We start from the raw sequence: 114236 nt of genomic DNA on the forward strand, positions 1-114236 counted from the left end.
TCGAAGGGGGCGCCGGGCTCGACGCCGGGCTCGGAGGCACCGCGGGCGCCGCCGGACCCGGCTTGGGCGCGGGCGGGCGCGGAGCCGCCGGCTTGGGAGCCGCCGTGCCGGCACCCGGACCGGAGCCACCGCTGCTCGCGGGGGCCGGCCTGGGGGCGGCGGGACGCGGAGCCGAAGGCTTCTTCGACGCGACCCTCTTGTCCGCCGGCTTGGCGGACCCTGAATTCTGGAAAGCTTCTGTGAGTCTGCGAACGACTGGCGCCTCTATCGTCGAGGACGCTGACCGTACGAACTCGCCCATCTCTTGGAGCTTGGCCATGACGACCTTGCTCTCAACACCGAACTCTTTGGCGAGTTCGTAAACCCGGACCTTGGCCACTGCACTCCCTAACTCGGTCCGGGGGTGCGGCCTCCGGACCGTCGCTAACTTGCCGTACTCATCGCGGCGTGCTCATCGAGCGCTCATAGCAATCTCGACCTGCTCTCCGACTAGACGTCGCTTACCGTTCGGCCATCCTGCTGCTGCGCGGCGAGTGCCGCAAGCCGGTCTCGAAGCACACTCGTGTCGAGCGGCCCCGCCAGGCGGAAGGCCCGGGGGAACACCCGACGACGCTCTGCGAGCTCCAGACATCCCGGGTCGGGGTGCACATAGGCACCTCGGCCCGGCTGCCGCCCGCGAGGATCGGGGACGATGACGCCCTCGACCACCACGAGGCGCAGCAAGTCGGACTTGGCCGTACTAACCCGGCAGCCCACACACGTGCGTCGTGGGACCGCCCGGCCACATGACATGAGTCTACCGCGCCGAGGCGTCGGCAGGTCCTGTCGCATGGTCTCCTGATGTAGTTGATCCTGTTTCGCCGGACTCCGCAACCTTCGAGGTGGAAGGCTCGGCCGGTCGTTCCGCGGCTGGCTCGGCCGGCTGCTCGGTATCGGACCGGATGTCAATGCGCCATCCGGTCAGGCGGGCGGCCAGGCGGGCGTTCTGCCCCTCCTTGCCGATCGCCAGCGACAGCTGGTAGTCCGGCACGATCACGCGGGCCACCCGGGCGTCGGCGTCGACGACCTCGACGCTGGTGACGCGGGCCGGGGACAGCGCGTTCCCGACGAACTCGGCCGGCTCGTCCGACCAGTCCACGATGTCGATCTTCTCTCCGTGCAGCTCGTGCATCACGTTGCGGACGCGGCTGCCCAGCGGGCCGATGCAGGCGCCCTTGGCGTTCACGCCCTGCTTGCGCGACCGGACCGCGATCTTGGTGCGGTGCCCGGCCTCGCGCGCGATGGCCGCGATCTCCACGGTGCCGTCGGCGATCTCCGGGACCTCCAGCGCGAACAGCTTGCGCACGAGGTTGGGATGGGTCCGGGAGAGCTGCACCGAGGGGCCGCGGTGGCCCTTGCGGACCTGCACCACGTACGCCCGCAGCCGCTCGCCGTGCTCGTAGGACTCGCCCGGGACCTGCTCCTGCGGCGGCAGGATCGCCTCGATCTTGCCGAGGTCGACCAGCACGTTCCGCGGATCCTTGCCCTGCTGGATGATCCCGGAAACGATGTCCCCCTCACGTCCGGCGTACTCACCGAACGTGAGCTCGTCCTCGGCGTCCCGCAGCTTCTGCAGGATCACCTGCTTGGCCGTGGTCGCCGCGATACGACTGAAACCCTCGGGGGTGTCGTCGTATTCCCGGACCGCGGCGCCCTCGTCGTCGGCCTCGGTCGCCCACACGGTCACGTGGCCGGTCGCACGGTCCAGTTCGACCCTCGCCTTCGGAGCGGCCCCCTCCGTCCGGTGGTAGGCGATGAGCAGCGCGTCTTCGATCGCCTTGACGGCGACCTCGAGCGAGATGTCCTTCTCGCTCTCGAGGCTGCGCAGGGCGGTCATGTCGATGTCCACGAGGTTCCCCCCTCTAGTCCGGCTCAGCCGGAGAACGCGTTTCCTCGGCCTCGTCGGCGGGCGCCCCGGAATCGCCCGCGTCACCCGCGTCGGTCGCGTCGCCGTGCCGGCGGAATTCCACCTGCACCCGGCCACGTCCCAGCTCGTCAAGGCCGAATCGGCGTCTGGTCGTCTTCGGGCCTTTGGGGCCGCCCGGCCCCTTGCCCTTCCCTGCGCCCTGAGCCTTGCCCGAGCCCTTGCCTGCGCCCTTGCCCTTGGCGACGACGTCCAGGACGACCGCCGTCTCGTCGGCCTCCACCACGCGGCCCTCGATCTGGCCGCCCGCGGTGAGCGGTGCCACGACCAGCCGGCCGACGGCACGGCGCCAGTGCCGCGGCTCGGTGAGCGGCCGGTCCACGCCGGGCGACGTCACCTCGAGCACGTACGGCGACGTGCCCATGACGTTGGAGCCGTCGAGGAGATCGGAGGCCGTCTGGCTGAGCGTCGCGACGTCGTCGAGGCTCACGCCGCCGTCGGCGTCCACGACGATCTTGACCAGGCGCCGCCGTCCGGCGGGCCGCACGTCGACCTCTTCCAGATCGAAGCCCGCCTCGGCCACCGCGGGCTCCAGCAGCGCGATGAGCGCGCTGACGGCCTGATCGCGGGACGGCCGGCCGTCGGAGCTCCGCTGAGCGCTGCCACCGCCTGACTCGACGCTCATGGGACCTCCTCATGTAGTTCTGAAACCGTCGCGTATCCGTTGTCTCCTCAAGACTATCGACAGCCGGACACCTCAGAGGTCTTTCGGACAGCTCACCGGCGCGCCGGGTATGGAATGCTTGAGCTGGCCTGATGGGCGGACGACCCGCTGCGGGCCGCCGGCACCATGTTCTGGGGGCGATCACGGGCCCCGCGACCCTCGGTGAGGAGACACCCTTGCCAGCAGGCACCGGGCCGTCACGGCGGGCCGTCCTGGGCGGGACAGCCCTGATCGCGCTGCCGGCGCTGTGCGGCTGCTCCGGCGACGACCCGGCTCGCGCCGCCCCGCCCGGCCCGGACGTCGCCGTGCTGTCCGGTGCCATCGGAGCCGAGCAGGATCTGATCGCGCGGTACGAGGCCGCCCGCGGCGCCCACCCCTCGCTGGCCGGGCACATCGATGTGGCCGTCGCCCATCATCGCGATCATCTGGCGGTGCTGCGGCGGCACTACGTTCCGGGATCCGGCAGGCAGGCGGACGATTCGGCCACCATGCCGCCCACCCTGCCGGCCACCGTGCCGGCCACCGTGCCGGCCACCGTGCCGGCCACCGTGCCGGCCACCGTGCCGGCTCCCAGCCCCCAGCAGGTGTCCGGCAGCCCTGCCACAGTCCTGGCCGGCCTGCGCACCGCCGAAGTCCAGACCGCAGCCAGGTATGCGGCGGACGCAGGCAAGTCGGCCCCTGGGCTGGCCCAGTTGCTGGCCTCGCTGGGCGCCTGTTCCGTGGGTCATTCCGGCATGTCCAGTTCCGATATCTCCAGCGTCGCAAAGAAGAAGGCAACCCCATCTACCGCCGCCTTGCCTCCTGCACGCGGATTCACTCTGGAGGCGCTGCAGTCCGCCTTGGCCACCGAGCATGCGGCCGTCTACGGCTACGGAGTCGTGGGGGCACGGCTCACCGGCGGTGCGCACGAGGCCGCACGAACGTACTGGAACGCCCACCGCGATCAACGTGACGCCCTGATGGCGCACCTCACCGCCCGCCAGGCCACACCTGCGGCGGCCGCGGCCGCCTACAAGCTGCCGGTACGGGTGGCCTCCTCCCGCAGCGCCGCCCAGCTCGCGGCGAGGCTCGAAGACGATCTCACCGTCGCCTATGTGGGCCTCGCCGGAGCCCAGGACGCCCAACTCCGCGATCAGGCCGCCCGCGCCGCGCAGGAGGCGATGGCCCGCGCGGTCCGGTGGCGGACGACCGCCGGTGTGCCGGCGAGCCACGCCGCGTTCCCAGGCCTTCCCGCCTCGGCCCTCTCCCCCAGGCCCCGGCCCGGCGGCTGATCCAGCAAACGTTGATTATCGTGGCAAACGCTGATAATTGCGGTAAACACTGATAATTCTTGTAGGCGAGTAAGGAGTGGGACTGTGGCCCAGGACCCTGGTTTCGCACGGCACATGTGGCACCAGCTTGAGCCGGTGCACGCGCTGTTCTGGTACGCGCCGGAGGTGTTCGGCGAGGCCAAGGCACTCGGTTTCGACATCGACGCGCGGTGGCCGAGTTACTTCGCGTGGCGTTCGGCCCCTCTCGGCGCCGCCGGCCCCGAGCAGGTGGCCTCCGCGTTCTACAGCTTCAGCCCGCGCATGGTCGCCGAGCACGTCCCCGCCGCCTGGACTATCGCCCCGCCTGACCAGATCCTGGCCGCACGGCTGCGGGCCGTGGACCGCATGTACCGCTCCCTGCCGGGCATCAAGGTCGACAGCGCGGAGATCGCCAAGGCGGCCGGGCTGGCGCGCGCGGCGGCCGAGGCGGCGAACACCGCGGGCCGCCCGATCGCCGCCGCCAACGCCGGCCTGACCTGGCCGGACGAGCCGCCCCTCGTCCTCTGGCACGCCATCAACATCCTTCGCGAACACCGTGGTGACGGCCACGTCGCAGCCTTGCTGACCGCCGGCCTCGATCCCGCCGAGGCCCTGGTCTCGTTCGCCTCGATCGGGGCGGCCCCCGTCGAGACGTTCTCCAGCCGCGGCTGGACCGCGGAGGAATGGCAGGCCGCCCAGGACCGGCTCGCCTCGCGCGGCCTGGTCGACGCCGACGGCCAGGCCACCGACAAGGGCCGCGAGCTGCGCGACTCCGTCGAACGCCTTACCGACGACCTTGCCATCGCCCCGTGGGAGGCCCTCGGCCAGGACAAGGCCGAGCGCCTCGCCGAGCTCACCCTGCCGATCCTCATCGCCAACCTGGAAACGGGCCTGCTGCCCGCGACCAACACCCTCGGCATCGGCAAAGTACAAGCCCCCGCACGCTGAGACGTTCAGCGAGTCCAGGCGTCGATGTGGGTGAGGAGATCGGCGAGGTCGCTGATGGTGGCGTCAGGCACGGCCCCGTCCCAGGCGGGGACGGTGGAGTTGGGGATGAGGACCGCGCGCATGCCGGTGGACTTCGCGCCATGGATGTCGTCGTAGGGGCGGTCGCCGACGAAGACGCACCGGGAGGGGTCCGTGGCGCCGATGGCGTCCATGGCGGCCCGGAAGGCCTTGGCGTGCGGCTTGGTCCAGGGAATCTCGCTGGAGTAGACCGCGCCGTCGAGGAGGCCGAGCACTCCGTCGCGTTCGAAGATGCGCTCATGCCACTCGCGTGACCACATCGTGTTGGACAGGACGCCCACCTTGATGCCGCGTCCCCGCAGCTCACGCAGGAGCGGAGGGGCGGCCGGGTCGATCCAGGTGTGCGGCGTCCACGTCTCGTAGTGGGTGGCGAGGATCGCCTCGGTGGCCTCGACGCCCGCCAGCGCGTAGAGCTCGCCGATGGTCGCGCTGCGATGCTCCTCCTTGCCGCGCCGCCACAGCTCGAGCTCGGCGTCGACGAGCGCGGTGGCGGCGCGTTCGACCTGGTCGGCGTCCAGATGCGCGGCGCAGATCCGGCGCCAGAGGTCGGCGAGCTCGACATCGTGCCACGGGGTCAGCGTGCCGCCCCAGTCGAAGATCACAGCGTCAACGGTCATGCCCCGGATCGTAACCATGCGGTCGTGGGGCGCTCTGCTCAAGACGCACCCGTTCGCTTAAGGTGCGCCCCTTCGGGAAGGGCCCCTGCCAGGACAACAGCTGACCATGGAGGGGGCCATGTCCGACTACATGCCCGAACGCGATCCGCGAGACAACATCGACGACATGGGCGATGACGAGCAGGTCGACGACATCGCCTTGGCCGAGGAGTACGTGGAGAGCCCGCCGCCCACAGTCACCGAGGAGAACGAGGGCTCGGTCGGCATCACCGACTACGAGCGGGAGACGTCCCGGCGCGGGTCGGGCCCGTTCCCGCCGCCCGAGGAAGCGGCGGAGGAGGCGGCCCTGCACGAGGAGGACGACCGTACGACGTGACGGGGATCACTTTTCGATTCTGACGCCTTGGGAGGGGAATGCCTTTACCCAGACGGGGGTTGCCCTGAGCGAGCGAGCTTGCGAGGTGACCAGGACATGGCTGAGATCGACGTGCCTCTTCGGACTCCTGCCGCACGCTCGTGGCTCAAGCGTCATCGTGGTCTCGTCGTCCAGCTCGCGATGCTCTCGTTCGCCATCGGCTTTCTCGTCGCGCTGCGCGGCCATTTTCCCGACCTCGGCGCCATGTGGGCCGCGGCCCGCAGGGCCGAGCCTGCATGGCTGGTGCTCGTCGTCGTCGCCTCGGCCGGCTCCATGGCGGCCTTCGCGAGGCTGCAACGGCGCCTGCTGAGGATCGGCGGGGTCCGCATGTCGCTGCGTCGCGCGTTCGCTGTGACGTACGCGGGCAACGCCCTGTCGACCACGCTCCCGGGCGGACCCGCGGTGAGCGTCGTCTACACGTTCCGCCAGTTCCGGCGCACCGGCGCCTCCCCGCAGCTCTCGACGGCGGTGATCCTGGTGGGCGGGATCATCACCACCAGCGCATACACCGTCATCGGCCTGGTCGCCCTGCTCGCCGATCCGCACGCCCGTGGCCCGGCGCTGATGGCGCTGTCCATACCCGCCGTGCTCATCCTCGCGCTCCTGGTGGCGCTCAGCCGGCCCGCGTCGCGTGCGCGTCTCGCCGGGCCGCTCACCCGGATCGGCGGAGCGGTCCTGGCGCATCGCCGGGTCGCGCCGTACGCCGACCGGCTGCGGGAAGGCAGGGACGCCCTGCGCCCGTCCCTCCGGGACTGGGCCGCACTGGTCATGCTGGCGACGCTCAACTGGGCGTTCGACATCCTGGCCCTGATCGCGGCGGCCCGTGCCGTCGGCATCGACGTCCCTCCGCACGCCGTGACGCTGGCCTACTTCGCCGCGCAGGCGGCGGGCAGCCTGCTGCCGCTGCTCCCGGGCGGCATCGGCGCGATCGAGAGCAGCATGGCCGCATCGCTGGTCGCGCTGGGCGCGACCCTGGCCCCGGCGGGCGCCGCCGTCGGGCTCTACCGGCTTTTCTCGTACTGGGCCGTGGTGACGGTCGGCTGGCTGGCGTGGGTCGCCCTGCACGAGGGGCCGCGCCTGTCCGAGCGCACCAGGCAGCGGCTCGCCGCGACCGGCCGCGCCACACTGGCGGGCCTGACGTCGGTCGCGTTCACCACGCCCTACGCCGTGTCGCCCGCCCCCGGGCCCCGGCCGCGCAACACCTGACACGCGACACCTGCCTCGCACAACACCTGCCTCGCACAACACCTACAGGCGCCCTTCACCCCGGTCGGTGACTTGTTGCCGTGGTTCCCTGCTGCTAATCTCCCAAGCGAGCGCTTGGTCACAATCACGGCAGCAGAGCACCATCAATAACCGGAGGCGCGATGACGTCCCTACGGGTCAGCCTTGGCTACGAACTCGAGGTGCGCGGGCGGTCCCGCGACGTGGAAAGGCGGGCTTTCGAGAACGTCATGGACCAGGTCGTCCTGGCCGACGAGCTCGGTTTCGACACCGCGTGGTTCGTGGAACACCACTTCACCCGGGGCTTCTCGCACTCCTCCGCACCTGACCTGGTGCTCGCGGGCATCTCGCAGCGGACCGAGCGGATTCACCTCGGCCTCGGCGTGGTGCTGCTGCCGTTCCAGTCCCCGATCCGGACCGCCGAACGGGTCGCCACGCTGGACGTGATCAGCAATGGCCGGGTGGAGTTCGGCACCGGGCGCGGCGCCTCCCCGCTGGAGTACCAGGCCTTCCAGAAGCCCTTCGAGCAGTCGCGCCGGCTGTGGGAGGAGTCGCTGGAGGCGGTGCTGGCGATCTGGAACGCCGACGGCGAGCCGATCACCCGTTCCAGCGACCATTTCGAGATCCCGAACGTCGCGGTCTACCCCCGCCCGGTCCAGGAGCCGCACCCGCCGGTCTGGGTCGCCTCCACCTCGCTGGAGGGTTACCTGGCGGCGGCCAAGCAGGGCTACAACCTGCTCGGCATGACGATGCTCAAGGGGCTCGACGACGTCGCCGAGGACATCGCCAAGTACAAGCAGTGCCTCGCCGACAACGGCTTCGACCCCGCGTCGCGGCGGATCGCGCTGATGATCCCCTGGTACGTGGCGCCGACCCAGCAGGAGGCCGTCGACACCGCCGCCGACGCGGTGCTCTGGTACCTGCGCCGCCAGATCAACCTGGTCGCGCCGCCGGACTACACCGACGCCCGGCACGCCACCCACCGCGTCCTCGGCCAGCAGGCCGTCGGCATGCCGCCCGAGGAGGCCATGCAGGTCCTGCGGGACCAGCACATGGTCGTGATCGACGACGTCGAGGGCTCGCGCAAGGCCGTCGAGCGCATCCAGGCCGCGGGCGCGACCGACCTCATCCTCCAGGCCCAGGTCGGCGGGCTCGCCCACGAGCACGTCTGCAACTCGATGAAGCTCTTCATGCAGGAGGTCATGAAGTGACGTCGTGGATCACCCGGGAGACCTTCCCGGCCGGCCGCGCCGCCGCGGGCCTCCTGCACGTCTCCCCGGAAGGCGACCTGGTCGCCCCGCTCTCCGCCGCCGACCGCACGACCGCGCTCGAACTGGCCGCCGCGACCCTGCGCGCGGCGGGGATCGGCGAGTCCGACCGCGTCGTCGTCGCGCTGAACAACGACGGCGAGCCCGCCGGATCGCTGATCGCGGAGGCCGCAGCCGAGGTCGCCCAGGCCGCCGCGTCGGTCGGGGCCCGCGGACGGATGCGCCTGCACACCGCGCTGGAGAAGGTACGCGCCACGACGCTCGTCATCACCCCGACCGGGGCGATGGACTTCCTGGCCCGGCTGCACCTGGAGTTCCTGCTCGACCCGCTCGACCTGGAGCTGCGGCACATCCTGCTCGTCGGCGAGATCCCCTCCCCCAACACCTACGCGCAGCTCGCCTCCGAGTTCGAGGCGTCGGTGCGGGAGCTCTACGCCGACCCGTTCTTCGGCGTCCCGATCGCGCAGCGCACTGCCGCTGACGCCGCGTACACCCCGGTCCGCGAGGGGCTCCTCGGCCTCGCGCCACTGGACAAGGACGCTTCTCTGGACGCCCCGTACACCGAGGGACTGGCCGAGCTCGTCGTCACGCCCGCCTGGCACTCGACCCTCGGCGACGCCACCCTGCGCACCGGCCAAGCCGTGCGGCTCGCAGGCGGCGAGGACGGCGTGCCGGCACCGGCGCACACCGTCGGCGAACACGTCCTGGTCCGGGGCCGCTGGTTGTCGATCCCCAAGGTGGCCGCGGCGCTCACCCGCATCGACGGCGTCACCCACTGGGATCTGCGGGTCACGCGCGAAGGCACCCTGGACGCCGCCGCGCTGCACATCACGTTCGGCCGTGACTCCCTCATCAAGAACCCGATGTGGAAGTCGCGGATCGTCCAGGCGCTCTACGCGATCACGCCGATCTCCATCGAGGTCGTCATCGAACCCGAGGTCTCCGAGGAGCGGCGGCCCGGCACCGTCACCGACGAGCGCGGCCACCACCTCGGCCGCGACCGCGCACACCCTGCCTGAAGAACCGGCCTAGAGAGCCTGCCTATGAACCGGCCTAGAGACCCCGGGAGGGCGTGATGGATCTGCAGCCGGTACCCGGCTGGGGGACGATCCCGCGGATGTTGCGGGACCAGGCGGCGAAACACGGCGACGTCGAGGTCGTCGTCGCGGGCGACACCCGGCTCACGCTGGCCGGGCTGGCGCACGCGGCGGGCGAGGTCGCGCGCGGCCTGCTGGCCCTCGGCGTCGCTCCGGGCGACCGGGTCGCGGTGTGGGCGCCCAACACGCCCGACTGGGTGGTGGCCGCGTACGGGATCTGGGACGCGGGCGCGATCATCACGCCCCTGTCCACGCGTTTCAAGGGCATCGAGGCCGCCGATCTGCTGCGCAAGGTCGGCGCCAAGGTGCTGCTGGTGGCCGAGGGCTTCATGGACACCTCCTACCTCGGCATGCTCGCGGACACCTGCGGCTCCCCCGAAGGCGACCGTCCGTTCGGTGGGCTTCCCGACCTCAAGCATGTCGTCGTGCTGGGGAACGGGTCGTTCGCCGGGCGGGCGGGCGTTGGCTCGTGGCAGGACTTCATCACCGGCGGCGAGGCGGTCTCCCCGGAGGCGGCCGAGGAACGGGCCCTCTCGGTCGGCCCGGACGACCTCGCCGAGATCATGGCGACGTCAGGCACGACCGGCAAGCCCAAGGGCGTGATGCTCCACCACGTCCAGCTGCTGCGCGGCTACTGGGACTGGGCGGAGCTCGTCACCCTGCGGGAGGGCGACCACTATCCGATCATCGCGCCGTTCTCACACGGGTTCGGGATCAACGCGGGCCTGCTGGCCTGCGTGCTGCGCCGCGCCACGATGATGCCGATCGCGCTGTTCCAGCCGGGCGAGCTGATGGACCTCATCGAACGCAACCGGATCAGCGTCCTCGCCGGGGCGCCTCCGATGTTCTTCAAGATTCTGGACGAGCTGGACGGCCGGGACGTGTCGTCCCTCCGCGTGCTCATCTGCGGAGCGGCGGCGGTCCCGCCCGAGCTGATCCGGCGCCTGGTCGACCGGGTGGGCATCGAGCGCATGATCAACGCGTACGGCCTCATGGAGGGCACCGTCGTCTCGATGACCCGGCCGGAGGACCCGGTCGAGGTGATCGCCGGGTCCACGGGCCGCGCCGTGCCCGGTGTGAGCGTGCGGATCGTGGACGACGAGGGCAAGGACCTGCCGGCCGGCGAGGCGGGCGAGATCCTCGTCGGCGGGTACGGCGTCATGCGCGGTTACTGGCAGGACCCGGAGCGGACGGCCGAGGCGGTCGACGCCGAGGGCTGGCTGCACACCGGCGACATCGGCACGCTGGACGACGACGGCAACATCTCCATCGTCGACCGGAAGAAGGAGATGTTCATCGTCTCCGGCTTCAACGCCTACCCGGCCGAGATCGAGGGGCTCCTGCTGCGCTGCCCCGGCGTGGCCCAGGTCGCGGTCATCGGCGTGCCCGACGAACGGCTGGGCGAGGTCGGCTGGGCCTACGTCGTCCCCCAGCCCGGCTCGGAGGTCTCTCCCGACACCGTCATCGCGTGGGCGAAGGACAACATGTCCAACTACAAGGTCCCCCGCAAGGTGACGCTCGTGGACGCCCTGCCGGTGAACGTCAACGGCAAGATCGACAAGCTCGTCCTGCACGCCCGCGCCGCCGAGGAGCGCTGAGACTCAGCACGGCGATTCAGCACGGCGATTCAGCACGGCGATTCAGCACGGCGATTCAGCACGGCCGCCAGTGGACGACGGTCGTCTCGTCGTCCACGTCCACGAAGACCGCCTCGACCGGGAGGCCCGGCCGGAGGTCCTCGGCGTCGCCGTCCACGAGGTTGCCGTACATCAGCAGGTCGTCGCCCTCGTCCAGCCGGACGAGCAGCACCGGGAACGGCACCTCGTCGGCCATCGACCGCATGAAGACCTGATGGTTGACGATCCAGCTGTAGACCTTGGCCCTGCCCTGGACCGGCACCCACTCGTACGACCGGCACCGGCAGCGGTTGCAGATCGCGCGGGCGGGGAATCGCAGCGTCCCGCAGTCCTCGCACCGCTGCACGATCAGCTCGTGGCGCCGCACCGCCGCCCACCACGGCGCGGAGTCCCGGTCCGCCTCCGGCCGCGGACGCTGGCCAAGACTCATGTGTCGCTCCTGAGGATCAGCGCCGAGGTGCCGGCGAGGACGTATCCGGGCTGGGCGGTCGACAGTGCCACCTCGGCGCCGTCCACCTGGCGGTCACCGGCGTCGCCGCGCAGCTGGGCGACCGCCTCGGCGATGTGGTTGATGCCGTGCACGTATCCCTCGGACAGGAAGCCGCCGTGGGTGTTGACGGGCAGCGTGCCGTCCAGGGCCGTGGCGCCGGACTCCACGAACGGGCCGCCCTCGCCCTTCTCGCAGAAGCCGTAGTCCTCCAGTTGCACGAGGACGGAGTAGGTGAAGCAGTCGTAGAGCTCCGCCACGTCGATGTCGCCGGGCCCGACGCCCGCCATGGCGTAGAGGCGCGGCGCCATGCGCGCGGCTTCCGTCACGGTGAAATCCGTCCCGTACGCCGCGCTCCCGGCCCCGGAGAAGAAGGAGTCGCCTCCTCCCCATACCGCGCCTGAGACGAGCACAGGCGTGCGCCTGAGGTCGCGGGCGCGTTCGCGCGAGGTGACGACGACGGCGCAGGCGCCGTCGGTCTCCAGGCAGCAGTCGAGCATCCGCAGCGGCTCGGCGATCCAGCGGGAGGCGAGGTAGTCGTCGAGCGTGATCGGGTCGCGCTTGAGCGCCCGCGCGTTCTTGACCGCGTTGGCCCGCTGCTGGACCGCGATCTGGCCGAACTGCTCGTGCGTGGTGCCGTAGGCGTTCATGTGCGCCCGTGCGAACATCGCGAACTGCTGCGGCGGCGCGAAGTACCCGTACGGCGCCTGATACTGCATGTCGAAGATCGGCGCCGGGGCCCGTCCCGTACCGCCCATCCGGAACTCCGAACGCGCGTTGATGGCGCGGTAGCAGACCACGGTCTCGGCGACCCCGGCCGCGACCGCCATGGCCGCCTGCCCGATCACCGAGTGCGAGACGCTGCCGCCGCCGAACTGGTCGAGGTACCAGGACACCTCCGGCACGCCGAGCGCGGGCGCCACCACCCACGGCGGCGTCGAGTCGCCCACCCGGTGCGTGGCGAGCCCGTCCACCTCGTCCACGGCCAGTCCGGCGTCCTCCAGCGCCGCGAGGATCGCGTCGACCGCCAGCGTCAGCGTGGAGACCCCGGAGTCCTTGCTGAACGGGGTGTAGCCGACTCCGGCGATCGCCGTCCGGTCCCGAAAGCTCCCCACACGCCCTCCCTTAGCCGAGCAAGCGCTTGGCCGCGACACTGCCCCGACTCTACTCAACGGCGCCCGGATCGGTCCAGGGACCTAGGCCGAGCGGGACTTTGGACCGATTTCGGCCTGGATCGGAATCAACGGGGCGACCTGTGCCTTTGAATGGCTGTGGACGACGGGAGACCCGGTTCGGCTTGACACCCGGAACCGCGCCGCCCTATCGTCCAAGCAAGCGCTTGGCTAAGAGAAGGGTTGGATCACATGGCCGACGGAGCGACCGCAGCCGCCGCCTTCGTGCGTGATTCCACCCAGCGCCCCTCGGGCCAGGGAGTGGAAGGCCGCATGCAGGGATCCCCCAACGGCTCCACCGGAGCCCCGGTGACCGACATCGACGGCGCCCGGTTCCGGTCGGTGCTGGGCCGCTTCGCCACCGGGGTGGTCGCCATCACGGCGATCGACACCGAGTCCGGCCGCCCCACCGGGCTGGCCGCCAACTCGTTCACCTCGGTCTCGCTGGACCCGCCCCTGGTGGCCTTCTGCGTGGCGCACACCAGTACGACCTGGCCGCTGCTGCGCGGCGCCGACCGGCTCTGCATCAACATCCTGAGCGAGCCGCAGATGGAGGTCTGCAAGCAGCTGGCGATCAAGGGCGGTGACAAGTTCGCCAACATCGACTGGACCGAGTCGCCGAACGGCAGCCCGGTCATCGAGGGCGCGCTGGCCTGGATCGAGTGCGAGGTCGAGAGCGAGTACGTCGCCGGTGACCATGTGATCGTCGTGGCCCGGGTGCACCACCTCGACAAGCACCACGACGGCGACCCGCTGCTGTTCTACAAGGGCGGCTACGGCCGCTTCGACGGCTAGGCCAGGCGGAACGGACCGCTCAGACGCTTAGACGCGGCTCTCTTCGGGGGAACGCAGGCGCGCGAGGACCTCCACGGGGTCCGCGAGGACATCCGCGAAGGCGAACTCGGCGGCGCCCACCAGGGTCGCGTCGTCGCCGAGCTCGGCGGTGCGCAGTTTCACATTCTCCCGCGGGGCGCTCAGCGCGTTGGTCGCGAGGGCGCTGCGCACCTGGGCCGCCGAGCCGAGGTAGATGTCGCGCAGGGTCCCGCCGAAGACGACCATTCCCGGGTTGAAGATGTTGACCAGGTTGGCGACGCCCCGGCCCAGCCAGTCGCCCACCCTGTGCAGCGCGTCGCGCGCCTGGACGTCCCCGCGGTCGGCGGCGTCGACCACCGCGCGGATCGCGTCCCGGCCGCTGACGTCGGGCGACTCGGCGCGGCCCGCGTAGGCGAGCAGGGTCCGCTCCCCCACCTCGGCCTCCAGGCAGCCGCGCGCGCCGCAGCCGCACAGCCGCCCGCCGGGGTTGACCACCATGTGGCCGATCTCGCCGCCGTAGCCGTCCTGGCCGCCGAGCAGGCGCCCGCCGACGACGATCCCGCCGCCGAAACCCACGTCGCCGTGCAGGTAGATCAGGTCGTCGCAGCCGATGCCGACGCCGCGCACATGCTCGGCAAGCGCACCCAGGTTGGCGTCGTTGCAGACCGCGACCGGCAGGCCGAGCCCGAGCCGCCGCGACAGCGCGTCGCCCAGCGACACGTCGCCCACCTCGAGGTTGGGCGCGAACCTGATGACGTCGTCGGAGCGCCGCACCGTGCCCGGAAAGGCCATCGCCGCGCCGACGCAGACCGCGTCACGGCCGGCCTTGCGCGTGAGCGCACGGGCCGCTCCGGCCAGCGCGCCGACCGTCTCGTTGGGGTCGAACTCACCGCGGGTGCGCGTTGCCTCGCGGCGGTCGAGAATCGTTCCGCCGAGCCCGACCCGGGCGACCGCGAGCCGGTCCACGCCGAGGTCGAACGCCAGCACGTACACGCGGGTGCCCTCGGGCCGCACCACCAGCGACGGGCGGCCGGCCCGCCGCCCGGGCCCGCGCGGCAGCTCCTCGCGGACCAGCCCGGCCGCGGTCAGATCGGCCGTGAGCGCCATGATCGTGCTGCGGTTGAGCCCCATGGCCTCGGCGAGCGTCGCGCGCGAGGACGGCCCGCGCAGGTGCACGAACCGCAGCAACGTGCCGAGATTGTGCCGCCGGATCTCCTCCGGCGACGGGCCCGCCTTCATCATCGCGCCAGTCCCAGCTCACCGCTGCGCCCGGTCGTGATCAGCTCGACCACCTGGGCATGGGTGACGGAGGCCGTCGGCACCTGGGCGACCATGCGGCCGAGATAGAGCACCGCTATGCGGTCGGAGACGGCGAAGACGTCGTTCATGTTGTGCGAGATCAGCACGACGGCCAGCCCCTTGTCGGCGAGCCGCCGGACCAGCTCCAGCACCTGCTGGGTCTGCGCGACGCCGAGCGCGGCCGCCGGCTCGTCCAGCACGATGACCCGGCTCTCCCAGAGCACCGCGCGGGCGATGGCGACGGTCTGCCGCTGGCCGCCCGACAATGACGCCACCGGCGTCCGCACCGACGTGACCGTGCGGACCGAGAGTCCGGCCAGCGTCGTGGTCGCCAGCTCCTCCATCCCGGCGTCGTCGAGGGCGAGGCCGCGGCGCCGTTCCCGGCCGAGGAACATGTTCTGGACGATGCTGAGGTTCTCGCAGAGAGCCAGGTCCTGGTGGACGATGTCGATGCCGAGATCGGCGGCCTCCCGGGGACTGTTCACCCGGACCGGCTCGCCCTGGAAGAGGAAGTCGCCCGCGTCCCACGGGTGGATGCCGCCGATGCAGTTGACCAGCGTCGTCTTGCCCGCACCGTTGTCGCCGACGAGCGCGGTGACCTCACCTGGGTACGCGGTGAACGCCACTTCGTGCAGAACTTTGACCGGACCGAAGCTCTTGTCGATTCCGCGCAGGTCCAAGAGAGGTGTCGCTGGCATTCCCGGGGGCTCCCACCGTGACGCGTCTCCGGCCAGGGAGAAGCGGTCGTGGTCGCTGAGCGTACCAGTCCTGTTCTCCCTGCCCGGAGTCGCGAACGGCATGTTCAACCCCCTGTGGGTGGCCGCTGGGCCCCTTCGTCTCAGCGTCCGGACGCCGAGCGCTGGCGGCGGGCCAGCGCGTCGATGCTCGCCGCGAGCAGCAGGACGCCACCGGTGATGAGCATGTTGAGGTAGGCCTTGGCGCCGAGCAGGCCGAGCCCGTTGGCGATGATCGAGACGACCAGGCCACCGAGGATGGCGTCGCGCGCCTTGCCCTTGCCGCCGAAGAGGCTGGTGCCGCCGATGACCGCGGCGCCGACCGCGAACAGCAGCTCGTTGCCGCCGCCGGAGGCGGTCGCGACCGAGTTGAGCCGGGACGCCGCCACGATGCCGCTGACCGCCGCGAGCGTGGACGCGATCATGAAGACGGACATCCGGAGCCGGGTCACGTTGATGCCCGCGCGCCGCGCCGCCTCGGCGTTGCCGCCGACGGCGTACAGGTGCCGCCCGTACGGCGTCCGGGACAGCACGAAGCTCGCGATGATGAACAGCACGGCGACCAGCAGCACACCCCACGGCACCCCGGCCACGGTGATCAGCGGGCTCGGCGCGCGGTCCCGGCTCAGCAGGAACGTGCCGAACAGCAGCGCCGCACCGACCACCGCGACCTGCCCGACGACCAGCTGGATCGGCCGCGCGGCCAGGTTGCGCTGGTGCTGCCGACGCCAGCGGCCCAGCTGCACGGCCGCATAGCCGGCGGTGCAGACCACGGCCAGGAGCCAGCCCGCCCAGATGGGCATGTTCTTGTTCGCCAGCGCGACCACGACGTCGTCGCGGACCGGGACGGTGCCGCCCTCACCGATGAGCCGCAGCGTGACACCCTGCAGGCCGAGGAAGAGCGCCAGCGTGACGACGAACGACGGGATGCGGATCACCGACACGAGCCAGCCGATCGCGCCTCCGATGACCAGGCCGGTGGCCAGCGCGGCGAGCACCGCCACGTACCAGGGCTGCTCCGCGTCGACCATCAGCTTGGCCATGACGGCCGCGCAGACGCCGCCGGTCACGCCGGCGGACAGGTCGATCTCGCCGAGCAGCAGGACGAAGATCAGTCCCATCGCCAGGATCGTCACCGGCAGCGCCTGGGTGAACAGGTTGGCGATGTTCTGCGAGCTCAGGAACGTCTCCGGGCGGAGTATCCAGAACAGCAGGATGAGCCCGCCCATGCCGAGGAGCGCGGGCAAAGCGCCGAGCTCTCCGCCTCGCAGGCGGGTCAGGTAGTCGCGCACAGCCGACCCCACGTCGTGCGCGCGGCGGTCGGCGGCGAAGTCCGAGTCCGCCAGCTTCACGGCGGCTCCCTTCGTGCCGTTGGGAGGTGCGGTGGATGGTGATGATTCCATGGACATGGGGCCCCGATCAGAGGTTCTCGGCCGCGGTCACGGGCGCCAGCCCGAGCTCGCCGGAGCGCCCGGCGGTGATCAGCTCGACCACCTGGCCGTGGGTGACCTCGGCGCGCGCCACGTCGGCCGCGACGCGGCCGAGGTAGAGCGCGGTGATCCGGTCGGCCACCTCGAAGACGTCGTTCATGTTGTGCGAGATCAGCACCACCGAGTGGCCGGTGTCGGCGAGCCGCCGCACCAGGTCGAGGACCTGGCGGGTCTGCGCGACGCCGAGCGCGGCCGTGGGCTCATCCAGGATGACGACCTTGGACTCCCACAGCGCGGCCTTGGCGATGGCGACGGTCTGCCGCTGCCCGCCGGACAGGCTCGCGACCTGCTGCCGCACGGACTTGACGGTGCGGACAGACAGCCGCGCGAGCGTCTCGCGGGCGGCCTGCTCCATCGAGTCCTCGTCCAGTACGACGCCCTTGGTGCGCTCGCGGCCCAGGAACATGTTCTGCACGATGTCGAGGTTGTCGGCCAGCGCGAGGTCCTGGTAGACGACCTCGATGCCGAGCGCCGCGGCGTCCCGGGGGCCGCTGATCGACACTTGGCGGCCCTCGAACTCGATGGTCCCCGAATCGATCGGGTGGATGCCCGCGATGCACTTGATCAGGGTCGACTTGCCGGCGCCGTTGTCGCCGACGAGGGCCGTCACCTGACCGGGACGCAGGGTGAAGTCCACGTCGTGCAGGACGTGGACGGCGCCGAAGCTCTTGTTGAGCCCGGTGATCCGGAGCACGGGAGTCTCGCCGCCCGGCGGGGTTCCGCCCCCGGGGGTGCCGCGCTCCGCGGGAGTACCGCTCTCGGCGGGGATGTCGTCGTCAGCGGGGATGCCGCCGTCGACGGGGCCGTGGTCTGCCACGCGATTGCCTCCTGGGGATTCGCCGGCCCGCGGCGGGGTCGCCGGGTCGCGTGCGGGGCGCGCCCCGGCGACCGCCACGGGTCAGCGAGGGGTCGTCACTGGATGCCGGCGGCCTTGCACTTGGCGGCGTACGCGCCCTTGCAAAGCTCTTCCTTCTTGACGAAGCCGTCCGTGACGACCTGCTTGATGTTCTCCTTGGTGACACCGATCGGGTTCAGCAGGACGGACGGGACGTCGCGCTTGCCGACGGTGTCCTTGGAGACGCCGTTGGTCTCGCCCTTCTGGCCGCTGAGCAGCGCGATGGCGAGCTTGGCGGCGGCGTCGGTCTCCTGCTTGATCGGCTTGTAGACCGTCATGCACTGGTTGCCGTCGAGGATGTTCTGCAGGCCCTCGATCGTGGCGTCCTGGCCCGTGACCGGCACCTTCCCGGCCTGGCCGTTCTTCTTCAGGATCGAGATGGCGGCGTTGCCCAAGCCGTCGTTCGCGGCCAGCACGCCGTCGATCTTGCCGCCCTTGTCGGTCCACATCTGCTCGAAGATGGTCGCGGCCTGCTGGTTGTCCCAGTCCGGCACGGCCTGCTCGGCGGTCTTGGTGTAGTTGGTGACCTTGTCGAGCACCGAGTGGGCGCCCTGCGCGAACAGGGTGGCGTTGTTGTCGGTCGGCGCGCCGTTCAGGTAGACGATGTTGGCCTTCTTGTCGCCCAGGCACTTCTGCAGGCCCTTGCCGAGCTCCTCGCCGACCTTCACGTTGTCGAACGAGACGTAGTAGTCGGCGACGCCGCCCAGGGCCAGCCGGTCGTAGTCGATGGTCTGGACGCCCTGCGCCTTGGCCTTGCGCTGGACGGCGGCGGCCGAGTTGGAGTCCAGGCCGTCGGTGATCAGGACGGTGACGCCGCTGGTGAGCATCTGGTCCGCGATCGTCTGGAAGCGCTGGGTGGAGCCTTCCGCGTTCTGGATGTCGTACTGGACGCCGGCGGCCTTGAAGGACTGCTCCAGGAAGGGCCGGTCGAAGCTCTCGTAGCGGGCGGAGGACTTGGTGTCCGGCAGGATCACACCGATCTTGCCCTTGGCCCCGGACTGCGCCGAGCCCTTGTCGCCGGAGTCGTCCCCGCAGGCGGTCAGCGTGAGTGCGGCCGCCACGGACACCGCGGTGAGGCTGAGGATCCCCTTGCGCATCTGCAAGGTCCTTTCTGGGTACGGCCACCCGCTGGTGACCGTGGAAGTTGACGGGGTGGGACATTCGGACGCGCGCCGCCGGTGAGCGAGATCACAAACTCAACGGCGAGAATGTTGTGACCCGCAACATATGTCGGCCTCGACGGTGCCGCCAAGACCCCATGGCGGCTAATTTGTTGTTAGCAGTAACAATCCCGTAACAGGGCCTTCACCTGGGGACAAGATTTGACCGAGGGCATACGTGCACGTGGTGAGGGAGTCGCCGGGGCGGTGGTGACGGCGCTCTACGGACGGCGCCCGACGTGGCAAATGTTCCTCACGCCAACATTCGAGACGTGATCATGCAGCTCCTCCGGAGTGTGCCGGGCCCCTGCATGACCACGCCTTGTCAGTCGGCGGACAGCACCCGCGCGATCCGATCGGCCGCGCCGGGCATGTCGCCGGTGGCCGCGATGCGCTCCGCCCACGACCACCAGTACCACCAGCCGTCCGCCCCCCGCTCCGCGAGGATGTTCTCCGTGAGCACGGAGGCGTCCGGGTTCATCACGTGCAAGCTGGGCGCCTGGCCGCGGGGCACGTTGATGCGTACCCGGAACCCGCGTCTGACCAGTTCGTCGCCGAGCTCTTCCAGATATTCGATCCGCGTCTTCACCGACGCGGCGGTTCCCGTGTCGTCAGGCGTCATCCTCGACTCCAAGTGGACTCCGCATGGCCCGACGGAGATTCACCCTTCCGTGTCGCCGCCGCATCTGCAAGGACTGCGAGGTCAGCGCCACGGCGCGTCACCATGAGGTGGCCCTGGCCGCGAGGACCGGAATGCCGCCAGGATCCGGGATATCTTTCGCGTAGCAGCCAGATGGGGCAGGACGGGGGGACATGACGGTGAGCGCCGGGTCGAACAGCGCCGAGTCGAACAGCGGGTGGACCCGCCCTGATACGCCGCTGCCACCGAAGCCGGGCACGGCGCCGAGCGGCCAGCCTGCCGCTGGAGCTGCTCCCGGACCTGCCGCAGAGCCTGCCGCGGGGCCGAATCCGACTCCCGCCCTGCCGATGCCGCTGCCCCCTTCCGGCGAGCAGGCACTCCCCTCCGTCCCGCCGGGGTCGTCCGGGCAGAACTGGCACCGCTTCCACTACCCCGTCGGCGCGTTCCTTGTCGCGTACGGCATCACCGGACTGGCGGGCGCGGCGATCGGCTGGGGGGAACGGCGCGACGAGGTGGCCGGATACCTGGGCGCCGGCGTGGCGACCCCCCTGCTCGCGGTGGTCAAGGTGATCGAGGCGCTGCTCCTCCTCATCGCCGTGGCCGGGCTGGTGCGGCGCAGGGATGTCTGGTTCCTGCCCGCGATCACCGGCTGGATCGCGGGCTTCGGCATCTTCTGCGTGCTGGACGTCGTGAAGGGCAAGTGGGCCGCGTTCCTGGAGCACGGCGCCTACCTGCTGCTCTTCTTGGTCTTGCTCGTTCTCACGTACGGGCTCAGCGTCAAGGCGCGCGTGGGCGACCGGAGGCAGCCGGCCCCGGCCGAGGCGGTGCCGCCGCCATCCAGTGGCCCGCCAGGGAGCACCCCCGCTCCCAGGCCGGGCGGGCTGACGCGCACCCAGGAGCTGGCGCTCGCCGCAATCAACCGCTGGCAGCGCGGCGCTCCGCCTCCGCCCCCGCCCCCGCGGCCTCCGGACGCTCCGCAGGGACCTACGGGATAACAACGATCTTGGCGTGCTCCTCCGGGCGGGCCAGGTCCTCGAACGCGGCGGCCACGCCTTCGAGCCCGACCGTTCCGGTGATGATGGAGCCCGCGTCGATCCGGCCCTCGGCGATGTCGTGCAGCGTCGCCCCGTACTCGGCGGGGTAGGCGCCGAAGCTGCCGCGGATGTCGAGCTCCTTGCTGACGGCGACACCGGGCTCGATGCGGTCGGACTGCATGCAGACGCCGACCACCATGATCGTCGAGCCCGCCGGGGCTCCGTCGATGACCTGCTGGAGGACGCCGGGCACGCCGACGCACTCGAAGACGACGGCGCCGCGCGTGTCGGTCCCGAGGAGCACGGAGGCGATGCGTTCCACCGTGCTGGTGGGCACGCCCAGGTCGGCCCAGCGGTCGTACGGTGACGCCGTGGCGGGATCGATGAGCTCGTCGGCACCCAGGCCCTCGGCGAGCGCCCGGCGGCGGGCGGAGAAGTCCACGGCCAGCACCGGCCCGTGCCCCCTGGCCTTGAGCTGGGCGACCACGCCGAGTCCGATCGGCCCGAGCCCGAGGACGACGGCGACGTCGTCCAGGCCGATGCCGCTGCGGTTCACGGCGCGCGCCGCCACCGCGAACGGCTCGGTGAGGGCGGCGACCTCCGGGGCCAGCCCGTTCGGCACCGCCATGGTGAGGCCTTCGTTGAGGATCATGTACTCTCCGTAGCCGCCGGGGTACATCGGCGCGTACCCGATGATGCCCGCGCCCTGCGGCCCGATCCCGATCGGCGGCCCGCACACGATCGTGCCCGTCGGCAGCGTGCGCTGTGTGCCCGGCCCGTGCTCGACGAGCTCGCCCGCGAACTCGTGGCCGAACACCAGCCCGTCGCGCGGGTCATGGGGCGTGCCGCCGGAACGGCGCGCGGTCTCCATGAAGGCGTCGGGGTCGGAGAGGGCGTGCAGGTCAGAGCCGCAGATTCCGCAGCCGAGCGTCCGCACGAGCACCTGCCCCTCCTGCGGGACCGGGTCGGCCACCTCGGTCACGATCATCGATTTGCCCTTGGTCAACGCGGCGCGCATGGCGGCCTCCCAGCCTTGACGACCCCACTAAGATGCCACCGATCGCTGGCAATCCGACAGCCGGGGCAAATGACGCCAAACGATCTTGTCACTAGTTGCCATTGGGAACCGAAATACCCGATGTCAGCTTTGGGGCTCATGAGAGCCCCAAAGCTTGCGTGGTCAGCGATTCTGGCCACGTCACTGGCTGTGCCGGCGTCACTGACCGTGCCGACGTCACTGGCGGCGAACGCCGCCGCACAGACCTCCTCCGCGCCGCGGTCCGCCGCGGCGCCCGCGTGCGATCCGACCCGGACGACCCCGGTCTACCGGGGGAAGGTCCCCTCCGCCAAGGAGGTGCTCGGGATCAGCCTCGGCGAACGCCAGGTGACCGCCGCGGAATCCGACCGGTACCTGGAGACGGTCGCGGCCAAGAGCGAGCGCGTCATCTCCGGCACGCTCGCCCGGTCCGCCCAGGGCCGCCCGCTGAAGTACGCGATCGTGGGCCGGCCGGAGCTGCTGACCAAGACGGGCCTCGCCAAGGTACGGCTGGACGCCGCGCTGCTGCGCGATCCGCGTACGCCGGGCAAGGTCGCCGAGCACATCGCCGCGAACGGCGTGCCGATCCTGTGGGTGACCGGAAACGTGCACGGCGACGAGCCGAGCGGCACCGACGCCGCGCTGAAGGTGCTGCGGGACCTGAGTGACCGCTCCGACTGCGCGGCCACGAACATCCTCGACAAGTCGCTGGTCATCATCCTGCCGATGCAGAACCCCGACGGCCGCGAGCTGAACTCCCGCCAGAACGCCTACGGCTTCGACATGAACCGCGACTGGTTCGCGCGGACGCAGCCCGAGACCGACGGCAAGCTGGCGATGCTCAACAAGTACCCGCCGGTGCTCTACATCGACGCCCACGAGATGGGCGGGACGTCGTACTTCTTCCCGCCCAACGCCGACCCGATCTACCACGAGACGCCCGAAGAGGCGATCGGCTGGATCAACGACATCTACGGCGCGTCGATGGCGGCGGAGTTCACCCGGCAGGGCATCGACTTCTTCAACCGCGACGTCTACGACCTCTTCTACCAGGGCTACGGCGACACGGTCCCGACGACTGCCTTCCACGCGGCGGGCATGACGTTCGAGAAGGGCGGCGACAGCCCCTACCCCGACCGCGTCAGGGAGCAGTACCTCACGCAGTGGGTGACGCTGTCGGCGGGCGTCGCCAAGCGCCAGAAGATCCTCACCCAGTGGCACAAGATGGCGGTGGACGCCTACCAGCAGGGTGCCGCGGGCAAGCTGGAGCCCAACCAGATCTACAACCCGCCCAACAAGGTCGACCGCCAGGTGCCCGACCGTAAGGTGCGGCACTGGTTCCTGCGGGCCGACGACCCGGCCAAGCGCGCCGAGGTCCGCACGATCGTGCGCCGCCTCCAGCGCATGGGCGTGAAGGTCAGCCGGCTGACCGGCCCGCTGAGCGTGCCCGACTACAAGGCGTACGGGCGGCCCGAGGCGAAGACCACGCTGCCCGCGGGCACGTACTGGATCTCGATGGCCCAGAGCCAGAAGCACTGGATCCAGGCCATGCTGAACGAGGACTCCTACACCCCGTTCCCCTACTTCTACGACGTGACCGCGTGGAGCATGCCGCTGCTCGGCAACGTGTCCGGCGGCTCCTCCGGCGTGGAGCTGAAGCCCCGCGCGACCACGGTGCAGCCGCTCCCCGCCGAGGGCTCCGCCCGCCCGGGCAAGGCACCGAAGACCGCGATCCTGCAGCTGTCGACGACCTCCTCCGCGGCACGCCAGTCGGCCGGATGGCTGCGGCACCGGCTCGACCGCGACTGGAAGCTCAAGCACACCGTGCTCAGCCCGGCCGACGTGGCCGGCGGCAAGCTGGCGGGCGTCAAGGTCCTGCTGGTGCCGAACGGCCCGGCGGCCGCGGGATACGACGCGCTCGGCGAAGCTGGCCGCGCCGCCCTGCGCAACTGGACCAACGCCGGCGGCCGGTTCGTCGGCTGGCAGGGCGGCACGCAGCTCGCCGCCAGGCTCGGCCTGACCACCACCACGCTGACCGACCCGACCTCCGATGTGCCCGGCTCGCTGCTCCGGGTCAAGGTGAACGAGCGCAGCCCGCTTGCCAAGGGTGTCGGCGCCACCGCCTGGCAGTTCTACGCGTACGACGTGGTGATGAGGCAGCCCGACCCGGCCAAGGTCGCGGTCGCCTACCCGGCGGCCGACTCTCCTGACTGGTTCGTGTCCGGCTTCGAGCGCGGCGCGGCCGAGCTCGGCGGCACCGCGGCCGTGGTCGACGAGCCGGTGGGCCGGGGACGTGCGGTGCTGTTCGGCGGAGAGCCCAACTTCCGGGCGTTCTCCGACGGCACGGCCAAGCTGCTGCGCAACGCCATCCTCGGCGGCGACCCGGCGAACGTCCGGGCGCTGGCCGGCCCGGCACCGTGGTCGGGCCCGGCCAGGCAGGCGGCCGGCCTGCTCCAGGGCGAGTCGCCGATCCGCGTCTCGGTGAAGGCGCCCGACGCCGCCAAGGCCGCCGCGGCGCTCCGCTCGTTCGGCGCCACCTGGTCGGTGCGCCACGCGGGCGGCGTCGTCCACTACGTGGTCGACAACCCGCGGGGCCTGGACATCGCCCACCACCCGTGGGCGCGCCGTCTTCCGGCCGCCATCCGCAAGGCGGACATCACGCCCGTCGCGGTGGTCCTTCCGTAGTCCGGCCGCCATCGCCTGGATCAGCGCGAAAGAGTCAGCGCACGATCCAGGCGATGGCGGTCATCGTTCCGGGCGGGACCTCGGTGAAACCGCCGTCCCGGACGGCGACCGTGGCGTGCCGGACGCACTCGCGCCAAGGGATGTCACGGGTCAGATGAACGCGCACGTCCCCCGACAACCATGCCTCGATGTCAGGCTGTGCCGCTTGGCGCAGCAGGAGCTGCGCCGCGTGGCCGCATTGGGCGGCGGCCTTCCCGGTCGTGATGGTGATGTCCGGGTTGAGGGCGATGGCCGCGTACGGCGGCTCCGGCGGGGGCTTGGGATCCTCGTCCGGGGCCAGGTCGAGCCCGGCGACCTGAAGCTTGGCGATCTGCGGTGGCACCTCCGCCACCGGAGCGGGCACGAACGCGCGGACCTCGGCGCCGTTGACGTCCACCGTGACACCCGGAAGCGCCTGGACCTCCGGCCACCGGACACCTCGGGCACGCCGCGCGACCTTACGGATCCGGCGGGCCTCCCACTCGCGGACGGCCTCGCGCCACTCGCCCTCCGGATCCGCCGCGCGCGGATCGGTGAGCAGCTCCACGACCGCCGTCGCGGCCGCCTCGCAGACGGCCTCGTGAGAGGGCGGATCGAGCTTCTCGGCCCGGACCACCAGCTGCATGGCCCAGGGCGGATCGTCTCTCGGGTCATAGTCAGGTCGCACGCCAGGAGTATTCCATTCGCATATTCCGCGCTAATCAGTCGCCCTGACCGCGACTTTCCGGACGCGGAACTGGGTACGGCAACTCGTACCGTCCCTCGGACGTTCTGCCCTCATAAGGGGTGTGGCCCGTGGGGAGGCCTCGTCCTGGGGTGCGAGGGAAAGCGGCGGGAGACGGAGGTCGCCGGTGACCAGTAGTGCCAGTGCCTGGGGCAACTCCATCCCGGGGATCGGGACGTTCTTCGTCGGCATCGACGTGGCGCCAGGGCGATACCGGTGCGAAGAGGGCAAGGGCGGGTGGTGGGTGCGCTTCACCGGGCCGGGCGGGGGACAGCCAGTGGGCTCGTGGCCCCTGCCCGCCGGTCCGACCGAGATCGAGATCGCGCCGACGGACTTCGCCTTCGAGACGCATATCGGCACGTACTGGCGCCTCATCGGCCCGGCTCCGGAGCCGGGCCGCGGCACGTCGGCCACCGAGCTGCGACCGGTGGCCGACCCGTCGCTGCGCGCGGAGCTGGACGTGATCGTCGAACGGCAGCGGCCGCTGGCCTGGATGGCTCCGGTGACCGTGCTCGGGTTCGGCGTGATCGGCTCACCGCTGCTCGGCGAGCTCTGGCTGCTGGCGCTGGCGATGCTGGCCATCATGGTGGCCCTCGGCACCCCGTCCCTCTCGCTGGACCTCCGGCGCGCCCGTGAGCTCGAGCGCCGCCGTGACAGGTTCCTCATGCCCGAGGATCTCGACGACGAGGGCCGGGAGCTGCTGGCCCGGGTGCAGACGGCGATCACGACCGTCCAGGAGTCGGAGGTCAACCAGGAGGGGCTGCTCGACACGGTCGACAACGCCGTGACGTTGCCGCGCCAGGAGTGGGAGATCGCCCAGGTGCTGGCCAAGCAGGCCAAGCTGCGCGCCGAGCAGGCCGAATTCACCGAGACCGCGTCGTTGCCGGAGGTCGAGGCGGCGCTGCGGCCGCTGCGCGACAAGCTGCTGCTGTCGGTCGAGGCGGTGACGCGCCGGGTCGAGGCGCTGGAACGGTATGCGGACCGGACAAGGGCGGCGGACGAGGCGCTGCAGGCGCATCGCCATCTGGAGGCCATCGCCGAACGGGCCCACGAGTACGACGAGCTGCTCGCCGACACCGTGCGCGACGAGCTGGCCATCCCCTCGATCGAGCGGCTCACCGAGCAGGGCGACGAGCTCGTCCGGACGCTGCGCACGCGGCTCGCCGAGGCCGCCGCGGCGGGCGGCCTGGCCGAGGGCGGCGACGAGCTGCCACCCGCCAAGTGATCAGATCGTCCCGGTGTACATGAGGGCGAAGACCAGGTAGGGCACCAGGAACACCCAGCTCACGACGACGATGCCGTGCAGCACCTCACCCGGCTCGCGGGCCGTGCCGAGATATCGGTGATAGAGCCCGACCAGGATCGGTGCGCTCACCGCCTGCACCCAGAACATCCGTTCGGGGAAGACATGGCCGGTCGCGGCAAGCACCGCGGCGACCGCGCACGCCACCGTCCACGCGCCCAGCCCGATCCGGTACGCGGCGCGCGGGCCCAGCCGGACCGCGATGGTGGTGTAGCCGCTGGCCAGGTCGGCCTTGTAGTCGGTGATGGTGGTCGGGATGTAGAGGGCCGTCGCCACCAGCACGCCCTCGACGACCATGACCCAGGGGAAGCCGCCGAGGGGCCGCACGACCGTCCACCCGGCCAGCACGGCGAACCCGCCGACGGCGACCGCGTTGGTGGCCACGTCGAACCCCGGCCTGTCCTTGAGCCGCGGCGGCCGCACGCTGTAGAGCCAGCCGAGCACCAGGAACCCGAGTGTCACCAGGGCGAACGACAGCCGTACCGTGATGGCGACCAGCAGCGCGGCGACCGCCGTCAGATGGGCCGCCACGAGGGCCGCGCGCACCGACAGCCGCCCGCCCGCCAGCGCCGCTCCCTGCTTGCGCGGATTGCGCCGGTCGCCGTCGAGGTCGCAGGCGTCGTTGATGGCGAGCACCGCGAGCCAGACCAGCGGTCCCCAGACCACCAGCCCGGTGAGGACGGGTGTGATCTCCGGCAGGCACCGGCGTCCGGGCGGCAGGCACTCGTCCTGGCCGGCGATCAGCTGCCGGGTGGCGAGCAGATGCCCGACGTAGAACGGCACGAGCGAGACCAGCCACAACGCAGGCCGGGCGATGAGCCACAGATCGAGGAGCATCCGCGGTGCGGTGCCAGTGGACCGGACATGGGCGGCAACCGGCATGTCCGTCACCCCCAGGGGCGATCGGGGTCGGTGGAGCGAGACCGTCTCCAGGATCTATTAGACAACAAGTCATTAGACGGCACGTTCACTGACACGGGCGGGTGGGGTGGACTGCCCGCCCGACCCCCTCGTCCGCGCGGACGGCCCCGTCCGCAGCCCCCACCCGCCGTCCATCGATCGAAAGCCGCGCTCGACACCCCTCAGATCTAATGACGACGCGTCCCGCAGGAAAGTTCGAAATTCCCCCGTTCGCGCCATTCATCCCTCCCGGCCGGCTGCGCCGGCGACCCTATGATCCAGAGATGTTCCTGCTGCTCCTGACCTACAACGCCCCGACCGAGAAGGTCGACGAGGTGATGGACGAGCACCTCGCCTGGCTGGACGAGCAGTACGCGGCGGGCGTCTTCCTCGCGTCCGGCCGCAAGGTGCCGCGCACCGGCGGCGTGATCCTCGCCGCCGGGCACGACCGCGCGGCGGTCGAGGAGATCGCGACGCGCGACCCGTTCTGGCGCGAGGGCGTCGCCAGCTTCGAGCTCGTCGAGTTCACGCCGACCAGGGCCGCCCCGGAGCTGCAGGCCCTCGTTGAGCCGTCCGACTGATCGAGAAAGATGGCCGCGAACGCCAACCTTCGCCGGTCTCCTGGCGTGTGTAACGGGTGACAAGGAGGCGGAATGGCGCGATATGACGGCCTGCCCGAGTTCGTGGCGGCGCGGGGACAGGCGCTGCTGCGGTCGGCGTACCTGCTGACCGGTGACGGCCACCTCGCCGAAGACCTCGTGCAGAGCACGCTGGTCAAGGTCGCGCCCCGATGGCGGCGCGTGGCCGCGGTGGGCAATCCTGAGGCGTACGTGCGGAAGATGCTCTACCACGAGCACATCAGCTGGTGGCGGCGGCGGGGGCGGCGCAACGAGCTTCCCAGCGCGGCTCCCCCGGACGGCGAGCGGCATCCCGACTTCGCCGACGGCGCGCTCCTGTCGATGGTCCTGCAGCAGGCGCTCGCCAGGCTCACGGCCAAGCAGCGCGCCGTGATCGTGCTGCGCTTCTACGAGGACCGTTCGGAGATCGAGACCGCGGAGCTGCTGGGCTGCTCGACCGGGACGGTCAAGAGCCAGACGCACCGCGCGCTGGCGCGGCTGCGCGTCCTCGAACCCGGCCTTGCCGACCTCCTGACCGACGCCGAGACCCCGGAGGTGGCCCGATGACCTCGCGACTCCACCACGCCCTCAGCGACCTCGCCGAGCAGGCGCCGGCCCCGCGGACCGAGCTGACCGGCCATGTCATCACCCGGGCCCGCCGCCGCAGGCGCGTGCGCCTGATCGCGGTGCCCGCCGTGGCCGCCGGCGCCACCGCCGCGATCGTCGTGGGCTCGACCCTGGTAGGGGGCACCAGCACCTCCGCCCCGCCCGCCGTGACCGTGACCGTTCCGCCGAACGGCGTGTTCAACGACGGCCCGCTCCCAGGCCCGCTGCCCGCGACGGTGGTGGAGCCGATCAAGTACACCTATGCCGACGGGTGCCGGCAGGACACCGACAAGATCATGAAGCCGATCACCGGCGACTGCGCGCAGTGGCGGCTGGTCGACCGGTCCGGGCGGCAGTGGCGCTTCCCGGACGCGCCGGCGGCGACAAGGTCCAGCGCGGGGCCGGCGCCGGTGGTCAGCCCCGACGGACGACGCGTCGTGTACTACCGGACCTCGGACGAGCACTACGTGAGCCGCGAGTTGTCGTCCGGCCGGATCACCACGATCCGCCGCCGGATGCCGCTCAGAGGGCGCGCCTATGAACTGATGTTCTCGGGCGACGGGCGCCGGCTCTCCTTCTCCCCGATCCGCCCCGGGGGGACGGATCTGCTGGCGAACACTACGACGGGTGCCGTATCCGAAATGCCCCGGGGAAAGCAGGTGATCGGCCTCGGCAGGGACGGCTCCACGGTCGTGCTGACCGCAAGCAGTGGCGAGCGCAAGACCCTCACGCTGGCCGGTCCCGACGGGCAGGTGCGCGGTACGGTCCCGCTCAGTCCCCAGGCCCAGCTGAACGGCATCGGTGGGGACCTGCTTTCACCCGACGGGCGCACGCTGCTGGCCCTTCCACGTTCGGGGGTGCGGAACGAGGCGGTGCTCGTCGACATCCACACCGGCAAGCTCATCGGCAAGCCGCGGCTTCGCCTGCCGAAGGACGTCAACTTTCTCAGCGCCATCCTCGGCTGGGCGGGACCGACGAAGGTCGTCACGCGAAGCACGGTTCCCCGCAGAGAAGGGCCCCGCACGTGGAGCGAGAGGAGCGTCATCGTCGACCTCGATACCGGGAGGACCGAGACCTTCGGCACAATCAAACTGTGGGCGTACCGGTCCGGCATGGAGCTCGGCACGTTCAGCGGTTATGCCCCCTGAGCCGCGACGAGGTCGCGGACCTGAGCGGGGCCGGTGAAGACCTCGGCTGTCATCCCGGCCTCGCGGGCGGCGATCACGTTGCGCTCGGAGTCGTCGAAGAAGATGACGTCGGCGGGGGTCACGCCCAGGCGCTCGGCGCAGATCTCGTACGCGCGCGGATCGGGCTTGGCGACACCGATGTGGCAGGAGTAGGTCAGCGCGTGGAAGCGGCTCAGCCAGGCGTCGTGGCGGGCCTCGAAGCGCGGGACGAGGTCGGAGATGATGTTGGAGAGCAGGCCGAGCGTACGGCCCTGGTCGGCGAGGTCGACGACGAGGTCCACCATCTCCTCATCGACCTCGGTCCAGCTCTCCAGGTCCGCCTCGATCAGTGCGGGGACGTCGGCGAAGGTCGCGCCCAGGCGGTCGGCGACCGTCGCCCAGTACGCGAGGCTCTCCTGCCCGGCGTCGTAGTCCGGGCGGCAGGACCAGTAGGCGTCCCAGAAGGGCGCGCCGGAGATCCCGGCGAGCTGCTCCAGCCGCTGCCTGGCCGCCGGGGTCTGGGTGCGGGCGATCACTCCGTACAGGTCGAACACGATCACGTTGGACATGCCTTCGAGCGTAGGCGCCGCCCGCACCCCTTGATCACAGCGAGGTGCGGAGGCGGACGGCGGCCTTGCGGACGGTGGCAGGGTCGGCGTCGCGCAGGAGCACGTCGGCCATCATGGCGGCGATCCGGCGGAGCTCGTCCTCGCCGAAGCCGCGCCGGGTGACTTCCTGGGTGCCGATGCGCAGACCCCGGTCGGGTTCTCCTGGGGCCTGCCAGGGCAGGCCGATGGCGCTGAGGTAGATCCCGGCATCGGCAAGGCGGTCCATGGCGGCACGGCCGTCCCCGACGTCCACGGCGACGTGGTGGGAGTCGGTGAATCCGCGCGCGGCGCCGGCGACGGTGAAGCCCTCCTCGCGGAGAACGGCGGCGAGGATACGGGCGTTGGCGATGCAGCGGTCGGCGTAGGCGCCCTCGTCGGCCATGATCTCGGCGGCGGTGACGGCGAGCGGGGCGAGTCGGCCGGCGTCGTAGTTGGCGGTCAGGCCGGGGAAGACGGCGGTCGAGAGCCGCTCGGCCAGCGCGGCGTCGTCGGTGGCGATCACACCGCCGGGCGGGCCGCCGAACGACTTGTAGGTGGAGAACGTCAGGATGTCGGCGCCCTCGGCGAGAGGCCGCTGGAACCGGCCCGCGGCCACCAGGCCCGCCATGTGGGACGCGTCGTACAGCAGAGGCGTGTCTTCCACGAGCTCGGCGATCGCCGCGATGTTGTGCGGGAAGAGCAGCAGGCTCGCGCCGATGACGACCAGCCGTGGCTGCTCGCGTTCGAGGAACTCGGGCAGCGCGTCGAGATCCACGTCGAACGCGTCCGCGTCGTACGGCAGGTCCACCACGCGCAGCCCGCGTATTCCGGGCGCGCCCACCGCATGGTGGCTCGTGTGCCCGCCCGCGCGCTCGGGCAGCACCGCGATGGTGTCGCCGGGCTCGGTCAGCGCGGTGTAGACGGCGAGGTTGGCCATGGTGGCGCTGTGGCTGCGCACCTCGGCGAAGCGTGCTCCCAGGAGGCGGGCGACGAGCGTCGGGGCGAGCACCTCCAGCGTGTCCAAGTGGTCGAGCCCGGACTGGTACTTCTCCCCCGGCCAGCCCATGCTCGGGCGGCTGCTGACCAGCGAGTCGGCGACCTCCCGCGCGGCCGGGCTCATCAGGTTGGTGCCCGCGTAGAGCACGATCCCTTCCGCGTCGAACTTCCGGGCGTGGTCGCGCAGGGCCCCGCGTACGGTTTCGGACACGCCCTCGGGCGACAGATCGGTGAGTCCCGCCGCCACCTCGGCGATGCGGGACCGTGCGATCGGCGACGCCCAAGGCGCCACTTCCTTGCTCAATTCACCCTCCTCAGCACCTCTCTGGGTCAAACCGTAGAGAACCGGACGGGATGGGCGCCAGAGGAGATCTTGCCAAGGCCCTTGCGGGTCGTCAGTCTTACAGCAAGCGCTTGCTACGAACGCGTAACCTGATGTCAACACGCCAAACTGAGCAAGCGGTTGGGCGTACACGGCATAATGAGAGGGTGACGACCACGAGCACTAATTCCGGACGACCCAAAGCCCGCACCACCGGTGAGGGCGGGAACCGCCGTCGCGGCAAGGGCTCACCCGCCCTCGCCTCGGAACGGCGCGAACACCTGGTGAAGCTCGCGGCCGAACTCTTCGCCGAGAAGGGCTTCCAGGCCACGACGGTGCGCAACATCGCCGAAGAGGCGGGAATCCTCTCGGGCAGCCTGTACCACCACTTCGACTCCAAGGAGTCGATCGTCGACGAGATCCTCTCGGGCTTCTTCCAGGAGATCATGTCGGCCTACCGGGGGGTCCTCGACCAGGGCCTCGACCCACGCGAGACCATCGCCGGGCTCGTCCGCATCGCCTTCGGCACGCTGGAGCCCCACCGGGCCGCCATCACCGTGATGCAGAACGACTGGAACTACCTCAAGGGCATGGAGCGGTTCGCCTACCTCACCAAGTCCGAGGACGAGGTCGAGAAGATGTGGGTCGACACGATCAAGGACGGGCAGAAGGACGGCCTGTTCCGTGACGACATCGACCCCAAGCTCACCTACCGGATGATCCGCGACACCGTCTGGGTGGCGGTGCGCTGGTTCAAGCCGGGCGGCCGCCTCAACTCCAAGGGCCTCGCCGAGCACTACCTCAAGGTGATGTTCGACGGGATCAACACCCACTAGCGCGAGGTGGAGGTCGCGTTCGACGGGCTGGTCATTCAGCTCTGGGAGGCTCGGTCCCCGCGTAGTAGGCGGGTGACGAGGCCTGCGGCTGCCCCGGCTGCGGCGCGGCAAGGCCGGGATGAGCCGGTCCGCCCAGCGGCCCGGGTTGCGCGGCGGGGTGGCGGCGTTCGGCGGGCTCCAGGTCGGGGCGGCGGATCATGGCGAAGACGACGGCGGCGAGCAGCGCGACGAGAACCGCGATGAGCAGCGGGATGCGAAAGACCTCGTCGAGGTTCGAAACGCGCGTCGAAGCGCCGCCGCCGTAGTCGCGCGCCTCTCCGAGGAGAAGGAGCAGGATGGCGAACTGGGCGCCCATCGACTGGATCAACTCCTGGAGGCCACCCCCGAAGCCGGTCAGCCCATCGGGAGGGTCGCCGACGATCGCCACCGCCAGGGCCACGGTCAGCATGCCCATGGCGACGCCTTCCATCAGCAGGAGAAGGGCCACGACGGGATAGGGCATGTCGGCGTCCAGCATGACCATGGCGCCCAGCGCGCTGAGCGCCAGCGTGACCGGGGCCACCGCGAGCGGCCGGCGGACGCCCGCCTTCGAGATCACCAGCCCGGTGAGCGGCGCGGCGACCAGAGCGCCCACCATGGTGGGGATCAGCCGCAGGCCGAACCACTGTCCTCCTCTGGTCGCGGAGTTGACGATGTTCGCCTCGAACAGGGCTCGGTCATAGACGTAGTACGCGCCGAACACCGCGACGCCCGCCAGCACCGTGGCGGCGAGCCGCGGGGAGAACAGCGCGGGCCGGAGCGCGAGCTGGACGACGACCAGGGCGAGCAGGGACACGGCTCCGATCACCAGCCCGGCCAGGGTGCGCCAGTCCGTCCAGCCGTTGGCGTCGCCGGACCAGACTCCGAAGATGAGGCTCAGTCCGAACAGCCCCATGAGCGCGGCCCCGGGGATGTCGACGGCACGGCCGGGCCCGCTGTGCCGGGAGTCGCGGGTGCCGATCACGCCGATGAGAAACGCCAGCATCACGAACGGGAGCACCGCGAGGGAGACGATCCAGTTGCCCCCGCCGTCGAACAACGACACCACCACTGAACCGAGCACGGCCGGCATCCCGGCCACGGCGCCCCAGATGCCGATCGGGAACGCGAAGCTCCGCCCGGGGAAGGCCTCGCGCAGCAACGCGACGCCGGTGGCCGACACGGCGGCGGCGCACAACCCCATCAGCACTCTCGGCACGACGTTGAACCATCCGCCCGCGATGCCGGGAACGGCCCCGAACAACACCGTCTGCAGGACCGACGCGACGGCGAAGCCACCCAGCCCGCCCAGGAAGACCTTCTTGCGCCCGATGCTGTCGGCGACGCGCCCCATCGGGACCAGCGCCATGGCGAGGACCGCCGGGTAGCTGACCCCCAGCCAGAACCGCATGCCGGGGTCGCTGCGGAGCGGCAGCAGAGTCTGGGACCAGTACAGGCCCAGCCCGAGCGCCAAGGTGGCGAGGCTGACCGCGACGACGGTGAGCGCCGGGTTTCCGTGCGCCTGCGGGGCGGCGGCCATGGCCGGCGGAGCCGGCGAGGGCGGCGGTGGGATCGGCGGCTGGAACGGGACCTGGCCGGGCGGGGGCGAGGCGGCGATCTGGACGGGCGGCAGCGGCGGCGGTGTGATCTTGCCGGTGGCCATGCCCGCGCCCTGTTCGAGGAACGGCTCGACGGCGGTCGTCCCGGCGACCGCCGGGGCCGCGCCCTGGTGGCCGAGCAGGCTGAAGACCAGTTGCGCGGACGTCGGGCGGTACGCGGGGTTCTTGTTGAGGCAGGCGGCGACCAGCCCTGCGAGCGGTGCGGGAAGGGCTGACAGGTCGGGCTCACCATGCAGGATCCGGTGCATGACCGCCGGGATGGTGTCGCTGCCGAACGGGGTCCGCCCGGTCGCGGCGAACACCAGGGTGGCGCCCCAGGCGAACACGTCGGTGTGCGGGCCGAGCGCCGCGCCCGCCACCTGCTCGGGGGCCATGTACGCCGGGGTGCCGACGACGTGGCTGGTCATCGTCCCGGTGCCGTCCAGAGCCCGCGCGATCCCGAAGTCGATGACGCGCGGGCCGTCCGGGCCCATCAGCACGTTCGGCGGCTTGAAGTCGCGGTGCACGATCCCGGCTTGGTGGATCGCCGCGAGCGCCGTGGCGGTGCCGATCGCCAGGCGGTGCAGGTCGCCGCCGGAGCGCGGCCCGTCCTCCAGCACCAGTTGCTGGAGCGACCGCCCCTCGACGAACTCGCTGACGATGTACGGCTGGTCGCCCTCGGCGTCGGCGTCCAGCACCTGGGCGGTGCAGAACCCGGCGACCCGTTCGGCCGCCTCGATCTCGCGCACGAAACGCGAGCGGGCCGTGGGGTCGCCGCTGAGCTGCGCTCGGAGCAGCTTGACGGCGACCCGCTCGCCCTCGGGACCGCGGCCCTCGAACACCACGCCCTGGCCGCCCTCCCCCAGGCGGCCGACGAGGTCGTAGGCGCCCAGTCGTTCGGGATCGCCCGGCTTGAGCGGTTCGGCCATTGGTCCCCCGTGTACGAAGTACCTGATCTCCGATAAACGGTGACCATTTGACCACACCGCGCACCGCCTGGGTCAGCTCTCCGCGTGCGACAGCCTGGCCGGAAGCAGCCGGGCCAGCGGCTTGGGGAGCCACCAGTTGGCCTTGCCGCAGATCTCCATCAGCGCGGGCACGAGAACGAGCCGGACGATCGTCGCGTCGATCAGCACCGCGACGCCGAGGCCGAGTCCCATCTGCTTGACCGCGATGTCGGCGCCGAGCAGCACCGACAGGAAGACCATGACCATGATGGCCGCGGCGGCGGTGATGACCCGGGCGGTCCGGGCGAGCCCCTGCGCGACGGCCTCGCGCGTCTCCACGCCCTGCTCGTAGTACTCGCGGATCCGGGAGACCAGGAACACCTCATAGTCCATCGAGAGCCCGAACAGGATCGGGAACATCATCAGCGGCACCCACGTGGCGACCGGCATGTCGGTCGGGAATCCGAGCAGGCTCCCGGCCCAGCCCCACTGCACGACGGCGGTCAGCACCCCGTAGGCGGCGGCGACCGACAGGAGGTTCATGAGCGCGGCCTGCAGGGCCACGGTGACCGACCGGACCAGCACGATCAGGAGCAGCAGCGACAGGCTGACGACCACGGTGATGAGCCACGGCAGCCGGGACTGCACGCTGTCGGCGAAGTCGATCGACGCGGCGTTGGGGCCGCCCACGTGCACCTGCGTGTTCGTTCCGGCGATGGCGCGCGGCACGACCTCGTCGCGCAGCTTGTGCACCAGCTTCGGGGTCGCCTCGTCCTGCGCGCCGGTCTTCGGGAACGCGACGAACACCGACGCCGCGCCGTCCTTGCTGGCCAGCGGGGGCTGCACCGCGGCCAGGCCGGGCGTCTCCCGGACCGCGTCGGCGACCTTCCGCGCGTCGCCGCCCTGGACCACCACGACGAGCGGTGCGGCCGTGCCGGCGCCGAAGCCCTCGGACAGGATGCGGTGCGAGGCGTACCCGCTGGTGTCGTGCGGCTGCGTGCTGGAGTCCGGCAGGCTCAGGCGCATCGACAACGCCGGGGCGGCCAGCACCAGCAGCACCACGGACGCGGCGAGCCCTGCCACGACCGGGCGGCGCTGCACCGTACGCGCCCACCGCTCGGCCAGCGGGCGGCGCGCCCGGCCGAGGCCCGGCACGCGCAGCCGGTCGATGTTCCGGCCGGTGAAGCCGAGCAGCGCGGGCAGTAGCGTCACCGCGGTCACCATCGTCATCAGCACGGTCACGCCGGCGGCCACCGCCACCCCGTTCAGCAGCTTCTGCTGCATGACGAACAGCCCCATCAGCGCGATCACCACGGTGACGCCGGCGAACAGCACGGCACGGCCCGCGGTCGCGATCGCGGTGACCGTCGCGTCCTCGGGGTCACGGCCCTCGGCGAGGCCCTCGCGGTAGCGCGTCACGATGAAGAGCGCGTAGTCGATGCCGACACCGAGGCCGATCAGCGCGGCCACGATCGGGCTGAACGAGGGTGCGGGCAGCAGATGGCCCAGCAGGGAGATGAGCGCCAGGCCGCTGCCGATGCCGAAGAGGGCGGTCACGATGGGCAGCCCCATCGCCAGCACCGATCCGAACGCGACCAGCAGGATGACGATCGCGGCCAGCAGGCCCACGCCCTCGGAGCCGCCGCCCTCGGGAGTCTCGGCGATGTCGACCGCCGCGCCGCCCAGTTCTAGGCGGACCGGGCCTGAGCTCTCGCGCACGTCGTCCAGCAGCTTGGCGACCTCCTCCTTGGGCATGTCGTCGGACGGCACGTCGAGGTTGGCCGTCGCGAAGGCCGTCTTGCCGTCCCCGGAGATCTGTCCGAAGCCCTGGTACGGGGAGGACACCGACGCGACGTGCGGGGTCTTGCCGAGCCGGTCGACGGCCCGTTCGACCTCCGCCCGCACGGCGGGACTCCGCACCCCGCCCTCGGCGCGGATCGCCAGCGTGATGCTGTCGCCGCTCATCTCCGGAAAGTGGTCCTCGAGCAGCTGGGTCGCCTTGGCCGACTCCGACTCGCCGCCCGAGAAGTCGTTCAGCGGATCTGCCGCGTAACCGAAGCCCACGAACAGCACGAGGATCGTGCCGAGGACCCAGCCGAGCACGGTCAGCCGGCGGCGCCGGTAACAGAACCGCGCGAGCCGGGCCAGTGCGCCTTCGGGCGGTGAGGGGGTCGTCACAGAAATCACCTTCGAGGTGGTCGATGCTTGCCACGTGTCTTCATGGCAGAGCCTCGCGTTTCGGTGTCCTGTGGCACATCCGGCCTGCGATGACACTGAACCGTGTCCGTACTCCCGCCGGAGTACGCCCCGCGCTGTACTCCGATCCGACAGACTGTCGGTACACATGGTGTGTTTCATCACATGTGGCCCAGAAGTGGTGACGATTCTTGTCATGGGAACGCTGTTACCGGTGAGGTCAACGGGGGGAAAGGGGCGCGGATGTCGTCTCAACGGGGCGCTGCCGCCGGGCGGGAGGAACCGCCGCCGGCGGAGCTTCGCGCCGCGCTGACGCGGGGTCTGCAGGAGCAGTTTCCGGGGGTGCGGGTCTGGTACGGCGACGCGACCGGCTCATGGTGGGCCCTGGTGCCCACCCTGGGAGGCCCGCGGCTGGTCGAGGCGCCCACGCCTCAGCAGCTGCGCGACGTCATCATGAGTGCCCGTTCCCGGGGGTGACGAGCCCGGACTCGTAGGCCAGCACGACCAGCTGCGCGCGATCGCGCACGCCGAGCTTGCTCATCGCGCGGCTCACGTGCGTCTTGGCGGTGAGCGGGCTGACGACGAGCGCTCCGGCGATCTCGTCGTTCGACAGCCCGCGCCCGACCAGCCGGACCACCTCCCGCTCGCGCGCGGTCAGCAGCGTCATCGGCCCGGCGTGCGCGGTCGCCGCGCGCCCCTCGGGGCCATGCCGGACGAACGCCTCGATCACGGCGCGCGTCACCGCGGGCGCCAGCAGCGAGTCGCCGCCCGCGACCACGCGGACGGCCTGCTGGAGGTCCTCGGGTTCGATGTCCTTGACCAGGAAGCCGCTCGCTCCCGCGTGCAGCGCCCGGAAGACGTTCTCGTCCTCGGCGTAGGTGGTGAGCACGACGACCCGCACGCCGCCCAGCGCCGGGTCGGCCGTGATGCGCCGGGTGGCGGTGAGCCCGTCGATCTCGGGCATCCGCAGGTCCATCAGCACGACGTCGGGCAGGTGCCGCCGGGCCATGGCGACGGCGATGCCGCCGTTCTCGGCCTCGCCGACCACCTCGATGTCGGCCGCCGTCTCCAGCAGCACCCGGAACCCCGCCCGCACGAGCGACTGGTCGTCGGCGAGCACCACCCGGATCACCCCTGCCTCCCCGATCACGCCGTGTCCCCGATCACGCCGTGTCCCGGGGCAGCCGCGCGGTGACGACGAAGCCGCCGTCGGGGCCGGGCTCGGCGGTGAGCGTCCCGCCCAGCCCTTCCGCGCGCTCCCGCATGCCGTTCAGCCCGTGTCCGCACTCCTCCTCGGACCCCACCCCGTCATCGGCGATCTCCAGGACGACGTCCTCCGGCTCGTACGCGACGCGCACTCGCGCGTTCACCTCGGAACCCGCGTGCCGCAGCACGTTGGTCAGCGACTCCTGCATGATGCGGTACGCGGCGTGGTCCACGGCGGGCGCGAGCTCTCCCGAGGTCCCGGTGACCGCCAGCTCGACGGGCACCCCAGCCGCCTGGACCGCCTCGACCAGCGCCGGCAGGCGTTCCAGTCCCACCCCGTCGGCCTTGTCCGCAGGCTCGGCCCGCAACACTCCCAAGGTGTCCCCCATCTCTCGCAGCGCGCGTTTGCTGGTCTCGCGGATCGCGCTGAGCGCCGTGCGGACGTCGTCGGACGCCGGGTCCTCGCCGTGCACGTGCAACGCCGTACGCGCCTGGACCGTGATCGTGGCCATGCTGTGCGCCACGGTGTCGTGCAGCTCGCGGGCGATCCGGACCCGGTCCTCGGCGACCCGCCGCGCCGCCAGGATCTCCCGTTCGTCGGCCGCCAACCGCAACCGCTCCTGCGTCTCCTCCGCGAGCGCGCGGCGGCTCCGTACCACCTCGGCCAGCAGGATCACGGCCACCGCCAGCCCGCCGTTCGTCAGGAACTCCGACAGCGCCTGCAGGGCCTCGATCTGCTCGTTGAAGACGACGATGAGGTAGCCGCCGACGTAGAACGTGGAGATCACCCCGACGGCCCAGCGCAGATGGCCCGCCATGACCGCCGAGTAGAGCGGCGGGGCCAGGACCGTGATCGGTGATATCCCCGGATAGTCCGACGAGTAGTAGGCGAACAGCACCAGGCTCGACAACAGCAGCGCGGCGAGAGGCCGGTGCCGGTGCAGGAAGATCGGCAACGTCATGAGGACGCCCAGCGTGTAGGCGAACGCGTCGGGCGTTCGCGACCACGGCTCCTGCGCCTCATGGATCATGATCGCGTTGATCAGCCCGGCCACCGTGGCGATCCCGGCATCGATCGCAAACCGCCGCAGGCCCGTCATGAGGTCACCGTACGCCCGCCACGTCGCCCGAGTAGAGCGATCTTGACGCTAGGGGCGGGTGAGGACGGCGGCACTGCCATAGCTGCCGCCGAAGCCCGTGCAGAGGGCGACCTCGGCATCGCGTACCTGAGCGGTGCCGGTGCCGCGCAACTGGCGCACGGCCTCGGCCACGTTGTTGAAACCGTGGACGTAGCCCTCGGAGAGAAGGCCGCCGTGCGGGTTGACCGGGACGCGGCCGTTCCAGGCGATCTCCCGCGTTCGCAGGGCGTGGCCGAGGTCTTCGCGCCGGACGAGACCGAAGTCCTCCAGCTGGCGGGGCACCAGCCAGCTGTACGCGTCGTAGAGGAGCGACACGTCGATGTCGCCGGGCTTCATGCCGGCGGCCTCGTAGAGGGGCCCGGCGACGTACGACGAGAAGATCCTGGTGACATCGCCGGCCTTGTCCATGGTCGAGGCACCGGGACCGCCGCCGCGGACCACGGCGTGGATCCGGGGCGCCTCCGGGGCGAGGTCGGCCTTCGTGACGACGAGCGCGCAGGCGCCGTCGGTCTCCTGGCAGCAGTCGAGCCGCCGGAGCGGCGAGGCCACCATGGGACTGTCCCGGTAGGCGGCCAGGTCGAGGGGCTCGCGGCGCAGGGCGCGCGGGTTGCCGGCGGCATGCACCCTGGATTGGGCGACCACGGCGTAGGTGTGCTCGTCGGTCAGCCCGGCGTCGTGCAGGTAGCGCTGCCCGGCCAGGGCGAACTGGTGGACGGGCCCGGCCATGCCGTACGGATGGGTGAACTGTTCCTCGGTCCCCTCCCCCAGCTTGAGGCCGAGGGTGTTCATGCGGCGGCCGGAGCGGCCGTTGAGCGCACGGTAGACGAGGACGCTGTCGGCGATCCCCGCGGTGACGAGCATGGCCGCGTCGGCGAGGATCGACGCGCTCTGCGTGCCGCCGCCGTAGATCTCGTTGTGCCACCCGATCTCCGGGAGCCTCAGCTCGCGGGCCAGGTAGAGGACGGGCGCGGAGTCGTTCAGGTGATAGCTGAGGATCGCGCCCGGCCGTTCGACCGCGCCGCCCGTGGCCTCGGCCGCCTCCGCGAGCGCGACGCGAGCCGCCTCGGCGGCCAGCTGCAGCTCGGTCCGCCCAGACGCGCGCGACAGCTCGGTCATCCCAATGCCCGCGATCGCCGCCCGTCCTGCGAACCCCTGGCCTCCCACCGAACGCCTCCTCGATCTCCCGTCAGCTGAACGCCTACCCGCATTCGCACGCGAGCGCGCTAACGGGTCGTGAAGCGAGCCGGAGGCGAAGCTTCACGAGAGATCGCGAAGCGATGTCGCGCTCGCCGCTTTTGCGGTTCGGGATCCGAGCCGCCAGGCGAGGATCCCGAGGCCGCGAAAGCAATAAAGCAGTGCCGCCTGCCGGGACGGGGCGCGATCCATCCCGACAGGCAGCTTCCCGCGAAACTAGCCGTATTCGAACGCGTAGACAAGCGCTTGCTCGGTTGAATTACCTTGAATACGGCCCTAGAGCTCGTACTGGATGGCGGCGCGTTCGGCGAGGATCGGCTTGATGTACTCGTCGACGACCGCTCGATGGGCCGGGTGGTCGCGGTAGGCGACGTAGGCGTCCTGATCGGCGAAGTCGGCGACCACGACGAAGTCGTGGTTGCCCTGGTTGACGCCCGCGTCGGCGCCGACGCTGAACGACGCGATCTCGGGGATCACACCGGTCAGCCCGGTCAGGCGCGCGGCCACCTCGTCCTGCTGGCCGGTGGTCGTGCCCGCGGCCCACTTGAACATCACGACATGCCGAAAACCGCTCATGCCGAAACCGTAGCGCGGCGGAAACAGGCCGGTCAGACCGAGCCCAGCTCGGCGGCGACCGTGGCGCCCAGTTCCCAGCACGCCTCCAGGTCCGTGCGGGCCGGCTCGCCGGTCACGACACGCGGAGGGAGGACGGCGCGCCACTTCAGGCCGGTCGTGATCGATTCGAGCGCGCGGAGGGCCCCGGTGGCGTCGTTGTTGCCGTGCAGGTACGCCCCGTACGGCCGCCGGACGGTCTCTTCCAGGCACGGATAGTAGATCTGGTCGAAGAAGTGCTTGAGGGCACCGGACAGGTAGCCGAGGTTGACCGGGGTGCCGAGCAGGTAGCCGTCGGCCCCCAGGACGTCCACGGGCGAGGCGGTCAGCGCGGGACGGGAGATCACCTCCACGCCCTCGATCTCGTCGGTCGTCGCGCCCGAGCGCACCGCCTCGTACATCGCCTGAAGGTTCGGCGACGGCGTGTGGTGGACGATCAGGAGCTTCTTCATCACTTCCGACCCTAGGCCACGTCCCTACGGTGGCTTCGCCGTGAGGGGTTGCTGGCCGGGCGGTCAGGCCACGCGGGCTTAGTCTGTTGGGTGCCGCCGATCATCGGAGGTGTGCTGTGGAGGACGCGAAACCCGCCTGGCCGCTCGCCCTGGCCACCACGCTGGTCGCGGCGCTCGTCGCGGTACCGGTGATGGAGGACGCGCCGGGATGGATGCTCCGGCTGTCCGTGCTGGCCACCGGCCGTCCGCTCGCACCCGCCCACGCCCTGGCGCTCGCCCTGGCGCTGGGACTCGTCGCGCGCGGCGTGCTGCTGCGCCGCCGTGCCGCCTGGTACGGCCTGGTCGCGGTGGTGACGATGGGCGTGCTCGCGGTGCTGACCGGGGACGACCCGGCCTGGCGGCTGCCCTTGCTGATCGCCGCGCTGGTGGCGCTGTGGCTGCGCCGGGACGGCTTCACCGTCCGGCCGCATCCCGAGCGGGTCCGGACGGCTGTGCGCACCGGGGCGGTCCTGGTCATCGGCTCGGTCGTGGGAGCGGTGTCGTTCGGCGGCGTCTCCGTCCGCGCGGTCGCGGGTGACGTGGCCAGCGGCCTGGGTGCGACGGGCGGGCCCATCCACGGCGCCGCGTGGCTGCCGGGTGTGCTGGCGCTGGTGGGCGCGGCCGGTTTCCTGGTCATCGTGGTCAGCCTGCTCGCGCCCGATCCCGCACCCCCGCCGGGTGGCGAGGACGAGCGGCACCGCGTCGCCCGGCTGGTCGCCCATCCCGGCTCCGACACGCTTGCGCCGTTCGCGTTGCGCCGGGACAAGTCGTACGTCTTCAGCCCGGACGGCCGGGCCGCGATCGGTTACCGGGTGCTCTTCGGCCTCGCGGTGGCGGGCGGGGATCCGGTCGGCGACCCGCGTTCGCACGACGCGGCGATCGGGGCGTTCCTGGCGCTGACCCGGCGGACCGGGTGGCGCCCGGCGGTGCTCGGCGCGAGCGCCGAGCTGCTGCCCCGGTGGGGACGGCTGCGCTCGTTCGGCTTCGGGGACGAGGTCGTCGTGCGGCCCGCCGAGTTCAGCCTGGCGGGACGCCATATGCGCAACGTCCGGCAGGCGGTGAAGCGCACCCGCAACTCCGGTGTGACATCGGAGATCCTCCGGGAAGGCGAGCTGGAGCCCGGGCTACGGGAGCGGCTGATGGACGTGGCGTCGCGTTCGCTCGGGGGCGCGGCCGAACGCGGCTTCTCGATGAACCTGGACGAGCTCCTGACCGGCTACCACCAGGGCGCCATCGTGGCCGTGGCGTACGACGCGCAGGGAGTTCCGATCGCGTTCCAGCGGTACGTGACGGCGGGCGAGGGGATCAGCCTTGACGCGATGCGGCGGGTGCCCGGCGCCCCGAACGGCGTCAACGAGCGGCTGATCGTCGAAATGATCGAGTACGCCCGGGAGCGCGGTCTCAGCGTGGTCTCGCTCAACTTCGCCGCGTTCCGCGAGCTGCTGGACTCCGGCGAGCGCAGCGTTCTGGAGAAGGCCGGATACCGGGCACTGCACCTGCTCGATCCGTGGATCGCGGTGGAGTCGCTGTACCTCTTCGACAGGAAGTTCCGCCCTGGCTACCGGCCTCGTTCCATCGTCTTCCGGTCGTGGTTCGACATCGTGTGGCTGGCCGCCGCCCTGCTCACGCTGGAGTTCGGCCGCACCCGCCCGGCCGCGGCGGCAGAGCCCGCGCTCGCCGAGCCCGCCGGCCAGCTCGAACGCCCCTGATCGCCACCCGCTTCTTCATTGAGCACGAGTTCTTCTTCGAGCACGGGGACACCTGTTAGGCTTCCCAAGCGAGCGCTTGGTACGTAATGATGGGTCAGGCGTCGGACGCCGCGGCGGCGGTACCGCGTGTCGACCGCCGGGCCCGCTGGAGAAGGAGCCGTACACGTGGCTGACCGCCCGATGAAGTTCTCGACCTTCCACCTCTTCCACCAGAACGCGGGGCAGTCCGCGCGGGAGGTGTACGACTACCAGATCGAGATCGTCGAGCTCCTGGAGGAGCTCGGCTTCGACGGGGTGTGGGTCGCCGAGCACCACTTCCGGGACTACGGCGTCGTTCCCAACATCTTCAACCTGCTGTCCAACCTCGCAGCACGCACGGAGAAGCTCCGGCTGGGCACCGGGATCGTCGTCCTTCCCCTGCACAACCCCATCCACGTGGCCGAGGAGGCCGCGATGGTGGACCTGCTGTCCGGCGGGCGGCTGGAGGTGGGGATCGGCCGCGGCTACCAGAGCATCGAGTTCGAGAACTTCGGGCTCGACCTGAGCGAGGCCCGGGACCGCTTCAACGAGTGCCTCGACATGATCCTCGGGCTGTGGACGCAGAACGACTTCGAGTACAAGGGCCGGTTCTACGAGACCACGAACCCGCTGACGCTGATGCCCAAGCCCGTCCAGCGCCCGCACCCGCCGCTGCATGTGGCGGCGGTCAGCCCCGAGACGGTGGAGCTGTACGCGGCGCGCGGCATCCCGATCCTGGCCGACCCCGCAGCCCCGTTCAAGAAGATCGCGAAGGCCGCCGAGACCTGGCACGCGACCGCCGCCGCCAGCGGCATCGACACCACCGGGATGGAGCTGGTGGCGAGCCGTTCGGTGTACGTCGCGCCGACCGTGGAGCAGGCCCGTGAGGACCAGGCGCGCTTCGAGGCGATGTTCGACCGGTCGCGCATCTTCAACGTGCAGAGCGCGCCCATCGACCCCAAGACCGGCCAGGCCGCCAAGGGGTTCGAGTACTACCAGCACCGCTACCTCAAGGGCGGCTCGGTCGACAACGACTTCCGCTGGGAGCAGCTGGAGGTCATCGGCGACCCGGAGCGGGTCATCGGCCAGATCAAGACCATCCAGGAGATGGGGTTCACGAACCTCATGTGCGACTTCGGCTCGACCCGGCCCGTGCCGATCGAGGAGATGAAGAAGGTCCTGAAGTTCTTCGCCGCAGAAGTCATGCCGGCGTTCCGTTAAGGAGGCGCGATGTCCGTCGTACAACGGTTCACTCTCGGGGACGTCCTCAGCGAGCATCGGCGCGGCCGGCCGCTCGACACCGCCGTCGTGGACGGCGACGTACGGTTGACCTATCCCGAGCTCGACGACCGGGTGAACCGCCTGGCGCACGCCCTCGCGGCGGACGGCGTCACCGCGGGCGAGCGCGTGCTGTGGCTCGGGCAGAACTCCTTCCGCGTCCTGGAGCTGCTCGTCGCCTGCAACCGGCTCGGCGCCATCTTCTGCCCGGCCAACTGGCGGCAGAGCGCCGACGAGCTGGCGTACGTCCTGAACGACCTCACGCCGAAGGTCGTCGTGTGGGAGGAGTCCGAGGCGGTCGAGAAGGCGCGAGGCCAGGTCACCCTTGACGCGCGCTGGGTGCGGTCCGGCGACGAGTACGAGTCGTACCTCTCCGGCGACACGAGCGAGCCGGCCCACGCCGACGTGCTCTCTGGCACGCCCGCGCTGGCCCTCTACACCGCCGCGTTCGACGGGCGGCCCAACGCCGCGCTGCTCAGCAGCACCGCGCTGATCTCCCACAGCATGTCGCTGCTGCACATCAGGCAGATGGAGAACGGCTTCACGTTCCTGGCGTGCGGTCCGCTGTTCCACGTCGGCACGATGATGTTCACGCTCGCGACGTTCCAGATCGGCGGCAAGCTCGTCTTCACCCCGGCGTACGAGCCGAAGGAGGTCTGCCGGCTCATCGACGCCGAGAAGTGCACGCAGGCGTTCCTGTTCGGCCCGATGATCGACGGCCTGGTGGAGGCCAACAAGGACGGTGCGTACGACCTGTCCTCCCTGCACTTCGTCTCGCACTCCCCCGAGTGGGACAAGATGATCACGGTCGACGACAGCCCGTGGTGCGCGTCCAAGATGGGCGGCTACGGGCAGACCGAGGTCGGCGGCATGCTCACGTTCCTCGGTCTCGGCATGGGCGGCGCCGGGTACGCGGGCCGCCCGTCGCCCCTCGTCCACGTGCGCATCCTCGACGCCGACGGCTCCGAGGTCGCGCCGGGCGAGGTCGGCGAGATCTGCGCCCGGGGCCCGAGCATCTTCTCCGGCTACTGGAACCGCCCCGAGCTGAACGAGGCGAAGGCGGCGGGCGGCTGGCACCACACCGGTGACCTGGGCCGGCGTGAGGACGACGGCACGATCACGTTCATCGGCCCCCGGCTCCGCATGATCAAGTCGGCGAACGAGAACATCTACCCCGCCGAGGTCGAACGCGCCCTCAAGTCGCACCCGGCCATCGCCGACGCCGCCGTCATCGGTGTGCCCGACGACCGCTTCGGCCAGTCACCGAAGGCGATCGTCGTGCTCAAGGAAGGCGAGACCGCCACGGCCGACGACGTCATCGAGCACGTGCGCGGCGAGATCGCCTCGTACAAGAAGCCGCGCGAGGTGGCGTTCGTCGACGAGATCCCCAAGCGCGGCTACACCCCCGACTACGACGCGCTGGACGAGCAGCACGGCGGCGGCGCGTACCCGGGCAGCTAGAGACCCCCGGCGGTCAGAGAACGGCCACGGGATTGACCGGACTCGCGGTGCCCCCCTCGATCCTGAGGGGGGCCACCACGAGGAGGAAGTCGGTCCGGCCCGTCTCGGCGAGCTCCTCCAGCCAGAGCATCTCGGCGAGATGGATGCCGTGCCGCCACAGGAGGATCATGTGCAGGTCGTCGGCGAGCCCCTCGTCGGCGAGCTGGCGGCCGTTGAGCCCCCCGATCGCCGCGTTGTCGCTGGCCACCATGCAGACGTCGCGGGCGGCCAGCCAGCGCCCGCCGTCCGCCGACAGGCCCGGCTGGCCCGCCCAGTAGGCGTCCGGGCCGTCCTGCCAGGTCAGCGGCCAGCCCGTGCGCACGACGGCGACGTCACCTGGCCGCACCTCGACGCCGCAAGCCTCCAGATCGTCCGGTCCGATCCGGTCCTCGGCCGCCAAGTGGTCCACTCCCCGCAGGCGCGGGACGTCGAAGAGCACGCCGCGCGCCACGACCGGGCCCGCCTTGTCGATGCCGCAACGCCCGGCGCCGTACGAGCGCACGCGGTCGGCCGGGTGCCCGTTGTAGAGCTCCTCCCCCGACCACATGTGGCACAGGGCGTCCATGTGGGTCGTGGTCCCGTGCGGCGTCACGACCAGCGCGTCGTCGGCGACCTTCAACCCGGCGCCGATGGCCCGCGTGCCGGCCGCGTAGTCACCACCGTCGACCGACATGAAGTGTTGCGGCAACGGTCTCCCCCGCAGGTGCGGGACGGTGGTCGGGGCGGGCGACGACGTGGCACCCCGGATCGGCAGCGACAGGCTCAGCGCCCGCCCCTCCCGCACACAGCCGGCGGCTGCGACGATGACCTCCGGGCTGAGCAGGTTGAGGGCCCCGCGTTCGTCATCGGCACCCCAGCGTCCCCAATTGTTCGACTCGTCGACCATGATTCGGTTAAGCCTTTCCCACACACACACTTTGAAAGGACCGCGCTTGACTTCCTCTCCCTCGTGAATGAGGGGGATTCCTACGGCTCGCGCCGTGGGGGTTTCTGTTTCGTTGCCGATTGCCCGCCCGGAGTGCTCCGTTGAGGTCTTACGCCGGCTCCACAGACAGACACCGCCAGCCCGGCGGCCAGGATGTTGTTGGCTGCGTTCACGTCCCGGTCGTGGGTCGTGCCGCAGCCGCACGTCCAGGTGCGGACGTTGAGCGGCATTTTGTCCTGCAAGGCGCCGCAGGTCGAGCACAGCTTGGAGGAGGGGAACCAACGGTCGACCGCGATCACTTCGCGGCCATACCAGCTGGCTTTGTATTCCAGCATGCTCCGGAACTCACTCCATGCCGCGTCGCTGATGGCGCGAGCGAGTTTGCCGTTCTTCAGCAGGTTCCGAACGGTCAGGTCCTCGATCACGATCGTTTGGTTCTCACGAACGAGCCGAGTCGTCAGCTTGTGCAAGGTATCGCGCCGCCGGTCTGCGATGCGGGCATGGATCCGGGCGACCCTGCGACGGGCCTTGGCCCGGTTGGCGCCCTCGCCCTTGGCTTTGCGGGACAGGTGCCGCTGAGCCTTGGCCAGCCGGTCCCGGTCGCGGCGCTCGTGCCGAGGGTTGGTGATCTTCTCTCCAGTGGAGAGGGTCAGCAGATGATCAAGACCCGCATCCACCCCGACCGCAGTATCAGTGGCTGGCAGCAGCCTGATCGTGGGGTCTTCCACCAGCAGGGACACAAACCAACGCCCGGCGGTGTCGCGGGAGACCGTCACCGTGGAGGGGGCCGCGCCCTCGGGAAGAGGCCGGGACCAGACGATGACCAGCGGCTCGCTCATCTTCGCCAATGTCAGCCGGCCGTCGCGGAACCGGAACGCGCTGGTGGTGTATTCCGCGGACTCGCGCGACTTCTTTTTCGATTTGAAGCGCGGGTATTTGGCCCGCTTGGCGAAGAAGTTGGTGAACGCCGTCTGAAGGTGCCGCAGGGCCTGCTGGAGTGGGACGGAGGAGACGTCGTTGAGGTAGGCCAGTTCTTCAGTCCTCTTCCACGCCGTCAGCAACGCCGACGTCTGGTTGTAGTTCACCCGCTCGGCCCGCAGCGTCCACGCCTCGGTACGAGCCTGAAGCGCCATGTTGTAGACCTTCCGCACACACCCGAACGTGCGCGACAGCTCAGCTGCCTGCGCATCGGTCGGGTAGAAGCGGTACTTGAACGCCCGCTTCGCGCGAGTGGTCCCCATGTCTCACAAACTAGTACCTCGTCCTGTGACCCTGCAGTGGTTTGTGGTAGACGCTGGTTCGCCTGGACGGCGAATCGGCTATCGCTGTCCTGCTCGGCAGGAGTCCGTTTCCTCCCCGGTCTGAAGACCGGGGTATCCCCGAAGGAGATCCGATGACAACCGTGCAGGGCCACTGCGATCCGGCGTTCTCGGCCGTCCGGGACGTCTTCGAGCAGAACTTCGCCGACGGCCGCGAGCTCGGGGCGGCGGTGGCGGTCTATGCCGGGGAGCGCAAGGTCGTGGACCTCTGGGGCGGCGTCGCCGACCGCCGGACCGGTCGTGCGTGGCTCGCGGACACCCCCTGCTTCGCGTTCTCCTGTACGAAGGCGGTGACCGCGACCGCCGCGCTGCTGCTCGCCGAGCGCGGCGCGTACGACATCGACGGGCCGGTGACCAGCTGGTGGCCGGAATACGGGATGCGCGGCAAGGAGGGCACGACCGCCGCCCATCTGCTCTCCCACCAGGCCGGGCTGCCGGCGTTCGCCCGCCCGGTGAGCGCGGAGGAGGCGGCCGACGCGCCCGCGCGGGCCGCCGAGCTGGCCCTCCAGGCGCCGGAGTGGGAGCCGGGGACGGCCCACGGCTATCACGCGCTCACGTACGGATGGCTGGCGGGCGAGATCGTGCGGCGCCATTCGGGCCGGCTGGTCGGCGAGTTCGTGAAGGACGAGTTCGCGGGCCACCTGGACCTGTGGATCGGCTCCCCGGACGACGTCATCGACCGCGCCGCCAAGCTCAGCGCCGGGCGCCGGTCGCCGCAGAACGGGGCGGACTCGCCGCGGGCGGTCGGGGACGACAACGTGCTCGAACGGCTGGCCAACGCCTACGTCGACCCGGACAGTCCGCTCAACCGCTCGCTCAACAACCCGCACCCCGGCAAGGGTGGCTACAACAACCCGGTCGTGCTCCGGGCGGGCTGGCCCGCCGCCGGGATGATCGCGACCGCGCCCGCGCTCGCGGGCTTCTACCGCGACCTCATCGCGGGCAGGATCCTGCGTCCGGACACGCTCACCGAGGCTCTCAAGCCCCGGGCGAACGGGGCGGACCGCACGATGCTGGTGCGGAGCGCGTTCGGCCTCGGCTACATGCGTCCCGCCATGACGTTCTTCACCCCGGCGGCCGGGCGGCAGCACGCCTTCGGCCACACCGGCGCGGGCGGCTCGATCGGGCTCGGTGACGCCAATGCCGGGCTGGCCGTCGCGTACCTGCCGAACAACATGGGCGACCAGCTCTCCGGCGACCTGCGCGCCTACCGCATCACGGAGGCGGCCTACGCCTCTTTGACCTGAGTTCACGGGGTCAATGCATCGTGATGCCGCCGCTGACCGACAGGGTCTGGCCGGTGATGTACTCGGCCCGATCGGTGCAGAGGAAGGCGACGATGCCCGCGATGTCGTCAGGGCGGCCGATGCGACGGAGGGGGATCTGCTTGGCGAGCTTGTCGAGCAGTCCCGGGTGCTGGTCGGACACCGCCCGGACCATGGGGGTGTCGGTCGGGCCAGGGCACACGACGTTGCTGGTGACCCCGCCGCGCGCGGCCTCACGGGCGAGGGTCTTGGCGAGCCCGAAGAGCCCGGCCTTGGTGGCCGCGTAGGCACCCTCGCCCCCGGATCCGGCCCGGGCGCCGTCGGACGAGATGAAGATCAGGCGTCCCCAGCCGCGTTCGGTCATGCCGGGCAGCAGGCCCCGGGTGAGCTGCATCGGCGCCCTCAGGTTGATCTTCCACATGAGGTCCCAGGCCGCGGGGTCGCTGTGCACGAACGGCTCGACGATGCTGACCCCGGCGTTGTGCACGAGGATGTCGACCTTGCCCGCCTCGGCCACGAACCGGTCGATGTCTGGCGGGTCGGTCAAGTCCACGCGCAGCGCCGTCCCGCCCAGTTCCTTGGCGACAGCTTCAGCAGCGGGCAGATCGATGTCGGCGATGACCACCCGCGCTCCGAGCGCCGCCAGGTCGGCGCAGATCGCGCGGCCGATGCCGCCCGCTCCCCCGGTGACGACGGCCGTACGGTCGGACAGGCTCAATCCGTCCATGCCCGTCACCCCCATGCCTTGGCGAGTTCGACGCTCGTCGTGCGCGCGGCGAGCAGGCTGATGGTGTTGGCCATGACCGCGTCCCCGTATTCGACAGGCATCCCCGCGACCGCGTCGGTGAGGACGACGACCCGGTAGCCGAGGTTGACGGCCTCCAGGCAGAGGCCCGGGATGCCGAGGTTGAGCGAGAGCCCGATGGCCACCACCGTACGGGCTCCCAAGGAACGCAGCGTCTGGTCGAGAGACGTGCCGGTGAACGGCGAGAAGCCGTGGTAGCGCCGCGACTCCAGATCACCCGGGTCGTACAGCTCGGGCAGTACCTCGATCGCCCCGGTGCCCTCCAGCATGTGCCCGGGGTCCTTGAGGAGGCCCTTGATGAACGGGGTGTTGTCGGTATGGCTGCCCGCCCGGTCGGCGCGGAACGCGGCCGTGCACTGCACGACCCGCACACCGGCCGCCCGGGCGGCCGCGACGGCACGGACGGCATTGGCCACCACGCCACGCTCGTCGCAGGCCTTGACCAGGTCGGGGAACTTGGCGAGATCCCCGGCGACGCCCCGCTGCATCTCCATCACGAGCAGCGCGGTGTGCCGGGGATCGGCCAGGTCAGCAAGATCGATCGCCACGGCCTCCACGATACTGACCTAGCACTTGCTTGGGTAGCCCGCCCGGTAGCGTTGCCGTCCATGGAGGTCCAGGAACTGCACGCATGGCCGTCGAGTCCCGAGGAGGCCAAGGCGCTCCAGGATCGGCTGCGGCCGTCGCTGGAGCTGGGCGACCCGGGTCCGCAGCGGCCCGCGACGATCGCCGGACTGGACGTCTCGTACGCCGACGACGGCGGCCGGTTGGCGGCGGCCGTGGTGGTGCTGGACGGCGTCACGCTGGAGACCGTCGAGGAGGCCGTGGTGACGGGTGTCGCCGCGTTCCCGTATGTCCCGGGGCTCTTCGCGTTCCGTGAGCTGCCGACGCTGCTGGTAGTACTGCGGCGGCTCGACACCACGCCCGACCTGCTGGTGTGCGACGGCGCCGGGCTGGCCCATCCGCGCCGGTTCGGGCTGGCCTGCCACCTCGGCGTGCTCACGGGGCTGCCGACCATGGGGGTGGCCAAGACGCGGCTGTTCGGAAAACACGACGAGCCGGGCTCGCGGCGCGGCGCGACCGCGGACCTCCTGGACGACGGCGGCGAGGTCGTCGGGCGGGTGCTGCGTACGCAGGACGGCGTCAAGCCGGTGTACGTGTCGGTCGGGCATCGCATCGATCTCGACACGGCCTGTCGGCACACACTCACGCTCTCCCCCGAATTCCGGCTCCCGGAGACGACGCGGCGCGCCGACCGACTGTCGAGGGCCGCGCTGCGCGACGCCTGATCGGACCCTTGTCCGACCAACCAAGCGTGCGCTAGGTTGGGCCGCGATGGACCACCCGCGCCCCGTGCCCGTTCCCGCGCCGCTGACCGAGCCGTACTGGACGGCCTGCCGGCGCGGCGAGCTCGCGCTCCAGCGCTGCTCGGGGTGCGCACGGTTCGTGCACTTCCCCGAGCCCACCTGCCCGTTCTGCGGCGGCGAGCGGCTGTCGTACGAGACGGTCGGCGGCCGCGGCGCCGTGCACACCTTCAGCGTCGTGCACCGCAGTTTCCTGCCCGGTTTCGAGCCGCCGTACGTCGTCGCCTGGGTGGACCTTCCCGAGGGCGTGCGGGTGTTCGGCGACGTGACCGGGTGCACCCCCGAGGACGTGCGGATCGGGATGCCGGTCGGGGTGCACTTCACCGAGCTGGACGGCTTCGGCCCGATCCCCACCTGGAGGCCCGCATGACTCGTATCGGCAACGTCCTCTACGGCGCCAAGGACGTGGACGAGGCCGTCCGGTTCTACCGCGACGCGCTCGGCCTGGCCGTGAAGTTCCAGGACGGCGGCCGGTTCGCGGCGCTGGACGGCGGCGGCACCACGTTCGCGATCGCCGGCCCCGAGGAGGACGTGACCGGCGGGACGCCCGCGGTGTCGTTCAAGGTCGATGACGTCGCCGCGCTGGCGGCGAAGCTGACCGAGGCCGGCGCGACGCTGGTCCGCGGTCCCGAGGAAGGGCCGCACGAGGTGCGCGCCGTGCTGCGCGACCCCGCCGGCAACCCGTTCGTGCTCTACGCGAGCCGCAAGTAGCCCCCCGCCGCCCATCCCTCTGCCGGAGTCGAAGGAGAGACCAGCCGTGGCGCGAGAGAACTCCCCCTTCAGCAACTACGCCTACGCGATCCTGACCGCGAACGCGCTGCGCACGCCCAACAAGGTGGCGCTGACCTACTGCGGCGACCAGAGCTTCACCTATGACCAGCTGAACCGGAAGGTCAACAGGGTGGCGCACGCGCTGCTCTCGGCCGGGGTGACGCCGGGCATGCGGGTGGCCTCGCTGATGAACGAGACGCTGCACGTCGCCGAGGTCTACCTTGCGCAGATGAAAATCGGCTCCACGGTCGCCGCGCTCAACCCCTACTGGCCGGCCGACACCCTGCAGCAGGTGGTCGAGCATTCCGAGTGCACCGCGTTCGTCTACGACGCGACGGTCGAGGAACTGGTCGACTCGATCCGGCCCAAGCTGCCGAACGTGAAGTTGTGGCTGCGGGTCGGCGGCGCAGGGACGGACTCGGTGGATCTGGACTCGCTCGCCGAGAGCGCGAGCGATGGGGAGCCGCCGCTGGGCGGCTTCGGCAACGACCTGGTGGCGCTCTACTACACCTCCGGCACGACGGGCCTGCCCAAGGCCGTCATGCACACGCACTTCAGCTCGCTGTCCATCGCCCAGATCTGGTTGGACGTGGACCGGGACCAGGACTCGGTGATGGGCACCGGCGCCATCATCTGGGGCATCGGCTTCCCCGCTCTGGTGGGCCCGGCCTTCTACGCGGGGATGAAGCTCGTCCTGGAGCAGGATTGGGGCCCGTCCAACTTCCTCAAGGTCGTGCCGCGCGAGAAGGTCACGCACGTCAGCCTCATCCCGAGTTTCTTCTCCGCGCTGCTGGGCTCCGACGAGCACGAGGGCGTCGACCTCTCCTCGCTCAAGGCCATCATGCTCGGCGGCGAGCCGCTGCTGCCCGCGCTGCGGGAGCGCATCATGGAGCGGATCCCCGGCGCCGCGATCTACAGCTACTACGGGCAGACCGAGGCGCCGTACACCTGCTTCGGCCGCCAGGACGACGGCAGTCAGGACATCTCCGCGTCGGGCCGGGCGCGCATGTCGTGCGCGGTGCAGATCACCGACCCGAACGGCGCGCGCGTCGTCGGCGAGGTCGGTGAGATCAACCTCAACGGCCCGCACGTGATGGTCGGCTACGACAAGCAGCCCGACAAGACCGCCGAGGTGCTGAGAGACGGCTGGTACGTGGGCGGCGACCTGGGCCGGATGGACGAGGACGGCTTCCTGTACGTGATCGGCCGCCGCGAGGACGCCATCCTCAAGGGCGGCCAGTGGACGCAGCCGGTCGAGGTCGAGGGCGCCGCCATCAAGGTCGACGGTGTGGCGGAGGCCGGGGCGGTCGGCGTGCCCGCGCACCCCGAGGGCCAGGACGCGGTCGAACAGAAGATCCTGCTGGCCGTCGTCCCGCGCGCCGGGACCACGCTGGACGCCGAGGCGGTGAAGGCCGCGCTGGCGGAGAGCCTCCCCGTCCACCTGACACCGGACACGGTCGTCGTCGCCGACGAGCTGCCGCACACGCAGGACGCCTCCGGCGGCCCCGGGAAGCTGCTGCGCCGCGGCATCCGTGACCAGTACGCCGACCAGGTGGGCTGACTTGAGCCATCTCCCTGAGCACGTCGTCAAGGCATGGGTCTCGGGGTTCGGGGTGGACGTGCCGCGCGGCGCGACCGCCACGACCCACGAAGGACTGGAAGCGGCCGCCGCGGAGCTGGCCCCGCCGCTGGTCGTCAAGGCGTACGGTCCCCAGTTGCTCCACAAGAGCGATGCCGGGGCCGTCCGCCTGAATCTGGGCTCGGCGGGCACCGCGGCCGCGGCCGGCGCCGAGATGCTCTATGACCTCGCCGGGCAGGACATCGTCCCGGACGGCTTCCTGGTGGAAGAGCAGGCCGCGCCCGGCGTGGAGGTCATCGTCGGCGCGGTCCGCGATCCCGCGTTCGGGCCGGTCCTGCTCGTGGGCCTCGGCGGCGTCTGGACCGAGGCCCTGCGGGACACGTCGCTGCGGCTGTGCCCGATCACCGAGGCCGACGCCCGCGCCATGCTCGACGAGCTGCGCGGCAGGGCCCTGCTGGACGGCTACCGCGGCCAGCCGGCCATCGACAAGGACGCCCTGGTCAAGCTGCTGCTGGCGGTGGGCGGCCCCGGCGGGATCGTCGAGGCCCTCGGCGAACGACTCGTGGAGTTCGAGCTCAACCCCGTGATCTGCACCCCCTCGGGCGCGGTGGCCGTGGACGCCCGGCTCGTCGGGCCCGGCTCGCTCGACGGGCCGTCCACCACGCCGGCTGAGACCGCGGTTCCGCAGGGAGACTTCGGCCGGTTGTTCGCGCCTCGGGGGGTCGCGGTCGTCGGGGCCTCCACCAAGAAGCCCAACTTCGGGAACATGTTCCTGGGGTTCTACAAGGTGATGGGGTTCAAGGGACGGCTCGTCGCCGTGCATCCGGCGGCCTCCGAGATCGATGGGGTCCCGTGCGTCCCCTCGCTGGCGGAGGCCGGGGACGACATCGACTACGCGTTGGTGGCGGTGCCTGCCAAGCAGTGTCCTGATGTCGTGCGGCAGGCTTCTGGAATCTCCTATGTGCAGGTGATGAGCGGCGGCTTCCGGGAGATGGGGAATCCGGAGCTGGAAGCCGAGCTGCTCGCTGCCGCGAGGGAGGCCGGTGTACGGCTGCTCGGCCCCAACTGCATGGGCGTCTATTCCCCCTCGGGCGGCCAGACGTTCATCGGCGGCGAGCCCGGACGGCCGGGCAGGATCGCCGTCATCTCCCAGAGCGGCGGGCTGGCGGGCGAGGTCATCAAGGTCGGCGAACGCCGCGGGCTCTCGTTCTCCAAGGTGGCGACGGTCGGCAACAGCGCCGACGTGACGCCCGCCGAGCTGCTGCGGTATCTGGCGGACGACGACGAGACCGGCTCGATCGGGCTGTATCTGGAGGACCCGCGCGACGGGCGGGGGCTCTTCGAGGCGCTGCGCCACGTTCACAAGCCGGTCGTCGCGCTCATCGGCGGGCGCAGCGGGCAGGGGCAGAAGGCCGCCGCCTCGCACACCGGCGGCATGGTCAGCGACACCCGCGTCTGGTCGGCCCTGGGCGAGCAGACGGGCATGGCCATCGTCACCAGCCAGGACGACCTCATCGGCACGCTGGACTTCTTCGACCTGCACGGCGGCCGGAGCGCTCCGGGCACGCCACCCGGAACACAGAAGGAGATCCTCGTCATCGGGCCGAGCGGCGGCGCCAGCGTGCTGGCCGCCGACGTCTTCGACGCGGCCGGGCTGGACCTGGCGGCGCTGCCCGAGGAGGCACGGGTCGCGCTGAAGGAGCTCGGGCTGGGCGCGGGCAGCTCGCTCGCCAACCCGCTGGAGATCCCGGTCGGGCCGCGCGGCAACCCCGACCTGGTGCGGCTCGCGGTGACGGCGATCCTGGCGGAACGGCCGTACGCCGACGTCATCACGCACGTCAACGTGCAAAGCTTCTTCACCTTCGGAAGCAGCGCCGACCCGCTGCTGGCCTACACGCGCAGCGTGGGCAAGCTCCAGGAGGAGCTGCCTGCCACCCGGATCACACTGGTCACGCGCAACGCCGAGTGCGCGCCGGCCGGGGTGGAGGACGCCGTGCGGGAGGTCGCGCGGGCAGCAGGGGTACCTGTCTACCGGAACATGGAGGCCGCGGCGGTCGCGGTGGCCGCGGGCAAGAGGAGCGCGCATGGGACAGCTTGACGGCAAGGTGGCACTGATCACGGGCGGTGCCCGCGGCATGGGCAAGTCCCATGTGCGGCGGTTCGTGGACGAGGGCGCCAAGGTCGTCTTCGGGGACGTGCTCGACGAGGAGGGCGCCAAGCTCGCCGCCGACCTGGGCGACGCCGTGCGGTTCCTGCGCATGGACGTCACCGCCCCGGACGACTGGCAGGCCGCCGTGGACACCGCCGTCGAGACCTACGGCGCGCTGCACGTCCTGGTGAACAACGCCGGCATCATGCGGCACAAGAAGATCGAGGACATGGCGCTGGAGGAGTTCACGCGGGTCCTCGAGGTCAACCTGGTCAGCCAGTGGCTCGGGATCAAGGCCGTCACGGCCGCGATGCGGGAGTCGGGCGGCGGCTCCATCGTCAACGTGTCGTCGACCGAGGGCTTCATCGGCGGGTCCGGTCTCGCCGCGTACAGCGCCAGCAAGTTCGGCGTGCGCGGCCTGACCAAGGCGGCCGCGCGCGAGCTCGGCGAGTACGGCATCCGGGTCAACTCGATCCATCCCGGCGGCGTGCTCACCGCGATGTCGCTCCAGGAGGACGTGGTGGCCGCGACCGCCGAGGCCGCCGACGCGTTCATGAAGGCGCTGCCCCTCGGCCGGATGGGCAAGACCCGGGAGGTCTCCGGCCTCGTCGTCTACCTCGCTTCCGACGACTCCTCGTACTGCACCGGAAGCGAGGTGCTCGTGGACGGCGGCATGCTCACCGGCGCGGGGTTCTGACCGGCTCCTGACCGGGGCGGCGCTCGGCCCAGCCCTCCGCCTTCTCCAGCTGGGCGGCCAGGGAGATGAGCGTCGCCTCGTCGGAGTCGTGGCCGAGCAGTTGCGCGCCGATCGGCAGTCCCGAAGAGCTGAACCCGGCGGGGACGTTCACGCCGGGCCAGCCCAGGACGTTCCACGTCCACGCGTACGGGCAGGCCGCGGCGACGCCCGACTGCGTCTTCTGGTAGCCCGCGCCGTCGAACGCGCCCACCTTCAGCGGCAGCTGCGCGGTCGTCGGGGTGAGCACCACGTCCGCGTACTGGAAGATCCGGCCGACGCGCCGACGCAGGCCCGGGTCCATGCGCTTGGCCAGCGGCAGCAGGCGCCTGCCCACCAGCCGTCCGAGCTTCGCCTCGACCGCGGTGCGCGGCTCCGGCACCGGGTTCGGAATCGAGTCGAGCCAGTCCGCCACGCCCGCCGTCCCGCGCGGGACCAGCCCGAGGGCGACGAGCCCGTAGTCGGGGTCGGCGGGGAAGACCTTGTGCCCGAGGTCGGTCAGCCGCCGGGCGACGCGTTCGACGGCGAGGCGGATCTCCGGGTCGAGCCTGCCGCTGACGCCGAACGCCGTCTTGAACGAGATCGCGATGCGCAGCCGCCCCGGATCGCGCGTCGCCGCCGCCGCGAACGGCGTGCCGGGGGCGTCCAGCTGGTAGACGTCCTCCGCGTGGCATCCGGTGAGGACGTCCAGCAGCAACGCCGCGTCCCCCACGGTCCTCGCCAGCGGCCCCCAGACGGTGATCCCGTTGAACGGATCACGATGCGGGAAGCCCGAGACCCGGCCGCGCTGAGGCTTGATCCCCACCAGTCCGGTCCAGGCCGCCGGGATCCGGATCGAGCCCGCGCCGTCCGAGCCCACCGCCGCCGCGACCATCCCCGCGGCCACCGCGGCCGCCGAGCCGCCGGACGAGCCGCCCGGCGTGTGGTCGGGGTTCCACGGGTTGCGCGCGCACCCGTACCCCGGCGACTCGCTGAACGGCCACAATCCGATCTCGCACGTCGTCGTCTTGCCCACGATGATCGCGCCGGCCGCGCGCAGCCGGCGCACCTGCTCGGCGTCACGAGTGGCGGGCTTGTGGTCGCCCATCACCGCGAACGGCGTGGTCTCCCCCGCCAGGTCGGTGTCGTCCTTGATGGCCACCGGCACGCCGAGCAGCGGCAGACGTTCTCCATCCCGCAGCCGCTTGTCCGCCTGGGCCGCCTCCGCCAGCGCCGCCTCGGCCCGCACTACCCGGAACGCGCCGAGCTCCGCTCCCGCCTCGATCCGCGCCAGCGAGTGCCCGACCAGCTCCACGGCCGAGATCTCGCCGCGCGCCAGCAGTTCCGCCTGCTCGGCCAAGCCCAGATAGTCGCGCACGACCGCCCCTCTCACGTATCGTTCGTTCGAACGAACGATAGCGCCCGCAAGGGCCGTCCGGAAGACTGGGCCGGTGAGCACCTCGCAAGCAGCACGTGACCGGATCCTGACCGCCACCCTGCGGCTGATCGGCGAGCAGGGCATCGGCGCCGTGACCAACCGCGCGGTCGCGAAGGCCGCCGGCGTCTCGCTCGGCTCGCTCACCTACCACTTCCCGAGCCAGACCGACCTGCTCCGGGAGAGCCTCCAGACCTTCGTCGACTCCGAGATAGCCCGCATCACCGCATACGCGACCCGGCTGCGCGACTCGGACGTCGACCCCGACCAGGCCGCGGACCTGGTCGAGAAGGCCATCATCGAGTTCGCGTACGGACCCGAGCAGATCGCCAACCTCGAACTCCACCTGCACGCCGCCCGCGACCCCGGCGTGCGCGACACCTCGGCCCGTTCGGTCGCCGCCTACGACCGCCTCGCCACGGCCGTCCTCACCGCGCTCGACATCCCCGACGCCGAACGCCACGCCCCGGCCGTCGTCGCCATGTTGTACGGGCTCGCCGTCCGGCGCCTGTCCACCGGAGACACCTCCGCCGCCGGCACCGCCGACGCGTTCCGTCTCCTCCTGCGCGGCGCCCTCAACCCCGGCTCGGACTAGGACGTCAGGGCGTCTCTGACCGGCCCCGGGAACGCCTTCGGCCCGCACGGCCCCCGAGCGGGGTTACGGGCCGTACGGGCCGGAAGCTCGTCTCAAATCAGGAAGCTAAGTCGGAACCTCAGCCGACGTTCACCGCACTCTCCAGCCTGTGCACCTCCGCCGTGTCTCCGATGTGACACCTGAGACGTTATGGCTCTCCACTCCCGTAAGGAACGCGCTTAAGCCTCCTTTAAAGAGCGCCTGAGGAGGGGCTAAACAGAATCGGGCGCCAGGGACGGAAACGCCGATCCGGCATCACTTTCCACACGCTGAGCAACCGATCCGAATTGCGGGCGTTCGCCGACCGGAACAACGGAACGTCCCGAATCAGGCCCTCAACAGGGGTCCAGGTAGGTACGATCTTCATGATCGACGACTTCCCCCGTCAGCCTCCTGGAGGTGGCTCCATGTCCGAACGCAGGGAACCGCCATGGCGGCTGCCGACCGCCGCCGAGGCGGAGACCGTGATGCCGCCCGAGATCGACACCACCAAGCCGCACACGGCGCGGATCTACGACTACATGCTGGGCGGCAAGGACAACTTCGAGGCCGACCGCCAGGTGGCGGCGCAGGTCCTCCAGGCGATCCCGGACATGCAGAACACGCTCCGCCTCAACCGGCAGTTCCTGCGGCGCGCGGTCCGCTACACGGTGCGCCGCGGCGTGACGCAGTTCCTCGACATCGGGACCGGCATCCCCACCGCCGGCAACACGCACGAGGTGGCGCAGGAGCTCGCGCCCGAGGCGCGCATCGCCTACGTCGACCACGACCCGATCGTGCTGGCGCACGCCCGGGCGCTGATGGCCGGCGACGGGCGCGGCCGGACCACGTTCGTGCAGGCCGACCTGCGCGAGCCGGAAAAGATCCTCAGCGCCACCGAGATCCAGAACGTGCTCGACCTCGACAAGCCCGTCACGCTCATGCTCGTCTCGATCCTGCACTTCATCCGCGACGACGAGGACCCGCACGGCATCGTGGCGCGCCTGGTGGACGCGCTGGCGCCGGGCAGCTACCTGGTCCTGTCGCACGCCTCGCTCGACCCCAATCCCCAGCAGGGTGCCGAGGGCGCGGCGCAGTGGCGGAACGCCTCGTCCACCATGACCATGCGGTCCCACGCCGACATCCTCCGGATGTTCCAGGGCGTCGAGCTGGTGGAGCCCGGCCTGGTGAGTGACTGGAATCCCGACGGAGAGCCCGACGAGCCCGGACTGAGCCTGGCCAACGTCTGGGGTTACGGCGGCGTGGCCGTCAAGCGCTGAACGCTCGGCCGGGGGCTCTCAGCGGTGCCCCCGGCCGGGCGTTCACGTCCGCGAATGGCGGCGGCGGACCAGGCGGCGGGAGCGGCGCTGCGGAGGCAGCCACCGGGTGCGGAACCACATCTGCACCTGTGCCCCGCCCAGGACCGAGCGGTGGATGCGCACGTAGCCGCCGGTGGCCTCGGCGGCACGGCGGGCGATGTCCAGCCCGAGGCCGGTCGAGCCGCCCGTGCTGCGGCCGCGCTGCAGCGCGGCGTCGGGATCGGCGATCCCGGGTCCGGCGTCGGCGACGAGGATTCCGGTCACGCCCTGCCCCACGTGCAGCGTCACCGCGAAGGCCGTTCCCTCCGCGGTGTGCCGGAACACGTTGCCCAGCAGCGCGTCCACGGCGGCGGCCAGCTCGCTGGCCGGCAGCGGCAGCTCCGCGGGCCGGTTGGCACCGATCAGCTCGCAGGACCGGCCCTCGTCCTCGGCGAGCACCGACCAGAACGCCACGCGCTCGGCGAGCACCTTGGAGGCGTCGCAGCTCCCGCGCCCGGTGGGACGCCGCACGGTCCGGATGATGAGGTCCACCTCGCGTTCGAGGCGGTCCACGGCCTCCCGGGTCTGGTCGGGGACCGGACCGTCGCCCAGCGCCTCGGCGTTGAGCCGGAGGGCGGCCAGCGGCGTCCGCAGCCGATGGGACAGGTCGGCGGCCATCTCCCGTTCGGCGGCCAGCAGCTGCACCACGTGGTCGGCCATGGCGTTGAACGCCACGCCCGCCTCGACCAGCTCCGGCGGCCCGTCGGGGTCGATCCGCACACTCAGGTCGCCGTCGCCGAACGAGCCGGCCGCCTCCGCCAGCCGCCGGGTGGAACGGATCACCCGCGCGCCCAGCCGGTCGGCGACCGCGACGGAGCCCGCCACGAGCGCACCGGCGACCAACGTCATGACCACCCAGGCCTTCCAGACGCCCTGTGAGAGGTCGCCGTCCGGCACGTATACCTCGACCACCGCGGCGCGCCCGCCGTCCAGTGAGACGGGCTGTAGAAGCGCGTGGCCGCCGTCCACACCGGCGGTGTAGGAACGGCCGCGCCGGCCCGCCTCGGCCAACTGGGCGGGTTTGGCGCGCCGTCCGGTATCGCTGTCGGCCCTGGGGATGATCTGGCCGTCGGGCAGGTGCACCCGCATCCGCTGGGCGGCGCCGGCCTGGGTGCTGGCGACCGCCCGTTCGAGCGCGGCGGGGTCCTGCGTGACGACCAGGACCGGGCCCAGCGCGCTCGCCTGCCGTTCGGCGGTGGTCAGGGCCCGGTCACGGGCGATCTCCCGCACCGTGAGGCCGAGCGGGATGAGGAAGGCCAGCGCGACCATCGAGGTGACGGCGAGCGAGACCAGAACAAGCGTGCGCCTCATGATGGTCCGGGCTCGGCCAGCCTGACCCCGACGCCGCGCACGGTGTGCAGATAGCGCGGGGCCGCCGCGGTCTCACCCAGCTTGCGCCGCAGCCACGACAGGTGCACGTCGATGGTCTGGTCGTCGCCGTACGCCTGCCGCCAGACCTCGGCCAGAAGCTCGCGCCGGGCCACCACCCGGCCCGGCCGGGCGGCGAGATAGGCCAGCAGGTCGAACTCCCGCCGGGTGAGCTCCAGCGCCGTCCCGTCCAGCGTCACCTCGCGGCGGTCCAGGTCGATGCGGAGCCCGCCCACCGCCAGCTCCGCGGTGGGCCCGGTCCGTCCCGAACGGCGCAGCACCGCGGCGAGCCGGGCGCTCAGATGCTCGGCAGAGAACGGTTTGATCAAATAATCGTCGGCGCCCGCGTTCAGCAATCGCACTATCTCCGGCTCATCGTCACGCGCCGTAGCGATGATCACCGGTACATCTGTCACCCCCCGCAACATCTTGAGCACCTCGGCACCGTCCAGGTCGGGCAGTCCGAGATCGAGAATCACCACGTCGGGAGGGGCCTGCGTCACTTCGCGCAGCGCGTCCATCGCGGTCCCGACACTGCGCACCACATGGGATCGCGCACTCAGCTCCCTGATCAAGGCGGTACGGACGTTCGCGTCGTCCTCCACCACCAGCACACTCGCCATGCCCGCACCGTATGCCACCATGTGCGAATGCGTCGCACGATGTCGTATGTTGCCCCCTGGGTAGGGGTCACGGCGCTTGCCGTGACCCTCTCGTGGCTTGGTGTACGCAACGTTGTGCGCAGCGCCGTCTCCGAGAGGTCCGCGCCGCCGCCGATCGCCGGGCAGGTGATAAATGCCAGCCCGTCCACCATGCCCGGCCCCACCAGTTTGGGCACCGCCACGGCCACACCCCGTCCCTCGGGCGTTCCCAGCAAGCGGACCACTCCCCCTCCCCGCCCGGCCCCCACCCCGCAACGCTCCCAGGGACCCTCCGGGTCGGGTGGACGTGACGAGCCGCGGACGGGCAACGTGCGCAGCTACGCGACCAAGGGCGGCCGTGCCGCTCTGTCGGTGACGAGCGGCAAGGTGCGGCTGGTCTCGGCCATCTCCAACCCCGGGTACGCGACCCGCGTCACCCCGGGTGCGGACTGGCTGCGGGTGGACTTCCTCGGCGCCGACCACACCTCGTCGGTGATAGCCACCTGGTACGAGCATGACCCGGTCGTCCGCGTGTACGAGTACTAGGTGCGCAGCCCGTAGTCTGCGGCGAACGCGGCGAGCTTTTCGGCAGCCTCGCGGGTGCGCTTCCAGGGCCGGACGATGAGCCTGTCCACGCCCAGCCGTTCCCACTCGGCGACCTCGCCGGGCCCGGACAGCTCGTACGCGTGCACGGTGATCTCGAATGGCTCGTCCTCCCGCCCGGCGGCCTTGCGGAGCTCGTTCAGCCGCTCGATCTGTGGCCGGGCGCCGTCCAGGGTCTGCGGCATGCTGATCCAGCCGTCGCAGAGCGTCGCCGCGCGGCGCAGGGCGGCGCCTGACTCACCGCCCACGACGATCGGCAGGCGCGCCTGAACGGGCTTGGGCTCGAACGCGACCTCGGGGAAGTCGAAGAACTCCCCGTGGTGTTCGACGGCCGCCTCGGTCCAGAGCCGCCGGGACACCTCGATCGCCTCGTCGAGCCGCCGCCCCCTGGTCCTGAAGTCCACGCCGGCGGCGATCCACTCGCCCTCGTACCACCCCGAGCCGACACCCACGATCGCGCGTCCACCGGAGATCTGGTCGAGGGTGGCGAACGCGCGCGCCGCCACGAACGGATGCCGCAGGCCGTAGAGATAGACGGCGGTGCCGAGCCGCACGCGTTCCGTCACGGCGGCGAGCGCGCACAGGTAGGCGGGCGCGTCGAACAGCGGGGTCTCCGGCTTGATGCCCGGCTCCTGGGTGCCCGGGTACGTGGCCGTCGAGAGGTCGGTGGCGAAGACGAGGTGCTCCGGCAACCACGCCGACTCGAAGCCGAGCCGGTCGGCCTCGACCGCCAGGTCCCGCCAGATGCCGGGGTGCACGAGCCCGAGCGGTACTCCGAACTTCACTCCGCCTCCTCGTGCTTCACCGGTCCGTATCCGCCGCCGCCCGAGGTCTCCACGACCAGGGCCTCCCCGGCCGCCAGGGGCTGGCGGGTGGCCTTGGTGCCCAGCGGCTCGCGGGTGCCGTCCGCGCGTTCCCGGTAGTAGCCGCCGGCGCGGCCCGGCAGACCGCCGGCGGCGCCGGGCGGCGGCCGGAGCAGCCGGTCGCCGCGCGTGTCGACGCGGGCGTCCTCCAGCATCCGGATCACGGTGCGCGTGCCCCTTCCGCCGCGGTGGCGGCCCGCCCCGCCCGAGTCCGGGATCAGGGAGACCTCCTCCACCCGGACGGGCAGCCGTGCCTCGATCGGCTCGACCTGCGGGATGATGTTGCGGCCGCCGCCGAACAGCGCCCCGGTCGCGTCCGCGCCGTCGTGGTCCTGCCGGGCGCCCGTGCCGCCGAGGTCGAACGACATGTGCAGCCACGGCCGCCGCACGCCGCTGACGCTGAACGCCTGAAGGATCCCGGACGCCGCCACCCCGCCGCTCGGCAGCGCGCCCGTGAGGGCCGCGAAGATGGCCTCCTCGGCCGCCGCGACCGTGCCGAACCGTCCGCCGCCGGGGTACGGGGGCGTGCAGTGGACGAGCGTGCCGCGGGGCATCCGCACCTCGACGGGGGTGAAGCAGCCCTCGTTCATCGGCAGGTTCGGATCGACGAAGCAGCGCACCGCGTACATCACGCCGCCGTGGGTCTGCGAGAAGCCCGAGTTGATCGGGATCGGGACCTGCTCGTCCGTGCCGTCGAAGTCGACGACCACGCCCCCGGAGCCGTCGGCAGTGACCGCGACCCGGATGTGGTGGCCGTCGTCCAGCCGGTATTCGCCGCGGTGCGTGCCGGCGGGAAGCTGCGCCAGTCCCTCCCGCATCCGCCGCTCGGTGTGCGCGAGGTAGTCCTCGATGCCGCGTGCCAGCCCGTGCGGCGTGTGCGACTCGACGATCTCCGTGAGCCGCCGGGCCGCGACGTTCACCCCGGCGATGAGCGCCCGCAGGTCCCCGACCAGCTTGTCCGGCGTGCGGCTGTTGGCGGCCAGCACCCGCACCAGGTCGTCGACCAGGCCCGCGGCGGTGGCGATCCGCACCGGCGGCAGCTGGACGCCCTCCAGGAAGATGTCGGTCGCGTCGGAGGCCATGCCGCCCGCCGAGAGCCCCGACAGGTCGGCCACATGGATGAGCGTCCCGGTGAAGTACGCCGGACGGCCCTCCACGAAAACAGGGCGGAACACCAATAGGTCGTTGGCGTGGATGCCGCCCTGGTAGACGTCGTTCAGGACGAACACGTCCCCGTCCGCCATCGTCTCCGCCGGGTAGGCCTTGAGCACGTACGGGAGCGCGCTGCGCAGGCTGGCGCATTGGATGAGCGCCGTGGACAGCGAGTGGGCGATGAGCCGTCCCTGCGCGTCCAGGATGGCCGCTGCGGCGTCCGCTCCCTCCACGATGAACGTCGAGTACGCCGAGCGCACCACGACGATGCTCGCCTCCTCAGCGGCCACGCAGAGCGCGTTCCGCAGAATCTCAGCGGTCAGGTCGTCACTCATGAGTGCGTCCTCTCCAGCAGAATCGCGCCGCGTTCGTCCACGATCGCGCGCCAGCCCGGCGGCACCAGCAGCGAACACTGTGGCTCGGTGATGACGCAGGGCCCGGCCAGCTCCTCGCCAGAACGACAAGCCGCACGTTCCAGCACGGGCACGGGCCCGAAGGCGCCGTCCAACCAGATCTCGCGGGTGCGCGGCTGGGCGTCGGGCGCGGTGTCGGCACGCGGCAGGGGCGGCGGGTCGGAGGGGATCACGACGCGGACGCGGGCGGTGGTCAGTTCCACCGGGTCGCGCAGGTCGATGCCGTACGACTCGTGGTACCGCTTGTAGAACTCCTCGGTGGCGCGCTGCACCGTCTCCGGGGTGATCTGCCCCGGCGGCAGCTCGATCGTGAACGCGTGCGCCTGCCCGATGAAGCGGACCCCCACCGACCGGACGACCGTCGCGCCCGTCTCGATCGACAGATCGGACCGGGCCGCGCGCTCCAGATCGGTGAAGATCTCGGCTAGCTCGCCGAGCGACTCACGGCTCGCGGAACAGGACATCAGCGTGCTCGCGGGCGCGAGGAAGGTCCGTGCGCGTTCGATCGCCAGGTCGGCGTGCAGCAGGCCCACGGCCGAGCCCACCCCCGCCTGCGGCGGCACGAGCACCCGGCCGATCCCGAACCGCTCGGCCAGCCGGGCGACGTGCGTCGGAGCCGCGCCGCCCAGGGCGACGAGCGTGAACCCGCGCGGGTCGATCCCCCGCCGGACCGTGACGACGTGCACGGCCGCGCCCATCTGCGCGTTGGCGATGTCGTGGATCGCGGCCGCCGCCTCGACGACGTCCACGCCGAGTGGCCCGGCGACGTGCTCGGCGATCGCGGCCCGCGCGCGCTCGGCCGACAGCCGGAACTCCCCGAATCCGTCCGGGTCCAGGTAGCCGAGGACGAGATTCGCGTCCGTGACCGTGGGCGACTCGCCGCCACGCCCGTAGCACGCGGGTCCGGGATCGGCCCCGGCCGAGCGAGGTCCGACGCGCAACGTGCCCGCGTCCACCCAGGCGATCGAGCCGCCGCCGGAGCCGACCTCGGCCAGGTCGATCGCGGGCACCTTGATGGGCACGCCGGTGCCGGGACGGCGGCCGCCGAAGCTGCCCTTCCCGCCGACCTGGAACTCGTGGGTGATGCCGGGACGCCCGCCGCGGACGAGCCCGGCCTTGGCCGTGGTGCCGCCCATGTCGAACGAGATCAGATCGGCCAGGCCGCGGTCGGCTCCCTGGCGGGCCGCCGCGATGACCCCGGCGGCCGGGCCCGACTCGATCGTGTAGACCGCGCGGGAGGCGGCGAGCGCGGCGGGCAGGACGCCGCCCGCCGACTCCATCACATGGATCGGCGCGGTGATGCCCAGCTCGGCGAGGCCGCCGCCGAGGCGGTTGAGGTACGACGCCATGACCGGGCCCACGTAGGCGGACATCAGCGTCGTGGTGGCGCGCTCGTACTCGCCCAGCTCCGGCCAGACCGCCGCCGACTCCACGACCGGCGTTCCCGCCGGGAGCCGGGCGGCGATGATCTGCGCCAGCCGCTGTTCGTGCACAGGATTGAGATAGGAGTGCAGCAGGCAGATGGCGACCGCCGCGACGCCGAGCGCCGCGATCTCACGCGCGACCCGGTCGGCCGCCTCCTCGTGGAGGGGCCGCAGCACCTCGCCGGTGGCCCCGACGCGTTCCGGGACGGCGAAGGTGTGCGTCAGGGGCACGGGCGGGTCGGGCTGCTCGTACGCCAGGTCGTAGCGTTCCTCCTCCACTCGCGCCTGCCGCCCGAGCGCCAGCATCGAGCGGAAGCCCTCGGTGGTCACGAACGCGACCGGGACGCCGGTGCGTTCGAGGATCACGTTCGTGGCCAGCGTCGTCGCGTGCACGAACCGGCCGACCCGCGCCGGCGGCACGCCGGTCGCGCCGAGCACCTGCCGGACTCCCCTCAGCAGGCCGATCGCGGGGTCCTCCGGGGTGGTGAGCGTCTTGGCGACCTGGACGCGGCCGTCGTCGCCGGTGAGGACGACATCGGTGAACGTGCCGCCGACGTCGCTGGCCAATGTGAGCTCTGCTCTCAAAACAGTCATGGCAGTCGTACACTCCTCGGCTCGTAAGGACCGTCGAGAAGCGCGGCGCGCAGCCGTGCCCGGTGGAGCCCGTCGTCGCCCCAGGCCGGACGCAGCGCCCACACCCGGTTGAGCCACAGCTGAAGGTCGAGCTCGTCGGTGTAGCCGATCGCGCCGTGCACCTGGAGTGCGGTGCGCGCGGCCCGATGGGCGGCACGGCTCGCCGCCGTCTTGGCCGCCGACACGTCCCGTCCGGCGGTGGGCGCGCCGTGCGTCAGCGAGTACGCGGCGCGATAGACCAGCGGGGCGGCGAACTCCAGTGCGATCGCCACGTCGGCGAGCTGGTGCTTGAGCGCCTGGAACGAGCCGATGACCTTGCCGAACTGGCGCCGCTGTCCCGCGTATCCGACCGCCTCCTCGCGCAGCCGCCTGCCGAGTCCGACCAGCTGGGCCGCCGTCGCCAGTGCCGCTCGGTCGAAGGCCTCCTCGCCCCCGGGGCCGGCGTCGAGGTCCACGGTGAACAGCTTGCGGGTGGCGTCGACCGAGGCGTGCGGCGTCAGCGTCACGCCGGCACGCGGCACGACCGCCGAGCCCGCGACGAGCAGGTCCGCGACGTCGGCGTCAGGGAGGTAAGGGGTGCACGCCGGGCGTACCGACACCGTCACGGTGCCCGCGGCGATGCCCGCGAGATGCTCGGCCGGTACGAGCAGCGGCGCGGCGACGGCGGTCTCGACCAGCGGGCCGGGGACGGCGTACCAGCCGGTCTCCTCGTATGCCAGGACGGTGTCGAGCGCCGTCATCCCGAGCCCGCCGTGCTCCTCGGGTATGTGCGCACCCAGCAGCCCGACCTCGGCCAGAGCCCTCCATGCCGGTCCGGGCCGTACCGACTCCTGTTCCGGCTCCCCGGCGGCCCGTACGGTCTCGGGAGGGCAGGCCTTGTCGAGCACCTCGCGGACGGTCTCCGCGAGCAGCCGCTGGTCTTCGGTGAAAGAGAACCTCATCGGGGCAGCCCCAGGACTCGCTCGGCGATGATGTTGCGCTGGATCTCGTTCGTCCCGGCGTAGATGGGCCCGGCCAGCGCGAACAGGAACCCGTCGAGCCAGCGCCCGGCGACCGGCGCCTGCGGCCCCAGCAGTTCCAGGGCCAGTTCGTGCATCCGCAGGTCGAGCTCCGACCAGAAGACCTTCATGAGGCTGGAATCCGCGCCCAATTCGATCCCTTCGGCCAGCCGTGCGGCGGCGCGGAACGTGTGGAGCCGGTAGGCCTCGCTGTCGGTCCACGCCTCGACGGCGGCGTCCCGCAGCGTCTGGTCGTCGCTCTCGCGGGCCAGTTCGAGCAGCCGGTCCGCGGTCGCCATGAAGCGGCCCGGGCTGCGCAGCGTCAGGCCGCGTTCCGAACTGGTGGTGGCCATCGCGACCTTCCAGCCCTGGCCGAGCTCGCCGAGCACCCCGTCACCCGGCACGTACACGTCGTCAAAGAAGATCTCCGCGAAGCCGTGCTCGCCGTCGAGCTGCGCGATCGGCCGGACCGTCACACCCTCGGTCTCCAGCGGCAACATGAAGTAGGTGAGCCCCCGATGCCGCTCGGACTCCGGGTCGGTGCGGAAGAGCCCGAAGCACCAGTCGGCGTGGACGGCCCGCGAGCTCCAGGTCTTCTGCCCGTTCAGCCGCCAGCCGACGCCGTCGCCGTCCGGCCGCGCGGTCGCGCGCAGCGAGGCCAGGTCGCTGCCCGACTCCGGCTCCGACCAGGCCTGCGCCCAGACGTCGTCGGCGCGGGCCATGCGCGGCAGGTGGCGGCGCTTCTGCTCGTCGGTCCCGTACGCCATCAGCGTGGGCGCGAGCAGGAAGATGCCGTTCTGGCTCACCCTCCCGGGCGCGCCGGAGGCCCAGTACTCCTCTTCGAAGATCAGCCAGTCGATCAGGTCCGCGCCGCGGCCGCCGTACTCCTCCGGCCAGGAGACCACGGCGAGCCGGGCCTCGGCGAGCCGGTGCTCCCATTCGCGGTGCCGTTCGAAGCCCTCCGCGGTGTCCATCGAGGGCAGCGGTTCCGCGGGCGCGTTGGCGGCCAGCCAGTCGCGTACCTCGGCGCGGAACTCCTGCTGATGCGGGGTGAAGGTGAGATCCACGCGACCTCCGGATGGTAACCGAACTAGCGCTTGGTACGCTAATGCCCATGATGCTGGAGGGCAAGGTCGCGGTCATCACCGGGGCGGGCCCCGGCCTCGGGCGCACCCTCGCGGTCCTGATGGCGCGGGAGGGTGCCGACGTCGCCGTCGCGGCACGCAGCAAGGACACCCTGGAGTCGATCGCCGAGGCCGTCCGCGCGGAGGGCCGCGCCGCGCTCGCCGTCCCCACCGACGTCTCCCGGCCGGACCAGGTGCGCCGTCTCGCCGCCGCCGTGATCGAACGCTTCGGCAGGGTGGACGTGCTCGTCAACGCCGCGTTCCCCGGCACGCACCGCAAGAACGTCCTCGACATGGACGACGACTACCTGGAGCTGTGGCGCTCGGCGGTCGAGATCGCCACGTACGGCACCCTTCTGGCCTGCCGCCATCTCGCCCCGCACATGGTCGCCGCGGGCGGCGGCTCGATCGTCAACCTGACCTCGATGTCCAGCCGGATGGGGTACGCGGGCCGGTCCGACTACGCGGCGGGCAAGGCCGGGGTCCACCTGCTTTCGCACTGCCTCGCCGACGAGCTCGGCCCATCCGGCGTCCGGGTCAACTGCGTGGCGCCCGGCTGGATCGCCAGCGACGTCCTCGATGGCTGGATGCGCACCCGCGCCGAGGCCGAGGGCGTCCCGTACGAGGAGATCCTGGCACGCGACACCGCAGCGATGGCCCTGCGCCGCATCGCCTCGGAGGAGGACGTGGCACGGGCCGTCATCTTCCTCGCCTCGGACCAGGCGAAGGCCACCACCGGCGCCACCATCGACGTCAACGCCGGCCAGCACTTCACGTGAGCCGGATCACATGAACCGGACCGTCCATTCGCCTGCGGCGCGGAGGTGGACCAAGGCGGGTCCGGGCAGCTCGCCCTCGGTGTAGGTCGTGCCCATGCCGGTCAGGATCGGCTCTCCCTGGTTAAGGGCGGGTGTGAGCGTGCTGAGCGAGTAGGCACCCCGGCCCTTGTGCTCGATGGAGATCCGCCGCGGCCCGCCCTCGTACCGGAAGACGAACCAGCCACGGCCGCTGAACCGTTCGGAGACCAGGGGCACCGCGTCGGCCGGGAGCAGCCAGGCCCACCATCTGTCGGAGGTCTCGATGTGCACCCGCACCTCCCGGACCTCGCGGGGCGACAAGGGCACGACAAGGCGGGTCCGGCCCTTGTCACGGAGGAGCGCCCTGGTCCCGAACTCCTGGACCAGGTCCACGCGATGCTTGCCGTGCCCCTGAAGACGGACCACCAGCAACAGCGGGCGGTTGAGGTAGGGGCGAAGAAGCGTCACCTTCGCACCGCGCTGCCCCTCGGCACGCTGAGCCTTGTCCAGGCCCTTCGGCCACATCGTGAAGGGAGGCTCCGCCTTGGCCTTGGCGGCCTTGGCCTTGGCGGCGCCGCTCGAACGCTTGGGACCGCGATCGGGGGCGGGTCGGGGGCGTGGCGTCGTCCCCGGTCGAGGAGGCCTCCCGGTGGCGATCGGCGGCAGCCCTTCGCTCAGGCGCACCGCGTCAGCCGCGCAGACATCGACGAGACGGGCGGCACCTTCGGGCGGCGCCCAGTCGACCTGCTCGGTGGAGGGGCCGTGGCGCGCGTCGAAGAAGCACAACGGACGCCGGGGCGGCGGCGGCTCGTCGGACAGCCGCGCGTCGACGCAGGCCAGCGCGTGACGTCCTTCGTCCAGCGCACGGAGCACATCCGAGGCGTCCAGCCGGTCGCGGTCCCCCACGAAGTCCCGCTTGGCCTGCTCGTACGCGTCGAGAGCGCGTCCGTAGTCCGCCAGCAGCGCCTCGTCCGCATCCCGGTTCTCCGGGACGAACGAATGCCGCGCGAGCGCCTCACCGAACGCGGTGATCTCGGCGTCGATCTCCGCCAGCTCGTCCTCGCGGCGCCGCCGGAAGATCCGCCGCAGCCCCCTCACGCTCAGATCCGCTTGGCGGAACGGAAACTGTCGCTGTAGAGGGCCCCCTTGCGGTTGAGCACCGAGCGGCCGCCCACGTCGCCCAGGGTGGGGCCGTCGGCGGTCTTGCGGCTGGAGATGAACCGGTAGGCGCCCTGCGAGTCCTTGCCGACGAAGATCCCGACATGGTCGACGGCCTTGCCGTCGCCCTTGTCGGCGTCCCAGAAGAGCAGGTCGCCCGCCTGGAGCATGGACAGGCTCGCGGGCTTGCCGCCCTTGTTGGGGATGACGACCCGGCCCGGCGCGTACCGCTCCAGCTCGACGGCCCGGCGCGGCAGGCGCGTGCGCGTGTACTGCTTGTTCTCCAGGGGCCAGCCCATGCGGTGGCCCGCGACCATCCGGACGAAGCCCGAGCAGTCCAGCGAGCCGTACTGCGCCTTCTCCGGCTTGTCGATGCTGTTGTCGAAGTACCGCCAGGTGACGCCGAGGTAGTCGTTGAAGTCGGAGCCCTCCTGACGCTTGCCGTCGACCAGCGGCCCGTAGTGCGCGTCGCCCGCGTAGCGCAGGCCCTGGGCGTTCTTCTTGGCGGGCGCGTCGACGACGTACTGCATGGCGATCGCGAGCATGTCGGGCGACTTCGAACTGATCAGCCCTGCCAGCTCCTTGCGGAACGCCGCCTTGCGGATCTGCGCGGTGGCGAACGGGGCGCGCAGCTTGCGCACCCAGGCGTCCGTGCCGACCGTCGCCTTGGTGGTCTTCTCGCGGAACGTCCGCTTCGTTCCGTGGACGAGGGCGGTACGAGCGCCGACGGTCAGCTCGGCGACGTGCCGGCGGCGCGCGTTGTAGACGTGGTACTGACCGTCGGCCTTCGAGTAGACGAAACGGTGGCCCTTGAGGGGGTCGGCCGCACGCTGCGCGGCTTCGGCGGACGCGCCGACCGAGGTCAGGGCCGCCAGCGCGGTCACGGGAACGACGATGACGCCGAGGCGAGTCGAGGACATGACCCACTTTTCTTTTTGGTTGCCAGGGAGGTCGAACGCGCGCCAGCCTACCGATCTTGAGGTCACCTCAGCGGCATCACGAACATCGCCGTCGCCTCCACCGTGGTCCGCCCGTCCGGCCCGATGATCCGCGCGTCCACGAACGTCTTGCGCCCCTCGGTGCGGTCGACCTTGGCCTCCGCGACCAGCGGCACCCCGTGCGGCGTCGGACGCCGGTAGCGCAGGTCGAGCGTCGCGGTCATGCCCGGCGTGCCGTTCGCCGACGCCGCGACCCCGAGCAGCTGATCGAGGATCATCGCCGACACTCCTCCGTGCACGAAGCCCGGCGGGCCCTCGTACAACACGTTGAGGGTGAACTCCGCGCGCGCCGTCCCGTCCGGCTGCACCACGATCGCCACCGGAGGCGCGATCGGGTTCAGGACACCGCCGACCGGGCTGGCCAGGTGCCGCACCGTCCCGTCCTCCCCCACCCCTACGAGCGGCGGATGTTCTCGCCGCGCCGCCGAGAGCCGGGCGGTGAGCGCCGCCACCTCGTCCCGGATCGCGGCGACCTCGTCGGCCCCGACCTCGGTGTGCACCACGGCCTCGTTGAGCTCGCGGACCCGTTGGGCCAGCTCTGCCAGCGCCGCCACCTGCTCGCCGTTCAAAGACGCGCGCTCCCTTGACTCGAGCACCCGCCGCATCGCCGCCCCGGCCCCTGTCATCCAGCCTCCCGGTCCGCAGAAAAACCGAACCAAATTCTAGATCACCTCGGTGTCGATCCGGGCGGTGGCCGTTCGTGTAGAAGGCGAGAAGGGAAGGAGTGCCCAATGAAATACCTGCTCAGCGTCTATCAGCCGGAGGGCGAGGCGCCGCCCGAGGTCCTCGGCGAGGTGACGCGCAGACTCGACGCCCTCAACAAGGAGCTCCACGATGCGGGCGCCTGGGTCTTCGCCGGCGGCCTGCATCCGCCGAGCACCGCCACGGTCGTCCGCGTGAACGACGGTGACATCCTCATGACCGACGGCCCGTTCGTGGAGGGCAAGGAGTTCCTCGGCGGATTCACGATCATCGAGGCGCCCGACCTCGACGCCGCGCTCGGCTGGGGCCGCAAGCTGGCCGCGGCGACGACCCTCCCGATCGAGGTCCGCCCGTTCCAAGGCTGATGGACATCGAACGCGTCTTCCGCGAGGAGCACGGCCGCGCCGTGGCCGTCCTGGTCCGCGTCTTCGGCGACATCGACATCGCCGAAGAGGCGGTCCAGGACGCGTTCACCACCGCGGCCGAGCTCTGGCCGTCGACCGGCCTGCCGCCCAGCCCCGCCGGGTGGATCATCACGACCGCCCGCAACCGCGCCGTCGACCGCCTCCGCCGCGAGTCCGTCCGCGATGACAAGCACGCCCAGGCGGCGCTCCTGCATGCCCAGGACGACCCCGCCGAGGAGGGCCCCGTGCACGACGACCGGCTGCGCCTGATCTTCACCTGCTGCCATCCCGCTCTCGCCCTGAACACCCGCGTCGCCCTGACGCTCCGGCTGCTCGGCGGTCTCACCACGGCCGAGATCGCCCGCGCCTTCCTCGTCGCCGAGCCCACCATGGCCCAGCGCCTCGTCCGCGCCAAGGGCAAGATCCGTGCCGCCCGCATCCCGTACCGGGTGCCGCGCGACGCGGACCTCCCGGACCGGCTCAGCGCCGTCCTCGCGGTCATCTACCTGATCTTCAACGAGGGCCATCTGTCTCGCGCGGACCTCTGCAGCGAGGCCGTCCGCCTGGGTCGCCTCCTCACCGATCTCATGCCCGACGAACCTGAGGCCGCAGGCCTCCTCGCCCTCATGCTCCTCACCGAGGCGCGCCGCGCCGCCCGCACCACTCCCGAGGGCGACCTGGTCCTCCTCCCCGACCAGGACCGCACCCTCTGGGACCACGACCTCATCGCCGAAGGCCGGTCGATCGTCCGCCGCTGCCTGCGCCGCGGCCGGCCCGGCCCGTACCAGCTCCAAGCCGCGATCAACGCCGTCCACACCGACCCGCCGCCCACCGACTGGCGGCAGATCGTCCAGCTGTACGACCACCTCATGGCGATCGCTCCCACCCCGATCGCGGCCCTCAACCGCGCGATAGCGATCGCCGAACTCGACGGCCCGGAGGCGGCCCTGCCCCTGGTGGAAGCCCTCCCTCTCAACGACTACTACCTCTTCCACTCGACCCGCGCCGACCTCCTCCGCCGCATGGGGCGCACCCACGAAGCCGCAGCGGCCTATGAAGCCGCCCTGGCCCGCACCGAGAACCCCGCCGAACGCGCCTTCCTCCAACGCCGCATCGGCTAGCGGCGTCAGCCGAGGTAGGCGGCCCTCACTACCGGGTCTTCGCGGATCTGGGTGGGGGTCGCGTCGGCGATGACCTTTCCCAGGTCGAGGACGACGACGCGTTCGCAGGCCTCCATGACGAAGCCGACGTCGTGCTCGACCAGGAGGACGGTCGCGTCCAGGTCGCGGACGACGGTGGCGAAGAGGGCCGCTTGGTCGGTGTCCAGTCCTGAGGTCGGTTCGTCCAGGAGGAGGACGTCCGGGTCGTCGACGATCGCGCGGGCGAGCTCCACCATGCGGCGCCGGCCTATCGGGAGATCGGCGGCGTAGGCGGTGGAGAGGTCGGCGATGCCGCAGCGGTCGAGGACGTCGAGGGCCTTGGCGCGGCGTTCGGACTCCAGGCGGCGGCGGGTGCGCCAGCCGACCAGGTCGGCGGCCAGGCCTCCTCCGCCGCCGTGCCATTCGACGGCGGCCAGGACGTTGTCGAGGACCGTGAGGCGGCCGAAGACCTGAGGGCGCTGGAAGGTGCGGCGCAGGCCGAGGCGGGATCGTTTGACGGCGCTGGTGGTGGTGACGTCGGCGCCGTTGAGGTGGACGGAGCCGGCGGTGGGGCGGCGGAGGCCGGTGACCACGTCGAAGAGCGTGGTCTTGCCCGCGCCGTTCGGGCCGATGACGCCGCAGGTCTCCCCTTCGGGCACGGTGAAGGTCACGTCCGTGAGGGCGTGGACGCCGCCGAAGCGCACGCTGACGCCGGTGATGCCGATCACTGGTCCCCCACTCCTGCGAGTCCGAGGTAGGCGGAGGTCAGCCGCTCTTCGTCGACCTCGGAGCGCGGACCGGTCCAGGAGATCTGGCCGAGCCGCATGAACGCGACGGTGTCGGCGAGCGCGAGCACCTCGCTGGCCTTCTCCTCGACGACGAGGAGGGCGACACCGCGGTCGCGGAGCTCGCCGAAGAGCTCGAAGATCTGCTCGACGATGAGCGGTGCCAGGCCGAGGGATGGCTCGTCGGCTATCAGCACGCGCGGCGGTCTGACGAGCGCGGGAGCCAGGGCGAGGATCTGCTGCTCGCCGCCCGAGAGCGCCCCGGCCGCGACGGTGCGGCGGTCGGCCAGATGGGAGAGCCGCTCGTACACCTTCTCGCGGTCGGCGGCGGACGGCAGCCAGGTCGTGAGGTTCTCCTCGACCGTGAGGGACGGGAAGACCCCGCGCCCCTCGGGGGCGAGATAGATGCCCGCGCGGGCCCGTCTGTGCGCGGGCCAGTTCGTGATGTCCTCGCCGTCGAGCAGGACGCGGCCCGCGGTGGGGACCATCGATCCCGCGACGGCGCAGGCCGTCGACTTGCCCGCGCCGTTCGCGCCGAGGAGGGCGACGACCTTTCCGGCCGGGACCGCCAGGTCGACGCCCCGCAGGACGGTGGCGTCGCCATATCCGGCGACGATTCCCTCCAGGCGGAGGACCGCGTCGGGCTGGGCCGGTCCGGGTGAGACGGACACGACCTCGGCGCGCTTCTCGGTGCGTTTGCGGCGGCGGTAGCGGCGTTCGGCCATCTGGGCGAGCACGCCGTCGGGATGCTTGGCGAGGATCATTCCGCCGAGGCCGAAGAGGATCATCCCGACGTAGGCGGAGTCGGTGACGTTGTCCAGGACCTCGGGGAACAGGGCCATGATGAGGCCGCCCAGGACGGCGCCGCCGACGCGGCGCACGCCCTGGAGCACGACGACGGCGAGCCAGACGAAGCCGGTCAGCGCGGGCAGGTCGGTGGCGGTGATCTGGCCGTTGAACGTGGCGTACAGGACACCGCCCAGCCCGGCGATGCCGGAGGCGAGGGCGAAGAGGGTGATCTTGGCTCGGGTGGCGGAGATGCCGACCGAGAGCGCGGCGGTGGGCGCGGAGCGGACGGCGAGGATCGCGCGGCCGGACGCGGAGCGTTCCAGGTTGCGGATCAGCAGGCCGACCAGGCCGATGACGGCGAGCAAGATGACCACCCGCGCGCGGGGGTCGTTGGTGTCGGCGAAGCCCAGGGAGAACGCGGGGAGTTTCCAGCCGACGGTGCCGTTGCTGAACGCGTCGATCTGGAAGAGCACCTGGTCGGCTAGGAGCGCCAGGGCGAGGGTGGCCAGGGCCAGGACACGGCCGCCCAGGCGCAGGGCCGGAAGGGCCACGAGGACTCCGGCGGCGACCGCGGCCAGGACCCCGAGCAGGACGGCCAGGGGGAAGGGCAGGCCTTTGCTGAAGGCCAGACCGGCGGCGAGCGCGGCCAAAGCCGCGAAGCTCGCCTGCGCGAGGTTGACCATGCCGCCGATGCCGGTGACGACGACGAACGAGCAGAAGATGAGGGCGAGGACGAGGCCTTGCGCGACCAGGCCGACCCAGTAGTCATCCCCGAGGGTGAACGTCCAGATGAGGAGGGCGACGACCGAGACGGTCCAGGGCAGGACGCGGCGCCAGCGCGGCAGGTCGGCCAGGTAGTCGGGCGGCGGCGCGTCCTCGGCGATCGAACCCGCCACGCGGGCCCGGGTCCGGCCGAGAACGAGGAGGCCCCCGAAGAGCAGGATGGCGGGGATCGCCGTACGGAAGCCCGTCACCTTCTCGGCGAAGTCGGCGTAACCGGCGACGAGGTTCTGCACGACGCCCAGCGCGAGGCCCGCGACGAACGTCACCGGGATCGACTGGAGGCGCCCGAAGACGGCAGCGGTCGCGGAGGCGAAGAGCAGCACCGTGAACGCGTTGGAGTCCAATCCGAGAGCGGGCACGGCCAGTACTCCGGCCAGCCCGGCCAGGGTGGAGCTGAGCATCCAGGCCTGGGCGGACGCTGCGTCGGCGTCGATGCCGCGCAGGGTGGCCAGCCGCCGCCGGTCGACCGTGGCGCGCATGCGCAGGCCCAGCGGCGTGTGCCGCATGACCGCCCACAACACGACCGCGGCGAGCACGGCGAAGACGAACGTGGTTAGCTGGTCGGAGTCGATCGTCACGCCGCCGAACGGCTGCCAGGTCTCCACCGGTCGCGGGCCGAGCCCGCGGGCGGCCGCCCCCTCGGTGACCTTCGGCAGGTCCGCCCCGAAGGTGTCCACCAGCACGTCCACGGTCCACAGCCCCAGTGCGGGGAGTGCGATCGTCAGGCCGATGGTGGCGACGATCTGCGCGGTCTCCCCGGCGGAGGCCAGGCCGCGGAACATCAGCCGGTGCAGCGCGTACCCCAGCAGCGGGGCGACCCCGGCGACGGTGACCGGCCCGGCCAGCCACACCGGCCAGCCGAGCCCGGTCGTCAGCTCGAAGAAGACCAGCGCGGTCAGGAATCCGATCGCGCCGTGCGCGAAGTTGAAGACGCCCGTGGCGGAGTACGAGAGCGTCAGCCCGGACGCCATCAGCGCGAAGATCGCGCCGGTGACCAGGCCGCTCAGGACATAGCCGACGAGTTCGCTCACCCCTGGTGGTCCTTCTCCGCTAGAGGGTGGTGTTGTCGTAGCACTTGAGGTGCTGCGTGACGGTGAACTTGCCGCCCTCCAGCCTCACGAGGGCACCGCAGCCGTTGGACTCGGTCTTGCCCGCCGGGTACTGGATGCGGCCGAAGCCCTTGTTCTCGTACGAGAAGCCGTTGGCCGCCTTGAAGAACGAGTCGCGGGTGAGGTCCTTACCGGTCTTCTCCAGGATCTTGAGGAAGATGTCGGCGGACCAGTAGCCGGTGGCGGCGTGCTGGTCGAGCGCCGCGCCGACCTTCTGCAGGTCCGCCTTCATCTGCGCGACCTCGGGGGCGTCCGACTCGTACGGCTCGAATTGCGGCGCGGCGTAGACGCCCTCCAGCGCCTCCTTCGTCTGCGGATCGGCCAGGACCTTGGGGTCGTACGAGGTCGCGTCGGTGATGAGGCCCTTGTAGCCCGCCCGCTTCAGCGCCGCGTAGAGCCCGGAGTTGAACTTGCCGCCGGCCATGACCGACACCACCACGTCGGGAGCCTTGCCGCCGGCGCTCTTCATGATCTTGTTGACGTACGGCGACCAGTCCTGCGGCGGCGCCTGCGCGGGCAGCGCGGCCGACGAGCCGGCGATCTCGAAGCCCGAGGCGCTGAACGACTTGGAGATCGTCATGATGCCGTACTTGCTGGCCGTGGAGTCGGTGGCCTGCACCCAGACCTTCTTGCCCTTGGATCCGCCGAGCTGCGCGGCGACCTGGTTGCCCCACCACGTCTGCGTCTTCTCGCCCGGCTTGGGCGCGAGGCAGCCGTTGAAACCGAACGCGCTCTCCTTGCCGCACCAGAACGGACCGGTCGCCCAGCCGAACCACGGCACCTTTTGCTGCTCCAGGAACTCCGCCCCGCCGAACTGCGGCGCGCTGACCGGCAGGACGGCGAACACCTTCTCCTTCTGGACCAGCTTCTTGGCGGCCGCGGCACCCTTGTCCGGCGTCATCGTGTCGTCCTCGACCCCGACGAACTCGATCTTGCGGCCGTGCACGCCGCCCGCCGCGTTGGCCCGTTCGAACCGGGCCTTGGCGCCGAGCTCGGCACCGCCCGTCGAGTAGCCGGTCGCGCTGGTCTTGGTGAGCACGCCGCCGACCTTGACCGCCGAATCGGTGACCCCGGCCGAGCCCGATCCCGACGAGGACTCGTTGCTGGTGGCGCATCCGGCCAGCAGTACGGCGGACGCCGCCACCGCCGCCGTCCGAAGTGTCGCCGAGGTCGTGAGAACCGATGTCTTCATGTCGCGCCTCCGGGGGGTGACAGGCACACGGACGAGCCGACGGCACCAACGTGACCTAGCGCTCGTTTGGGCGTGAGCGTAAGTTCGACCCGGAGAGCGTGTCAACGATCTCGACCAAGCAAGTGCTTGGTGTTAGCGTGACCCTGGCCGCGCTTCCGGCGGCGCGACACGGAAGGTGAGACGACTTGACGAGCACTGTGATGCGCGCGGCGCTTCTCCGGAGGTTCGGCGCCCCGATGGAGTTGGCCGAGGTGACGGTCGAGGACCCCAAGGCCGGCGAGGTGCTGGTCAAGGTGGCGGCCTCGGGCGTCTGCGGCTCCGACATCAAGGCCATCGACGGCAAGAGCCCCGTCGTGTCGCATCTGCCGTGCGTGCTCGGGCACGAGAGCGCGGGCGTCGTGGAACGGGTCGGGCCGGGCGTGACCGCCGTGAAGCCCGGCGACCATGTGATCGTCGCAATGAACGGGCCGTGTGGCCGGTGCCGCAACTGTGCCCGCGGCAACGCGCACCTGTGCAGCGGCAAGAGCCGGATGTCCGCGATCATGGGCCTGATGGGCGACGGCACCACCCGCCTTTCAGCCGGCGACGAGGTGGTCCGCCCCTACATCGGCATCGGCTCGTTCGCCGAGAAGGTCGTCGTCGCCGAGGCCATGTGCGTCAAGGTCGCCAAGGACGCGCCGCTCGACCTGCTCGCCCTCACCGCCTGCGGAGTGGTGACCGGCGTGGGCGCCGTCCTCAACACGGCCCGCGTCGAGCCCGGTTCGTCCGTGCTGGTGGTGGGCGCCGGCGGCGTCGGCCTGAACGTGATCCAGGGCGCCGTGCTCGCCGGGGCGACCACGATCATCGCCGCCGACGTCGTCGAGTCCAAGCTGACGCTGGCGCAGGAGTTCGGCGCGACACACACCCTCCTGTCCGACGACCTTCCCAAGCAGGTGGGTGAGATCGTCCGTGGCGGCGCCGACTACGCGTTCGACGTCACGGGCATCGCCGAGGTGCTGACCAAGGCGTTCGCCGCGACCCAGCCCGGCGGCACCACCGTCATGGTCGGCAGCCCGGCCGCCGGGAAGAACCTGGAGATCCCGCCCGGTCAGCTCTTCGGCTCCCGCCGCCTCATGGGCACCCAGGGCGGCGACGCCACCCCCGCCCGCGACCTGCCGCTGCTCGTGGACCTCTACCGGCGCGGCCGCCTCAACCTCGAAGGCCTGGTGAGCGAACGCGTCCCCCTCGACGCCGTCAACGACGCCGTCGCGCACGTCCGCTCGGGCGCCGTCGCCCGCTCGGTCATCGTCTTCGACTGACCGCCCTCAGCTACGCGTCAACGGGCCTGTGAGCGTGTAGGTCTCGCCCTTCTCGGTCCCGGAGTAGCTGAAGAAGAGGGTGCCCCCATCCTGGAGTGTGAGGGTCACGGCGCCGGTGTTGATGCAGCGCTCCGCGCCCGTGGTGATCACTTCGCGCAGGGTCAGGACGGTGGGGGTGAATCCGCTCAGCGAGAGCTCGCCCGAGCATCGCTCGTTCGGATAACTGACCTGCCCGCGGCTCCCGCCCTTCGGCAGGACGACGACGGCGGGCAGTATCTTCTTGTCGCTCTGCTGCAATCTGCCCGACCAGTTCCCGGCGAACGCGTCGGGGAAGCTGGCAGCCGGGGTGGACGGAGGGCTGGACGTCGACTTCGTGGAATCCCCATTCGGCGTGCCGCCACCACGTCCCAGGCCGTCGAACGCGAGCACGCCGGCCACGACGGCCGCCGCGACTGCGATCACCGCACCGGACACGGCGACGGCAGCGGAGATCCGCCGCGGCTTGCGAGGCGCAGAGACCCGCTCCGTGTCCCGTGACGTTTCCTGCGCCAGCGGAGGCGGAGGCGGCAACGGGCTGGTGGTGCCCGATTCGACCTGGCCGAGCAACCGGCGCAGCACCTCGCCGGACCCCGGCCGGGCCGCCGGATCCTTGGCCAGGCAGGCGGCCACGATCTCGCGCAGGGGGCCGGTCAGCGCGCCGAGATCCGGCTCCTCGTGCAGGACGCGGTGCAGCACGGCGTGCATCGAGTCGGCCCCGAACGGCGGCCGCCCGCACGACGCGAACACCATCGTCCCCGCCCACGCGAACACGTCGGCGGCCGGTCCGGCCCGCTCCCCCGTGACCTGTTCGGGCGCCATGTAGGACGGCGTGCCCAGCGGCCCGCTCGCGGTGATCGACGTCCCGTCGGACGCGCGGGCGATGCCGAAGTCGATCACGCGCGGCCCGTCCGGTCCCAGCAGCACGTTGTGCGGCTTGAAGTCGCGGTGCACGACGCCCGCCTGGTGGATCGCCACCAGCGCCGTCGCCGTCCCGACCGCGAGGCGTTCCAGTTCCCCGCCGTCCCGCGCGCCCTCGGCCGCGACCACGCGCCGCAGCGAGAGGCCGTCCACGTACTCGCTCACGATGTACGGCTGGTCGCCCGCGACGTCGGCGTCCAGCACCGAGGCCGTGCAGAATCGCGCCACGCGCCGGGCCGTCTCGGCCTCGCGCATGAAGCGCGCCCGGGCCTCGGAGTTCGCACCCAGGTGGCCGCGCAGCAGCTTGACCGCCACCTGGCGGCCGCCCGGCGCCTCGGCCAGGTAGACGACGCCCTGCCCGCCCTCGCCCAGCCTGCCGGAGAGCCGGTACGGCCCGAGGCTCACCGGGTCGTCAGAGCGCATCTCCTCGACCATGGGCATGGCTTCGCCCCCTTCCGCTGACAGTGAGACGCCACGCACGGTCGTCCAGTTCAAGTAGATTTCAGACATTCTCACGGAGGAGCGAGAGGACTGTCCCGTGACCGAACAACCACCGCCACACCCCTCGCCCTACGGGCAGCCGCCCTCCGACTCCCCGCCGCCCGGGTACGGGCAGGTGCCGCAGTACGGACAGCCTCCGGGCTACGGACCGCCCGGGGACGGGCCCCCGCCGGGAGGCGGACCGCCGTCCGGCGGACCGTACGACCCGCAGTGGGGGTACGGGCCTCCCGGAGTACCGCAGGGGCCGCGCGTCCAGCCGAGCGGCGACGACAGCACCTGGGCGATCATGAGCTATGTCGGGACGATCCTTGTCGGTTTCCTGGCCCCGCTGATCATCTACTTCGTCAAGCGCAAGCACTCCGCGCTGGTCAGGTTCCATGCCGCCCAGGCGCTGAACTACCAGATCACCGCACTGATCCAGATGGTGGTGCCGCTGGTGGTCGCGATCCCGATCGCGATCGTCACCGACCAGCCGCTCTGGCTGCTGATCGCGGCACCCTTCTACGCCTTCCACGTGTTCGCGCAGTACGTGGTGCTGATCATGGGTGCGGTCAAGGCGGGCAAGGGCCTTTATTACCAGTTCCCGACCTGGCTCTGCTTCCGCATGGTCCGCTAGTCACGCAGGTGGGTCGTCGCGTACTCGTCCAGCACCGGCAGCACCTCGTCGCGGCCCCCGGCCGGCACGCGCAACACGACCTCCTCAACGCCCAGGGACGCGTAGTAGCCGAGCTTCTCCGGCGTCGGCAGCGTCCCGAACGGGATGACCGGCACGGGCTCGCGGCCCGCCTCCTCGCACGCGGCGCGCAGCGCGGGCAGAGCCTCGCGGATGCCCGCGCCGCCGATCGGCATCCACCCGTCGCCGTACTCGGCGATGTGCGAGAAGAGGAGGGGGCCGGGAGCGCCGCCCAGCAGGACGGGGACGTGCCCGGCCGGCTTGGGCCACGACCAGCTCGGCTGGAACGACACGTGCTCCCCCTTGAAGGACGCCTCCTCCTTCGTCCACAGCTCGCGCATGGCCAGCACGTGCTCGCGGGCGATGCCGCGCCGCTGCTTCCAGGGCACGTCGTGGTCGGCCGCCTCCTCGCGGTTCCACCCGTACCCGATGCCGAGAACGAACCGCCCGCCCGAGATCTGGTCGAGCGTGGCGACGGCCTTGGCGGTGACGATCGGCTCGCGCTGGGCGGGCAGGCAGACGCCCGTCCCGAGCCGGATCCGCTCGGTCACCGCCGCTGCGGCGGCCAGAGCCACGAACGGGTCGAGCGTGCGCGCGTACTCCTCGGGCAGGGTGTCGACGCCCGTGGGCGGCGGGGTGTCCCGCGAGACCGGGATGTGGGTGTGCTCGGGGATGTAGAACGAGACGAAGCCCCGGCTCTCGGCCTCCCGGGCCAGCTCGTGCGGCGCCATCGTCCGGTCGGTGGCGAACATCGTGATCCCTAGCCGCATCCCATGCCTCTCCCTCGTACGCGACATCCGTCACATGCTTTGTACTCGACCAAGCGATTGCTCGGCTAGTGCGAATTGATGTAGCGTGCGCTTGTTCGGTCCAACCGCCATGGAGGGGTGCCCATGCCATTTGCTGAGCTGGGTGATGTCCGTCTGTTCTACACCGACGACGCCCCCTCCGCAGCAGCTGGTCCCACGCGGGCGGGCGGCCTCCCGCTCCTCCTCGTCCACGGGTACGCCGCCGACTCCCAGGACTGGGCCTGGCACATCGCCGGCCTGACCGCCGCCGGTCACCGGGTCATCGCACCCGACCTGCGCGGCCACGGGCACTCCTCCGCACCGGAGACCGGCTATCGCCCGCAGGAGCTCGCCGCCGACCTCGCCCGTCTCCTGGACCGTCTCGGCGTCGACCAGGTGATCGCCATCGGGCACTCGATGGGCGCGATGGTGGCGAGCGCGCTGGCCGTGGAGCACCCCGGCCGGGTGCGGTCGCTCGTGTGCGTCGACCCCGCGTACGGGCAGCCCCCCGAGATCGCGCAGTTCCTCCCCGGCATGGTGGAGGCCCTCCGCAAGGATCCGGTCGCGACGGTCCTCGGCATGGAGCCGGTCCTCTACACCGCCGCCACCCCCCGGCACCTGCGGACCGCGCACGCCCGCAAGATCCAGGCCACCCCGGAGCACGTGCTCGCACAGGCGTTCCCGGCGATGTTCACCGACGAGGGCCACTGGGGCACCCGCCCGGCGTCCGAGGCTTACCTCACCCGCCGCGACTGCCCCGTCCTGACCTGCTGGGCGAGCCCGGCGTCGGCCGCCTGGGAGACCGAACTGTTCAAGCATCCCGCGTCCCGTGCCATCGCCTGGCCCGGGGCCGGGCACCGGCTGCACGAAGAGCGGCCGGCCGAATTCCTGCTCGTCGTCAAGAACCGGCTCGAGGAACTCGAGAAGCTCGACAAGGAGAAGCCCGCGTCACCATCCCAGCCCTGACCATCCGAGTTGCGGTCAAGCCGAGTCGCAGCTCTCCTCCGTCACTGGATGTGACGGCGAAGTCCGCATCTACCGAAGGGAGACCCTTGCGGTACGGGCACGATGACAAGTACCCACGCCATGCCATAGAGCACGGCGACGTCATAAGCGTTCAACGCCCCAACCGTCTCCCCCGGATGGCTCCGGCTTCGTGCCTTAAGGCTCACGCAGCTGACAAACGAAGTCTGATGATCGAATTCGCGAGCCGCAGGAAAAGTGTTCGATTGGAGATAGCAGCGTGAAGTTTTCGATCTTTCTGAATCCACAGATTCCGGGAAGTGGGTGGGCCGCCGAGGAGAACGCCAAGGCCAAGCGGCCGATCGGACGCGACGTCGAGTCGTACCAGAAGCTGCTCCACGAGGTCCGCGAGATCGCCGTGCACGCCGATCAGGTCGGCTTCGACGCGCTCATGATGACCGAGCACCACTTCCACTCCGAGGGCTTTGAGTTCTCGGTCAACCCGCTGATGTTCCTCACCGACCTGGCGGCCCGCACCGAGCGGATCCTGCTCGCCCCGCTGGGGATCGTGCTGCCCGCCTGGGACCCGATCCGGGCGGCCGAGGACGTCGCGCTGCTGGACCACTTCTCCAAGGGCCGGCTGCGGCTGGGTGTGGCCCGCGGCTACCAGAACCGGTGGATGAACGTGCTCGGCCAGCGCTGGCACGCGGCGGCGGCCCGTTCGGACGGCTCCAAGTCGGACACGCGCAACTTCGACGTGTTCGGCGAGGTCCTCAAGATCATGAAGATGGCGTGGGAGCAGGACACCGTCCGCTACAAGAGCGACGTGCTGGACTACGAGATCCCCGCCCCGTTCAGCGGCATCGAGGGCTGGCCCGCCCAGGAGTGGACCAAGACCTTCGGCGCGCCCGGCGAGATCGACGACGACGGCGTGATCCAGTCGGTGTCGATCTGCCCCAAGCCGTACCAGTACCCGCACCCCGAACTGTGGCAGCCGTTCACCGTCTCGGACCGCTCGGTCATCCGCGCCGCGCAAGAAGGCATCATGCCGTGGATGTTCACCCCGAACCCCGACGACCACGCGGCCAAGGCCAAGCTCTACCAGGAGGAGTGCGCGCGGCAGGGCAAGGAGTACAAGCTCGGCGAGCACACCGGCATCCTCAAGATCGTGGGTATGGCGGACACCCGCGAGGAGGCCATCGCCACCTACGGCAAGGGCATGCAGAAGGACTTCGCCTCGTTCTTCGGCCCCTTCGGCTACCTGGAGGTGCTGCGCAAGAAGGAGGACGACAGCCACAAGCCCATCTCCCCGGAGAAGGGCGACTTCAAGCGCATGAACGAGGTGGAGATGGCCCTCCTCGGCACCCCGGACGATGTCAAGCGCGGCATCCAGCGCATGCTCGACCGCATGCCCGACCTGGAGTGGTTCGGCCTGTTCATGCAGGGCCAGCAGGGCGTGCTGCCGCTCGACACGGTCAAGCGCAACCTGGAGATGTTCGCCACCAAGGTCATCCCCGAGTTCCAGGACTGACACCATGGAGTTCTGGCTTGGCGCCGCGTTCGTCGAGACGGGCGAGTTCCTCGGGCTCGCCCGTGCGGCGGACCGCCTCGGATACGACACGGTCGCGATCTCGGATCACATCTTCTACACCGACTACGACGCGTCCTACCCCTACTCCGACACGGGCGCGCCGCCGTACAAGCCCGACACCCACTGGCCGGACGTGTGGGTGACGATCGGGGCGATGGCGGCGGTCACCGAACGGGTGCGGTTCGCGACCAACGTCTACATCCCGCCCGCCCGCGATCTGTTCACGGTCGCCAAGGCCGTCTCCACGGCCGCGGCGCTGTCGGGCGACCGGGCGATCTTCGGTGTGGGCGTGGGCTGGTGCAAGGACGAGTTCCTGCAGACGGGCCAGGACTTCCACACCCGGGGCAAGCGGCTGGACGAGATGATCCCCGCCCTGCGCACGCTCTGGCAGGGCGGGATGGTCGAGCACCACGGCACGTTCTACGACTTCGGCCCGCTCAGCATCGCGCCCGTTCCGTCCAAGCCCGTCCCGGTCTACATCGGCGGGGACAGCGACGCCGCGCTGCGCAGGGCGGCCCGCGTCGGCGACGGCTGGATCGGCAACCGCATCTACTCCGAGGACCAGCTTGAGGACCTGCTCGACCGCCTCAGCGGTTTCCTCGCCGACCACGGCCGCACTCTCGACGACCTGGACGTGATCGCACCCATCGGCGCGATGCCCTCGGCCGACCTCTACAAGAAGTGGGCCGACCGCGGGGTGAACGGCACGATGGCCGCCCCGTGGTGGCTGGCGTCCGGGGACGACAAGGCGAAGCACGGCGAGGGCCTGGAGCTCAAGGTCGCCACCATGGAACGCTTCGCCGACGAGGTCATCGCCAAGATGTGATCGCCGAGATGTGATCGGCGTGCGGCGCGGCGGAGGCTCGCGTGCCCGTTCAGGGTAGGCGGGCGTTCAGGGTAGGCGGGCGAGGCCACCGTAGGCGGAGACCTCGGCGGCGGTGGGGGCGGGCGGGTCGTCGGGGTCGCGGCGCCAGTGCGACACCAGCACCACTCCCGGCTCCACCAGTTCGAGCCCTTGGCCGGTGAAGACCAGTCTCTCGAACTCCGCCCGGGTCCTGGGCCGGGTGCGCACGCCGTCGTCGTTGTAGCCGTCGCTGGCCTGCCGCAGTCGCGCGTTGTGCTCAGGGGTGAGGTGGCTGGCGAGCACGTGGCTGCCGGGCGGCAGTGCGCCGATCAGGGTGCGGAGGATCTCGGCGGGCCGTTCGTCGTCGGGGATGAAGTGCAGGACGGCGTTCAGCACCAGCGCGACAGGTTCGTCGAAGTCCAGCATGTTGCGGACCAGTGTGCTGCTGATGATCGAGCCCGGATCGCGGATGTCCGCCTCCAGGTATCCGACCTCGCCGCCCGGCCCGGAGACCAGGAGCGCGCGGGCGTGCGCGAGAACGACCGGGTCGTTGTCGACGTAGGCGACCCGCGCTGCGGGCGTGACGGATTGAACGACCTCGTGCACGTTGGGCGAGATGGGAATGCCGGTGCCAATGTCCAAGAACTGTCGCATTCCCATCTCGGCAGCCAGATAACGGACACCGCGGAGCAGGAACCGGCGGTTCTCCTGCGCACCGACCCGGATGGAAGGAAGGGCTGCCACCATCTTCTCCGCGGCGATCCGGTCGGCCGCGAAATTGTCCTTGCCACCCAGGAGGTAGTCGTACACACGGGCAGGTGACGGACGGGTCGCGTCCAGCCACGGAGTGCGATGGCTCGGCACGGACTCCTGCTCCGCCGAGGCGGGATCATGTGGCGGCGTCACGGTCGCGGATTCTCCAACGGTAGCGGCAATGGCGGCGAACGCCCTAACGTTAAGCACACCGTATCGAAATCCGAATAAGCTCCGGGCCCGGCAATCGATTGATTTGGGATGGTAATGAGAATTCTCATCGCAAGTGCGTCCGGACAACTCGGCCGCGCGACCGCACGGTACGTGCTGGACAGGGTCCCAGCCGACGACGTCATCCTCGCCACCCGGAACGTGGACGCGCTGGCCGGTTTCTCCGCCGACGGCGTGACCGTGCGGCGCGCCGACTACGACGAGCCCGAGTCGTTGCCGGCGGCCTTCGAGGGTGCCGACCGGATGCTCCTGATCAGCCTGCACGAGCTCGGCCGCCGCGTCGACCAGCACCGCAACGCCATCGAGGCGGCCGTGGCGGCCGGGGTCCGGCACGTCGTCTACACCTCGTACATCATGGTCGACCCCGGCTGCCCGTCCACCGTGGTGCCCGACCACCTGCGCACCCACGAGCTGCTGGACGGCTCCGGGCTGGACGTGACGTACCTGCGCAACGGCCTGTACGCCGAGACCCCCGTCACCCAGATCCTGCCGCCCGCGATCGCCCGCGGCGTCCTGGTCGACAACACCGACCACGCCCGCGGCGCCTTCGTCCACCGTGACGACTGCGCCGCCGTCGCCGCCGCGGTGCTGACCTCATCCGGTCACGAGGGCAAGACCTACGACGTCACCGGGCCGGAGTCGCTCAGCTTCGCCGACATCACCGCGCTGGCGAGCAAGGTCTCCGGCCGTCCCGTCGGCTACGCCAGCGTGGACGACGCGACGCTCGACGAGCAGTTGCGCGCCGCCGGGATCCCCGACGACGTGCGCGGCATGATCGTGTCGTTCGGGGTGTCCCTGCGCGCGGGCTACGGCGAACCGGTGACCGACACCGTCCAGCGCCTCACCGGCCGCCCCGCCCGCCCGATGATCGACCTCATGGAGCAGCACCGCACCCTGCTCACCGGAGCGCCGACGGCGCCTTAGGACGCGCACTAGGCCCCAGGACGCGCTTTAGGGCGCGTCCTCGGCGTCCGAGATTCCGTGGGCGACGGCGCGCGCCGGTGCGCCGTCGCCCGGCAGCCGGAGCGGGAAGACCATCATCGAGATGAGGTAGCCGTCGGCCTTGGCCTCCAGGACCTGGTCCAGGTTGGTGAGGTTCTCGACGACCATCGGCCCGCCGAACGCCGTGTCCGTCCGGGTGAGGAGGGACCGGTGCGCGGCCAGCGTGAACGTCTCCGACCCCGGCTCCGGCGTCGGGTCCACGCTCGGCGCGTCGATGCCGACGGTCAGCCAGTTGTACTCCCGGGCCGCGATGGCCGCCGCCGTCTCGGGCGCCAGATAGGGATGGGCGAAGTACTCGTCCGTCCCCCAGTACCTCGACCACCCCGTGGCGAAGACCAGGATGGATCCCGTGAAGGCCGGCCGTGCGGGCAGCACCTCCGGCCCGATGGCCGTACGCGGCGGCAGCCCGCGGACGTCCACGATCTCGGCGGGCCCCACGAAGACGCCGCCGCCCGGGAGCTCATGGAGCCCCGGCAGGGCGTCGTCGATGTGGAACGGAGCGTCCACGTGCGTCCCGGTCTGCGACCCGAGATGCAGACGCTGCACGTTCACCCCGTCCTTCGCCACCGTCAGCGCGGCGGACAGTTCGACCTCGGGGTCGCCCGGGTACACCGGCATCCCGGTGCCGATCGGCACCGAGAGATCGATCGTCACCTCGAACATGTCACCGATTATCGCCGCCGAGCGGCCACCCGATAGCGTGATCGGCGTGTTGCCTCTCGTCACCGCCATCCGGTACGTGACCCCGCTGCGCGAAGGCGGGTCGCTGCCGGGGGTCGTCGAGGCCGACGACCTGGGCACGTACGTCATGAAGTTCCACGGCGCCGGGCAGGGCCGCAAGGCGCTGATCGCCGAGGTCATCGCGGGCGAGCTGGCCCGCCGCCTCGGGCTGCGCGTGCCCGAGCAGATGATCATCGACCTCGATCCGGTGATCGGGCGGCACGAGCCGGACCCCGACGTGCAGGACCTGCTCAAGGCCAGCACCGGCTGGAACCTCGGCGTCGACTTCCTGCCGGGCTCGCTCGGCTTCGACCCGCTGGGCTGGAAGCCGGACCGCTCGTGGGCGTCGCGCGTGGTGTGGTTCGACGCGTTCATCGGCAACGTCGACCGCAGCTGGCGCAACCCCAACATGCTGGTGTGGCACGGCGACGTGTGGCTGATCGACCACGGCGCGAGCCTCATCTTCCACCACGCCTGGGCCAACGCGGCCCGCCTGTTCACCGGCCCCTACGACGTGGACGACCACGTGCTCACCCCGTTCGCGGACGACCTGCCCGGCGCCGAGGCCGAGCTCGCCCCGAAGATCACCGAGGACCTCCTCCACGAGGTCGCGGCACTCGTGCCCGACCGCTGGCTGGAGAACGAGCCGGGCTTCGCCACCGCCCACGACGTTCGCGCCGCATATGTGGACATCCTGCTCACGCGGGTAGGCAAGCCGCGTGACTGGCTGCCCTCCCTCGACCTCAGCGGCGCCAAAGCCGACACCGCCTCCCGGCGCGGGGAGAACCGCCCGGGCTGGCTGGGCGGTCCCGCATGAGCGATAAGACCGTCTTCGAGTACGCGGCGCTGCGCGTGATCCCCCGCGTCGAACGCGGCGAGCTCATGAACGTGGGCGTCATCGTCTACTGCCGCGCGCTGGACTACCTCGACTGCCGCACCCACCTCGACGAGGCACGCCTGCGCGCGCTGGACCCCGCCCTCGACCTCGACGGCGTCCGCCACGCGCTGAAGGCGGTCGACGCCCTCTGCTGCGGCGGCGACCGGGCCGGGCAGGCCGCGGACGAGCCGCCCGGCGCCCGCTTCCGCTGGCTGACGGCGCCGCGCAGCACGATCGTCCAGCCCGGCCCCGTGCACGCCGGCCTGACCACCGACCCAGCAGCCGAGCTGGACCGCCTCCTCGGGCTCCTCGTCACCTAGCGACCGGCAGAGCTAATCCGAGAGCCAAGTCCGGCTAATCCCACTCCCAGCGCATGCCGTGATATCCGGTGGCCATGCCGAAGTCGATGAAGTGCACGCTGTGGTAGCTCGACATCCTCAGGTCGGTCAGGTCTTTCAGGGCGGTCTGCGCGTCCGGCCGCCAGGTGCGGTAGCAGCGGGCCGGGAGCGATGCCGGGTGGAACCTCACCTCGATCAGGTACTCGTGCTGGGGGGTGCGGAAGCCGCGGCCCTCCTCGGTCACGACCGGCCCGGGCTCGTCGAACCCGAAGCCGTACTCCAGCAGGTAGGTCTCGCCGCGGGCGAGCGCCCGGTCGAACAGGAGCTCAGCGGCGATCAGCCCACTCCCCTCGTCCACCCGGACCCGCCCGAACCGGCATCCGCGTGCCGTCCGGGAGGACGGGAGGACGCGATGCGGGTGGTGGTAGACGGCGATCCAGCGGTCGACCCCGCGCTGCTGCGCCTGGAAGACCGCACGGGTACGGACCTCGCGAAGCTCACGGCCGCGCCCGACGACGTTCAGGTCGTGCAGGCTGAGGCCGGTCAGCTGGCGTTCGCCGCGTTCACCGATCTCGGCGATGAGGTCGCGGACGCCGGGTTCGGGACAGAGCTCCTCCACCGGCAGCCACGGTCCGGCCGCCCGTTCGCCGGACGGTTTGAGAAGGGTCAGGAGTGAGTGGCGGGGCAGTTCGAGGATGACCTCGAGACCGCGTACCGCGCGGAGTGAGTCGGCTCGTTCGGGACGTGTCCGGCCCCGCTGCCAGTAGCTCAGGGTAGAGAGACTGACCGCGATGCCCTGCTGGTCGAGTCGTCGCCGCAGGGATTCCAGACTCAGCCCGCGTGCTTGGATCGCCGCATGCAGGGCCACGTTGAAGGGGCCGTACTGCAGCATTTGGAGGAGGTCTTCCTCCGTGACTGTCTGCACCGCTATCGGCCTCCGGAAGGGCTTGGGCCGGCCCCCGCCCTCGGCCTTGACAACAGCACTTGCTATACCAGCGCTCACTGTAAGACCCAGGGATCGTGCTGCCAAGCGTAAAAGTACACAAACAACGACGCCGGGTGGCCGTGATCAGGGGAGATCTTGCCAAAGGGCACCCGGGCTCAGTCCCATTCCCATTCGAGGCCCAGGATGCCGAAACGCACGTCTCCCGCCGCCATATGTGCGCTGCCGGACGTGCCGATCCACAGTTCGCCGATCCGTTCCCGCGGGGCGTGCGCGGATTCCCCGGAGAACCCGTAGCAACGCGCGGGAAACATTTCCTCATGAAACTGCACCACGGCCAGGTAATCGCGGATCGGCCGGGCGAACCGCCGGGCGTATTCGTCGGCCTGGCCCGTCCCGGGGCTCGCCCGGAGGTCCAGCTCGTACTCCACGACGGCGGTGTCGCCCGCCGCGAGCACCCGGTCGAAGACGAGCTCGAACGCCAGCAGCCCCTCCTCGGCCCGCACCCGTCCCGGCCGGCAGTAGCGGAGCCCGGTCAGCTCGGCCTCCGGCTGCCCCTCCCCCGCCGGATGCACGCACACGACCCGGTCGACGTCGTCACCCGCGGCCCGCAGGACCGTGCGGACCGACAGTTTCCCGGGCCGCCGGTCGGCGTCGAGACGGTAGACGTCGTGCGTGCTCAGCCGTTCGAGCCGGTGGTCTCCGGACCGGTCGAGCTGGCCGACGACCCGGGCGTAGCGCTCCGGATCCGGCCACAGGTCGCCGGCGGCACGGCCGCGTTCGAGCCGTCCCGCGCCGGCGCGGCCTGCACCGCCGCCGCCATGGCGCACGGGGTGGGCGCCGTGGTCGGCCGCCTCCAGAAGCCCGGTGAGCGAGCCGGCGGGCACCGCGAGGATCTCCTCCAGCGCGGCCACGACCGCGCGGGATCGCGGTCGGCTGCGTCCGCGCTGCCAGTAGCTGAGCGTGGCCACGCTCACCGGCAGGCCGCGCTGGCCGAGCCGGTGACGGATCCGCTCCAGGGTCAGGCCGCTCGCCTGGACGGCCTGTCGCAGCGCACCGGCGAACTCCACGGCCCGGATGGTACCTGCTCTGGCGAAGTTGCCTGAAATGTCTAGAAAAGTATGGACATGAACGTATCGGTCTCGGCGAAGCCGACCCGCCGGTACGTGGCGCGCGCCCGCACGTTGAAGTCGTTGACGTACAGCGAGACGGTCGGCGCGATGGACCGCAGCGACTCCTCGACCAGCGCCGCCATCCCCGCCACCGACAGGCCCTGCCCGCGCAGGTCCGGCGGCACCCAGACGCCCTGCACCTGGCAGGCGTACGGGGTGACGGCGCCGACCTCGGCCTTGAAGAGCACCCGGCCGTCGTCGATGCGGGCGAAGGCGCGCCCGGCGCGGATGAGCTCGGCCACCCGGGCGCGGTAGAGCACGCCGCCGTCACCGGCGTTGGGCGAGACGCCGACCTCCTCGGTGAACATCGCCACGCACGCCGGATAGACCACGTCGAACTCTTCCATGCGGACCCGCCGTACATGCCGGTCGGCGACCACCGGCGGCATCGCCGACGTGGCCATGACGGGCTGGGTCGACCGGACCGCGCGGGCGGGCCCCCAGTAGGGCTCAAGGATCTCCCAGAACTCGCCCACCGCGCTCTTGGACCCGACGATCGACGAGCACCGCCGCCCCTGTGCCTGCGCGCGTTCGGCGAAGGCACGGACGGCCCGGGAGTCGGCGGCGACCGGGATCAGGTTGGCGCCGGCGTAGCAGAGCGAGGCCAGCCGGCCGTCACGCATGTAGCCCCACATCTGGGCGCCGAGACGGCCGGGGTCGAGCCCCACCGCGTGCACGCGCGAGCTGACGAAGACGTTCGCCACCGGATCGGCGTCGAGGATCGCCAAGACCTCGTCCCGGTGCCGGTCGTCCAAGACCCGCACCGGCAGCGATCCCAGCATCCGCACGGCTTACCGGCTCCCGAACCGGGGCAGGGGCCGGTGCGGCCTCTCCACTGTCAGCACCACGCCAACAAGACTATGACGTCTGCCGCCTGTGCGTATCCACCGGCTCCCTCTTCAGCGGGTGCCGCTCGGCCCGGGGACCCGGTTCGGGCGGCTTCCCGGCGGGACAGGCGGCGTCCGGGCCTGGCCGGTGGGCGGGCAGCGAACCGTTCCCCAGGTAGACCGCGACGGCCTTGTCGATACAGCGGTCGCCGGTCAGCGCCACCCCGTGATCGCCTCCGCCGGCCTGAACGAGCAGCCGGGATCCTGGGAAGCGCCGGTGCATTTCCAGCGCGCCGCGATAGGGCGTGGCGGCGTCCTCGGTGCCCTGGACGAGCAGCATCGGCAGGTCCGGGCGCCCGCTGACCTGCGGTGCCGGTCCGCCGTGATGCGCCCAGAACGCGCAGGGTGCGTTGTACCAGGCGTTGCCCCAGGTCTCGAAACGGTAGCCCGAACGATAGAGATGCCAGTTGTCGCGGTGCCACCGGGCCCAGTCGCGCGGCCAGGCGGCGTCCCGGCACTGCACGGCGGTGTAGACCGCGTAGTTGTTCTGGTCGAGCCATCCCGGGGCTTGCCAGGCCTTGGCGAGCGGCCGCGGGTCACGCTTCACGATCAGCGCCGACAGCAGGCGTGCGTTCATGGGCCAGCTCTGCTGCCCGTACCCGCTGGCGAGGAAGATGTCGTCCAGCTCGGTGGGGCCCACCCGGCCGCCCGCGGGCTTGACCGTGAGCCTCCGCCGGGCCTTGGCGTAGGCGGCGGCCACCTTCGTGGCGCTCCGGCCCAGCCGGTACGTCTCGTGATGCCGCGCGATCCAGGCGTAGAAGACCCGGATGCGCTTCTCGAACGCCACGTTCTGGTCGAGGTTGTTGTCGTACCAGACACCGCTGGGACGGACGACGCTGTCGAGCACCATCCGCCGGACACGGCCGGGGAACATGGTGGCGTACACCGCGCCGAGGTACGAGCCGTACGAGTAGCCGAAGTAGTTGACCTGGCGCTGGCCGAGCGCGACCCGGATGGCCTCCAGGTCGCGCGCCGAGCTCACCGTCCCCATGTGCGGGAGAAGTGAGCCGTACTTGGCCGCGCAGTCGGCGGCGTAGGCCCGTGCCCGCGCGATCCATGCCCTCTCGGCGGCCACCGAGGCCGGGACGGTGTCCGGTCGCGGGCGGCCCGGGTTCTGGTAGGTCTTGTCGCACACCATGGCGGGCTTGCTGGCCCCGACGCCGCGCGGGTCGAAGCCGATCCAGTCGTACGCCGCGGCGACCTTCTTGGGCAGCCCGTCGGGAAGCACGGCGGCCATGTCACGGCCGTGCGCGCCGGGCCCGCCGCGGTTGAGCAACATCACGCCCTGGAACTTCCGGGCCGTGTGCCGCGCGCGGGTCAGCGCGAGGGTGATCTTGTGTCCGTCCGGGCGGTCATGGTCGAGCGGGACGGCGAGCTTGCCGCACTGCAGCCCCTTGAGCCGGTCCTTCTCCACCGGATCGGACTTCGGGCAGGGTTTCCACTTGATCCTGGCGACCATGCTTGCGGCCGCATCGGCGGCCGTGTCGGGGGCCAGGTCTGCGGCGGCCCGCGAGGTGAGAGGTCCGGTCAAGGTTCCAATGGCCACGGCGGCCGTGGCCGCTCCGGCGACAACGTTGCGCACCCCAAGAGTTCTACTGGCGACGATCGCGGAGGAACCGCACCCACGTACATACCGCGATTCCGCCCGGAAACGGGAGGACCTCCCTGGAAACCAGGGAGGTCCTCAGCCGGGCGTTCGTGAATTCGTGCGTTCGTGCGTCGTGCGTTACGGGCGGCCGACCGGAAGGTCCTTGCCCGCGGTGCCCGAGGCGGCCTTCGCCGTGTTCGGGTTGGGGTCGTTCAGCGCCGGGACCGCCTTGCAGTGGGCGTCGGCACCGCGACGGCTCTTGGGCAGCTTGCCCGTGTCGAGGTACGCCGCGACCCGGTCGTCCAGGCACTTGTTGCCGTTGAGCGTGTTGGAGTGGGTCTTGCCGCCGAGCTCCAGGACCAGCCGGGAGGAGGGGAACACCTTGTGCAGGGCGTACCCGCCGGCGACCGGGGTCGCACCGTCGAGCTCGGACTGCACCATCAGGATGCCGGGCAGCGCCTTGTTGCTCTTCAGCTTGAGGGCGGGGCCGCCCTTGACCGGCCAGAACGCGACCGGAGCGTTGAACCAGACGTTGCTCCAGGTGTTGAAGCGGTAGCCCTGCTTGTAGAGCCGGACCGCGTCCTTGTGCCACTTGCTCCAGTTCCGCGGCCACTTGGCGTCCGCACCCTGGACGGCGTTGTAGACGGCGAAGCCGTTGTCGTCACCGCCGGGGTTCAGCCACTCCAGCAGCGGCTTCGGGTCCTTGTTCACGGCCCACGCGGACAGCGCCTGCGCGAACGGGATGTAGTAGCCGGTGTTGTACCCGGCGCTCAGCACGATGTCGTCAAGCTCGGACGGGCCGATCTTGCCGCCGATCGGCGCCTTCTTGGCCGCCGCACGCAGCTTGTAGTAGCGCGCCTCGACGGCCTTCTGGGTCTTGCCCAGCTTGTAGATCGAGTCGTACTTGGCGGTCCAGCGGAACCACAGCTTGATGTTCCGCTCGAAGGCCTTGTTCTGCTCCAGCTGCGCGTCGTACCACACGGTCTTCGGGTTGACGTTGCCGTCGAGGACCATGCGCTTCACGCGCTTGGGGAACAGCGTGGCGTACGTGGCGCCGTAGTAGGTGCCGTACGAGAAGCCGTACCAGCTGATCTTCGGGGCGCCGAGCGCCGCGCGGATCGCGTTGACGTCGTGCGCCGCGTTGGTGGTGCGCATGTGCGGCAGCAGCCAGCCGAACTTCTTCTTGCAGTCGGCGGCGTACTTGCGCGACTTGGCGATCCAGGCGCGCTCCTCCTTGGCGTTCCGCGGGACGTAGTCCGGGCGGATCGGGTTGGAGAAGTTCGGGTCGCAGGTCAGCGCGGGCTTGCTGGAGCCGACGCCGCGCGGATCGAACCCGATGATGTCGTACTTGGCCGCGACGTTCGCGTGGCCGACGCCGCCGAGCCAGCGCTTCAGACCATCCGAGTAGGCGAGGCCGGAGCCGCCCGGGCCGCCCGGGTTCACAAAGAGCACACCCTGGTAGTTCTTGGTGTCGGTGTGCTTCACGCGTGAGACCGCGATGGAGATCTTCTTGCCCTTGGGCTTGCGGTAGTCCAGCGGTACCTGGACCTGGGCGCACTCGGCCTTGCCGGCCAGCGAGCCGGTGCAGGCCCCCCAGGCGATGCCCTTGCCGGCCGTCGCGGCCGCGACGGGCGCGGCGCTCCGCGCGGTGCCACCGGTGCCCGCCGTGACGGCGACGGCGGTGCCGCCCACCCCCAGGGCCGTGGCAGCCGTGATGAGTACGAGCCTCTTCACTGAACCCCCTTGATCACCGGCGAGCCGTCACGCCGCAGCGACAACACGAGAGCGCGAGCGCGGGAAGCGGGAGCTTTGCCGGTGACGAGATGATTTATGTGCAACAGGTGGAGATTGTGGCGGTTGAGGCGGATCTGACGACAGAGGTTCCTGGGCGAGGATGCCGAATCGTGACTTTTAGCCCGAAAAGAGCCCCCGTCCGCGCGGCGCGCGCGGGCGGGGGCCCTGGTCGGATGGCCGGTCACCAGCCGGATGGCCGTCCCACCGGCCGAACGGACCTGCTATCGGCGGATCGGTGCGACCGGGTCGTCCGCGGGAGCCGACTTGACCGTGGCGGCCGTCGGGTTCGGCGCCGGGTTGGCCTTGCAGGTCGCGTCCGCGCCCTTCTTGGAGCCGGGCAGCGCGCCGGTCGCGAGGTACTTCGACACCCAGTCGTTCATGCACTGGTTGGCGTTCGGCGTGAGCGCGGTGCCGTGGTTGTTGCCGCCGAGCTCCAGCACGAGCCGGGAGTTCGGGAACAGCCGGTGCACTTCGAACGCGCCGGGCGTCGGGGTGGCCGCGTCGTTCTGCGGCTGCGTGACCAGGATCTTCGGCGCCTTCGCACCGATCTTCTGCGGCTTGGCTCCGGGCACGGCCCAGAACGCGGCCGGGGCGTTGTACCAGGCGTTGCCCCAGGTCAGGAACTTAGCGCCCTGCCGGTACTGGCGCGCGTGGTCGTTGTGCCAGCGCTTCCAGTTGCGCGGCCAGGGGGCGTCACGGCTCTCCACCGCCAGGTAGATCGCGTAGCCGTTCTGGTCCAGCCAGGCCGGCTCGGCGAAGTTCTCCCGGAGGCCCTTCGGGTCGTTGCGCAGCACCCAGTCCGCGATGACCTTGGCGTGGTCCACCCAGTAGTAGTTGCGGTAGCCGCTGGGCAGGAAGATGTCGTCGTACTCGGACGGGCCGATCTTGCCGTCGATCGGCTTCTTCTTCACCTTGGCGCGGCCCTTGTAGTAGTTGGCCTCGACCGCCTTCTTCGTCTTGCCCAGGTGGTAGACCGAGTCGTACTTGGCGATCCAGGCGAAGAAGATCTGGGCGCGCTTCTCGAACGCCACGTTCTGGTCGAGGTTGGCCTCGTACCAGACACGGCTCGGCCGCACCACGCTGTCGAGCACCATGCGGCGCACCCGGTGGGGGTACATCGAGGCGTAGACCGAGCCGAGGTAGGTGCCGTAGGAGTAGCCGAAGTAGTTCGTCTGCTTCTTGCCGAGCGCCGCGCGGATGGCGTCCATGTCGCGGGCGACGTTCTTGGTGTTGATGTGCTTGAGCGTGGCGCCGTACTTCTTGCCGCAGCTGGCCGCGTACGCCTTGGCGCGCTTGAGCCAGACGCGCTCCTGGGCGGCGGTGCGCACCACGTAGTCGGGGCGCGCCTTGCCCGGGTAGAGGTAGCTCGGGGCGCAGGACAGCTTCGGCTCGCTGCCCGCGACGCCGCGCGGGTCGAAGCCGATCCAGTCGTACTGCGCGCCGATCGTCTTCGGGAGGCCGTTGCTGCCGGTGGCGAAGCGGGTGGGCAGGTCACGGCCGTAACCGCCGGGGCCGCCACGGTTGAGCAGCGCGATGCCCTGGTAGTTCTTGGTGTCGGTCGCCTTCGCCCGGGTCAGCGCAAGCCTGATCTTCTTGCCCTTCGGGCGGGCGTAGTCCAGCGGCACCTGCAACGAGCCGCATTCGAGTCCCTTGAGCAGCTCGCCGAGGACAGGGTCCTTGGCCGGGCACGGCTTCCAGGCGATGCGTCCTGCCGCCGCCGCGACCTGCGTCGCGTTCGGGCTCGGAGCCGATGTCCCCGCCGTGGCGGCCACCGCGGTCCCAACGAGCCCGACGCCCGCGGCCGCAGCGGTGATCACTACGAGTTTCCTCACGGAGGTCCCCTTCTTCCGCGCGGGCTCGTCGGTGAGCCCGGCATGCGGCATAACGGGAAGATCCTGGCGATTGGGACACCTGTGAGGCGAGGGAAGAGGGAGAGTGGTTGCAGAATCGTGACAAGTTTGAGCGATTCACCATGAATCTGGGAATTACGACTTTGCGGACACCCCTGCTTCGGGCAGAACGAAAAGGGCCCACGGGATCATCCCGTGGGCCCTGATCGATCAGCTGTCAGCCGACGACGACCTCCGCACCGGGCCCGCCGGCCGTGCCGCCTCCAGCGATCACAGTGCCGTCCTCAGCGGTCACGGTGCCGTCCTCGTCGATCTGGAGGCCCATCTCCTCGGCGATGCGCATCGCCTCCTCGATGAGGGTCTCGACGATCTGCGACTCCGGCACGGTCTTGATGACCTCGCCCTTGACGAAGATCTGGCCCTTGCCGTTGCCCGAGGCCACGCCGAGGTCGGCCTCGCGCGCCTCGCCCGGGCCGTTCACCACACAGCCCATGACCGCGACCCGCAGCGGCACCGGGAAACCCTTCAACCCCGCGGTGACCTGCTCGGCCAGCGTGTAGACGTCCACCTGCGCGCGGCCACACGACGGGCAGGACACGATCTCCAGACCGCGCTGCTTGAGGCCCAGCGACTCCAGGATCTGGGAGCCGACCTTGACCTCCTCCACCGGCGGCGCCGACAGCGACACCCGGATCGTGTCGCCGATGCCCTGCGACAGCAGCGCACCGAACGCCACCGCCGACTTGATGGTGCCCTGGAAGGCCGGACCGGCCTCGGTGACACCCAGGTGCAGCGGGTAGTCGCAGGCCGCGGCCAGCTGCCGGTACGCCTCGATCATCACCACCGGGTCGTTGTGCTTCACCGAGATCTTGATGTCGCGGAAGTCGTGCTCCTCAAAAAGCGAGCACTCCCACAGCGCCGACTCCACCATCGCCTCGGGCGTGGCCTTGCCGTGCTTCTCCAGCAGCCGCTTGTCCAGCGAGCCCGCGTTGACGCCGATCCGGATCGGCACGCCGGCGTCCTTGGCCGCGCGCGCGATCTCGCCGACCTTGTCGTCGAACTTCTTGATGTTGCCCGGGTTGACCCGGACCGCCGCACAGCCCGCGTCGATCGCCGCGAACACGTACTTGGGCTGGAAGTGGATGTCGGCGATCACCGGGATCGGCGACTTGCGCGCGATCGCCGGCAGCGCGTCCGCGTCGTCCTGGGAGGGCACCGCGACCCGCACGATCTGGCAGCCCGACGCGGTCAGCTCCGCGATCTGCTGCAGCGTGGAGTTGACATCGGCCGTGAGCGTGGTGGTCATCGACTGCACCGACACCGGGGCGTCCCCGCCCACCGGCACGCTGCCGACCATGATCTGCCGGGACTTGCGGCGAGGCGCCACCTGCCGGGCCGCCCCCTGCTCGCCGCCGTCGCCACGGACCACCGGAATTCCGAGTGAAACGCTCATCCCTCTCCTCTGCTAACCCCCCACTAGCCTAGGCGGCCGACACCACTGCCATGACGTACACGTGGGACAAATCACGTGACCGTTCCGTCACAATCTGTAGCCATGGGATGCCGTTGCGGCAACCCCACTGGTCACTGCGGCAACCGCAGCGGATTGACGATGTCCGCGAGGATCAGCAGGACGCCGAGGCCGATCAGCAGGACGACCGCCAGGTAGGTCACCGGGAGCAGCTTGGTCATGTCGACCAGGCCGGGATCGGGCCGTCCGCGCCGCCGCGCGTACCAGGCGCGGAGCCGCTCGTACCCGACGACCGCCAGGTGCCCGCCGTCCAGCGGCAGCAGCGGCAGCACGTTGAGCGCTCCCAGGAAGATGTTCACCGAGACGACCAGGGACAGATAGAGCGCCGCCTTGTCGCGCCACGAACTCTCGGACGAGAAGATCTGGCCCGACACATCGGTCGCGCCCACCACGCTGCCGACCTGGCCGCCGGGCGTGCTCGCGCGCTCGGGAGAGAACAGCTTGGGGATCGCGGCGGGCAGGTCGACGACGACCTGGCCGATGCCCGCGACCGTCTGGCCGATGCCGCGTCCCGCGAACACCGCCGCGCCGATCGGGCCGGTCCGGTCGTACCCCTGGCCGACGACCCTGGCCTGCATGCCGAGGAACGACTCGCCTCTGACCGCCGCCAACCGGGCCTGCAACGTCGACTGCCGCCCGCCGCGCTCGACGACGACCGGCACGGTCTGGCCTGGCCGGGCCGCGTCGATCGCGTCGCGCAGCTCCGTCCAGTCGCCGACCGGCCGGCCGTTGAACGACAGGACCCGGTCGCCCGGGCGCAGGCCCGCCGCCGCGGCCGGGGACTGCGGCCGGCCGTCGCCGCACGGCTCGGTCAGGCCCGCCGGCACGCATGTGCTGACCTCGTCCACGGTCGTGGTGACCGTGCCCGGCTGCCGGATGCCGATCGTCATGGCCATCGCCATGAGCAGCACGAACGCGAACAGGAAGTTCATGACCACGCCGCCCGCGATCACGATCGAGCGGCGCGAGGCCTTCTGCCGGTAGAACGCGCGCGGCTCGTCGGCGGGGTCGAGCTCCTCCAGCGGCGTATAGCCCACGATCTTGACGAAGCCGCCGAGCAGGACGGCCTTGACGCCGTACTCGGTCTCCCCGCGGCGGAACGACCACAGCGTCGGCCCGAAGCCCACGAAGTACTGCGAGGCCTTCATCCCGAAGCGCTTGGCGGGCACCAGGTGACCGGCCTCGTGCAGCATCACCGACAGCAGGAGCGCGACGACGAACGCCACGGCGCCGAGGAGAAAGGCCATCGGAGGGCCCCCTTTGCCGGGGGCGCTCCCCCGGGTTCAGTCGAGTCCGGTCAGTTCCCGCGTCAGTTCTCGCGTCCTTGCCCGCGCCCACCCGTCGGCCGCGAGCACGTCGTCCAGCGTCAGCTCGCCCGACGGAACGACGTGCTCATCCACTACCCGCGCGATGGTGTCGACTATCCCCAGGAAGGGCAGCCGTCCCGCGCGGAAGGCTTCCACGCACTCCTCATTGGCGGCGTTGTAGACCGCGGGGGCGGTGCCGCCCGTCTCGCCCGCCAGGCGTGCCAGCGTCACCGCGGGAAACGCCTCGTCGTCCAGCGGGAACAGCTCCCAGGTGTGGGCCTTGGTCCAGTCCACGGCGGGCGCGGCGTTGCGCACACGCTCAGGCCACGTCAGGCCGAGCGCGATCGGCAGCCGCATGTCGGGTGGGCTGGCCTGGGCGAGCGTCGAGCCGTCCACGAACTCGACCATCGAGTGGATCACCGACTGCGGGTGCACCATCACCGCGATCCGGTCCATGGGCACGTCGAAGAGCAGATGCGCCTCGATGACCTCCAGGCCCTTGTTGACCAGGGTCGCCGAGTTGATCGTGATGACCGGGCCCATGTCCCAGGTCGGGTGGTTCATGGCCTCCTCGGGCGTCACGCCGGCGAGCTCGGCGCGGCTCCGGCCGCGGAACGGGCCGCCGCTGGCGGTCAGCACCAGCCGCCGCACCTCCTCGGCGCGGCCCCCCAGCAGGCACTGGGCCAGCGCCGAATGCTCGGAGTCGACCGGCACGATCTGGCTCGGCCGGGCGCGTTTCTTCACCAGGGGGCCGCCGACGATGAGCGACTCCTTGTTGGCGAGGGCGAGGGTGCTGCCGGCGTCCAGCGCCGCGAGCGTCGAGGCGAGGCCGAGCGCCCCGGTCACCCCGTTCAGCACCACGTCGCACCGCCACGCGGCGACCTCGGCCACCGCCTCCGGACCGGCGACGATCTTCGGGATCGCATACCCGCCGGTGGAGAAGCCGCGGCGCTGCGCCTCGGCATAGAAGGCCAGCTGCAGGTCCTGGGCGGCGGAGGCCTTCGCGACCGCGACGACCTCCGGGGCGAACTCCAGGGCCTGGGCGGCGAGCAGATCGACCCGGCCGCCTCCGGCGGCCAGTCCGGTGACCCGGAACCGGCCGGGGTTGCGGCGGATCACATCGAGGGCCTGGGTGCCGATCGAGCCGGTGGAACCGAGCACGACCACGTCTGAGGAGCGCATCACGAGACCATTCTCGGCCATGTCGGACCAGCGCGTTCCGCTGTGGCCCGGCGACAGAGCGTCCACATGCAGGAATGGGGAGAAATGCGAATCTTTCTCATACTGTTTGTCCACTTATGCCACTAGCCGGGCCATATGGAGTGAAAGTACCTTCCGGTCACCGTCTGCCCCCTCGACGTAACGGAGACCACATGAAGCGCAGCTCCCCTCTCCGCTCCCTGGCGCTCGCCACGATCGGCAGCGCAGCGCTCGTGACCCCCCTCCTGGCGGCACCCGCCCACGCCGCCGCCCCTCCTGGTCCCTCAGTGCGCACCCAGGCCACGGCCGCCGCCGACCAGCAGCGCGTGCTGCGCTTCTGGACCTCGCAGCGGATGCGGTCCGCCACCCCGATGGAGAAGCTGTTCAAGCCGAAGTGGACCACCCGCGAGGAAGTGCGGCGCGGCCTGGCCAAGGTCCTGCCGCCCGTCTCCGTCCAGTCGATCCCGAACGGCGGCAGCCCCTGGACGGGCGGCGGCGCGATCACGCGCACCGGCGGCCGGGTGTTCTTCACCTACCAGGGCCGCACCGCCTCCTGCTCCGGCGACGCGGTCACCAGCGCCAACAAGAGCACCGTCATCACGGCCGGGCACTGCGTGAGGCTCGGGGGCGCCTGGCACACCAACTGGGTGTTCGTTCCGGGCTACAACAACGGCAACGCCCCGCACGGCACCTGGTCGGCCGCCCGGACGCTCGCCACCCCGCAGTGGACCGCCAGCGAGGACCTCAACTACGACGTCGGCGCCGCCGTCGTCAACCCCCTGAACGGGCAGCGGCTCACCGACGTCGTCGGCGCCCAGGGCATCGCGTTCAACCAGCCCCGCGGGCAGGCCATGTACTCCTTCGGCTACCCCGCCGCCGCTCCGTACGACGGCTCGCGCCTCATCTACTGCAGCGGCACGACCATCAACGACTTCCTGGGCCAGAGCACCATCGGGCTGCGGTGCAACATGACCGGCGGGTCGAGCGGTGGCCCCTGGTTCCTGAACTTCAACGAGAGCACCGGCGCCGGGATCCAGAACTCGGTCAACAGCTACAAGTACAACCTGCCGTTCCTCAACGCGTACATGTTCGGGCCGTACTTCGGCGCCGACGCCCAGAACCTCTACAACACGGCCCAGGGAAGCTAGCTCCGCCGACATTTTCACGCGAAGTAGTCGCCCGTACGCGGTGAGTGCTGGACACTGCGAGCATGGCACCACGTTCGACCGGGTTCCTGCTCGCCACCGCGGCCGTCGCGACCGTCGCGGTGCCGCCCGGTTCGGCGGCCGACGCCGGTGCGTCGGCCGCCGTCCGGGTGGTGACGCACGAGGTCCCGCTCGACCCCGATCTCGAACGGCACGTACGCCGCTACTGGACCCCCGAGCGGATGACGGCGACCGCCGCCCGCTCCGTTCCGCCCCGGACCACCACCACGGGCGCGCTCTGGACGTCGCACGGGCAGGTCGCCCGCACCACCGGCAAGGTCTTCTTCAGCAGCGGCGGCCGTGACTTCCTGTGCTCGGCCAGCACGGTCCGGAGCGCCAACAGGGACGTGGTGGTCACCGCGGGCCATTGCGTCAAGGCGGGCCGGGGCGCCTGGGCGGAAAACTGGATCTTCGTGCCGGGATACCGCGACGGCACCGGCCCCTACGGCGGCTTCACCGCGCGCCGCATGTTCACGCCCGACCCCTGGTCCCAGGGCGGGGACGGCGACTACGACGTGGCGATGGTGGCCGTGGCACCCTCGGGCGGCCGGCACGTCGTCGACCTCACCGGCGGGCAGCGCATCGCGTTCGGCGGCCCCGACGGGCGCCGCACCCTCGCGTTCGGCTACCCGTCCACCGGCGCCTACGACGGCGAACGTCTCGCGTACTGCGGCGGGCGCCCGGCGGAGGATCCCCGCGGGGAGACCACCGGCCACGGCCTGCGCTGCGACCTCACGCGCGGTGCCAGCGGAGGCCCCTGGCTGTCCGGCTTCGACCCTGCCACCGGCACCGGCGTGGTCACCTCGGTCAGCAGCTTCAAGTTCGCCGACGACCGCGGCACGATGTACGGCCCGAGGTTCGGCGAGGCGGTCCGGCGCATCTACGAGCGCGCCCAGCACAGCTGATGACCTGCATGAACGCCCCTATCGGCCATCGATCACCAGGTCGCCGGCGACACGCACAGACTTTGCCCGGCCTTGCATCTGCTGTAACAGCTTCAACACCGTTGCCCTCCTATAAAGGAAGTACGTGGAAGAAGGCTTCGGTCACGGGGGGTGAGCGATGGACCGGACGGGCGAACTGAAGTTCGACCCCGGCGCTCTGAGCGCCGCGCAACGCAACGGCGACGCATGCGTCGTCTGCCACAAGAAATGGCCGCGCCCGCACGTGCGCGTCGGCTGCCTGCCGAACGGTCCAGGGGTGTTCGCGTGCGCCGACTGCGCACCCGCCCTGCCGCGGCCCCGTGAGCACTTCACGGAGCCGACCACGAACGCCGGAGGCCCGATGGCCCTGGCTGGAGCGACGGCCGACTAGGCCGGCGCCACTGGAATCTCTCCAGGAGGAAGGGTGACCCGGGCATTCGGGGGGAGGCCCGGGACCACCCCGAGAGGCGCGCCCGACTGGGGGCGGTCGGGCGCGCCTCATTTAATTGCTTTTTCGGCCTCGGGGTGTGCAGCGGGAGGGGGCGCGACATCGCTTCGCGATCTCTCGTGAAGCTTCGCCTCCGGCTCGCTTCACGACCCGTTAGCGCGCCCGCGTGCAACCTGGGGTCGTTGGTCTGCTCTCGACCGGCTTGCGTGCGTGACAGCTACCCGATCGCCTGCGGGCAGGGTGCGCCGGCTCATTGGCTTGCGGCTCGCGCGCTACCTGATCGCCGTGCAGGCGGTGCGCCACTGACCTCCTTGCGGGCGGGGCTGCCTGATCGCCTTGCGGGCGGGTGCGCAAGTTCATCGCCTTGCGGGTGGGCGGGCCACCTGATCGCCCTGCGGCCGCGTCGCCACTGACCTCCCTGCGGGCGGGGCTACCTGGCCGCCCTGCGGGCGGCGCCGCCACCTCATCGCCTGCGGGTGGGCGGGCTGCATGATCGGGTTGCGGGTGGTTATTTGATTGCTTTGGTGGCCTGGATCCAGGCTTGGGTCCACTCGGCGTAGTCCGTGCAGTCGCGGCGGCCTTCCTCGCCGCCTGGGCTGCCACAGGCCTTGGCCGGGGTGTGGGCGAAGATGACCTTGTTGAGGTAGTTCCGGTCGCCGACGTGGTTGGCGTTGCAGAAGGCGGTCTTGAGACGGTCGGGGGCGCAGGCCTGGGGGTTGGCCGGGGCCAGGCCGGTCCATGCGGCGACCTGCTCCTGGACGTCGGGGGACACGGTCCATTCCAGCCACTGGTACATGCAGTTGGGGTGCTCGGGGCGGGCGCCGATCATCCATGCGGTCATCCAGCCGGTCACGCCCTCGGAGGGGGCGATGGCCTGGACGGCCTTTCCGGCCCGGCCCAGCACGTCGGCCTGGTAGGGCCAGACGCCGCCGAGCACGGACTCGCCGCCGGCGAGCGCGCTGATCGAGTCGGCGGGCTGTTCCCAGTAGAGCTTGACGTGCGGACGTTGTCTGGTCAGTACGCGGGTCGCGGCGTCGAGCTGTTTGCGGGTGAGGGAGTAGGGGTCGGTGATCTTGAGCTTGCGCTCCTTGCTTTTGAGGTAGAGCGCGGCCTCGGCGATCGTCAGCGGGCTGTCGCGGACGATGAGCCGTTGCGAGTACTTCTTGGCCTCGTTCGGGTCGTACAGCGCGGCCCAGGAGGTCGGGGCGGGCTGGAGGACGCCGGTGTTGTACAGGAGCAGGTTCGAGCTCCACACGTAGGGGACGCCGTAGGTCTTGCCGTCCTTCTTGAGCAACGTCCGCAGGCGGGGTTCGAGCTTCTTGTAGCCGTCGACCAGGCCGGTGTTGACGGGGGTCGCCTGACCGTTGGCGATCAGCTGGCCGGCGACCTCCGGCGGGGCGGAGATGCCGTCGTAGCGGCGGGACTTGTTCTTGGTGAAGTCGGCCATCTCCTGGGCGGTCTTCACTTCCTTCCAGACGACCTTGCAGCCGGTGCGCTCCTCGAAGGGCTGCACCCAGTCCACGCGCGGGTCGCTGGCGCCGCTCTCGACGAGGCCCTTCATCGTCACCAGGTTGAGCAGACCCTCACCCTGGCCGACGGTGGCGGCCACCTGGGTGGTGCCCGCGGGTTCGTCCTCGCTGCAGGCGCTCAGCCCCATGACCAGAACCGTCGCGACCACCGAGGTGGTCACCTTGGCCCGCAGCCTCATCTCCGCTCCCCGTCTGTGTACGGTCCCGTCGGCGCAGCGTAGCGCGTCGCGAAGCCCGCGGTGTCCCCCTGCCGTCATTTATTGCCGCTGCCGGGCTTGACGGCAAGCCGAACGCCAGTCATTCAATGAGGCGTAGACGAGTTGATTGAAAGGAACCGTCTTCACTGATCTGACGGGGCCTAATAATGGCAATGGCTCAAGGGTTACAGATATTGAAAAATGTCGTTCATCGAAACGAGGGCCTCAGCAGTCACGCACGCCGAAACGAAACCGCCGCGGCCGGGAGGGACAGCGGGTGCTGGCGTCCGCGCCACACACGGAGGTTGCTGGAGAGGGATATGGCGCGGGCTACTGTCCTTCCCGGGGCCGCGGCGGCACCGGCGATACGTGGCGAGGTTGGGGAACAGCGGATCACCTTGCAGTGCTGCCTGGCCACGCGACCACCGGTACCCGGCGGAACGGCGACGGTGTGACGCCCTCGAGACGGAGGAGATTCGAGGGGCGTCGCGCGTTCCGGCGGGAGTCGTCCGAGGTCCGGGGGATGCTCTCGATCGGCGGCTCGGTGTTCTGGATCACCTCGATGCGTGCGATCAGCCACTGCGGAGTCTCGGCCTCGATGAACTCGTCCACGTCACTGTCGCGGGGCGGAAGCGCCCACCAGTGGCCGGTGAAGAGGCCGAACCAAATGGTCCAGCTCGGATAACGCCTACTGAGGGCGGCGACCTCAGCGGCGTGATCGTCAGCCATAGCCTTGACTCCGGACTCTGACCTTTTTGTAATTGCCTCAATTAATTGAGACAGTCAGATTGTGTCGCCGGTCACAGAGCGAGTCAACACTTGTAGCTATTATTTGTCGAAGCGGAAAAGACGAAAATTGACGACGAGAACATACGGGCGACAGAAAATCCCAGCGTCAGGGACCTGGCTTTTCTCACGTTGGGCGACGGCCCGTGACCCGGCGCTAACCCTCGTGAGTCACACAGGTACCGTGAATCACTCACGTTGGCTCCGGTGACAGTCCGCCGGGCATAGTTATTTCAACCTATTTGTACAATCTGATGCAGTTCGTCCGGTCTCAGGGCGTGTATGGCGGGCCAGTGAGAAGTCACTGGCCCGCTCCCTCAGCCGTTCGTGGGGAAGCCCAGGTTCACGCCGCCGTGGGACGGATCGAGCCAGCGGGCGGTGACAGCTTTCGTGCGGGTATAGAAGTGCACGCCCTCCATGCCGTGCGCGTGGCTGTCACCGAAGAGGGACGCCTTCCAGCCGCCGAAGGAGTAGTACGCCATCGGCACCGGGATCGGCACGTTGATGCCGACCATGCCCACCTCGACCTCGTTCTGGAACCGCCGGGCCGCGCCGCCGTCGTTGGTGAAGATGGCCGTGCCGTTGCCGTACGGGTTGGCGTCCAGGAGCGCCATCGCCTCCTCGTACGAGCCGACGCGGACGATCGACAGGACCGGACCGAAGATCTCGTCCCGGTAGGCGTCCATCTCGGGGGTGACATGGTCGAGGACCGTCGGGCCGAGCCAGAACCCCTCCCCGTCCGGCACCCGGGTCTCGCGGCCGTCGACGGCCAGGGTCGCGCCCTGGGCGACGCCGCTGTCGAGGTACGAGGCGACCTTGTCGCGGTGCTCGCGGGTGACCAAGGGACCCATCTCGGACTCCGGGTCGTCGCCGGGGCCGACCTTCAGCCGTGCCACCCGCTCGTTGATCTTGCTCAGGAGCTCGTCGCCCACGGGATCGACGGCCACCACCACGGAGATCGCCATGCAGCGTTCCCCCGCTGAGCCGAAGCCGGCGGAGACCGCGGCGTCGGCGGCCAGGTCCAGATCGGCGTCGGGCAGGACGACCATGTGGTTCTTGGCGCCGCCCAGCGCCTGGACCCGCTTGCCCTTGCGCGCGGCGGTCTCGTAGATGTAGCGCGCGATCGGGGTGGAGCCGACGAAGCTGACCGCCTTGACGTCCGGGTGGTGCAGCAGCCCGTCCACGGCGATCTTGTCGCCGTGCAGCACGTTGAAGACGCCGTCCGGAAGCCCCGCCTCGGCCCACAGCTCGGCGAGCCTGACCGACGCCGAGGGGTCCTTCTCGGACGGCTTGAGGATGAACGTGTTGCCGCAGGCGATCGCCACCGGGAACATCCACATCGGCACCATGGCCGGGAAGTTGAACGGGGTGATCCCGGCGACCACGCCGAGCGGCTGGAGGATCGAGTAGGCGTCCACCCGCGACGAGACGTTCTCCGAGAACCCGCCCTTCAGCAGGTGCGGGACACCGCACGCGAACTCCACGACCTCAAGGCCGCGGGCGACCTCGCCGGCCGCGTCGGAGACGACCTTGCCGTGCTCGGACGAGATGAGCCGGGCCAGCTCGTCGCGGTGCTCGGTCAGCAGCTCGCGGAAGCGGAAGAGGATCTTGGCGCGCTGGGCCAGTGAGGTGTCGCGCCACCCCGGGAAGGCGGCCTTGGCCGCGGCCACGGCGGCGTCGATCTCGGCCTGCGCGGCGAAGTCGACGGTGCCGCTGAGCCGCCCGGTCGACGGCTCGTAGATGTCCCCACGCCGGCCGGCCACACTCGTGGACGGCTTGCCGTTGATCCAGTGGGTGACGTGCTTGCTGCTCATGATCCGTTCAACGCTTCCAGGGAGTCGATCAGGATGGTCAGGCCTTCGACGGCCTCGGCGCCGCTCAGGGTGAGGGGTGGTGCCATGCGGACGACATTGCCGTACAGGCCTCCCTTGCCACCGAGCAGCCCCCGCTTGCGGGTCTCCTCCATGAGCGCGGCGGCGGTCGCGGCGTCGGCCAGTTCGATCGCGAACATCAGGCCCTTGCCGCGGACGTCCTTGATCACCGGCAGCCGGGCGGCGGCCTCCTTGAGGCCGCCGATGATGACCGCGCCCTGCTTGGCGGCGTTGGCCTGCAGGTCGTGGTCGAGCACGTAGTCGAGGGTGGCGTTGGCGGCGGCCATGGAGATCGGGTTTCCGCCGAACGTGGACAGCCCGACCGCGGGCAGCGCGTCCATCAGCTCGCCGCGGGCGACCACGCCGCCGACCGCGAAGCCGTTCCCCAGCCCCTTGGCGAACGTCAGCATGTCGGGCGTGACGCCGTGGTTGCCGATGCCGAAGAAGCTGGACCCCGTACGGCCCCAGCCGGTCTGCACCTCGTCGGAGATGAGCAGGATGCCGTGCTCGTCCAGGACCTCCTTGTACGCGGCGAACAGCCCGTCAGGGGCCATCGTGAACCCGCCGACGCCCTGGATCGGCTCGGCGATGAGCGCCGCGACGTCGCCGGCCGTCGCCGTCGCCAGGACGTGGCGCAGGTCTTCGACGCAGACCTTGATGTAGTCCTCGTCCGACAGGCCCGCGAACTGCGGCAGATGCCGGTCGGTGCCGTGCAGGAAATGCGCGTTCACCGGCGAAAATGAGGTGTTCTTCCAGCCGCGGTGACCGGTCACGCCGATCGCGCCGAACGACCGGCCGTGGTAGGCCTGCCGCATCGCGAGGATCTGGTCGCTGCGACGGGTGTACGCGGCGAGCAGGAGGGCGGTCTCGTTCGCCTCGGTCCCCGAGTTGGTGAAGAAGACCTTGGCGTCGGGGATGCCCGACAGCCGGGCGATCTTCTCGGCGAGCTCGACCTGGCCGCGCAGCAGGTACGCGGTGGAGGTGTGCACGATCCCGGTGGCCAGCTGCCGTTCCACGGCCTCGCGGACCTCGGGCACGTCGTACCCGAGCATGTTGGTGAGGATGCCCGAGAAGAAGTCGAGGTAGCTGTTCCCGTCGGCGTCGGTGACCCGGTTGCCCTTACCGCTGACGATCTCGAGGGGGCGTTCGTAGTTCAGCGCCAGCCAGTCCGGCATCACCGCCCGGTGGCGCCGGAGGAGGTTCTCGTTATCCGGCATGCCCCAAGTCTCGCCATCTGCCGCCCTGCCGGACTACCCGCAGAGTGTCAAGACCAGCGCCTTTGGATTGACGGTCTGACGGAAGCGTAGCCGCTTTTTACAATGTGTAATTCATTCATCATATTGAGTTGACAGAATGCCGGGATATGATCCAGACGATGCTGCCCACCCTCGCCGATGTGCTCCAGCTGGACGCGGTCCGCCGCGGCCAGCCGCGCGTCGTCGCGGGCGAGGACCGCCTGGACAACCGGGTGCGCTGGGTGCACGTGGCCGAGGTGACCGACATCGCGCACCTCCTGCACGGCGGCGAGCTGGTGCTGACGACCGGCATCGCGCTGCCGGACGAGCCCGCCCGGCTGCGCGCCTACATCGGCGAGCTGTCCGAGGTCGGCGTCAGCGGGCTCATGGTCGAGCTCGGCCGCCGCTACGCCAGCGTGCTGCCGCCGGCGCTGATCGCCGCGGCGGAGGACCACGGCCTGCCGGTGGTGATGCTGGCGCACGAGCCCGCGTTCGTCGACATCACCGAGTCGGTGCACGCGCGCATCCTGCAGGACCAGATGGCCGAGCTGCGCGCCTCCGAGGAGCTCCACGAGATCTTCACCCAGCTGTCGGTGGAGGGCGCGTCGACCGACGAGGTCGTCCGGCAGGTGGCGGCCCTCGGCGGCCATCCGGTGGTGCTGGAGAACCTCTCCCACCAGGTGCTGGCCGCCGACGCCGGCGGCAAGGACCCGGCCGAGCTGCTGTCGGCCTGGGAGACCCGTTCCCGCGCCGTCCGGCTCGACCAGCGGACCGCCTACGACGAGGCGTCCGGCTGGCTGGTCACCATGGTCGGCGCGCGCGGCGAGGACTGGGGCCGCCTGATCCTCACCTGCGACGCGCCCCCGACACCGCGCGAGACCGTCCTGATCGAACGCGCCGCCACCACGCTCGCGCTCGGCCGGCTGCTGGACCGGCACGCCGAGAGCATCGAACGCCAGGCGCACGGCACGATCATCACCCGCATATTGGCCCACTCCTACTCCGACCCGCAGGAGGCCGCCGCCCGCGCCCGCGCCCTCGGCGTCCCCTTGTCCGGCCGCCGCCTCCTCGGCGTCGTCCTCCGCCCGCGCAGCGGCACCGCCGCCCCGCCGGCCGAGCTGAGCGAGCTCGCCGAGGCGGCCGCCACCGCGTGCAAGGACGCCCGGCTCGCCGCCCTGGTCGGCGTGCTCGACGAGAGCGGCCCGCAGGCCCGCGTCGGCGTGCTCGCGTCGTTGCCCGCCCGTGCCGACGTCGAGACCGCGCTGAACGAGGTGGCCACCCGCATCCGCAAGCAGTCCGGCGGCGACATCGTGATGGCCACCGGATCTGTCGTGGAGTCGATCCGCGACGTGCGCCGCTCGTTCCTGGAGGCCGAGCAGGTCGCCGACGTCGCATGCCGGGGCTCCGGCGGGCGGCTCTTCTACCGGCTGCCCGACCTGCGCCTGCGCGGCCTGCTGCACCTGTTGCGCGACGACGCCCGGCTGCAGACGTTCGTCGAGCGCGAGCTCGGGCCGCTGCTGGAGTACGACGCGCAACGCGGCGCCGATCTCACCCGCATCCTGGAGCTCTACCTGGAGTCGGGCCGCAACAAGGCCGTCGCCGCCCAGCAGGCGCACCTGTCACGCCCCGCCTTCTACGAACGCCTGCGCCGCATCGAGCGGGTCCTGGACGCCGACCTGGACGACGTCGAGTCCTGCGCCTCACTGCACGTGGCGCTGCTGGCCCTGAGCTCTGTCCGGCTCAGTTAACGCTTTGACAGCCCGGTTAGCGTGTCGATCATGTCGGAGATCGAGGTGCCCGCCGAGCTGGCCACGACGCAGTCCAAATACAACGGTGAGGCCGGTCGCGCCTGGATCGCCTCGCTGCCCCGCCTGGCCGCCGACCACCTCGAGCGCTGGGACCTGACGATCACCGGCGGCTCGATGCACGGCATGGCCTCCCTCGTGCTCCCCGTACGGACGTCCGACGGCACACCCGCCGCCCTCAAGCTCCAGATCCTCGATGAGGAGACCGAGAGCGAGCCGGTCGGGCTGCGGCTGTGGGACGGCGACGCCGCCGTCCGCCTCCTCAGGTCTGACGAAACGACCGGTGTGATGCTCCTCGAACGGCTGGACTCCGCCCGTTCCCTCTCCTCGGTGCCCGACGACACCAAGGCCCTGCAGATCCTCACCGAGCTCCTCGCCCGCCTCGTGGCCCACCCCGCCCCCGAGGGCATGC

General features: G+C 70.9%; 105 protein-coding genes (1 of these 105 running past the window's edge). 45 read left to right on the forward strand and 60 right to left on the reverse strand.

Going from position 1 to position 114236, the window contains the following annotated elements; translation table 11 throughout:
* From F8566_RS39805 to rimP, 4 genes are all read right to left on the reverse strand, one after another.
* Nucleotides 1-379 (reverse strand): translation initiation factor IF-2 N-terminal domain-containing protein (locus F8566_RS39805; RefSeq protein WP_192810098.1); only part of this gene is annotated, 379 nt, incomplete at its 3' end.
* Nucleotides 380-489: 110 nt separating this feature from the next.
* Complete coding sequence (locus F8566_RS39810; RefSeq protein ID WP_318836470.1) at nt 490-831, reverse strand: YlxR family protein; 342 nt, start codon at nt 829-831, stop codon at nt 490-492.
* A complete protein-coding gene (gene nusA / locus F8566_RS39815) occupies nt 797-1888 on the reverse strand; it encodes a transcription termination factor NusA (protein WP_151567746.1) in 1092 nt (363 codons plus the stop codon). Before nusA ends, F8566_RS39810 begins: the two co-directional genes overlap by 35 nt.
* Nucleotides 1889-1901: 13 nt before the next feature.
* Entirely contained in the window at nt 1902-2588 is a 687-nt protein-coding gene (rimP, locus tag F8566_RS39820) for a ribosome maturation factor RimP (protein WP_151567748.1), read from the reverse strand.
* A 215-nt stretch (nt 2589-2803) separates the two neighbouring features.
* Here rimP and F8566_RS51880 point away from each other — a divergent pair, with 215 nt between their 5' ends.
* Entirely contained in the window at nt 2804-3898 is a 1095-nt protein-coding gene (locus F8566_RS51880) for a ferritin-like domain-containing protein (RefSeq protein ID WP_225993939.1), read from the forward strand.
* An 84-nt stretch (nt 3899-3982) separates the two neighbouring features.
* Nucleotides 3983-4864 (forward strand): SCO6745 family protein, encoded by an 882-nt coding sequence (locus F8566_RS39830; protein ID WP_151567750.1) that lies wholly within the window; start codon nt 3983-3985, stop codon nt 4862-4864.
* 5 nt (nt 4865-4869) lie between these two features.
* On the opposite strand, the gene F8566_RS39835 is transcribed toward F8566_RS39830, so the two are convergent.
* Complete coding sequence (locus F8566_RS39835; protein ID WP_151567752.1) at nt 4870-5559, reverse strand: HAD family hydrolase; 690 nt, start codon at nt 5557-5559, stop codon at nt 4870-4872.
* A gap of 118 nt (nt 5560-5677) precedes the next feature.
* On the opposite strand from F8566_RS39835, the gene F8566_RS39840 reads away from it, so the two are divergent.
* The 5 genes from F8566_RS39840 to F8566_RS39860 all read left to right on the forward strand — a co-directional run bounded on the left by F8566_RS39840 (nt 5678) and on the right by F8566_RS39860 (nt 11161).
* Entirely contained in the window at nt 5678-5935 is a 258-nt protein-coding gene (locus F8566_RS39840; RefSeq protein WP_151567754.1) for a hypothetical protein, read from the forward strand.
* Between the two features lie 96 nt (nt 5936-6031).
* Entirely contained in the window at nt 6032-7180 is a 1149-nt protein-coding gene (locus F8566_RS39845) for a lysylphosphatidylglycerol synthase transmembrane domain-containing protein (RefSeq protein WP_151567756.1), read from the forward strand.
* Between the two features lie 161 nt (nt 7181-7341).
* Nucleotides 7342-8409, forward strand: coding sequence for an LLM class flavin-dependent oxidoreductase (locus tag F8566_RS39850; protein WP_151567758.1), 1068 nt, complete (start codon nt 7342-7344; stop codon nt 8407-8409).
* Nucleotides 8406-9485, forward strand: coding sequence for a phenylacetate--CoA ligase family protein (locus F8566_RS39855; RefSeq protein ID WP_151567760.1), 1080 nt, complete (start codon nt 8406-8408; stop codon nt 9483-9485). Before F8566_RS39850 ends, F8566_RS39855 begins: the two co-directional genes overlap by 4 nt.
* Before the next feature lie 56 nt (nt 9486-9541).
* On the forward strand, nt 9542-11161 hold the full coding sequence (locus F8566_RS39860) for an AMP-binding protein (protein WP_151567762.1): 1620 nt from the start codon (nt 9542-9544) through the stop codon (nt 11159-11161).
* A gap of 55 nt (nt 11162-11216) precedes the next feature.
* Here F8566_RS39860 and F8566_RS39865 read toward each other — a convergent pair whose 3' ends face one another.
* Nucleotides 11217-11630 carry a Zn-ribbon domain-containing OB-fold protein gene (locus tag F8566_RS39865; protein ID WP_151567764.1) on the reverse strand — a complete coding sequence of 138 codons (414 nt, stop codon included), beginning with the start codon at nt 11628-11630 and terminating at the stop codon, nt 11217-11219.
* The gene (locus F8566_RS39870) at nt 11627-12802 is read right to left on the reverse strand and encodes a thiolase C-terminal domain-containing protein (RefSeq protein ID WP_151567766.1); all 1176 of its coding nucleotides are present in this window, start codon (nt 12800-12802) and stop codon (nt 11627-11629) included. Before F8566_RS39870 ends, F8566_RS39865 begins: the two co-directional genes overlap by 4 nt.
* A gap of 249 nt (nt 12803-13051) precedes the next feature.
* Between F8566_RS39870 and F8566_RS39875 the strand changes: the two genes are divergently transcribed.
* Nucleotides 13052-13654, forward strand: a complete 603-nt coding sequence (locus F8566_RS39875; RefSeq protein WP_449693420.1) for a flavin reductase family protein — start codon at nt 13052-13054, stop codon at nt 13652-13654.
* Between the two features lie 27 nt (nt 13655-13681).
* Here the strand turns inward: F8566_RS39875 and F8566_RS39880 are convergent, their stop codons facing one another.
* The 6 genes from F8566_RS39880 to F8566_RS39905 all read right to left on the reverse strand — a co-directional run bounded on the left by F8566_RS39880 (nt 13682) and on the right by F8566_RS39905 (nt 19872).
* A complete protein-coding gene (locus F8566_RS39880) occupies nt 13682-14911 on the reverse strand; it encodes an ROK family transcriptional regulator (protein WP_151568129.1) in 1230 nt (409 codons plus the stop codon).
* Complete coding sequence (locus tag F8566_RS39885) at nt 14911-15669, reverse strand: ATP-binding cassette domain-containing protein (RefSeq protein WP_151567768.1); 759 nt, start codon at nt 15667-15669, stop codon at nt 14911-14913. Before F8566_RS39885 ends, F8566_RS39880 begins: the two co-directional genes overlap by 1 nt.
* A gap of 140 nt (nt 15670-15809) precedes the next feature.
* A complete protein-coding gene (locus F8566_RS39890; protein ID WP_225993940.1) occupies nt 15810-17057 on the reverse strand; it encodes a sugar ABC transporter permease in 1248 nt (415 codons plus the stop codon).
* A 67-nt stretch (nt 17058-17124) separates the two neighbouring features.
* Nucleotides 17125-17880 (reverse strand): ATP-binding cassette domain-containing protein, encoded by a 756-nt coding sequence (locus F8566_RS39895; protein ID WP_225993962.1) that lies wholly within the window; start codon nt 17878-17880, stop codon nt 17125-17127.
* A 227-nt stretch (nt 17881-18107) separates the two neighbouring features.
* Nucleotides 18108-19187 carry a sugar ABC transporter substrate-binding protein gene (locus F8566_RS39900; protein ID WP_151567772.1) on the reverse strand — a complete coding sequence of 360 codons (1080 nt, stop codon included), beginning with the start codon at nt 19185-19187 and terminating at the stop codon, nt 18108-18110.
* 388 nt (nt 19188-19575) lie between these two features.
* Nucleotides 19576-19872 (reverse strand): hypothetical protein, encoded by a 297-nt coding sequence (locus F8566_RS39905; protein WP_151567774.1) that lies wholly within the window; start codon nt 19870-19872, stop codon nt 19576-19578.
* 365 nt (nt 19873-20237) lie between these two features.
* On the opposite strand from F8566_RS39905, the gene F8566_RS39910 reads away from it, so the two are divergent.
* Entirely contained in the window at nt 20238-20885 is a 648-nt protein-coding gene (locus F8566_RS39910) for a hypothetical protein (RefSeq protein WP_151567776.1), read from the forward strand.
* Here F8566_RS39910 and F8566_RS39915 read toward each other — a convergent pair.
* Nucleotides 20875-21942: a zinc-binding dehydrogenase gene (locus F8566_RS39915; RefSeq protein ID WP_151567778.1), complete on the reverse strand. Its 1068-nt coding sequence runs from the start codon at nt 21940-21942 to the stop codon at nt 20875-20877. The two genes, F8566_RS39910 and F8566_RS39915, sit on opposite strands and share 11 nt — an antisense overlap.
* Before the next feature lie 207 nt (nt 21943-22149).
* Here F8566_RS39915 and F8566_RS39920 point away from each other — a divergent pair, with 207 nt between their 5' ends.
* Nucleotides 22150-24645 carry a M14 family zinc carboxypeptidase gene (locus F8566_RS39920; protein ID WP_151567780.1) on the forward strand — a complete coding sequence of 832 codons (2496 nt, stop codon included), beginning with the start codon at nt 22150-22152 and terminating at the stop codon, nt 24643-24645.
* A 34-nt stretch (nt 24646-24679) separates the two neighbouring features.
* Here F8566_RS39920 and F8566_RS39925 read toward each other — a convergent pair whose 3' ends face one another.
* On the reverse strand, nt 24680-25351 hold the full coding sequence (locus F8566_RS39925; protein ID WP_151567782.1) for an aminoacyl-tRNA hydrolase: 672 nt from the start codon (nt 25349-25351) through the stop codon (nt 24680-24682).
* 184 nt (nt 25352-25535) lie between these two features.
* On the opposite strand from F8566_RS39925, the gene F8566_RS39930 reads away from it, so the two are divergent.
* Entirely contained in the window at nt 25536-26633 is a 1098-nt protein-coding gene (locus F8566_RS39930) for a hypothetical protein (RefSeq protein ID WP_151567784.1), read from the forward strand.
* Here F8566_RS39930 and F8566_RS39935 read toward each other — a convergent pair whose 3' ends face one another.
* Nucleotides 26634-27593 carry a UbiA prenyltransferase family protein gene (locus F8566_RS39935; protein ID WP_151567786.1) on the reverse strand — a complete coding sequence of 320 codons (960 nt, stop codon included), beginning with the start codon at nt 27591-27593 and terminating at the stop codon, nt 26634-26636.
* Between the two features lie 302 nt (nt 27594-27895).
* On the opposite strand from F8566_RS39935, the gene F8566_RS39940 reads away from it, so the two are divergent.
* The 3 genes from F8566_RS39940 to F8566_RS39950 all read left to right on the forward strand — a co-directional run bounded on the left by F8566_RS39940 (nt 27896) and on the right by F8566_RS39950 (nt 29982).
* Nucleotides 27896-28192 (forward strand): YciI family protein, encoded by a 297-nt coding sequence (locus F8566_RS39940; RefSeq protein ID WP_151567788.1) that lies wholly within the window; start codon nt 27896-27898, stop codon nt 28190-28192.
* A gap of 72 nt (nt 28193-28264) precedes the next feature.
* Complete coding sequence (locus F8566_RS39945; protein ID WP_151567790.1) at nt 28265-28795, forward strand: SigE family RNA polymerase sigma factor; 531 nt, start codon at nt 28265-28267, stop codon at nt 28793-28795.
* Nucleotides 28792-29982 carry a TolB-like translocation protein gene (locus F8566_RS39950; RefSeq protein ID WP_151567792.1) on the forward strand — a complete coding sequence of 397 codons (1191 nt, stop codon included), beginning with the start codon at nt 28792-28794 and terminating at the stop codon, nt 29980-29982. The genes F8566_RS39945 and F8566_RS39950 overlap by 4 nt, the downstream gene beginning before the upstream one ends.
* Here F8566_RS39950 and F8566_RS39955 read toward each other — a convergent pair.
* Complete coding sequence (locus F8566_RS39955; RefSeq protein WP_151567794.1) at nt 29970-30569, reverse strand: HAD family hydrolase; 600 nt, start codon at nt 30567-30569, stop codon at nt 29970-29972. The genes F8566_RS39950 and F8566_RS39955 overlap by 13 nt on opposite strands.
* 34 nt (nt 30570-30603) lie before the next feature.
* Nucleotides 30604-31887 carry a serine hydroxymethyltransferase gene (locus F8566_RS39960; protein ID WP_151567796.1) on the reverse strand — a complete coding sequence of 428 codons (1284 nt, stop codon included), beginning with the start codon at nt 31885-31887 and terminating at the stop codon, nt 30604-30606.
* A gap of 185 nt (nt 31888-32072) precedes the next feature.
* Between F8566_RS39960 and F8566_RS39965 the strand changes: the two genes are divergently transcribed.
* Nucleotides 32073-32741: a TetR/AcrR family transcriptional regulator gene (locus tag F8566_RS39965; RefSeq protein WP_225993941.1), complete on the forward strand. Its 669-nt coding sequence runs from the start codon at nt 32073-32075 to the stop codon at nt 32739-32741.
* A 31-nt stretch (nt 32742-32772) separates the two neighbouring features.
* Here the strand turns inward: F8566_RS39965 and F8566_RS39970 are convergent, their stop codons facing one another.
* Both F8566_RS39970 and F8566_RS39975 read right to left on the reverse strand, forming a co-directional pair.
* Nucleotides 32773-35286: a bifunctional serine/threonine protein kinase/MFS transporter gene (locus F8566_RS39970; RefSeq protein ID WP_151567800.1), complete on the reverse strand. Its 2514-nt coding sequence runs from the start codon at nt 35284-35286 to the stop codon at nt 32773-32775.
* A 72-nt stretch (nt 35287-35358) separates the two neighbouring features.
* Nucleotides 35359-37482, reverse strand: a complete 2124-nt coding sequence (locus F8566_RS39975; protein WP_225993942.1) for an MMPL family transporter — start codon at nt 37480-37482, stop codon at nt 35359-35361.
* Between the two features lie 261 nt (nt 37483-37743).
* Between F8566_RS39975 and F8566_RS39980 the strand changes: the two genes are divergently transcribed.
* Entirely contained in the window at nt 37744-37977 is a 234-nt protein-coding gene (locus F8566_RS39980; RefSeq protein WP_151567804.1) for a hypothetical protein, read from the forward strand.
* On the opposite strand, the gene F8566_RS39985 is transcribed toward F8566_RS39980, so the two are convergent.
* From F8566_RS39985 to F8566_RS40005, 5 genes are all read right to left on the reverse strand, one after another.
* Complete coding sequence (locus F8566_RS39985; protein WP_151568133.1) at nt 37952-38632, reverse strand: response regulator transcription factor; 681 nt, start codon at nt 38630-38632, stop codon at nt 37952-37954. The genes F8566_RS39980 and F8566_RS39985 overlap by 26 nt on opposite strands.
* Before the next feature lie 31 nt (nt 38633-38663).
* Entirely contained in the window at nt 38664-39806 is a 1143-nt protein-coding gene (locus F8566_RS39990) for a sensor histidine kinase (protein ID WP_151567806.1), read from the reverse strand.
* A gap of 48 nt (nt 39807-39854) precedes the next feature.
* Complete coding sequence (locus F8566_RS39995) at nt 39855-41009, reverse strand: thiolase C-terminal domain-containing protein (RefSeq protein WP_404800390.1); 1155 nt, start codon at nt 41007-41009, stop codon at nt 39855-39857.
* A 306-nt stretch (nt 41010-41315) separates the two neighbouring features.
* Nucleotides 41316-41615, reverse strand: a complete 300-nt coding sequence (locus tag F8566_RS40000; RefSeq protein WP_151567808.1) for a Dabb family protein — start codon at nt 41613-41615, stop codon at nt 41316-41318.
* A 32-nt stretch (nt 41616-41647) separates the two neighbouring features.
* Nucleotides 41648-42103, reverse strand: coding sequence for a flavodoxin family protein (locus F8566_RS40005; protein ID WP_151567810.1), 456 nt, complete (start codon nt 42101-42103; stop codon nt 41648-41650).
* Nucleotides 42104-42219: 116 nt separating this feature from the next.
* Between F8566_RS40005 and F8566_RS40010 the strand changes: the two genes are divergently transcribed.
* The 3 genes from F8566_RS40010 to F8566_RS40020 all read left to right on the forward strand — a co-directional run bounded on the left by F8566_RS40010 (nt 42220) and on the right by F8566_RS40020 (nt 46608).
* Nucleotides 42220-43851, forward strand: a complete 1632-nt coding sequence (locus F8566_RS40010; RefSeq protein WP_151567812.1) for a bifunctional lysylphosphatidylglycerol flippase/synthetase MprF — start codon at nt 42220-42222, stop codon at nt 43849-43851.
* A 180-nt stretch (nt 43852-44031) separates the two neighbouring features.
* Nucleotides 44032-45090 carry an LLM class flavin-dependent oxidoreductase gene (locus F8566_RS40015; RefSeq protein ID WP_192810112.1) on the forward strand — a complete coding sequence of 353 codons (1059 nt, stop codon included), beginning with the start codon at nt 44032-44034 and terminating at the stop codon, nt 45088-45090.
* 9 nt (nt 45091-45099) lie between these two features.
* Complete coding sequence (locus F8566_RS40020; RefSeq protein WP_151567816.1) at nt 45100-46608, forward strand: AMP-binding protein; 1509 nt, start codon at nt 45100-45102, stop codon at nt 46606-46608.
* Between the two features lie 13 nt (nt 46609-46621).
* On the opposite strand, the gene F8566_RS40025 is transcribed toward F8566_RS40020, so the two are convergent.
* Both F8566_RS40025 and F8566_RS40030 read right to left on the reverse strand, forming a co-directional pair.
* Nucleotides 46622-47533, reverse strand: coding sequence for a cyclase family protein (locus F8566_RS40025; RefSeq protein WP_151567818.1), 912 nt, complete (start codon nt 47531-47533; stop codon nt 46622-46624).
* 80 nt (nt 47534-47613) lie between these two features.
* Entirely contained in the window at nt 47614-48813 is a 1200-nt protein-coding gene (locus F8566_RS40030) for an RNA-guided endonuclease InsQ/TnpB family protein (protein ID WP_151567820.1), read from the reverse strand.
* Nucleotides 48814-48965: 152 nt separating this feature from the next.
* Between F8566_RS40030 and F8566_RS40035 the strand changes: the two genes are divergently transcribed.
* Nucleotides 48966-50138, forward strand: a complete 1173-nt coding sequence (locus tag F8566_RS40035; protein WP_151567822.1) for a serine hydrolase domain-containing protein — start codon at nt 48966-48968, stop codon at nt 50136-50138.
* 10 nt (nt 50139-50148) lie between these two features.
* On the opposite strand, the gene F8566_RS40040 is transcribed toward F8566_RS40035, so the two are convergent.
* Together F8566_RS40040 and F8566_RS40045 are read right to left on the reverse strand one after the other, a co-directional pair.
* Nucleotides 50149-50883, reverse strand: coding sequence for an SDR family NAD(P)-dependent oxidoreductase (locus F8566_RS40040; RefSeq protein ID WP_151567824.1), 735 nt, complete (start codon nt 50881-50883; stop codon nt 50149-50151).
* A 5-nt stretch (nt 50884-50888) separates the two neighbouring features.
* Nucleotides 50889-51509 (reverse strand): isochorismatase family protein, encoded by a 621-nt coding sequence (locus F8566_RS40045; RefSeq protein WP_151567826.1) that lies wholly within the window; start codon nt 51507-51509, stop codon nt 50889-50891.
* 60 nt (nt 51510-51569) lie between these two features.
* Here F8566_RS40045 and nfi point away from each other — a divergent pair, with 60 nt between their 5' ends.
* From nfi to F8566_RS40075, 6 genes are read left to right on the forward strand one after another with little or no spacing between them, the layout of a single operon-like run.
* A complete protein-coding gene (gene nfi, locus F8566_RS40050) occupies nt 51570-52250 on the forward strand; it encodes a deoxyribonuclease V (protein WP_151567828.1) in 681 nt (226 codons plus the stop codon).
* Nucleotides 52251-52296: 46 nt separating this feature from the next.
* The gene (locus F8566_RS40055; protein ID WP_151567830.1) at nt 52297-52695 is read left to right on the forward strand and encodes a Zn-ribbon domain-containing OB-fold protein; all 399 of its coding nucleotides are present in this window, start codon (nt 52297-52299) and stop codon (nt 52693-52695) included.
* On the forward strand, nt 52692-53036 hold the full coding sequence (locus F8566_RS40060) for a VOC family protein (RefSeq protein WP_151567837.1): 345 nt from the start codon (nt 52692-52694) through the stop codon (nt 53034-53036). The genes F8566_RS40055 and F8566_RS40060 overlap by 4 nt, the downstream gene beginning before the upstream one ends.
* Nucleotides 53037-53082: 46 nt before the next feature.
* Nucleotides 53083-54657 (forward strand): class I adenylate-forming enzyme family protein, encoded by a 1575-nt coding sequence (locus F8566_RS40065; RefSeq protein WP_151567839.1) that lies wholly within the window; start codon nt 53083-53085, stop codon nt 54655-54657.
* Between the two features lies 1 nt (nt 54658).
* Nucleotides 54659-56773, forward strand: a complete 2115-nt coding sequence (locus tag F8566_RS40070; RefSeq protein WP_151567841.1) for an acetate--CoA ligase family protein — start codon at nt 54659-54661, stop codon at nt 56771-56773.
* A complete protein-coding gene (locus tag F8566_RS40075) occupies nt 56760-57521 on the forward strand; it encodes a glucose 1-dehydrogenase (RefSeq protein ID WP_151567843.1) in 762 nt (253 codons plus the stop codon). The genes F8566_RS40070 and F8566_RS40075 overlap by 14 nt, the downstream gene beginning before the upstream one ends.
* Here the strand turns inward: F8566_RS40075 and F8566_RS40080 are convergent.
* The gene (locus F8566_RS40080; protein WP_225993943.1) at nt 57502-58914 is read right to left on the reverse strand and encodes an amidase; all 1413 of its coding nucleotides are present in this window, start codon (nt 58912-58914) and stop codon (nt 57502-57504) included. The two genes, F8566_RS40075 and F8566_RS40080, sit on opposite strands and share 20 nt — an antisense overlap.
* A 73-nt stretch (nt 58915-58987) precedes the next feature.
* Here F8566_RS40080 and F8566_RS40085 point away from each other — a divergent pair, with 73 nt between their 5' ends.
* Together F8566_RS40085 and F8566_RS40090 are read left to right on the forward strand one after the other, a co-directional pair.
* Nucleotides 58988-59566 carry a TetR/AcrR family transcriptional regulator gene (locus F8566_RS40085; RefSeq protein ID WP_151567847.1) on the forward strand — a complete coding sequence of 193 codons (579 nt, stop codon included), beginning with the start codon at nt 58988-58990 and terminating at the stop codon, nt 59564-59566.
* Nucleotides 59567-60012: 446 nt separating this feature from the next.
* Nucleotides 60013-60864, forward strand: a complete 852-nt coding sequence (locus F8566_RS40090; RefSeq protein WP_151567850.1) for an SAM-dependent methyltransferase — start codon at nt 60013-60015, stop codon at nt 60862-60864.
* Nucleotides 60865-60906: 42 nt separating this feature from the next.
* Here the strand turns inward: F8566_RS40090 and F8566_RS40095 are convergent, their stop codons facing one another.
* Nucleotides 60907-62253: a histidine kinase dimerization/phospho-acceptor domain-containing protein gene (locus F8566_RS40095; protein ID WP_151567852.1), complete on the reverse strand. Its 1347-nt coding sequence runs from the start codon at nt 62251-62253 to the stop codon at nt 60907-60909.
* Nucleotides 62250-62933: a response regulator transcription factor gene (locus F8566_RS40100; protein WP_192810099.1), complete on the reverse strand. Its 684-nt coding sequence runs from the start codon at nt 62931-62933 to the stop codon at nt 62250-62252. Before F8566_RS40100 ends, F8566_RS40095 begins: the two co-directional genes overlap by 4 nt.
* 348 nt (nt 62934-63281) lie before the next feature.
* Here F8566_RS40100 and F8566_RS40105 point away from each other — a divergent pair, with 348 nt between their 5' ends.
* On the forward strand, nt 63282-63497 hold the full coding sequence (locus F8566_RS40105) for a hypothetical protein (RefSeq protein WP_151567854.1): 216 nt from the start codon (nt 63282-63284) through the stop codon (nt 63495-63497).
* On the opposite strand, the gene F8566_RS40110 is transcribed toward F8566_RS40105, so the two are convergent.
* From F8566_RS40110 to F8566_RS40130, 5 genes are read right to left on the reverse strand one after another with little or no spacing between them, the layout of a single operon-like run.
* Nucleotides 63494-64339 (reverse strand): TIGR03619 family F420-dependent LLM class oxidoreductase, encoded by an 846-nt coding sequence (locus tag F8566_RS40110; RefSeq protein WP_151567857.1) that lies wholly within the window; start codon nt 64337-64339, stop codon nt 63494-63496. The two genes, F8566_RS40105 and F8566_RS40110, sit on opposite strands and share 4 nt — an antisense overlap.
* Nucleotides 64336-65904, reverse strand: a complete 1569-nt coding sequence (locus tag F8566_RS40115; protein ID WP_151567860.1) for a hydantoinase B/oxoprolinase family protein — start codon at nt 65902-65904, stop codon at nt 64336-64338. The genes F8566_RS40110 and F8566_RS40115 overlap by 4 nt, the downstream gene beginning before the upstream one ends.
* A complete protein-coding gene (locus tag F8566_RS40120; protein WP_151567862.1) occupies nt 65901-68000 on the reverse strand; it encodes a hydantoinase/oxoprolinase family protein in 2100 nt (699 codons plus the stop codon). The genes F8566_RS40115 and F8566_RS40120 overlap by 4 nt, the downstream gene beginning before the upstream one ends.
* Complete coding sequence (locus F8566_RS40125; RefSeq protein ID WP_151567865.1) at nt 67997-68980, reverse strand: acyl-CoA dehydrogenase family protein; 984 nt, start codon at nt 68978-68980, stop codon at nt 67997-67999. The genes F8566_RS40120 and F8566_RS40125 overlap by 4 nt, the downstream gene beginning before the upstream one ends.
* Nucleotides 68977-70104, reverse strand: coding sequence for an acyl-CoA dehydrogenase family protein (locus F8566_RS40130; protein ID WP_151567867.1), 1128 nt, complete (start codon nt 70102-70104; stop codon nt 68977-68979). Before F8566_RS40130 ends, F8566_RS40125 begins: the two co-directional genes overlap by 4 nt.
* Before the next feature lie 47 nt (nt 70105-70151).
* On the opposite strand from F8566_RS40130, the gene F8566_RS40135 reads away from it, so the two are divergent.
* A complete protein-coding gene (locus tag F8566_RS40135) occupies nt 70152-70940 on the forward strand; it encodes an SDR family oxidoreductase (protein WP_192810100.1) in 789 nt (262 codons plus the stop codon).
* A gap of 6 nt (nt 70941-70946) precedes the next feature.
* Here the strand turns inward: F8566_RS40135 and F8566_RS40140 are convergent, their stop codons facing one another.
* The 3 genes from F8566_RS40140 to F8566_RS40150 all read right to left on the reverse strand — a co-directional run bounded on the left by F8566_RS40140 (nt 70947) and on the right by F8566_RS40150 (nt 73740).
* Nucleotides 70947-72056, reverse strand: coding sequence for a hypothetical protein (locus F8566_RS40140; RefSeq protein WP_151567872.1), 1110 nt, complete (start codon nt 72054-72056; stop codon nt 70947-70949).
* A 2-nt stretch (nt 72057-72058) separates the two neighbouring features.
* Nucleotides 72059-73036: an NlpC/P60 family protein gene (locus tag F8566_RS40145; RefSeq protein WP_151567875.1), complete on the reverse strand. Its 978-nt coding sequence runs from the start codon at nt 73034-73036 to the stop codon at nt 72059-72061.
* A 62-nt stretch (nt 73037-73098) separates the two neighbouring features.
* Nucleotides 73099-73740, reverse strand: coding sequence for a PaaI family thioesterase (locus tag F8566_RS40150; RefSeq protein ID WP_151567889.1), 642 nt, complete (start codon nt 73738-73740; stop codon nt 73099-73101).
* 105 nt (nt 73741-73845) lie between these two features.
* Between F8566_RS40150 and F8566_RS40155 the strand changes: the two genes are divergently transcribed.
* Both F8566_RS40155 and F8566_RS40160 read left to right on the forward strand, forming a co-directional pair.
* The gene (locus tag F8566_RS40155) at nt 73846-74181 is read left to right on the forward strand and encodes a YciI family protein (RefSeq protein ID WP_151567891.1); all 336 of its coding nucleotides are present in this window, start codon (nt 73846-73848) and stop codon (nt 74179-74181) included.
* Nucleotides 74181-75341: an RNA polymerase sigma factor gene (locus F8566_RS40160; protein ID WP_151567893.1), complete on the forward strand. Its 1161-nt coding sequence runs from the start codon at nt 74181-74183 to the stop codon at nt 75339-75341. Before F8566_RS40155 ends, F8566_RS40160 begins: the two co-directional genes overlap by 1 nt.
* Before the next feature lie 5 nt (nt 75342-75346).
* Here the strand turns inward: F8566_RS40160 and F8566_RS40165 are convergent, their stop codons facing one another.
* From F8566_RS40165 to F8566_RS40175, 3 genes are read right to left on the reverse strand one after another with little or no spacing between them, the layout of a single operon-like run.
* A complete protein-coding gene (locus F8566_RS40165; protein ID WP_151567895.1) occupies nt 75347-76087 on the reverse strand; it encodes an ABC transporter ATP-binding protein in 741 nt (246 codons plus the stop codon).
* The gene (locus F8566_RS40170; protein WP_151567897.1) at nt 76084-78747 is read right to left on the reverse strand and encodes an ABC transporter permease subunit; all 2664 of its coding nucleotides are present in this window, start codon (nt 78745-78747) and stop codon (nt 76084-76086) included. The genes F8566_RS40165 and F8566_RS40170 overlap by 4 nt, the downstream gene beginning before the upstream one ends.
* A 19-nt stretch (nt 78748-78766) precedes the next feature.
* On the reverse strand, nt 78767-80017 hold the full coding sequence (locus F8566_RS40175; RefSeq protein WP_151567899.1) for an ABC transporter substrate-binding protein: 1251 nt from the start codon (nt 80015-80017) through the stop codon (nt 78767-78769).
* 200 nt (nt 80018-80217) lie between these two features.
* On the opposite strand from F8566_RS40175, the gene F8566_RS40180 reads away from it, so the two are divergent.
* A complete protein-coding gene (locus F8566_RS40180; RefSeq protein ID WP_151568139.1) occupies nt 80218-81315 on the forward strand; it encodes an alcohol dehydrogenase catalytic domain-containing protein in 1098 nt (365 codons plus the stop codon).
* Nucleotides 81316-81321: 6 nt separating this feature from the next.
* On the opposite strand, the gene F8566_RS51885 is transcribed toward F8566_RS40180, so the two are convergent.
* The gene (locus tag F8566_RS51885) at nt 81322-82713 is read right to left on the reverse strand and encodes a serine/threonine-protein kinase (protein WP_225993944.1); all 1392 of its coding nucleotides are present in this window, start codon (nt 82711-82713) and stop codon (nt 81322-81324) included.
* Nucleotides 82714-82810: 97 nt separating this feature from the next.
* Between F8566_RS51885 and F8566_RS40190 the strand changes: the two genes are divergently transcribed.
* Nucleotides 82811-83389, forward strand: a complete 579-nt coding sequence (locus tag F8566_RS40190) for a DUF4870 domain-containing protein (RefSeq protein WP_225993945.1) — start codon at nt 82811-82813, stop codon at nt 83387-83389.
* Here F8566_RS40190 and F8566_RS40195 read toward each other — a convergent pair.
* The gene (locus tag F8566_RS40195; protein ID WP_151567901.1) at nt 83386-84216 is read right to left on the reverse strand and encodes an LLM class F420-dependent oxidoreductase; all 831 of its coding nucleotides are present in this window, start codon (nt 84214-84216) and stop codon (nt 83386-83388) included. The genes F8566_RS40190 and F8566_RS40195 overlap by 4 nt on opposite strands.
* Before the next feature lie 123 nt (nt 84217-84339).
* Between F8566_RS40195 and F8566_RS40200 the strand changes: the two genes are divergently transcribed.
* From F8566_RS40200 to F8566_RS40210, 3 genes are all read left to right on the forward strand, one after another.
* Nucleotides 84340-85200, forward strand: coding sequence for an alpha/beta fold hydrolase (locus tag F8566_RS40200; protein ID WP_151567903.1), 861 nt, complete (start codon nt 84340-84342; stop codon nt 85198-85200).
* Between the two features lie 277 nt (nt 85201-85477).
* Nucleotides 85478-86728: an LLM class flavin-dependent oxidoreductase gene (locus F8566_RS40205; RefSeq protein ID WP_151567905.1), complete on the forward strand. Its 1251-nt coding sequence runs from the start codon at nt 85478-85480 to the stop codon at nt 86726-86728.
* Nucleotides 86729-86732: 4 nt separating this feature from the next.
* Nucleotides 86733-87614: a TIGR03619 family F420-dependent LLM class oxidoreductase gene (locus F8566_RS40210; RefSeq protein WP_151567907.1), complete on the forward strand. Its 882-nt coding sequence runs from the start codon at nt 86733-86735 to the stop codon at nt 87612-87614.
* 66 nt (nt 87615-87680) lie between these two features.
* On the opposite strand, the gene F8566_RS40215 is transcribed toward F8566_RS40210, so the two are convergent.
* Nucleotides 87681-88538, reverse strand: coding sequence for an SAM-dependent methyltransferase (locus F8566_RS40215; RefSeq protein ID WP_192810101.1), 858 nt, complete (start codon nt 88536-88538; stop codon nt 87681-87683).
* Nucleotides 88539-88652: 114 nt separating this feature from the next.
* Between F8566_RS40215 and F8566_RS40220 the strand changes: the two genes are divergently transcribed.
* Nucleotides 88653-89540 carry an SDR family oxidoreductase gene (locus tag F8566_RS40220; protein WP_192810102.1) on the forward strand — a complete coding sequence of 296 codons (888 nt, stop codon included), beginning with the start codon at nt 88653-88655 and terminating at the stop codon, nt 89538-89540.
* 27 nt (nt 89541-89567) lie between these two features.
* On the opposite strand, the gene F8566_RS40225 is transcribed toward F8566_RS40220, so the two are convergent.
* Complete coding sequence (locus F8566_RS40225; protein ID WP_151567913.1) at nt 89568-90281, reverse strand: cyclase family protein; 714 nt, start codon at nt 90279-90281, stop codon at nt 89568-89570.
* Between the two features lie 46 nt (nt 90282-90327).
* Here F8566_RS40225 and F8566_RS40230 point away from each other — a divergent pair, with 46 nt between their 5' ends.
* Together F8566_RS40230 and F8566_RS40235 are read left to right on the forward strand one after the other, a co-directional pair.
* Complete coding sequence (locus F8566_RS40230; RefSeq protein WP_151567915.1) at nt 90328-91155, forward strand: HipA family kinase; 828 nt, start codon at nt 90328-90330, stop codon at nt 91153-91155.
* A complete protein-coding gene (locus tag F8566_RS40235; protein WP_151567917.1) occupies nt 91152-91535 on the forward strand; it encodes a DUF3037 domain-containing protein in 384 nt (127 codons plus the stop codon). Before F8566_RS40230 ends, F8566_RS40235 begins: the two co-directional genes overlap by 4 nt.
* A gap of 34 nt (nt 91536-91569) precedes the next feature.
* Here F8566_RS40235 and F8566_RS40240 read toward each other — a convergent pair whose 3' ends face one another.
* From F8566_RS40240 to dxr, 9 genes are all read right to left on the reverse strand, one after another.
* Nucleotides 91570-92478, reverse strand: coding sequence for a hypothetical protein (locus F8566_RS40240; RefSeq protein WP_151567919.1), 909 nt, complete (start codon nt 92476-92478; stop codon nt 91570-91572).
* Between the two features lie 176 nt (nt 92479-92654).
* Entirely contained in the window at nt 92655-93566 is a 912-nt protein-coding gene (locus F8566_RS40245; protein WP_151567921.1) for a hypothetical protein, read from the reverse strand.
* Between the two features lie 41 nt (nt 93567-93607).
* The gene (locus F8566_RS40250; protein ID WP_151567925.1) at nt 93608-94450 is read right to left on the reverse strand and encodes a GNAT family N-acetyltransferase; all 843 of its coding nucleotides are present in this window, start codon (nt 94448-94450) and stop codon (nt 93608-93610) included.
* Between the two features lie 76 nt (nt 94451-94526).
* Nucleotides 94527-96137 carry an alpha/beta hydrolase gene (locus F8566_RS40255; RefSeq protein ID WP_225993946.1) on the reverse strand — a complete coding sequence of 537 codons (1611 nt, stop codon included), beginning with the start codon at nt 96135-96137 and terminating at the stop codon, nt 94527-94529.
* A 144-nt stretch (nt 96138-96281) separates the two neighbouring features.
* A complete protein-coding gene (locus F8566_RS40260) occupies nt 96282-97877 on the reverse strand; it encodes an alpha/beta hydrolase (protein ID WP_151567927.1) in 1596 nt (531 codons plus the stop codon).
* A 281-nt stretch (nt 97878-98158) separates the two neighbouring features.
* Nucleotides 98159-99769, reverse strand: coding sequence for an alpha/beta fold hydrolase (locus F8566_RS40265; protein WP_225993947.1), 1611 nt, complete (start codon nt 99767-99769; stop codon nt 98159-98161).
* A gap of 235 nt (nt 99770-100004) precedes the next feature.
* Nucleotides 100005-101240, reverse strand: coding sequence for a flavodoxin-dependent (E)-4-hydroxy-3-methylbut-2-enyl-diphosphate synthase (gene ispG, locus F8566_RS40270; protein ID WP_151567933.1), 1236 nt, complete (start codon nt 101238-101240; stop codon nt 100005-100007).
* A 131-nt stretch (nt 101241-101371) separates the two neighbouring features.
* The gene (locus F8566_RS40275) at nt 101372-102565 is read right to left on the reverse strand and encodes a M50 family metallopeptidase (RefSeq protein ID WP_151567936.1); all 1194 of its coding nucleotides are present in this window, start codon (nt 102563-102565) and stop codon (nt 101372-101374) included.
* Between the two features lie 36 nt (nt 102566-102601).
* Nucleotides 102602-103807, reverse strand: coding sequence for a 1-deoxy-D-xylulose-5-phosphate reductoisomerase (gene dxr / locus F8566_RS40280; RefSeq protein ID WP_151568146.1), 1206 nt, complete (start codon nt 103805-103807; stop codon nt 102602-102604).
* Nucleotides 103808-103998: 191 nt separating this feature from the next.
* On the opposite strand from dxr, the gene F8566_RS40285 reads away from it, so the two are divergent.
* From F8566_RS40285 to F8566_RS40295, 3 genes are all read left to right on the forward strand, one after another.
* Entirely contained in the window at nt 103999-104973 is a 975-nt protein-coding gene (locus F8566_RS40285; RefSeq protein WP_151567940.1) for a trypsin-like serine peptidase, read from the forward strand.
* Between the two features lie 62 nt (nt 104974-105035).
* Complete coding sequence (locus tag F8566_RS40290; protein WP_151567943.1) at nt 105036-105935, forward strand: trypsin-like serine peptidase; 900 nt, start codon at nt 105036-105038, stop codon at nt 105933-105935.
* Between the two features lie 157 nt (nt 105936-106092).
* Nucleotides 106093-106344: a hypothetical protein gene (locus tag F8566_RS40295; RefSeq protein WP_151567946.1), complete on the forward strand. Its 252-nt coding sequence runs from the start codon at nt 106093-106095 to the stop codon at nt 106342-106344.
* Nucleotides 106345-106909: 565 nt separating this feature from the next.
* On the opposite strand, the gene F8566_RS40300 is transcribed toward F8566_RS40295, so the two are convergent.
* The 4 genes from F8566_RS40300 to F8566_RS40315 form a co-directional block, all read right to left on the reverse strand.
* Nucleotides 106910-108109: an extracellular solute-binding protein gene (locus F8566_RS40300; RefSeq protein ID WP_151567948.1), complete on the reverse strand. Its 1200-nt coding sequence runs from the start codon at nt 108107-108109 to the stop codon at nt 106910-106912.
* Between the two features lie 411 nt (nt 108110-108520).
* Nucleotides 108521-108856, reverse strand: a complete 336-nt coding sequence (locus F8566_RS40305) for a hypothetical protein (protein ID WP_151567951.1) — start codon at nt 108854-108856, stop codon at nt 108521-108523.
* A 374-nt stretch (nt 108857-109230) separates the two neighbouring features.
* Nucleotides 109231-110727: a CoA-acylating methylmalonate-semialdehyde dehydrogenase gene (locus tag F8566_RS40310; protein WP_151567955.1), complete on the reverse strand. Its 1497-nt coding sequence runs from the start codon at nt 110725-110727 to the stop codon at nt 109231-109233.
* The gene (locus F8566_RS40315) at nt 110724-112001 is read right to left on the reverse strand and encodes an aspartate aminotransferase family protein (RefSeq protein ID WP_151567959.1); all 1278 of its coding nucleotides are present in this window, start codon (nt 111999-112001) and stop codon (nt 110724-110726) included. Before F8566_RS40315 ends, F8566_RS40310 begins: the two co-directional genes overlap by 4 nt.
* A gap of 158 nt (nt 112002-112159) precedes the next feature.
* Here F8566_RS40315 and F8566_RS40320 point away from each other — a divergent pair, with 158 nt between their 5' ends.
* Nucleotides 112160-113767, forward strand: coding sequence for a PucR family transcriptional regulator (locus F8566_RS40320; protein ID WP_151568148.1), 1608 nt, complete (start codon nt 112160-112162; stop codon nt 113765-113767).
* 21 nt (nt 113768-113788) lie between these two features.
* Nucleotides 113789-114236, forward strand: partial view of an aminoglycoside phosphotransferase family protein gene (locus tag F8566_RS40325; protein WP_404800391.1) — the beginning only. The gene runs 479 nt beyond the window's last position; the window shows 448 of its 927 coding nt (coding positions 1-448); its start codon is at nt 113789-113791; the stop codon falls past the right edge of the window.

It is taken from the genome of Actinomadura rudentiformis, from assembly GCF_008923185.1.
Taxonomy (GTDB): Bacteria; Actinomycetota; Actinomycetes; order Streptosporangiales; family Streptosporangiaceae; genus Spirillospora; species Spirillospora rudentiformis.

Excerpts from the sequence above, each read along its gene's own strand:
- F8566_RS39810 (WP_318836470.1), bottom strand. The coding sequence starts at position 831 with ATGCGACAGGACCTGCCGACGCCTCGGCGCGGTAGACTCATGTCATGT.
- rimP (WP_151567748.1), bottom strand. The coding sequence starts at position 2,588 with ATGAGCGTCGAGTCAGGCGGTGGCAGCGCTCAGCGGAGCTCCGACGGC.
- F8566_RS39835 (WP_151567752.1), bottom strand. The coding sequence starts at position 5,559 with ATGACCGTTGACGCTGTGATCTTCGACTGGGGCGGCACGCTGACCCCG.
- F8566_RS39840 (WP_151567754.1), top strand. The coding sequence starts at position 5,678 with ATGTCCGACTACATGCCCGAACGCGATCCGCGAGACAACATCGACGAC.
- F8566_RS39845 (WP_151567756.1), top strand. The coding sequence starts at position 6,032 with ATGGCTGAGATCGACGTGCCTCTTCGGACTCCTGCCGCACGCTCGTGG.
- F8566_RS39850 (WP_151567758.1), top strand. The coding sequence starts at position 7,342 with ATGACGTCCCTACGGGTCAGCCTTGGCTACGAACTCGAGGTGCGCGGG.
- F8566_RS39860 (WP_151567762.1), top strand. The coding sequence starts at position 9,542 with ATGGATCTGCAGCCGGTACCCGGCTGGGGGACGATCCCGCGGATGTTG.
- F8566_RS39865 (WP_151567764.1), bottom strand. The coding sequence starts at position 11,630 with ATGAGTCTTGGCCAGCGTCCGCGGCCGGAGGCGGACCGGGACTCCGCG.
- F8566_RS39875 (WP_449693420.1), top strand. The coding sequence starts at position 13,052 with ATGGCCGACGGAGCGACCGCAGCCGCCGCCTTCGTGCGTGATTCCACC.
- F8566_RS39880 (WP_151568129.1), bottom strand. The coding sequence starts at position 14,911 with ATGAAGGCGGGCCCGTCGCCGGAGGAGATCCGGCGGCACAATCTCGGC.
- F8566_RS39885 (WP_151567768.1), bottom strand. The coding sequence starts at position 15,669 with ATGCCAGCGACACCTCTCTTGGACCTGCGCGGAATCGACAAGAGCTTC.
- F8566_RS39900 (WP_151567772.1), bottom strand. The coding sequence starts at position 19,187 with ATGCGCAAGGGGATCCTCAGCCTCACCGCGGTGTCCGTGGCGGCCGCA.
- F8566_RS39905 (WP_151567774.1), bottom strand. The coding sequence starts at position 19,872 with ATGACGCCTGACGACACGGGAACCGCCGCGTCGGTGAAGACGCGGATC.
- F8566_RS39910 (WP_151567776.1), top strand. The coding sequence starts at position 20,238 with ATGCCGCTGCCCCCTTCCGGCGAGCAGGCACTCCCCTCCGTCCCGCCG.
- F8566_RS39915 (WP_151567778.1), bottom strand. The coding sequence starts at position 21,942 with ATGCGCGCCGCGTTGACCAAGGGCAAATCGATGATCGTGACCGAGGTG.
- F8566_RS39935 (WP_151567786.1), bottom strand. The coding sequence starts at position 27,593 with ATGCCGGTTGCCGCCCATGTCCGGTCCACTGGCACCGCACCGCGGATG.
- F8566_RS39940 (WP_151567788.1), top strand. The coding sequence starts at position 27,896 with ATGTTCCTGCTGCTCCTGACCTACAACGCCCCGACCGAGAAGGTCGAC.
- F8566_RS39945 (WP_151567790.1), top strand. The coding sequence starts at position 28,265 with ATGGCGCGATATGACGGCCTGCCCGAGTTCGTGGCGGCGCGGGGACAG.
- F8566_RS39950 (WP_151567792.1), top strand. The coding sequence starts at position 28,792 with ATGACCTCGCGACTCCACCACGCCCTCAGCGACCTCGCCGAGCAGGCG.
- F8566_RS39955 (WP_151567794.1), bottom strand. The coding sequence starts at position 30,569 with ATGTCCAACGTGATCGTGTTCGACCTGTACGGAGTGATCGCCCGCACC.
- F8566_RS39970 (WP_151567800.1), bottom strand. The coding sequence starts at position 35,286 with ATGGCCGAACCGCTCAAGCCGGGCGATCCCGAACGACTGGGCGCCTAC.
- F8566_RS39980 (WP_151567804.1), top strand. The coding sequence starts at position 37,744 with ATGTCGTCTCAACGGGGCGCTGCCGCCGGGCGGGAGGAACCGCCGCCG.
- F8566_RS39990 (WP_151567806.1), bottom strand. The coding sequence starts at position 39,806 with ATGACGGGCCTGCGGCGGTTTGCGATCGATGCCGGGATCGCCACGGTG.
- F8566_RS40000 (WP_151567808.1), bottom strand. The coding sequence starts at position 41,615 with ATGAGCGGTTTTCGGCATGTCGTGATGTTCAAGTGGGCCGCGGGCACG.
- F8566_RS40005 (WP_151567810.1), bottom strand. The coding sequence starts at position 42,103 with ATGAAGAAGCTCCTGATCGTCCACCACACGCCGTCGCCGAACCTTCAG.
- F8566_RS40015 (WP_192810112.1), top strand. The coding sequence starts at position 44,032 with ATGAAGTTCTCGACCTTCCACCTCTTCCACCAGAACGCGGGGCAGTCC.
- F8566_RS40020 (WP_151567816.1), top strand. The coding sequence starts at position 45,100 with ATGTCCGTCGTACAACGGTTCACTCTCGGGGACGTCCTCAGCGAGCAT.
- F8566_RS40025 (WP_151567818.1), bottom strand. The coding sequence starts at position 47,533 with ATGGTCGACGAGTCGAACAATTGGGGACGCTGGGGTGCCGATGACGAA.
- F8566_RS40030 (WP_151567820.1), bottom strand. The coding sequence starts at position 48,813 with ATGGGGACCACTCGCGCGAAGCGGGCGTTCAAGTACCGCTTCTACCCG.
- F8566_RS40035 (WP_151567822.1), top strand. The coding sequence starts at position 48,966 with ATGACAACCGTGCAGGGCCACTGCGATCCGGCGTTCTCGGCCGTCCGG.
- F8566_RS40040 (WP_151567824.1), bottom strand. The coding sequence starts at position 50,883 with ATGGACGGATTGAGCCTGTCCGACCGTACGGCCGTCGTCACCGGGGGA.
- nfi (WP_151567828.1), top strand. The coding sequence starts at position 51,570 with ATGGAGGTCCAGGAACTGCACGCATGGCCGTCGAGTCCCGAGGAGGCC.
- F8566_RS40055 (WP_151567830.1), top strand. The coding sequence starts at position 52,297 with ATGGACCACCCGCGCCCCGTGCCCGTTCCCGCGCCGCTGACCGAGCCG.
- F8566_RS40060 (WP_151567837.1), top strand. The coding sequence starts at position 52,692 with ATGACTCGTATCGGCAACGTCCTCTACGGCGCCAAGGACGTGGACGAG.
- F8566_RS40075 (WP_151567843.1), top strand. The coding sequence starts at position 56,760 with ATGGGACAGCTTGACGGCAAGGTGGCACTGATCACGGGCGGTGCCCGC.
- F8566_RS40090 (WP_151567850.1), top strand. The coding sequence starts at position 60,013 with ATGTCCGAACGCAGGGAACCGCCATGGCGGCTGCCGACCGCCGCCGAG.
- F8566_RS40095 (WP_151567852.1), bottom strand. The coding sequence starts at position 62,253 with ATGAGGCGCACGCTTGTTCTGGTCTCGCTCGCCGTCACCTCGATGGTC.
- F8566_RS40100 (WP_192810099.1), bottom strand. The coding sequence starts at position 62,933 with ATGGCGAGTGTGCTGGTGGTGGAGGACGACGCGAACGTCCGTACCGCC.
- F8566_RS40115 (WP_151567860.1), bottom strand. The coding sequence starts at position 65,904 with ATGAGTGACGACCTGACCGCTGAGATTCTGCGGAACGCGCTCTGCGTG.
- F8566_RS40120 (WP_151567862.1), bottom strand. The coding sequence starts at position 68,000 with ATGACTGTTTTGAGAGCAGAGCTCACATTGGCCAGCGACGTCGGCGGC.
- F8566_RS40125 (WP_151567865.1), bottom strand. The coding sequence starts at position 68,980 with ATGAGGTTCTCTTTCACCGAAGACCAGCGGCTGCTCGCGGAGACCGTC.
- F8566_RS40135 (WP_192810100.1), top strand. The coding sequence starts at position 70,152 with ATGATGCTGGAGGGCAAGGTCGCGGTCATCACCGGGGCGGGCCCCGGC.
- F8566_RS40145 (WP_151567875.1), bottom strand. The coding sequence starts at position 73,036 with ATGTCCTCGACTCGCCTCGGCGTCATCGTCGTTCCCGTGACCGCGCTG.
- F8566_RS40150 (WP_151567889.1), bottom strand. The coding sequence starts at position 73,740 with ATGACAGGGGCCGGGGCGGCGATGCGGCGGGTGCTCGAGTCAAGGGAG.
- F8566_RS40155 (WP_151567891.1), top strand. The coding sequence starts at position 73,846 with ATGAAATACCTGCTCAGCGTCTATCAGCCGGAGGGCGAGGCGCCGCCC.
- F8566_RS40160 (WP_151567893.1), top strand. The coding sequence starts at position 74,181 with ATGGACATCGAACGCGTCTTCCGCGAGGAGCACGGCCGCGCCGTGGCC.
- F8566_RS40175 (WP_151567899.1), bottom strand. The coding sequence starts at position 80,017 with ATGAAGACATCGGTTCTCACGACCTCGGCGACACTTCGGACGGCGGCG.
- F8566_RS40180 (WP_151568139.1), top strand. The coding sequence starts at position 80,218 with ATGCGCGCGGCGCTTCTCCGGAGGTTCGGCGCCCCGATGGAGTTGGCC.
- F8566_RS51885 (WP_225993944.1), bottom strand. The coding sequence starts at position 82,713 with ATGCCCATGGTCGAGGAGATGCGCTCTGACGACCCGGTGAGCCTCGGG.
- F8566_RS40195 (WP_151567901.1), bottom strand. The coding sequence starts at position 84,216 with ATGCGGCTAGGGATCACGATGTTCGCCACCGACCGGACGATGGCGCCG.
- F8566_RS40200 (WP_151567903.1), top strand. The coding sequence starts at position 84,340 with ATGCCATTTGCTGAGCTGGGTGATGTCCGTCTGTTCTACACCGACGAC.
- F8566_RS40210 (WP_151567907.1), top strand. The coding sequence starts at position 86,733 with ATGGAGTTCTGGCTTGGCGCCGCGTTCGTCGAGACGGGCGAGTTCCTC.
- F8566_RS40220 (WP_192810102.1), top strand. The coding sequence starts at position 88,653 with ATGAGAATTCTCATCGCAAGTGCGTCCGGACAACTCGGCCGCGCGACC.
- F8566_RS40225 (WP_151567913.1), bottom strand. The coding sequence starts at position 90,281 with ATGTTCGAGGTGACGATCGATCTCTCGGTGCCGATCGGCACCGGGATG.
- F8566_RS40235 (WP_151567917.1), top strand. The coding sequence starts at position 91,152 with ATGAGCGATAAGACCGTCTTCGAGTACGCGGCGCTGCGCGTGATCCCC.
- F8566_RS40250 (WP_151567925.1), bottom strand. The coding sequence starts at position 94,450 with ATGCTGGGATCGCTGCCGGTGCGGGTCTTGGACGACCGGCACCGGGAC.
- ispG (WP_151567933.1), bottom strand. The coding sequence starts at position 101,240 with ATGAGCGTTTCACTCGGAATTCCGGTGGTCCGTGGCGACGGCGGCGAG.
- F8566_RS40275 (WP_151567936.1), bottom strand. The coding sequence starts at position 102,565 with ATGGCCTTTCTCCTCGGCGCCGTGGCGTTCGTCGTCGCGCTCCTGCTG.
- dxr (WP_151568146.1), bottom strand. The coding sequence starts at position 103,807 with ATGCGCTCCTCAGACGTGGTCGTGCTCGGTTCCACCGGCTCGATCGGC.
- F8566_RS40285 (WP_151567940.1), top strand. The coding sequence starts at position 103,999 with ATGAAGCGCAGCTCCCCTCTCCGCTCCCTGGCGCTCGCCACGATCGGC.
- F8566_RS40290 (WP_151567943.1), top strand. The coding sequence starts at position 105,036 with ATGGCACCACGTTCGACCGGGTTCCTGCTCGCCACCGCGGCCGTCGCG.
- F8566_RS40295 (WP_151567946.1), top strand. The coding sequence starts at position 106,093 with ATGGACCGGACGGGCGAACTGAAGTTCGACCCCGGCGCTCTGAGCGCC.
- F8566_RS40300 (WP_151567948.1), bottom strand. The coding sequence starts at position 108,109 with ATGAGGCTGCGGGCCAAGGTGACCACCTCGGTGGTCGCGACGGTTCTG.
- F8566_RS40305 (WP_151567951.1), bottom strand. The coding sequence starts at position 108,856 with ATGGCTGACGATCACGCCGCTGAGGTCGCCGCCCTCAGTAGGCGTTAT.
- F8566_RS40310 (WP_151567955.1), bottom strand. The coding sequence starts at position 110,727 with ATGAGCAGCAAGCACGTCACCCACTGGATCAACGGCAAGCCGTCCACG.
- F8566_RS40315 (WP_151567959.1), bottom strand. The coding sequence starts at position 112,001 with ATGCCGGATAACGAGAACCTCCTCCGGCGCCACCGGGCGGTGATGCCG.
- F8566_RS40320 (WP_151568148.1), top strand. The coding sequence starts at position 112,160 with ATGCTGCCCACCCTCGCCGATGTGCTCCAGCTGGACGCGGTCCGCCGC.